Source organism: Mycobacterium sp. NPDC050441 (assembly GCF_040655355.1).
Taxonomy (GTDB): Bacteria; Actinomycetota; Actinomycetes; order Mycobacteriales; family Mycobacteriaceae; genus Mycobacterium.
Window position 1 is genome coordinate 566,457 of the sequence record NZ_JBFAJS010000003.1, and the last position, 114,821, is coordinate 681,277.

Annotated in this window: 106 protein-coding genes and 2 pseudogenes (2 of these 108 cut by a window edge); 46 read left to right on the plus strand and 62 right to left on the minus strand. The window is 66.4% G+C overall.

Going from position 1 to position 114,821, the window contains the following annotated elements:
* Positions 1–810: the 5' portion of a PLP-dependent aminotransferase family protein gene (locus tag AB0I14_RS11830; RefSeq protein WP_358020637.1), read on the minus strand. It extends 603 nt beyond the left edge of the window; 810 of the gene's 1,413 nt are visible here — the first part of the coding sequence; it begins with the start codon at positions 808–810; its stop codon lies off the left edge, out of view.
* Between the two features lie 57 nt (positions 811–867).
* Here AB0I14_RS11830 and AB0I14_RS11835 point away from each other — a divergent pair, with 57 nt between their 5' ends.
* A complete protein-coding gene (locus AB0I14_RS11835; RefSeq protein ID WP_358020638.1) occupies positions 868–1,824 on the plus strand; it encodes a DMT family transporter in 957 nt (318 codons plus the stop codon).
* On the opposite strand, the gene AB0I14_RS11840 is transcribed toward AB0I14_RS11835, so the two are convergent.
* The 3 genes from AB0I14_RS11840 to glmS are packed head-to-tail and all read right to left on the minus strand — an operon-like array spanning position 1,745 to position 5,717.
* Positions 1,745–2,683, minus strand: coding sequence for an alpha/beta hydrolase (locus AB0I14_RS11840; protein ID WP_358021276.1), 939 nt, complete (start codon positions 2,681–2,683; stop codon positions 1,745–1,747). The two genes, AB0I14_RS11835 and AB0I14_RS11840, sit on opposite strands and share 80 nt — an antisense overlap.
* 4 nt (positions 2,684–2,687) lie before the next feature.
* Complete coding sequence (locus tag AB0I14_RS11845) at positions 2,688–3,830, minus strand: hypothetical protein (RefSeq protein WP_358020641.1); 1,143 nt, start codon at positions 3,828–3,830, stop codon at positions 2,688–2,690.
* 9 nt (positions 3,831–3,839) lie between these two features.
* Positions 3,840–5,717 (minus strand): glutamine--fructose-6-phosphate transaminase (isomerizing), encoded by a 1,878-nt coding sequence (glmS, locus tag AB0I14_RS11850; protein ID WP_358020644.1) that lies wholly within the window; start codon positions 5,715–5,717, stop codon positions 3,840–3,842.
* Positions 5,718–5,833: 116 nt separating this feature from the next.
* Here glmS and AB0I14_RS11855 point away from each other — a divergent pair, with 116 nt between their 5' ends.
* Complete coding sequence (locus tag AB0I14_RS11855; RefSeq protein WP_358020647.1) at positions 5,834–6,685, plus strand: dienelactone hydrolase family protein; 852 nt, start codon at positions 5,834–5,836, stop codon at positions 6,683–6,685.
* Between the two features lie 49 nt (positions 6,686–6,734).
* On the opposite strand, the gene AB0I14_RS11860 is transcribed toward AB0I14_RS11855, so the two are convergent.
* The 5 genes from AB0I14_RS11860 to gabT all read right to left on the minus strand — a co-directional run bounded on the left by AB0I14_RS11860 (position 6,735) and on the right by gabT (position 13,587).
* Positions 6,735–8,279 (minus strand): PucR family transcriptional regulator ligand-binding domain-containing protein, encoded by a 1,545-nt coding sequence (locus AB0I14_RS11860; RefSeq protein ID WP_358020650.1) that lies wholly within the window; start codon positions 8,277–8,279, stop codon positions 6,735–6,737.
* A 106-nt stretch (positions 8,280–8,385) separates the two neighbouring features.
* Positions 8,386–9,501, minus strand: a complete 1,116-nt coding sequence (locus AB0I14_RS11865) for a CoA transferase (protein WP_358020653.1) — start codon at positions 9,499–9,501, stop codon at positions 8,386–8,388.
* Positions 9,498–10,964 (minus strand): aldehyde dehydrogenase family protein, encoded by a 1,467-nt coding sequence (locus tag AB0I14_RS11870; RefSeq protein WP_358020656.1) that lies wholly within the window; start codon positions 10,962–10,964, stop codon positions 9,498–9,500. Before AB0I14_RS11870 ends, AB0I14_RS11865 begins: the two co-directional genes overlap by 4 nt.
* A gap of 34 nt (positions 10,965–10,998) precedes the next feature.
* Entirely contained in the window at positions 10,999–12,192 is a 1,194-nt protein-coding gene (locus AB0I14_RS11875) for an acyl-CoA dehydrogenase family protein (RefSeq protein WP_358020659.1), read from the minus strand.
* A 36-nt stretch (positions 12,193–12,228) separates the two neighbouring features.
* The gene (gene gabT / locus AB0I14_RS11880) at positions 12,229–13,587 is read right to left on the minus strand and encodes a 4-aminobutyrate--2-oxoglutarate transaminase (RefSeq protein ID WP_358020662.1); all 1,359 of its coding nucleotides are present in this window, start codon (positions 13,585–13,587) and stop codon (positions 12,229–12,231) included.
* 177 nt (positions 13,588–13,764) lie between these two features.
* Here gabT and AB0I14_RS11885 point away from each other — a divergent pair, with 177 nt between their 5' ends.
* On the plus strand, positions 13,765–16,905 hold the full coding sequence (locus AB0I14_RS11885) for an NAD-glutamate dehydrogenase domain-containing protein (RefSeq protein ID WP_358020665.1): 3,141 nt from the start codon (positions 13,765–13,767) through the stop codon (positions 16,903–16,905).
* A 10-nt stretch (positions 16,906–16,915) separates the two neighbouring features.
* Here AB0I14_RS11885 and AB0I14_RS11890 read toward each other — a convergent pair whose 3' ends face one another.
* Entirely contained in the window at positions 16,916–17,671 is a 756-nt protein-coding gene (locus tag AB0I14_RS11890; RefSeq protein ID WP_358020668.1) for a hypothetical protein, read from the minus strand.
* A gap of 76 nt (positions 17,672–17,747) precedes the next feature.
* Positions 17,748–18,500: a GntR family transcriptional regulator gene (locus tag AB0I14_RS11895; protein ID WP_358020671.1), complete on the minus strand. Its 753-nt coding sequence runs from the start codon at positions 18,498–18,500 to the stop codon at positions 17,748–17,750.
* Positions 18,501–18,641: 141 nt separating this feature from the next.
* On the opposite strand from AB0I14_RS11895, the gene AB0I14_RS11900 reads away from it, so the two are divergent.
* The 8 genes from AB0I14_RS11900 to AB0I14_RS11935 are packed head-to-tail and all read left to right on the plus strand — an operon-like array spanning position 18,642 to position 27,395.
* A complete protein-coding gene (locus tag AB0I14_RS11900; RefSeq protein WP_358020674.1) occupies positions 18,642–20,150 on the plus strand; it encodes an amino acid permease in 1,509 nt (502 codons plus the stop codon).
* Between the two features lie 38 nt (positions 20,151–20,188).
* The gene (locus AB0I14_RS11905; RefSeq protein WP_358020677.1) at positions 20,189–21,397 is read left to right on the plus strand and encodes a cytochrome P450; all 1,209 of its coding nucleotides are present in this window, start codon (positions 20,189–20,191) and stop codon (positions 21,395–21,397) included.
* Positions 21,398–21,456: 59 nt separating this feature from the next.
* Positions 21,457–22,842, plus strand: coding sequence for a glutamine synthetase family protein (locus AB0I14_RS11910; RefSeq protein ID WP_358020681.1), 1,386 nt, complete (start codon positions 21,457–21,459; stop codon positions 22,840–22,842).
* Positions 22,839–23,540, plus strand: a complete 702-nt coding sequence (locus tag AB0I14_RS11915; protein WP_358020684.1) for an ABC transporter substrate-binding protein — start codon at positions 22,839–22,841, stop codon at positions 23,538–23,540. The genes AB0I14_RS11910 and AB0I14_RS11915 overlap by 4 nt, the downstream gene beginning before the upstream one ends.
* Before the next feature lies 1 nt (position 23,541).
* The gene (locus AB0I14_RS11920; protein WP_358020687.1) at positions 23,542–24,258 is read left to right on the plus strand and encodes a gamma-glutamyl-gamma-aminobutyrate hydrolase family protein; all 717 of its coding nucleotides are present in this window, start codon (positions 23,542–23,544) and stop codon (positions 24,256–24,258) included.
* The gene (locus tag AB0I14_RS11925) at positions 24,255–25,070 is read left to right on the plus strand and encodes a gamma-glutamyl-gamma-aminobutyrate hydrolase family protein (protein ID WP_358020690.1); all 816 of its coding nucleotides are present in this window, start codon (positions 24,255–24,257) and stop codon (positions 25,068–25,070) included. The genes AB0I14_RS11920 and AB0I14_RS11925 overlap by 4 nt, the downstream gene beginning before the upstream one ends.
* Complete coding sequence (locus AB0I14_RS11930; protein ID WP_358020693.1) at positions 25,070–26,026, plus strand: PDR/VanB family oxidoreductase; 957 nt, start codon at positions 25,070–25,072, stop codon at positions 26,024–26,026. The genes AB0I14_RS11925 and AB0I14_RS11930 overlap by 1 nt, the downstream gene beginning before the upstream one ends.
* Before the next feature lie 22 nt (positions 26,027–26,048).
* The gene (locus tag AB0I14_RS11935; protein WP_358020695.1) at positions 26,049–27,395 is read left to right on the plus strand and encodes an NAD-dependent succinate-semialdehyde dehydrogenase; all 1,347 of its coding nucleotides are present in this window, start codon (positions 26,049–26,051) and stop codon (positions 27,393–27,395) included.
* Positions 27,396–27,500: 105 nt separating this feature from the next.
* On the opposite strand, the gene AB0I14_RS11940 is transcribed toward AB0I14_RS11935, so the two are convergent.
* From AB0I14_RS11940 to AB0I14_RS11980, 9 genes are all read right to left on the minus strand, one after another.
* Positions 27,501–28,010, minus strand: coding sequence for a hypothetical protein (locus tag AB0I14_RS11940; protein WP_358020698.1), 510 nt, complete (start codon positions 28,008–28,010; stop codon positions 27,501–27,503).
* A 446-nt stretch (positions 28,011–28,456) separates the two neighbouring features.
* Positions 28,457–29,422, minus strand: coding sequence for a hypothetical protein (locus AB0I14_RS11945; protein WP_358020700.1), 966 nt, complete (start codon positions 29,420–29,422; stop codon positions 28,457–28,459).
* The gene (locus AB0I14_RS11950; protein WP_358020703.1) at positions 29,419–30,834 is read right to left on the minus strand and encodes a glutamine synthetase family protein; all 1,416 of its coding nucleotides are present in this window, start codon (positions 30,832–30,834) and stop codon (positions 29,419–29,421) included. The genes AB0I14_RS11945 and AB0I14_RS11950 overlap by 4 nt, the downstream gene beginning before the upstream one ends.
* Positions 30,835–31,037: 203 nt before the next feature.
* A complete protein-coding gene (locus AB0I14_RS11955; protein WP_358020706.1) occupies positions 31,038–32,486 on the minus strand; it encodes an NAD(P)/FAD-dependent oxidoreductase in 1,449 nt (482 codons plus the stop codon).
* Between the two features lie 151 nt (positions 32,487–32,637).
* Positions 32,638–33,378 carry an SDR family oxidoreductase gene (locus AB0I14_RS11960; protein ID WP_358020709.1) on the minus strand — a complete coding sequence of 247 codons (741 nt, stop codon included), beginning with the start codon at positions 33,376–33,378 and terminating at the stop codon, positions 32,638–32,640.
* The gene (locus tag AB0I14_RS11965) at positions 33,375–34,328 is read right to left on the minus strand and encodes an alpha/beta hydrolase (protein ID WP_358020711.1); all 954 of its coding nucleotides are present in this window, start codon (positions 34,326–34,328) and stop codon (positions 33,375–33,377) included. The genes AB0I14_RS11960 and AB0I14_RS11965 overlap by 4 nt, the downstream gene beginning before the upstream one ends.
* A gap of 47 nt (positions 34,329–34,375) precedes the next feature.
* Positions 34,376–35,134: an SDR family oxidoreductase gene (locus tag AB0I14_RS11970; RefSeq protein ID WP_358020714.1), complete on the minus strand. Its 759-nt coding sequence runs from the start codon at positions 35,132–35,134 to the stop codon at positions 34,376–34,378.
* A complete protein-coding gene (locus AB0I14_RS11975; RefSeq protein WP_358020717.1) occupies positions 35,131–36,411 on the minus strand; it encodes a DUF1116 domain-containing protein in 1,281 nt (426 codons plus the stop codon). The genes AB0I14_RS11970 and AB0I14_RS11975 overlap by 4 nt, the downstream gene beginning before the upstream one ends.
* Positions 36,408–37,130, minus strand: a complete 723-nt coding sequence (locus AB0I14_RS11980; protein ID WP_358020720.1) for an SDR family oxidoreductase — start codon at positions 37,128–37,130, stop codon at positions 36,408–36,410. Before AB0I14_RS11980 ends, AB0I14_RS11975 begins: the two co-directional genes overlap by 4 nt.
* Positions 37,131–37,329: 199 nt before the next feature.
* Here AB0I14_RS11980 and AB0I14_RS11985 point away from each other — a divergent pair, with 199 nt between their 5' ends.
* Positions 37,330–38,073 (plus strand): FCD domain-containing protein, encoded by a 744-nt coding sequence (locus tag AB0I14_RS11985; protein WP_358020723.1) that lies wholly within the window; start codon positions 37,330–37,332, stop codon positions 38,071–38,073.
* Positions 38,074–38,079: 6 nt separating this feature from the next.
* Here the strand turns inward: AB0I14_RS11985 and AB0I14_RS11990 are convergent, their stop codons facing one another.
* A complete protein-coding gene (locus AB0I14_RS11990) occupies positions 38,080–39,657 on the minus strand; it encodes an APC family permease (RefSeq protein WP_358020726.1) in 1,578 nt (525 codons plus the stop codon).
* A gap of 226 nt (positions 39,658–39,883) precedes the next feature.
* On the opposite strand from AB0I14_RS11990, the gene AB0I14_RS11995 reads away from it, so the two are divergent.
* The 5 genes from AB0I14_RS11995 (at position 39,884) to AB0I14_RS12015 (ending at position 44,187) form a co-directional block, all read left to right on the plus strand.
* Entirely contained in the window at positions 39,884–40,630 is a 747-nt protein-coding gene (locus AB0I14_RS11995; RefSeq protein WP_358020728.1) for a gamma-glutamyl-gamma-aminobutyrate hydrolase family protein, read from the plus strand.
* A 26-nt stretch (positions 40,631–40,656) separates the two neighbouring features.
* Positions 40,657–42,279: an AMP-binding protein gene (locus tag AB0I14_RS12000; protein WP_358020731.1), complete on the plus strand. Its 1,623-nt coding sequence runs from the start codon at positions 40,657–40,659 to the stop codon at positions 42,277–42,279.
* 56 nt (positions 42,280–42,335) lie between these two features.
* Entirely contained in the window at positions 42,336–43,397 is a 1,062-nt protein-coding gene (locus AB0I14_RS12005; protein ID WP_358020734.1) for an NADP-dependent oxidoreductase, read from the plus strand.
* Positions 43,398–43,600: 203 nt separating this feature from the next.
* On the plus strand, positions 43,601–43,939 hold the full coding sequence (locus tag AB0I14_RS12010) for a WhiB family transcriptional regulator (RefSeq protein ID WP_358020737.1): 339 nt from the start codon (positions 43,601–43,603) through the stop codon (positions 43,937–43,939).
* An 83-nt stretch (positions 43,940–44,022) separates the two neighbouring features.
* Entirely contained in the window at positions 44,023–44,187 is a 165-nt protein-coding gene (locus tag AB0I14_RS12015) for a hypothetical protein (RefSeq protein WP_358020740.1), read from the plus strand.
* Here the strand turns inward: AB0I14_RS12015 and AB0I14_RS12020 are convergent.
* Positions 44,152–45,384, minus strand: a complete 1,233-nt coding sequence (locus tag AB0I14_RS12020) for an MFS transporter (protein ID WP_358020743.1) — start codon at positions 45,382–45,384, stop codon at positions 44,152–44,154. The genes AB0I14_RS12015 and AB0I14_RS12020 overlap by 36 nt on opposite strands.
* Positions 45,385–45,458: 74 nt before the next feature.
* Here AB0I14_RS12020 and AB0I14_RS12025 point away from each other — a divergent pair, with 74 nt between their 5' ends.
* Together AB0I14_RS12025 and AB0I14_RS12030 are read left to right on the plus strand one after the other, a co-directional pair.
* Positions 45,459–47,708, plus strand: a complete 2,250-nt coding sequence (locus tag AB0I14_RS12025; protein WP_358020746.1) for a DPP IV N-terminal domain-containing protein — start codon at positions 45,459–45,461, stop codon at positions 47,706–47,708.
* Positions 47,709–47,884: 176 nt separating this feature from the next.
* Positions 47,885–48,313: a DUF3159 domain-containing protein gene (locus tag AB0I14_RS12030; protein ID WP_358020749.1), complete on the plus strand. Its 429-nt coding sequence runs from the start codon at positions 47,885–47,887 to the stop codon at positions 48,311–48,313.
* A gap of 258 nt (positions 48,314–48,571) precedes the next feature.
* Here AB0I14_RS12030 and AB0I14_RS12035 read toward each other — a convergent pair whose 3' ends face one another.
* Together AB0I14_RS12035 and AB0I14_RS12040 are read right to left on the minus strand one after the other, a co-directional pair.
* Positions 48,572–49,426, minus strand: a complete 855-nt coding sequence (locus AB0I14_RS12035; protein WP_358020752.1) for a class I SAM-dependent methyltransferase — start codon at positions 49,424–49,426, stop codon at positions 48,572–48,574.
* Positions 49,427–49,543: 117 nt separating this feature from the next.
* Positions 49,544–50,137 carry an XRE family transcriptional regulator gene (locus tag AB0I14_RS12040; protein ID WP_358020755.1) on the minus strand — a complete coding sequence of 198 codons (594 nt, stop codon included), beginning with the start codon at positions 50,135–50,137 and terminating at the stop codon, positions 49,544–49,546.
* A gap of 108 nt (positions 50,138–50,245) precedes the next feature.
* Between AB0I14_RS12040 and AB0I14_RS12045 the strand changes: the two genes are divergently transcribed.
* The 4 genes from AB0I14_RS12045 to AB0I14_RS12060 all read left to right on the plus strand — a co-directional run bounded on the left by AB0I14_RS12045 (position 50,246) and on the right by AB0I14_RS12060 (position 55,964).
* A complete protein-coding gene (locus AB0I14_RS12045; RefSeq protein ID WP_358020758.1) occupies positions 50,246–51,274 on the plus strand; it encodes an NAD(P)/FAD-dependent oxidoreductase in 1,029 nt (342 codons plus the stop codon).
* A gap of 106 nt (positions 51,275–51,380) precedes the next feature.
* Positions 51,381–51,815 (plus strand): MmpS family protein, encoded by a 435-nt coding sequence (locus AB0I14_RS12050; RefSeq protein WP_358020761.1) that lies wholly within the window; start codon positions 51,381–51,383, stop codon positions 51,813–51,815.
* Positions 51,812–54,697: an MMPL family transporter gene (locus AB0I14_RS12055; RefSeq protein WP_358020764.1), complete on the plus strand. Its 2,886-nt coding sequence runs from the start codon at positions 51,812–51,814 to the stop codon at positions 54,695–54,697. The genes AB0I14_RS12050 and AB0I14_RS12055 overlap by 4 nt, the downstream gene beginning before the upstream one ends.
* A 226-nt stretch (positions 54,698–54,923) precedes the next feature.
* Complete coding sequence (locus AB0I14_RS12060) at positions 54,924–55,964, plus strand: LLM class F420-dependent oxidoreductase (protein ID WP_358020767.1); 1,041 nt, start codon at positions 54,924–54,926, stop codon at positions 55,962–55,964.
* 273 nt (positions 55,965–56,237) lie between these two features.
* On the opposite strand, the gene AB0I14_RS12065 is transcribed toward AB0I14_RS12060, so the two are convergent.
* Complete coding sequence (locus AB0I14_RS12065; protein WP_358020770.1) at positions 56,238–56,891, minus strand: TetR/AcrR family transcriptional regulator; 654 nt, start codon at positions 56,889–56,891, stop codon at positions 56,238–56,240.
* A gap of 42 nt (positions 56,892–56,933) precedes the next feature.
* Complete coding sequence (locus AB0I14_RS12070; protein ID WP_358020773.1) at positions 56,934–57,377, minus strand: hypothetical protein; 444 nt, start codon at positions 57,375–57,377, stop codon at positions 56,934–56,936.
* Between the two features lie 29 nt (positions 57,378–57,406).
* On the opposite strand from AB0I14_RS12070, the gene AB0I14_RS12075 reads away from it, so the two are divergent.
* Positions 57,407–58,828 (plus strand): PLP-dependent aminotransferase family protein, encoded by a 1,422-nt coding sequence (locus AB0I14_RS12075; protein WP_358020775.1) that lies wholly within the window; start codon positions 57,407–57,409, stop codon positions 58,826–58,828.
* Here the strand turns inward: AB0I14_RS12075 and AB0I14_RS12080 are convergent.
* From AB0I14_RS12080 to rplM, 8 genes are all read right to left on the minus strand, one after another.
* Positions 58,800–59,105 carry a ferredoxin gene (locus AB0I14_RS12080; RefSeq protein ID WP_358020778.1) on the minus strand — a complete coding sequence of 102 codons (306 nt, stop codon included), beginning with the start codon at positions 59,103–59,105 and terminating at the stop codon, positions 58,800–58,802. The genes AB0I14_RS12075 and AB0I14_RS12080 overlap by 29 nt on opposite strands.
* Positions 59,102–60,238 (minus strand): Rieske 2Fe-2S domain-containing protein, encoded by a 1,137-nt coding sequence (locus AB0I14_RS12085; RefSeq protein WP_358020781.1) that lies wholly within the window; start codon positions 60,236–60,238, stop codon positions 59,102–59,104. Before AB0I14_RS12085 ends, AB0I14_RS12080 begins: the two co-directional genes overlap by 4 nt.
* Before the next feature lie 124 nt (positions 60,239–60,362).
* Positions 60,363–61,802 carry a hypothetical protein gene (locus AB0I14_RS12090; RefSeq protein ID WP_358020783.1) on the minus strand — a complete coding sequence of 480 codons (1,440 nt, stop codon included), beginning with the start codon at positions 61,800–61,802 and terminating at the stop codon, positions 60,363–60,365.
* 3 nt (positions 61,803–61,805) lie between these two features.
* Positions 61,806–62,078 carry a type VII secretion target gene (locus AB0I14_RS12095; protein WP_358020786.1) on the minus strand — a complete coding sequence of 91 codons (273 nt, stop codon included), beginning with the start codon at positions 62,076–62,078 and terminating at the stop codon, positions 61,806–61,808.
* Positions 62,079–62,148: 70 nt separating this feature from the next.
* On the minus strand, positions 62,149–63,489 hold the full coding sequence (gene glmM, locus AB0I14_RS12100) for a phosphoglucosamine mutase (RefSeq protein WP_358020789.1): 1,341 nt from the start codon (positions 63,487–63,489) through the stop codon (positions 62,149–62,151).
* 141 nt (positions 63,490–63,630) lie between these two features.
* Positions 63,631–64,059, minus strand: coding sequence for a hypothetical protein (locus tag AB0I14_RS12105; protein WP_358020792.1), 429 nt, complete (start codon positions 64,057–64,059; stop codon positions 63,631–63,633).
* 331 nt (positions 64,060–64,390) lie between these two features.
* The gene (rpsI, locus tag AB0I14_RS12110) at positions 64,391–64,828 is read right to left on the minus strand and encodes a 30S ribosomal protein S9 (protein ID WP_358021279.1); all 438 of its coding nucleotides are present in this window, start codon (positions 64,826–64,828) and stop codon (positions 64,391–64,393) included.
* Between the two features lie 53 nt (positions 64,829–64,881).
* Positions 64,882–65,325, minus strand: coding sequence for a 50S ribosomal protein L13 (rplM, locus tag AB0I14_RS12115; protein WP_166902801.1), 444 nt, complete (start codon positions 65,323–65,325; stop codon positions 64,882–64,884).
* A 218-nt stretch (positions 65,326–65,543) separates the two neighbouring features.
* Here rplM and AB0I14_RS12120 point away from each other — a divergent pair.
* Positions 65,544–66,400 (plus strand): annotated as a pseudogene (locus AB0I14_RS12120) (hypothetical protein).
* A 66-nt stretch (positions 66,401–66,466) separates the two neighbouring features.
* Here AB0I14_RS12120 and AB0I14_RS12125 read toward each other — a convergent pair.
* From AB0I14_RS12125 to AB0I14_RS12155, 7 genes are all read right to left on the minus strand, one after another.
* Positions 66,467–67,753 (minus strand): haloacid dehalogenase-like hydrolase, encoded by a 1,287-nt coding sequence (locus tag AB0I14_RS12125; protein WP_358020795.1) that lies wholly within the window; start codon positions 67,751–67,753, stop codon positions 66,467–66,469.
* A gap of 13 nt (positions 67,754–67,766) precedes the next feature.
* On the minus strand, positions 67,767–68,540 hold the full coding sequence (gene eutC, locus AB0I14_RS12130; RefSeq protein WP_358020798.1) for an ethanolamine ammonia-lyase subunit EutC: 774 nt from the start codon (positions 68,538–68,540) through the stop codon (positions 67,767–67,769).
* Entirely contained in the window at positions 68,537–69,952 is a 1,416-nt protein-coding gene (locus AB0I14_RS12135; protein WP_358020801.1) for an ethanolamine ammonia-lyase subunit EutB, read from the minus strand. Before AB0I14_RS12135 ends, eutC begins: the two co-directional genes overlap by 4 nt.
* Entirely contained in the window at positions 69,949–71,364 is a 1,416-nt protein-coding gene (gene eat, locus AB0I14_RS12140; protein ID WP_358020804.1) for an ethanolamine permease, read from the minus strand. Before eat ends, AB0I14_RS12135 begins: the two co-directional genes overlap by 4 nt.
* Position 71,365: 1 nt before the next feature.
* Positions 71,366–71,545, minus strand: a complete 180-nt coding sequence (locus AB0I14_RS12145) for a hypothetical protein (RefSeq protein ID WP_358020807.1) — start codon at positions 71,543–71,545, stop codon at positions 71,366–71,368.
* Positions 71,546–71,749: 204 nt separating this feature from the next.
* Positions 71,750–73,273 carry an aldehyde dehydrogenase gene (adh, locus tag AB0I14_RS12150; protein ID WP_358020810.1) on the minus strand — a complete coding sequence of 508 codons (1,524 nt, stop codon included), beginning with the start codon at positions 73,271–73,273 and terminating at the stop codon, positions 71,750–71,752.
* Positions 73,274–73,413: 140 nt separating this feature from the next.
* Entirely contained in the window at positions 73,414–74,718 is a 1,305-nt protein-coding gene (locus AB0I14_RS12155) for a GAF domain-containing protein (RefSeq protein ID WP_358020813.1), read from the minus strand.
* A gap of 281 nt (positions 74,719–74,999) precedes the next feature.
* Between AB0I14_RS12155 and AB0I14_RS12160 the strand changes: the two genes are divergently transcribed.
* Positions 75,000–76,394: a DEAD/DEAH box helicase gene (locus AB0I14_RS12160; RefSeq protein WP_358020816.1), complete on the plus strand. Its 1,395-nt coding sequence runs from the start codon at positions 75,000–75,002 to the stop codon at positions 76,392–76,394.
* A gap of 83 nt (positions 76,395–76,477) precedes the next feature.
* On the opposite strand, the gene AB0I14_RS12165 is transcribed toward AB0I14_RS12160, so the two are convergent.
* The 4 genes from AB0I14_RS12165 to eccCb all read right to left on the minus strand — a co-directional run bounded on the left by AB0I14_RS12165 (position 76,478) and on the right by eccCb (position 82,106).
* Positions 76,478–76,774 carry a WXG100 family type VII secretion target gene (locus AB0I14_RS12165; protein ID WP_358020819.1) on the minus strand — a complete coding sequence of 99 codons (297 nt, stop codon included), beginning with the start codon at positions 76,772–76,774 and terminating at the stop codon, positions 76,478–76,480.
* Positions 76,775–76,786: 12 nt separating this feature from the next.
* A complete protein-coding gene (locus AB0I14_RS12170; RefSeq protein WP_358020822.1) occupies positions 76,787–77,110 on the minus strand; it encodes a WXG100 family type VII secretion target in 324 nt (107 codons plus the stop codon).
* 77 nt (positions 77,111–77,187) lie between these two features.
* Positions 77,188–78,336: a type VII secretion-associated protein gene (locus AB0I14_RS12175; RefSeq protein ID WP_358020825.1), complete on the minus strand. Its 1,149-nt coding sequence runs from the start codon at positions 78,334–78,336 to the stop codon at positions 77,188–77,190.
* On the minus strand, positions 78,333–82,106 hold the full coding sequence (gene eccCb, locus AB0I14_RS12180) for a type VII secretion protein EccCb (protein ID WP_358020828.1): 3,774 nt from the start codon (positions 82,104–82,106) through the stop codon (positions 78,333–78,335). The genes AB0I14_RS12175 and eccCb overlap by 4 nt, the downstream gene beginning before the upstream one ends.
* A 117-nt stretch (positions 82,107–82,223) precedes the next feature.
* Here eccCb and eccD point away from each other — a divergent pair, with 117 nt between their 5' ends.
* Positions 82,224–83,567: a type VII secretion integral membrane protein EccD gene (eccD, locus tag AB0I14_RS12185; protein WP_358020831.1), complete on the plus strand. Its 1,344-nt coding sequence runs from the start codon at positions 82,224–82,226 to the stop codon at positions 83,565–83,567.
* A 14-nt stretch (positions 83,568–83,581) separates the two neighbouring features.
* Positions 83,582–84,871 carry a type VII secretion-associated serine protease mycosin gene (gene mycP, locus AB0I14_RS12190; protein ID WP_358021282.1) on the plus strand — a complete coding sequence of 430 codons (1,290 nt, stop codon included), beginning with the start codon at positions 83,582–83,584 and terminating at the stop codon, positions 84,869–84,871.
* Here the strand turns inward: mycP and eccB are convergent.
* Together eccB and AB0I14_RS12200 are read right to left on the minus strand one after the other, a co-directional pair.
* Complete coding sequence (gene eccB / locus AB0I14_RS12195) at positions 84,842–86,245, minus strand: type VII secretion protein EccB (protein ID WP_358020834.1); 1,404 nt, start codon at positions 86,243–86,245, stop codon at positions 84,842–84,844. The two genes, mycP and eccB, sit on opposite strands and share 30 nt — an antisense overlap.
* A gap of 64 nt (positions 86,246–86,309) precedes the next feature.
* Complete coding sequence (locus AB0I14_RS12200; protein ID WP_358021285.1) at positions 86,310–86,861, minus strand: CGNR zinc finger domain-containing protein; 552 nt, start codon at positions 86,859–86,861, stop codon at positions 86,310–86,312.
* 92 nt (positions 86,862–86,953) lie between these two features.
* Here AB0I14_RS12200 and AB0I14_RS12205 point away from each other — a divergent pair, with 92 nt between their 5' ends.
* From AB0I14_RS12205 to AB0I14_RS12225, 5 genes are all read left to right on the plus strand, one after another.
* Positions 86,954–87,991, plus strand: coding sequence for an EamA family transporter (locus AB0I14_RS12205; RefSeq protein ID WP_358020837.1), 1,038 nt, complete (start codon positions 86,954–86,956; stop codon positions 87,989–87,991).
* 25 nt (positions 87,992–88,016) lie between these two features.
* Positions 88,017–88,679 carry a cutinase family protein gene (locus tag AB0I14_RS12210; protein WP_358021288.1) on the plus strand — a complete coding sequence of 221 codons (663 nt, stop codon included), beginning with the start codon at positions 88,017–88,019 and terminating at the stop codon, positions 88,677–88,679.
* 23 nt (positions 88,680–88,702) lie between these two features.
* A complete protein-coding gene (locus AB0I14_RS12215; protein ID WP_358020840.1) occupies positions 88,703–89,383 on the plus strand; it encodes a cutinase family protein in 681 nt (226 codons plus the stop codon).
* Between the two features lie 39 nt (positions 89,384–89,422).
* On the plus strand, positions 89,423–90,115 hold the full coding sequence (locus AB0I14_RS12220; protein ID WP_358020844.1) for a cutinase family protein: 693 nt from the start codon (positions 89,423–89,425) through the stop codon (positions 90,113–90,115).
* 105 nt (positions 90,116–90,220) lie between these two features.
* Positions 90,221–90,868, plus strand: coding sequence for a cutinase family protein (locus AB0I14_RS12225; RefSeq protein WP_358021291.1), 648 nt, complete (start codon positions 90,221–90,223; stop codon positions 90,866–90,868).
* Positions 90,869–90,890: 22 nt separating this feature from the next.
* Here AB0I14_RS12225 and truA read toward each other — a convergent pair whose 3' ends face one another.
* The 8 genes from truA to infA all read right to left on the minus strand — a co-directional run bounded on the left by truA (position 90,891) and on the right by infA (position 95,543).
* Entirely contained in the window at positions 90,891–91,751 is an 861-nt protein-coding gene (gene truA / locus AB0I14_RS12230; protein WP_358020847.1) for a tRNA pseudouridine(38-40) synthase TruA, read from the minus strand.
* Between the two features lie 16 nt (positions 91,752–91,767).
* Positions 91,768–92,310: a 50S ribosomal protein L17 gene (rplQ, locus tag AB0I14_RS12235; protein ID WP_358020850.1), complete on the minus strand. Its 543-nt coding sequence runs from the start codon at positions 92,308–92,310 to the stop codon at positions 91,768–91,770.
* Positions 92,311–92,368: 58 nt separating this feature from the next.
* The gene (locus tag AB0I14_RS12240) at positions 92,369–93,421 is read right to left on the minus strand and encodes a DNA-directed RNA polymerase subunit alpha (protein ID WP_358020853.1); all 1,053 of its coding nucleotides are present in this window, start codon (positions 93,419–93,421) and stop codon (positions 92,369–92,371) included.
* 74 nt (positions 93,422–93,495) lie between these two features.
* Complete coding sequence (rpsD, locus tag AB0I14_RS12245) at positions 93,496–94,101, minus strand: 30S ribosomal protein S4 (protein WP_358020856.1); 606 nt, start codon at positions 94,099–94,101, stop codon at positions 93,496–93,498.
* A 14-nt stretch (positions 94,102–94,115) separates the two neighbouring features.
* Positions 94,116–94,529 carry a 30S ribosomal protein S11 gene (gene rpsK / locus AB0I14_RS12250; RefSeq protein WP_004571524.1) on the minus strand — a complete coding sequence of 138 codons (414 nt, stop codon included), beginning with the start codon at positions 94,527–94,529 and terminating at the stop codon, positions 94,116–94,118.
* Between the two features lie 5 nt (positions 94,530–94,534).
* Positions 94,535–94,909, minus strand: a complete 375-nt coding sequence (gene rpsM / locus AB0I14_RS12255) for a 30S ribosomal protein S13 (protein WP_217155768.1) — start codon at positions 94,907–94,909, stop codon at positions 94,535–94,537.
* 212 nt (positions 94,910–95,121) lie between these two features.
* Complete coding sequence (rpmJ, locus tag AB0I14_RS12260) at positions 95,122–95,235, minus strand: 50S ribosomal protein L36 (protein ID WP_003879483.1); 114 nt, start codon at positions 95,233–95,235, stop codon at positions 95,122–95,124.
* Positions 95,236–95,321: 86 nt separating this feature from the next.
* A complete protein-coding gene (gene infA, locus AB0I14_RS12265) occupies positions 95,322–95,543 on the minus strand; it encodes a translation initiation factor IF-1 (RefSeq protein WP_003418601.1) in 222 nt (73 codons plus the stop codon).
* A 331-nt stretch (positions 95,544–95,874) separates the two neighbouring features.
* Here infA and AB0I14_RS12270 point away from each other — a divergent pair, with 331 nt between their 5' ends.
* The 9 genes from AB0I14_RS12270 (at position 95,875) to AB0I14_RS12310 (ending at position 105,306) form a co-directional block, all read left to right on the plus strand.
* Positions 95,875–96,369, plus strand: a complete 495-nt coding sequence (locus AB0I14_RS12270) for a hypothetical protein (RefSeq protein WP_358021295.1) — start codon at positions 95,875–95,877, stop codon at positions 96,367–96,369.
* 75 nt (positions 96,370–96,444) lie between these two features.
* The gene (locus AB0I14_RS12275; protein ID WP_358020866.1) at positions 96,445–97,998 is read left to right on the plus strand and encodes an SPFH domain-containing protein; all 1,554 of its coding nucleotides are present in this window, start codon (positions 96,445–96,447) and stop codon (positions 97,996–97,998) included.
* Complete coding sequence (locus AB0I14_RS12280) at positions 97,995–98,636, plus strand: hypothetical protein (protein ID WP_358020869.1); 642 nt, start codon at positions 97,995–97,997, stop codon at positions 98,634–98,636. The genes AB0I14_RS12275 and AB0I14_RS12280 overlap by 4 nt, the downstream gene beginning before the upstream one ends.
* A 52-nt stretch (positions 98,637–98,688) precedes the next feature.
* Positions 98,689–100,380, plus strand: a complete 1,692-nt coding sequence (locus tag AB0I14_RS12285; RefSeq protein WP_358020872.1) for an FAD-dependent oxidoreductase — start codon at positions 98,689–98,691, stop codon at positions 100,378–100,380.
* A 37-nt stretch (positions 100,381–100,417) separates the two neighbouring features.
* A complete protein-coding gene (locus AB0I14_RS12290; protein ID WP_358020875.1) occupies positions 100,418–101,905 on the plus strand; it encodes an ATP-binding protein in 1,488 nt (495 codons plus the stop codon).
* 43 nt (positions 101,906–101,948) lie between these two features.
* Entirely contained in the window at positions 101,949–102,809 is an 861-nt protein-coding gene (locus AB0I14_RS12295; protein ID WP_358020877.1) for an LLM class F420-dependent oxidoreductase, read from the plus strand.
* A gap of 25 nt (positions 102,810–102,834) precedes the next feature.
* A complete protein-coding gene (locus tag AB0I14_RS12300) occupies positions 102,835–103,686 on the plus strand; it encodes an LLM class F420-dependent oxidoreductase (protein ID WP_358020879.1) in 852 nt (283 codons plus the stop codon).
* 25 nt (positions 103,687–103,711) lie between these two features.
* Positions 103,712–104,707, plus strand: a complete 996-nt coding sequence (rfbB, locus tag AB0I14_RS12305; protein WP_358020881.1) for a dTDP-glucose 4,6-dehydratase — start codon at positions 103,712–103,714, stop codon at positions 104,705–104,707.
* On the plus strand, positions 104,704–105,306 hold the full coding sequence (locus tag AB0I14_RS12310; protein ID WP_358020883.1) for a dTDP-4-dehydrorhamnose 3,5-epimerase family protein: 603 nt from the start codon (positions 104,704–104,706) through the stop codon (positions 105,304–105,306). Before rfbB ends, AB0I14_RS12310 begins: the two co-directional genes overlap by 4 nt.
* A 17-nt stretch (positions 105,307–105,323) precedes the next feature.
* On the opposite strand, the gene AB0I14_RS12315 is transcribed toward AB0I14_RS12310, so the two are convergent.
* A complete protein-coding gene (locus AB0I14_RS12315) occupies positions 105,324–106,442 on the minus strand; it encodes a P1 family peptidase (protein WP_358020885.1) in 1,119 nt (372 codons plus the stop codon).
* A gap of 98 nt (positions 106,443–106,540) precedes the next feature.
* Between AB0I14_RS12315 and AB0I14_RS12320 the strand changes: the two genes are divergently transcribed.
* Both AB0I14_RS12320 and AB0I14_RS12325 read left to right on the plus strand, forming a co-directional pair.
* Positions 106,541–107,161 (plus strand): TetR/AcrR family transcriptional regulator, encoded by a 621-nt coding sequence (locus AB0I14_RS12320; RefSeq protein ID WP_358020888.1) that lies wholly within the window; start codon positions 106,541–106,543, stop codon positions 107,159–107,161.
* Positions 107,158–108,027 (plus strand): EamA family transporter, encoded by an 870-nt coding sequence (locus AB0I14_RS12325; RefSeq protein ID WP_358020891.1) that lies wholly within the window; start codon positions 107,158–107,160, stop codon positions 108,025–108,027. The genes AB0I14_RS12320 and AB0I14_RS12325 overlap by 4 nt, the downstream gene beginning before the upstream one ends.
* 68 nt (positions 108,028–108,095) lie before the next feature.
* On the opposite strand, the gene AB0I14_RS12330 is transcribed toward AB0I14_RS12325, so the two are convergent.
* From AB0I14_RS12330 to AB0I14_RS12345, 4 genes are all read right to left on the minus strand, one after another.
* Positions 108,096–109,217 carry a hypothetical protein gene (locus AB0I14_RS12330; RefSeq protein ID WP_358020894.1) on the minus strand — a complete coding sequence of 374 codons (1,122 nt, stop codon included), beginning with the start codon at positions 109,215–109,217 and terminating at the stop codon, positions 108,096–108,098.
* A gap of 117 nt (positions 109,218–109,334) precedes the next feature.
* The gene (locus AB0I14_RS12335; protein WP_358020897.1) at positions 109,335–110,096 is read right to left on the minus strand and encodes an ABC transporter permease; all 762 of its coding nucleotides are present in this window, start codon (positions 110,094–110,096) and stop codon (positions 109,335–109,337) included.
* On the minus strand, positions 110,093–110,806 hold the full coding sequence (locus tag AB0I14_RS12340) for a fluoroquinolone transporter permease (protein ID WP_358020900.1): 714 nt from the start codon (positions 110,804–110,806) through the stop codon (positions 110,093–110,095). The genes AB0I14_RS12335 and AB0I14_RS12340 overlap by 4 nt, the downstream gene beginning before the upstream one ends.
* Positions 110,803–111,672, minus strand: a complete 870-nt coding sequence (locus tag AB0I14_RS12345) for an ABC transporter ATP-binding protein (protein ID WP_358020903.1) — start codon at positions 111,670–111,672, stop codon at positions 110,803–110,805. The genes AB0I14_RS12340 and AB0I14_RS12345 overlap by 4 nt, the downstream gene beginning before the upstream one ends.
* Before the next feature lie 181 nt (positions 111,673–111,853).
* Here AB0I14_RS12345 and AB0I14_RS12350 point away from each other — a divergent pair, with 181 nt between their 5' ends.
* Positions 111,854–112,264, plus strand: a complete 411-nt coding sequence (locus AB0I14_RS12350; RefSeq protein WP_358021298.1) for a MarR family transcriptional regulator — start codon at positions 111,854–111,856, stop codon at positions 112,262–112,264.
* Here AB0I14_RS12350 and AB0I14_RS12355 read toward each other — a convergent pair.
* Together AB0I14_RS12355 and AB0I14_RS12360 are read right to left on the minus strand one after the other, a co-directional pair.
* A complete protein-coding gene (locus AB0I14_RS12355; protein WP_358020905.1) occupies positions 112,243–112,845 on the minus strand; it encodes a TetR/AcrR family transcriptional regulator in 603 nt (200 codons plus the stop codon). The two genes, AB0I14_RS12350 and AB0I14_RS12355, sit on opposite strands and share 22 nt — an antisense overlap.
* Positions 112,842–114,343, minus strand: a pseudogene (locus AB0I14_RS12360) (FAD-dependent oxidoreductase). Before AB0I14_RS12360 ends, AB0I14_RS12355 begins: the two are co-directional and overlap by 4 nt.
* A gap of 161 nt (positions 114,344–114,504) precedes the next feature.
* Between AB0I14_RS12360 and AB0I14_RS12365 the strand changes: the two are divergent.
* On the plus strand, positions 114,505–114,821 hold the beginning of the coding sequence (locus AB0I14_RS12365; RefSeq protein ID WP_358020907.1) for a CoA-acylating methylmalonate-semialdehyde dehydrogenase. The gene runs 1,204 nt beyond the window's last position; the window shows 317 of its 1,521 coding nt (coding positions 1–317); its start codon is at positions 114,505–114,507; the stop codon falls past the right edge of the window.

The window sequence follows — 114,821 nt, forward strand, 5'->3', positions numbered from 1 at the left end:
GCGGCGCCGATGCGGGCCGAGCACCACGCCCGTCGGGAACTGATGCGCCGGGGTCAGGAAGACGGTCGGTGCCTCCGTGGGGGCCAGCTCTGTGACGAGGATCCCCTCGTCGTCGACGGGTACGGGCACCGGGCGCAGACCCCAGTACTCGAGTTCGTCGACGGCCCCGCGCGAGCCGGGATCTTCGACGGCGATCGTGTCGAGGCCTTCACCGCGCAACTGCTGGGCCAGTAGTGCAACGGCCTGGGCGACACCCGCGACCACCAGGATGTCGTCGGGATCGACACGGAGCCCGCGGGTCCGGCCCAGCCACGGGGCGAGTGCCGCCCGCAACCGCGGATGGCCGCGCGGATCTCCGTAGCCGAGATCTTCCGGTGAGGTCTCGGCCAACACCATGCGCTCGGCGCGCAACCAGGTGCTGCGCGGAAAGGCCGACAGATCGGGCACACCCGGCGAGAGGTCGATGCCTTCGCCTACCGGCAGGCGGGGACGCGGCAGACGTGACACGGCCGGCGCCGTGGAGCCTGCCCGTGGCGGCCGGACCGGCTGCGTGAGCACGTGGGTGCCGCCACCCGCGTGCCCGCTCACCAGCCCCTCGTCGGCGAGGCGCCGATAGGCCTCGACAACGACACCGCGTGATACCCCCAGTTCGCCGGCCAGGATCCGGGTCGCCGGAAATCGGGTGCCTGCGGTCAGCCTCCCGTCGGCGATCGCCGTGCGCAGCGCGTCCGCGAGCCAGTCGGTGAGTCCGCGCGCCGGGGCGGTCGCCGGGTCGAGCTGCAGGAAGTCCGCGCCCGCAATTTGGTCCATGACAGATATCCAAACTTGGTTCTACTTGTTGGACCATATTGGCGTCAGCATGGGAGCATGTCCAGCCCCACCCGTGCCGGCCTGTCCGGCGCACTCGGCATGACGTTCGTCGGTGGCAGCGTGGCCGTCTCGGGCGCGCTCGCCGACGCGCCTCTGCACACCGCGCAGGCATTGCGCTACGGCATCGCGTGCGTGCTGTTGCTCGCCTGGGTCCGATTCACCGGCCAACCCCTGCGCCGCCCCCAAGGCACCGAGTGGCTCTGGCTGCTGGGTGTCACCGTCACCGGTCTGGTGCTGTTCAACCTTGCCCTGGTGCGTGGATCTCAGCACGCCGAGCCGGCCGTATTGGCGGTGGCAGTGGCGTGCGTGCCGGTGGCCCTCGCCGCCGTCGGGCCCCTACTCGAGGGGTACCGCGCCCGAACCCGGGTGCTGACTGCCGCCGTGGTCGTGAGCGTCGGGGCAGTCATCGTCGAAGGACTGGGCCATGCCGACGCGGTGGGCCTGCTCTGGGCGCTGGTGGTGTTCGGATGCGAGGCCGGCTTCACGCTCCTGGCCGTGCCGGTGTTGTCCTCACACAGCCCGGCCGGGGTGTCGGTGCACACGACTTGGATGGCTGCGGCGATATTCGGCGTACTTGCACTGAGTACCGAAGGGTGGTGCGCCGCAAGTTATTTCGATACCGGTGAGATTCTGGCGATCGGCTATCTGGCCGTCTGCGTCACCGCCGTCGCATTCGTCCTGTGGTACAGCTGCGTGCGCCGGCTGGGCGCAGGGCGGGCCGGCCTGCTCACGGGCGTGGCGCCGGTGGCAGCCGCCGTGATCGGCATACCGGTCACAGGCACCTTGCCCGCGGCACCGGTGTGGGCGGGCATCGGATTGATCGCCGCAGGGCTCGCATTCGGGCTGGGTGACGACGACGTCGTCGAACGGGAGCTCACATCGGGGGCTGGGAATCGACCTCGTCCCAGAACCGGCCCGCCCGCCGTGCGATCTCGTCCGGGTATTCACCGTTGATGGCGTGAGAAGCGTCGGGCCAGAGTTCGATCTGGCCGTGCGCCAGCAAGTCTCGCGCCCGCGCGACGGCGCGCGTCGGGTTGAGCATGACACTGCGGCCCGCGATCAACGCCAGCACCGGCACGTCGAGCCCTCGCAGCTGCTCGTCGCTGAACAGTTTCGGCATCGGGGTGTGCAGCGTGAAGTCCTTGGAACTCGCCGAGATCAGCGCGGCCTCGGTCGCAGCGGCTTCCATATCGGCGCCGCCGGATATCCAGCTCATCACCCGAAGGCGCCAACGCTCCGGGACGCCCGGCGCGAGCATCGCCACCGAGGCGAGTATCGCCTTGGCGGTGACACCGGTGAAGGTGAAGACCGGATCGAGCAGGGTGAGCGACGCGATCCGGCCGGGGCGATGCACCGCACCGTTGGCGGCGGTCCACCCGCCCATGGACACGCCGAGCAGATGGGCCTTGGCCAGTCCGAGGCCGGCCAGCGCCTCATCAAGCCACCGAGCCTGGTCCGGGCCGCTACGAATCACCTTGTGTTGCACTGACATACCGGCCTCGCCCAGCAGGTCGATGCCGTACACGGCGCGCCGTTCCAGCAACGGCCCGAGGTTGGTCTGGTACATCGGCGTCGACGCGTTGCGGCCCGGCAGCAATACCACCGGCGCACCGGCGTCCGGACCGGCGAAACGGTAGGCCCGCACCGTTCCGAACGAGGTTGGCACGTCGAACAATTCGAACGGCGGCAAGGCCGCCATCCCGGCCCGGTAGGTGCCCAGGAAGTGCTCGAACGCTGCGTCGGAGACGAACGCTCCCAGCCCACCCCTGTCCCACCGCCCGGCGACGTTGACTTTGGGGATCCGCAGGTCCATCCGTTCAGCCCAGCCGCACGATCGCGTCATCAGCGGTCCAGCCCTCGACCGGGCGCAACACATAGTGCTCGGGTATCGCCCCGGTTCGGTAGTACCGGTCGAACAGTTCGGCGGCTTCCGTGGCTTCGAAAACCTCGGCCGCATTGACAGTCTGGGTGCTGGTGGGCAACTCGATGGCCTGATCGAGCGCCGCGCCGTCAGAACCCGGGCGTCCGATGACGTAGCGCACCGACTCGACGCCCCACTGCCGCCCACCGCGTTGCCGGATCTCCACGGTGATCCGGTCCGGGCCGGAGCCCGCCGCCTGCAGATAGCTGCCCTCGTCTGCGATCGGGCTGAGGATCAGCGCGAAGTCGTCGTGACCGTTGAAGGCGCGCAGCCGACGGTCGAACGATCCCCCGGTTCCGCGCCCGGCCGCCCGGTCGATGGTGACAGCGCCACGCGTACCGGAAACAAACGTCAATCTGTGGGTGGGCTCGGTCCTGGCCCAGTACTCGGCCTGCACCTCGGCCGGCTTGCAGGACACCGACAACAGTTCGAACACGCCGCCGCGCGGTCCGGACATCGGCCCCTGCTCGCCTGCCGCCACCTCGGCATCGGCCAATGCCGCAGCCGCGTCACGGTCCCCCACCGCGATCAGGGTGACGATCTCGCGCAGCCGGTTGCGCGGCCGGCCCGCCTGTTCGGTCGGGCATGCCCGCACCGCGGTCAGATACGCGTCGACGTCTGGATGCGCCGCGATGAATTCCGCACTGAGCCGGTCGAATTCGTCGAGCATCGCCGCGATGACGACACCCGGGTCGTCAGTGGGCTGCGCCTGCACCGACCCCGCACCGATTTCCAGACCCGAGACGGTGAACGCACCATTGACGCGCAGGTTGAGCCGCTTGCGGGGACCACCCAGATCCTGGTCGGGCATGAACGCCGCCCACAGGATCTCATCGAGCACCAGGGGCTTGATTTCCGCGCGCCAGGTCAGCCGGACGGACTCGGCTTTCCTGTCGACACCGGCGATGGGGAGAAGCACGGCCACGTACACGTCGTCCGCCCGATAGACGGACCCGCCCACCGACTTCAGCCCGCGTGCGGTCGCCTCGTCCTTGATCCGTTGGTCCCAGAGCTTGCGAAGTTCCTTGGCAGTGGGCATCCGGACGGACTATTCGACGGTGACGGACTTGGCCAGGTTGCGGGGCTTGTCGACGTCGTACCCGCGGGCCCGGGCCACCCCGGCCGCGAACACCTGCAGCGGGATGGTCGACAACAACGGCTGGAAAAGCGTTGACACCGCCGGGATTTCGATCAGGTGATCGGCGAAGGGCCGCACCGTGTCGTCGCCCTCCTCGGCGATCACGATGGTCACCGCGCCGCGGGCCTGGATCTCGCGGATGTTGGACAGCAGCTTTGCGTGCAGCATCTGCGCATTCTTGGGTGACGGCATCACCACGATCACCGGCAGGTCGTCGTCGATCAGAGCGATCGGGCCGTGCTTGAGCTCACCGGCGGCGAAGCCCTCGGCGTGCATGTAGGCCAGCTCCTTGAGCTTGAGCGCACCCTCGAGTGCCACCGGGTAGCCGACGTGGCGGCCCAGGAACAGCACCGTCGGCGACTTGGCGAAGCGCTGCGCCAACTGCCCCACCGGCTCGATGCCGGCCAGCACGCGGCTGATCATGTCCGGCATGGCCTCAAGATCGGCGTACTCGCGCTCCACCTCGTCGGGGTACTTGGTCCCGCGGGCCTGCGCCAGGGCCAGCCCCACCAGGTAGTTCGCGGCGATCTGCGCCAGGAACGTCTTGGTGGCGGCCACACCGATCTCCGGCCCGGCCCGGGTGTAGAGCACCGCGTCGGCCTCGCGCGGGATCTGGCTGCCGTTGGTGTTGCAGATCGCCAGCACCTTGGCCTTCTGCGTCTTGGCGTGCCGCACCGCCTCGAGCGTGTCGGCGGTCTCGCCGGACTGCGAGATCGCGATCACCAGCGTGCTGCGATCCAGCACCGGATCGCGGTACCGGAACTCGCTGGCGAGCTCGACCTCGACCGGCAGCCGGGTCCAGTGCTCGATGGCGTACTTGGCCAGCAGGCCGGAGTGGTACGCGGTGCCGCAGGCGACGATGAAGACCTTGTCGATCTCGCGCAGTTCCTGATCACTCAGGCGCTGCTCGTCGAGCACGATGCGGCCGTCGACGAAATGCCCCAGCAGGGTGTCGGCGACCGCTGCGGGCTGCTCGGCGATCTCCTTGAGCATGAAGTAGTCGTAGCCACCTTTTTCGGCGGCGTCGAGATCCCAGTCGATGTGGAATTCCCGGTAGTCCTGGCCGGCCTGCAGATCGTCGCGGCCGAAGAAGTCGGTGATCCAGTAGCCGTCGGCGGTCAGCACCACCGCCTGGTCCTGGCCGAGCTCCACGGCATTACGCGTGTGCTCGATGAACGCCGCCACATCGGAGCCGACGAACATCTCGCCCTCGCCGATGCCGACCACCAGCGGAGTCGACCGGCGTGCGGCCACGATCGTGCCCGGGTCGTCGGCATTGGCGAACACCAGGGTGAAGTGGCCCTCCAGGCGCTGCAGAACGGCCAGCACGGACGCCGGAAAGTCGCCGGCGGTGTCGCCGTGGGCGTACTGACGGGCCACCAGGTGCACGGCCACCTCGGAGTCGGTGTCGCTGGAGAACTCCACCCCGTCGGCTTCCAGCTCGGCACGCAGGACGGCGAAGTTCTCGATGATGCCGTTGTGGACGACGGCGATCTTGGCTGCCGCGTCGCGGTGCGGATGGGCATTGCGGTCGGTGGGACGGCCGTGGGTGGCCCAGCGGGTGTGGCCGAGGCCGGTCGTGCCGGTCAGCACACCCTCGTCGGTCTCGGCGAGGGTGGCCTCCAGGTTGGCCAGGCGGCCGGCGCGGCGACGTACCGTCAACCCGCCGTTGCCGTCGATCAAGGCGATTCCCGCGGAGTCGTAGCCCCGGTATTCCATCCGCCGCAGCGCGTCGACGACGATGCCGCGGGCCGGGCGCGCCCCGACGTAGCCGACGATTCCACACATAGGGTCCCAGGGTAGTGCAGCCGGAGCGCTGACCCGATTCTGCGCGACGGCGTTTGACGCATATCACCGTGTTCGCACCCGGGCGCGGATTCGGCGCCCTGCGCTACGGTCAACGCGTGGCCAGCACAAAGAAGCTCTTCACAGGGTTGACCCGCCGCGGACCGCATCGAGTCCTGCGGGGCGACCTGGCGTTCGCCGGCATGCCGGGAGTTGTGTACACGCCGGAGTCCGGCCTGAATCTGCCCGGTGTGGTCTTCGGCCATGAGTGGATGACCCGGGCGGACAACTACACGGGCACGCTCGAGCACCTGGCGTCCTGGGGCATCGTGGCGGCGGCACCCGACACCGAGACCGGCGTGGCTCCGTCGGTGCTCAATTTCGCCTTCGACCTGGGCGCGGCCCTCGAAATCATCACCGGGGTGCGGCTGGGTACGGGCAAGATCAGCGTGCACCCGGGCAAGCGGGGGGTGGTGGGTCACGGCTTCGGCGGGTCCGCGGCCGTGTTCGCCGCCGCGGGAATGGCAGGTTCGGCGCAGCGTCCGAAGGCAGTGGTGTCACTGTTCCCGACGGTGACGAAGCCGCCGGCCGAACAGCCGGCGTCGGCGTTGCGGGTGCCCGGCCTGGTGCTGACCGCCCCCGGCGACCCGATGACACTGCGCTCGAACGCCGTGGAGTTGGCCCGGGTCTGGGACGGCGCGACGCTACGGACGGTCAGTAAGGCGCAGGCCGGTGGCCTGGTCGAGGGACGCCGGTTGGCCCGTTTCATCGGACTGCCCAGCGCCGACAAAGACACCCAGAAGATCGTGCGCGGCCTGCTCACCGGGTACCTCCTGGCCACGCTGGCCGGCGACAAGACCTACCGCGATTTCGCCGATCCCGACGCCGCACTGCCCCACGCCGAAACGGCCGACCCGAACGCCGATCCGGTGGCGCTGGAGGACAAGGTCGTCGCGCTGCTCAAGCCGTGACCGGGCGGGGTGGCAATCGCCGGCCATTTCGTCGATGCCGGGCCGAATATCAGTTCGGATAGTTGATCTGCAGTAGCTCACGGGCTCGGATCGCAAGAAGTAACTGGGCCCGAACGTCAGGGCTTTGGAGGTCTTGCAGAGTGAGCTGGGTGATCTTGGCGACGCGGTTGCGCAGGGTGTGGCGATGGATGCCCAATTCGGCTGCCGCACCTTCGAGGTGACCGTTGTGCCGTAAGTAGCTTTCGAGTGTGAAGAGCAAGCCGTCACCGGTGTCGTTCGCGCCCTTGTCCTGTTCGACAAGCGCTGCAATGGGTTCCGTAATCAGACTCAGTTCTTCTGCGCTTCGCCCACCGAGGATGACGTCGAGGAGTCCGATGTCGGCATACGAGTGGAATGCCTTGTCGCCGTTGCCGAACAGAGCGGCGGTGTGGGCTTGGTTCAGGGCGGTTGCGATGTTGTCGATCGTGGCGGGCTTGCTCAGCCCGCTACGTAGGCGCTTCTGCAGTTGAGCACCGATTTCGGTGACAAGGGCTTCTGCGGTGCCGGATTCGGCGGCAGGCAGGATGATGATCAACTCGCCGGCGCGGGAACACATCAGGTAACGCGAATGCCGTGACTCGAGCACGCGATTCGCCTGAGTTTCGGCGGTGAGGCTGGGTCCAGTGTCGTTCAGCGCCAGAACGACGATGTCATCGTCAGGGTCGAACCGGAAATACCTGAGGACGGCGTCGTCAACCGGTGGAGAGTCGGCGAGTAGGCCGGCGGTGGTGGCGACGCGCAGACGGTGCTCGGCGTCCAGGATCTTGGCCGGTTTCCCCATTTCGATGGAGATCAACGACACCGCATGAGATACGAGCAGACGCTCAGTGGAGGACAGCGGCTCGTTGGTCTTGACGGCGAGGTATCCGCGTAGCGGCTGGGCCGCTTTGAGCGCCTGAAGCGTGCAGTACCCGGAGCCGTCGGCGACGACACGGCTGGCGTGCTTGGCCCGTCTGCTCGTGCCGTGATCGATGAGGTTCGCGCCCAGCGCGCAGATGTGCTCGGTCTCGGGCCCGTCGGCCGCCAAGGCATTGCCGTCGACGTCGATGACGACAACGGTTGCCGAAAGGAGCTTGCTCAACGTGGCGACGACAGCGGGTATGCCGTCGCGCAGAGTCTCACGGGCGAGCACTTCTTGTTGGTCGACGACGCGCTGGACCGAGCGGAGTTGGTCGGCGGTGACTTCGTCGATGATGGCGCGGGTGATCGCGATGAACGGAGTTTCAGGAGGAACGCTGAGCACAGGCATTCCCAGTGCATCGCCGGCAGCGATGATCCCCCTGGGTACGGCGGAATGTGTGGTGCCGGTGTCGAAGGCAAGCGCGGCGACCCCAGCCGTCGACAACCGGGCCAGGTACTCGAACTGCTGGTCGGCGGTGGCTCCGACGTTCATGCCGGTGGTCATGACGAGTTCGCCGCCCGAGAGGTACGGCGTCGGGTCCTCCAGCTCGATCGCGTGAGCCCAGGCGATCGAACGGTCGGCCCCGTCGCGGCCGGCTATCAATGTCAGGCCCAGTGCCGGGGTCTGCACGAGCCGGCGCACGGTCATCGCCATGGGGAATCACCTAACACCACAGCTAATGCTAGGACCCTTGCCGCAGTGGGCGGCGGTCCAGCAGCGGCATGCCGTCGTTTTTCGTCGAGGGCAGCCAGTGCGCCTGTCAGGCGGTGCACTCTCCCAGTCGGGGCGGTGCACTGCGGTACTGCGGCGGCGTGGCCGACAATGACACCGGGTTGGCGACCTGCGGGGTGCGGCTACCCGGAACCGGCACAGTCACCTCTAATCCCAGCTTCTCAGCGAAGGCGAATGCCTCGGCCATGTCGTTGATGGGCCCGGCGGGCACCCCCACGGAGGTGAGGACGTCGTACCAGTGGTCCGCGCCGTGATCGCTGAACCTGGCCTCCAAGAGTGCGCAGAGTTCATCTCGGTGGCGCACCCGTAGTGCGTTGGAGGTGAAGCGTTCGTCATCGGCGAGCGCGTCGAGCTCGATGGCCGTGACCAGCAGTCGAAACTGCTTGTCATTGCCAACGGCCAGCGCGATGGGTCGATCAGCGGTATTGAAGGTTTGGTACGGCGCGATGCTGGGATGGCGGTTTCCCATGGCTGCCGGGATGGTGCCGGCACCCAGGAAGCCCGAAGCCTGGTTCACCATGGAGGACAACAGCACGGACAGCAGGTCGGTGTCGACGCGTTGCCCCTCCCCGGTGCGGTCGCGGTGGGCCAGTGCCACCAGGATGCCGGTGATGGCGTGCACGCCGGTGAGCACGTCGACCATCGCGACACCGACCTTGGTGGGGTCGCCGGGTTGCGGGCCGGTGATGCTCATCAGACCACCGACCGCTTGGACCAACAGGTCGTAGCCGGGCAGGTCAGCCCCGCCGGAACGGCCGAAACCGGTGATGGCGCAGTAGATCAGGTCCGGTTTGACCTCGCGGAGGGTGTCGTAGCCCAGACCGAGTTTCTCCATGGTGCCGGGCCGGAAGTTCTCCACGACAATGTCGGCACCGCTGACCAACTCGCGAGCGTGGGCCACGTCGTCGGGACGGGTGAGATCAAGCACCAGCGAGCGCTTGTTGCGGTTGACGGCGTTGAAGTAGGTGGCCACGCCGTCCGTGTCATAAGGCGGGCCCCACTCACGGGTGTCGTCACCGATGCCGGGGCGTTCGATCTTGATGATCTCGGCCCCGAAGTCGCCGAGCATCATGGTGGCGTACGGGCCGGCGAGCACGCGACTGAAGTCGATGACGGTGATTCCCTCTAGCGCACCGGCGGTCATGAGCGCGGCGCTCCGCCGCGCAGATACACCGTGGTGGTGTGCGTGAAGAATTCCCTGGCCGCCGATCCCTGTTCCTTCGGGCCCAGACCGCTCTTCTTGGCGCCACCGAAGGGCACGTGCGGGTCGGCACCGGCCGATTCGGAGTTGACGTGCAGGACCCCGACGTCGATGTGTTCGACCGCCTGCAGTGCCCGGGTCAGGTCTTGGGTGAAAATCGCTGCCGAGAGCCCGAATTCGCTGTCGTTGGCAAGCGTGAACGCCTCCTCGGCGTCCGCGGCACGGCGCACTGCGAGCACCGGGCCGAACAGCTCGTCGGTCCACAAGTCGGCGGGGCGGTCGCCGAGTTCGATGACGGTCGGCGCGATGAAGTAACCACGCGCCCGGGCGTCGTCGGTATAGGGCTGCCCGCCGGCCACGACTGTGGCACCTTGGGCCCGCGCGGTTTCGATGCCGTCGGTGATCGTCTTGTGCGCCGAATCGCTGACGACCGGCCCCATCTGCGTGGCATCGTCAACCGGATCGCCCACGACGAGTGCCCCGGCACGGTCGGCCAGGGCGCCCAGGAAGCGGTCGGCGATTCGCTCGGTGAGGATCAATCGGGATGTGGCCGTGCACTTTTGACCGGTGGAGCGGAACGCACCCAGCATCACCTGCTCGACCGCCAGGTCCAGATCCGCATCGTCGAGCACCACCGCGGCGTTCTTCCCGCCCATCTCGGCTTGCGCCGGAACCCCGCGGGCAGCCGCCAGACTCGCGATCCGCCGCCCGATGCCGGTCGATCCGGTGAAGGTGACGGCATCGATGTCTGGGTGGTTGACGATGCCGTCGCCGATGGCTGAGCCGCCGATGAGCAGGTTGAGCACACCCGCCGGCAGGCCCGCACTGTCGAGCGCGTGCGCCAGATGCATCGCGAGCAGCGGCACGGTACTCGCGGGCTTCCACACCACCGAGTTGCCGTAGATCAGTGCCGGCGCGATCTTCCACGCCGGGATGGCGATCGGGAAGTTGAACGGGGTGATGACCCCGACCACGCCAACCGGCTTGCGGGTGACCAGGATTTGTTCGCCTGCGCGCGGGGAGGCATAGATCTCGCCGGCCTGGCGGTCACCTTCGTTGCCGTAGTAACGGAGGATCTGGGCGGCGCGACGCACTTCGCCGACACCTTCGGCCAGCGTCTTGCCTTCTTCGATCGACAGGTCGCGGCCCCATTCGGCGGCGTGGCCGTCGAGGACCTCGGCCGCGGCCAGCAGGACGGCCCCGCGGGCGGCAATCGGGGTGGCCGCCCACGCGCGACCGGACTCGGCGGCCGCAGCCACCGCCGTTTCGAGATTGGCCGCACTCGCGGCGCCGCCCGCGGCGACCACGGACTGTGGCCGCGAAGGGTCGACACTACGGATGCCGTCACCCTCGCCGGAAACCCATTGCCCGGCAACGAGGTGCTGCAGTTGTGCAGGTGTGTGCATGGTCATTCGATAACCCCAATCAGGTTGCGACGGCTCAGCGGAACGCGGCCTGGCCGGTGAGCGCCTTGCCGATCGCGAGCATGTGCATCTCGGAGGTGCCCTCGTAGGTGAGCACCGATTCGAGGTTGTTGGCGTGGCGAAGCGGCGAGTACTCCAGCGTGATGCCGCTGCCGCCGAGGAGCGTGCGGCATTCCCGCGCGATGGCCAGGGCTTCGCGCACGTTGTTGAGCTTGCCGAGCGAAACCTGTTCGGGACGCACACCTTCGGCGTCCTTGATCCGACCCAGGTGCAGCGCCAGCAACATCCCTTTGCCCAGTTCGAGGGTCATGTTGGCCAACTTCTCCTGAGTGAGCTGGTAGCTCGACAGCGGCCGGTCGAACACGTCGCGGCTCTGGGTGTAGGCGATGGCGGTCTCCAGGCTGTCTCGAGCGGCTCCGAGCGCGCCGAACACAATTCCGAAACGCGCTTCGTTCAAGCATGACAACGGGCCGGACAACCCGCGGGCTTCAGGCAGCTGCGCCGACGCGGGCAGGCGCACGTTGTCCAGAACCAGCTCCGAGGTCACCGATGCCCGCAATGACAACTTCTTGTGGATCTCATTGGCGGTGAAGCCCGGTGTGTCGGTGGGCACCAGGAAACCCCGGATGCCGTCATCGGTCTGGGCCCACACCGTGGCCACGTCGGCGAGGTTGCCGTTGGTGATCCACATCTTGGTGCCGTTGAGCACCCAGTCGCTGCCGTCGCGGCGCGCGCGGGTGCGCATGCCTGCGGGGTTGGAGCCGAAGTCGGGTTCGGTCAGGCCGAAGCAGCCGATCGCCTCGCCGGCGGCCAGCCGGGGCAGCCATTCGTTCTTCTGTTCCTCGGAGCCGAAGCGGTGGATCGAGTACATCGACAACGAGCCCTGGACGGAGACGAAGCTGCGAAACCCGCTGTCACCGGCCTCCAGTTCCGTGCAGGCCAGCCCGTAGCTGACGGCGCTGGTGCCGGCGCACCCGTAACCGTCCAGGTGCATGCCGAGAACCCCGAGTGCACCGAACTCCTTGGCCAGCTCCCGGGGCAGGGTGGCCGATTCGAACCAGCCTTCGACGTTCGGCTTGAGCCGGGTGTCGACGAATTGTCGGACCGTCGCGGCGATGTCGCGCTCGTCCTGATCGAGCAGACGGTTGATGTCGAACAGCTCGAGAGGCCCGTAGGTCTTGGGGGCCGACGGGGCAGCGGTCAGCGTCATGAGGTAACTCCTAGGCGATGATTCGGTTTGGTGAGGTCAGAGCGCGGCGAAGGCGTCGCGTACGACCCCCAGCGCCTCGAGTAGCAGGGCATCGGAGATCGATAGCGGTGGCAGGAAGCGCAGCACGTTACCGAAGGTTCCAGCGGTCAGCGTAAGCACACCGTTGTTCAGGCAGTGGCGGGTGACGGCGGCCACGGCGTCGCGGTTGGGGGTCCGGGTACCGGGAACGACGAGTTCAGCGGCGATCATGGCGCCACGGCCACGGATATCGCCGAGAACTTCTGTCGTGGCGGCGATGCCACGCAGTTCCCGCACCAGGATGTCGCCGATGGCCTGTGCACGGTCGAGCAACTGATGGTTTTCGATCTCGTCGAAGACGCCGAGCGCGGCCGCGCACGCCACCGGATTGCCGCTGTAGGTGCCTCCGATCCCGCCCGGATGCGCGATGTCCATGATGTCGGCGCGTCCGGTGACCGCTGCCAGCGGCATGCCGCCGGCCAGGCCCTTGGCGGTGACGATCATGTCGGGCACCAAGCCGTCATGCTCACTGGCGAACCAGGTTCCGGTGCGGGCGATGCCGGCCTGCACCTCGTCGGCGACCAACAGGATGCCGCGGTCGCGGCAGAAGTCGGCCACCGCGCGCAGGAAACCGTCGGCGGGAACGATGAATCCGCCTTCACCCTGGATGGGCTCAACCACGACGCAGGCCACCTCGTCGGCGCCGATCTGGGCGTCGATGAGCTGGGTGAACTGGCTGAACGCTTCGGCGGCGCAATTCTCCGGACCCGACGGCCAGCGGTATGGGTAGGCCATCGGCGCCCGGTACACCTCGGGGGCGAACGGCCCGAAGCTGTGCTTGTAGGGCTGGTTCTTGGCGGTCATGGTCATCGTCAGCAGCGAACGGCCGTGGAAGGCGTGGTCGAACACCACGACCGCGGGTCGCTTGGTGGCGGCGCGGGCGTACTTGACGGCGTTCTCGACTGCTTCGCTACCGGTGTTGAACAGCGCGGTGCGCTTCTCATGCGTTCCGGGAGTGAGCCGGTTGAGGATCTCGGCCACCTCGATGTAGGGCTCATATGGGGTGGCCAGGAAACACGTGTGGGTGTAGCGGGCCAGCTGGTCTGCGGCGCGCTCGACGACGGCCGGCGCGGCGTTGCCCACAGTGGTGACCGCGATGCCGCTGCCCATGTCGATGAACGAGTTGCCGTCGACGTCCACGATCACGCCGCCACCGGCGGCGGCGGCGTAGACCGGCGCGCTGCTGGACAGTCCCGCGGGCAGGGCGCTGGAGCGGCGGGCGGCCAGTTCGCGGGAGCGCGGGCCTGGCACCTCGGTAACCAGTCGGCGTTCCTGACGCAGGTCCGGACCGCCGATCACCGTGTCGAGCATCGTCATCTCGCTCGTTCCTTCCGTCGATGTGGGCGCCAGCCTACGAATGACACCACCACCACACCTATCGCCGAGTCGGACAAATTTTTGAACAGAACTGTCCATGTCGGCGATATCAATGGCGGGCGAAGTCCTTGACACTGTGGGCGCCGACTGGACAGGACACGAATGGAGGGACACGCCATGGGCTCTGGCTTCGCAACCGCCGCCCCGCGCGATACCGCATCGATTACCGAGGCGCTCAGCGGGATGCAGGCGCCGGGCACGCCGCCGCGTGAACACCTGACCTTCGTCGACCACGACGCGGCGGACACCACCCGCGCCGTGGTCGCCTGGGCCGACCCGGCGCCGTTGCTCACCGAGGCATGTGCCCTGTTCGAGCACTTCGGCCTACAGGTCGCGGCCCAGCGCACCGTCGATGCCACCGGGTATCCGTTGACCGTTTCCGTGTTCGATTTCGCGTCCCCCGACCGATGGCGTGCGGGCAGCAAAGACAAGGTGGCCGATGCGTTCGCCGCGCGCAGCGCCCATGGCTTCCTGATCGACGACCATGCACGGCTGATCCTCTCGGCGAACATCACCTGGCGCGAGGTCGTTCTGGTGCGCTCGGCCAGCCGATTCCTGCGCCAGGCCGGGTTGGCCATGTCGGACAGTTACATCATCGACACCCTGACGGAGCACGCCGACTTCGTTGCCACCCTGGTCGACCTGTTCGCGGCACGGTTCGACCCGCAGTTGGGCGACCGAGAATCGCAGATGGCGGGCGCGCAGCGCCGCTTGGCGAACCTCATCGACGCGACCACGTCGATCGACGAGGACCGGATTCTGCGGGCATTCACCTCGTTCGTGTCGGCGACGTTGCGCACCAACTGGTTTCAACGCGGTCCAGACGGCGGGCCCAAGCGCCACGCGTCGTACCTGATCGACTCCTCGATGCTCCATCCGCGGGGGCCGATCGTTCCGTTCCGGGAGATCTTCGTCGACAGCGAGGACGTCGAAGGGATCCACGCCCGCAGTGGGCCGGTCGCGCGGGGCGGCCTTCGATTCTCCGACCGACCCGAGGACTACCGGACCGAAGTCCTCGGGCTGATGAAGACCCAGACCGTCAAGAACTCACCGATCGTGCCGGTCGGCGCCAAGGGCGCGTTCGTGCGCAAGAACCCGACGGTCAGCCCCGAGCAGGCCTACCGCGCCTTCGTCGCCGGGCTGCTCGACCTCGCCGACAACCTCGTGGGCAATCGCGTCCGCCCGCCCGAAGGCACCGTCACTTACGGCGGTGACGACACCTACCTGGTGGTGGCTGCCGACAAGGGCACCGCCAGATTCTCCGATGTCGCCAACGAGCTGGCCACGAACCGCGGATTCTGGTTGGGAGACGCGTTCGCCTCTGGCGGTTCGGCGGGATACGACCACAAGCAGATGGGCATCACCGCCCGCGGGGCATGGGTGTCGGTCCGCGCGCATTTCGCCGACCTCGGTCGCGACGCCGACGCCGACGCAATCACCGTCGTAGGCATCGGTGACATGTCGGGTGACGTGTTCGGCAACGGAATGCTGTTGTCGCCCAACCTCAAACTCGTCGCGGCCTTCGACCACCGCCATGTCTTCATCGACCCCGACCCCGACCCGCGAGCCGGCTACGCCGAGCGAACCCGGTTGGCCGCCATGCCGGCCAGCAGCTGGGACGACTACGACCGCAGCGCACTGTCGCCCGGCGGCGGGGTCTGGTCGCGCAACGCCAAACGCATCGACCTGCCCGCAGAGGCCCGTGCGCTGCTCGGCATCACCGCCGAAGCCGTCACACCCCACGACATCATCCGCGCCATCCTGACCGCCGATGCGGATCTGCTGTGGAACGGCGGCATCGGTACCTACGTGAAGTCGGCACGCGAAAACAACGCCGAGGCAGCCGATCCGGTCAACGACGCCATCCGCGTCAACGCCGAGGAACTGCGTGTCACGGTTGTCGGTGAGGGCGGAAACCTCGGATTCACTCAACGTGCCCGCATCGAATACGCGTTGGCCGGCGGCCGTATCAACGCCGATTTCATCGACAACGCCGCGGGCGTGGCCACTTCCGACCGTGAAGTGAACCTCAAGATCGCCCTCCAGTCGGCACTGCGCGCCGAGCGCATCAGCGTCGACGGACGCGACGAGTTATTGGCCGGCTGCCAGGACGAGGTCGCCGCCGCGGTGCTGAGCGGCTGTGAGAACCAGGTTCGGGCCATCGGTTTGGCCGAAGCGCAAGCCGCTCAGCTGCTCAACCGCCACGAACGACTGATCGAGAATCTCGAGCAGGTCTCCGGTATCAGCCGGACCGCCGAAATACTGCCCAGCAGAGCCGAACTCGTCTCGCGTACTCGTGCCGGCCGCGGGTTGACGCGTCCGGAGATCGCGGTGCTGCTGGCGCATTCCAAAAATGTCGTGCGCGACGAGCTGCTGGGCTCCGCGGTACCCGACGATCCCATCTTCTCCACCGCCTTGCGCGACTACTTCCCCACGCCGTTCCACACCCACCTCGATGCCGACATCGCATGTCATCGGCTCGCCCGGGAGATCATCGCCACCCAGATCGCCGACGACCTGATCAACCACGTCGGTCCGGGCCTGATCTATCAACTCGACGAGCGTCTGGGTGTATCCACGCCGACGGTTGCGGCGGCCTACACCGTGGTGCGGCATCTCTTCGGGATCGATGAGATGTGGCGCGAGGCGCTGGAGCAGACCGCCGGCAGCCCGGCGCAGCGCAACGTTGCACTTCACTCGGTGCAGCACTTCATCGAACACACCGCGGGGCGCCTGTTGCGCCGCCACAGCGGGAACCTCGACATCGGCACCACCATCGCGGCCTACCGGCGACACGTGGACGCCCTGCACCACCAGCGCCATGACTTCGGCGACCGTTGGCCGCGACTTCGCCCGGACTCATTGGACCTCAGCCGCACAGCCACCAGAATGGGCGGAGAGATCACCGTGGTGGCCGGTGTGTTCCTGGCGATCGATGACCAACTCGACCTGGACTGGATCGAACGCGGACTGCGGGCGCACACCACATCGACCTGGTGGGACGCCATGGGTGCCGCAGCCCTGTACGACCAGTTCGCCGATACCCATCATCAGCTGACGGCCGCCGTGCTGAGTTTGGCCGCCGACCCCGAGGAAGCACTGCGCGTGTGGCGTCACGGGGCGGCGGCGGCGCTGGCCCGGTTCGGCCAGATGCGCGACGAGTTGGGCCGCGACAGCGTCATCGACGTTGCCCGGGGAGTCACCGTCCAAGCCGAACTCGCGCAGTTGCTCCGGCACACCGATGCCTTGGTCCGCTGACTCCCGTCCCCTAGGAGTTGCCGCTCAGCGACACCAACGACCACGTCGTCGCTGAAACCGGCAGCGCCATAGCCGAACTCGGGTCCTCCAGCTTGGATCCAGCGACGTGCTCGGCGTCGTTGGCGACGATGACCCGACCCTCGGAGTTGGTGAGCGCCAGGGGCGTGCGATGCGCCGCGAACGTCGGCAACAGTGCGGCGTCCAGTCGGGCTACCGGCACATCGGCCCCGGCCACGCCGAGGAACTCCCCTCGCTCGGAGGTCACCGGGACGGCGAACGTACACACGTAGAGGTCGACGCCGGTGTAGTCCAGATACGGTCCGTACACCCACCGGGTCCCACGATCGCGGGGCACGGAATACCACTCCATCGTGGAGTAGTCGTAGAAATACTCGCTGCCCGGATTGAGATCAAGCTCGAGCCGCTGCGCCTCACCACCGGGTTTGGAGTTCGGACGCCACCACTCGAGGTAACGCGGAACGTCTGCCAACGCACCGTCCGCGACGACGAATCCGACCCCGTTCACCAAATGTGCCTGCCGCTGCAGTTCACCGATCACGGGGTCGCGGAGTGCCGCCAGGTCGGTCGAGCATGGCTTGGCGCCGGAGTCTTCGATGCGATCCCACAGCGCACAGGTGGCGGTTGCGACGGTGCGCAGCGAGGCAAAGAGGTTCTCGACGAGTGAGGTCACCGCCGCAGAGACCAACTCGAGTGCCGCATCGCCGTCATCGGCGCGAAACGACTCGTCGGTTCCGTTCGCCATCATCTCGAATGCCCTTCGGTCTGTATCGGCGTCAGCGTAGGCACCGGCGCGCGGCGGGATGCCGGGTCAACGTGCGGACTCATGTTCTGGCGAGCTCCATCCGCAGGCCGATGAGCCGTCGGATGGTCAGCGCGCTGTACTCCTCTGCCAATGATCGCGCGCCCGCCTGATCCCCGGCCTCGATTGCGTCGACCAGTAGGTGATGCCTGGCCGCCTCATCTGCGGGGTCCAATCCCAGGCGTGGCAGCCAGACCATCGCCGCCAGTTCGGCCTGCATGTTCACCTCGGCGCGGGTGAGGCGAGCGGACTGCGAACATACGGCGACCTCGATCTGGAATCGGCTGTCGGCCCGACGGCTGGAGATCGCGTCCTGGCTGACCGCAAGTCGGTCGGCCAGCATGCGAAGCCGCGCGATGTCGGCTGCCACGGCTCGTCGGGTCGCCAGAACCGCCGTGGCACCGGCGACCGCGAAGTGCTCGTCCCCCAGGTCACGCAACCCCTCGACCGTCAGCTCCTGCAGCAGAGCCAGCGATCGCGCGTGCACGTCTTCAGCCGAGGCGCGTACAAAGCTCCCGCCGCCGCGACCTCGCTTCGTCACAACAAGCCCCTGCTCCCGCAAGATGGCCAGCGCTTCACGCAGGGTCATGGTCGATACACCGAGTTGGGTGGCCAGGTCGATTTCGCTCGGAAGTTGTTCCCCGTCGGAGATCACCCCGAGGCCGATGGCGGCAGAGATTCGCGCCACCACGGCATCCGTGCGCGGCCCGCTGCCTGCGAGCGGTGACAACACAGCCCCCACCGCGGTCAGGCCGCGCAATTGTTCGACCGCCACTGTTCCTCCTGCCAGGGCAATTTCGACGATGGTACGCGATAAGTCTTGAACTATGAACTATGATCCTTTATGTTTTAATTCTATGGCTTGCCTCACAGCCCGCCCCTGAACATGGCCCCTGACACAGAAAGCCGGCCGCCTATGTCGAAATCACCCGAGCCGCACGACGAGGACCACGCGCAACTCGCCGCTCTCGGTTTCCAGTCCGAGTTCAAGCGGGACATGAGCCTGTGGGCCAACTTCTCGCTCGGCTTCACCTATCTCTCGCCGGTCGTCGGCATCTACACGGTCTTCGCGTTCGCCCTGGCCGCGGCCGGCCCGCCGATGATCTGGAGCCTGTTGATCGCGGGCTTCGGCCAGATGCTGGTCGCGCTGGTGTTCAGCGAGATCGTCGCCCAGTTCCCGGTGGCCGGCGGCGTCTACCCGTGGGCCCGCCGACTCTGGGGTCGTAAATGGGCATGGATGACCGGCTGGGTGTACATCTTCGCGCTGCTGGCCACGATCGCCGGCGTGGCCTACGGCGCCGGCCCGTTCGTGGCCACGGTCTTCGGGTTCACCCCGACGGTCAACACCACCGTCGTATGCGCTCTGATCGTGCTGCTGCTGGCCACCGTCGTCAATCTCACCGGCACCAAGATGCTGAGCTACTTCGCGATCTTCGGCTTCACCGCCGAACTCATCGGCGCGCTGATCGTGGGCGGGTGGCTGTTACTCACCCAACGTCACCACGGTCTGGGCGTGCTGTTCGACAGCTTCGGGGCGCAGGGAGAGCACAGCTTCCTCTACGCCTTTCTGGCGGCCAGCCTGATCGGCGTCTACCAGTACTACGGATTCGAGGCCTGTGGTGACGTCGCCGAGGAGGTCCGCAACCCCGGTGTCCAGATCCCGAAGTCGATGCGGCGGACGATCTACATCGGCGGCGCCGCAGCGACTTTCGTCTGCCTCAGCCTCGTTCTCTCGGTCGTCGACATCGGCGCGGTGATCCGCGGCGAGGACGTCGATCCGATCTCGACCGTGCTGGCCACCGCCTTCGGGCCGGTCGGCTCCAAGATCGTGCTCTGCATCGTGCTGATCTCCTTCGTGTCCTGCGCCCTGAGCCTCCAGGCGGCGGCCAGCCGGCTGCTCTACTCGTACGGCCGTGACGACATGATCGTCGGCTCCAAGCTCTGGGCCCGGTTCGACAAGAAGCGCCACGTCCCTCCGTTTGCGTTGCTTGCCGCTGCGGTCATCCCCGCCGCTCTCATCATCGGATCGATCGTCTCCACCGACGCGCTGACCAAGCTCATCAGTTTCGGTTCGGTCGGCATCTACATCGCCTTCCAGATGGTCGTCTTCGCCGCCCTCCGCGCCCGCATCAAAGGATGGGTCCCCAGCGGCAAGTACCGCCTCGGCCGATGGGGAATGTTGGTCAATGTCGGTGCCCTGGTCTACGGCGTGGCAGCGATCATCAACATCTGTTGGCCCCGAACGCCCGAGGCGCCCTGGTACGACAACTACATCGTGTTGCTGATGTCAGCCTTCGTCATCGGACTGGGCCTGCTCTACATGGCCACGGCCCGCTCCCATTCCAACGGCACCACACCGCACGCCGATGCGATTCCCTCCCCGACCACATCACCGACGAAATCCACTGTGGCGCAGTCGGTTTAGCAGCCCAGCCACATCACGATCACCAGAGGAGCGTCGCCATGACGGATACCATCACTGCCAACACCTTCCCCGCGCCTCCGCGCCTGGAGGTGACCGATCCCTCGTTCTCGATCACCTCGGTCGCGGTCCACGAGGCCCGCGAGGCCAGCTGGTTCGCCCATACCGAGTACGGGATCGCAGTCCTGCGCTACGACGACGTCAGCGAGCTCATGCGCCACCCCAGTCTTCGCCAGGGCAGTTATCACTGGCCGGCCCACAACAACGTGACCGGCGGGCCGTTCCTGGACTGGTGGAACAGCTGGATCCTGAACAAGGAGGGCCAAGAGCATCAGCGGCTGCGGACCCTGCTCAACCCAGCGTTCTCCAAGCGGCTGATCAAAGGCCTCGTACCCCGGTTCCAGGCGCTGGCCGGCGAACTCATCGACGCCTTCGCCGACAAGGGTGAGTGCGAGTTCATCGCCGACTTCGCCGACCCGTATGCCGCTCGCGTCATCGCCATCATGCTGGGCCTGCCCGAATCGGAGTGGCAGATCATCGCCCGCGAGTCCGCGACCATCGGGCTGGCGATGGGTGTCACCTTCAACGAGGAGCTGCCGCGGATCGAGGCAGCTCTGGCCACGCTTTTCGATTACGCCGACGCCGCGATCGCCGACCGGGAGGCGAACCCCCGCGATGATTTCACGACGACCCTCGTGCAGGCGAAGAACGACGGTGGGCTATCCGCCGACGAACTGCGCGACGCAATCGTCCTGATGATCTTCGGCGGCTACGACACCACCCGCAACCAACTCGGCCTGGCGATGCAGAGCTTCATCGACAACCCCGGGCAGTGGGAGCTACTCGCGGAGAACCCGGCCCTGGGCGGCAAGGCGGTCGAGGAGGTGATGCGGACCAATCCGACGGTCCGCTGGGTCACCCGCGAGGCGACTGAGGACTTCGAACACAAGGGACTGGCCATCAGCGCCGGAACCACCATCCACCTGTTCAGTGAGTCCTCCGGTACCGACCCACGGGTTTTCGGGCAACCCAGCTTCGACATCGCCGCCGAACGCAAACCGCACTTCGGTTTCGGTGGCGGAGCGCACCACTGCCTGGGTCACTTCGTCGCGCGGGCTGACATGTCCGAGGCGTTGCCTCTGCTGGCCCGCCGGCTTCGGGATCCGAAGGTGCTCGACGGCGCCGACTGGATGCCCGACTCGGGCAACACCGGCGCGAACAAGCTCCCGATCAGCTTCACCCCGGCCTGAAGCCGGCCATCCCCCACCAACCACTCACCCACCACACTCATCCCGAAAGGTCCGCGTCCATGAGCACAACAGCGCTCGACCACCACCGTGAGGCCAATTCCGCCCCCGGAGCCCTCGATGCCGCGCTCGCGGCCATCGAGGAGTACGGCGTGGAGTTCGTCTACTTCCAGGCCGTGACGATCACCGCGAGAGTTGTCGGAAAGGTCGTTCCCGCAGACCAATTCGCGCGGCTGGCGACGCGCGGCGTCATGCAACACCGCACCGCCATCGCCAACCTGCAGACCACCCGCGAGGGCGTGCTGCTCGGCGGCGGCGTCGGCGCACCCGAGTACTGCGCGGTGCCCGACCTCGACACCTTCTCGGTACTGCCCTGGGACCACAAGACCGCGCGTGTCTTCTGCAGCCTCTACGAGCCCGACCACGTGATGGTCGATCCCGGCGCTCCCCTGCCGACCGATACCCGCGGCCTGATGAAGCGACTGCACTCCGCGTTCACCGATCGCACCGGGCTGGAGCTGCGCACCGGCACCGAGCCCGAGATGACCTGGGAAGGACCGGGTTTCACCACGTCGTCGCGCCCCGACTCAAGCCCCGCCTATCACATCGAGCATCTCGAGCGGTATCGCGCGATCTATCAGAAGGTGATCGCCTACGCGAAATTCATGGGCTTCCAGATGGTCGAAGGCGACTTCGAAGACGCCGGCCAGGTCGAGCTCAACTGGATGTACGACCACAGCGACGCAACGGCCGACCGCCTGATGACCTACCGGCAGATCTGTAAGCAGGTCGCCCGGGAACTCGGCATCGAGGCGAGCTTCATGCCCAAACCCGGTCAGGGCTACATGGGGAACGGCTGCCACCACAACTTCAGCCTGTGGCGCGGCGACGTCAACATCCTGGCCGACGAAGGTCGCCAGGATCTGCACCTGACCGAAGAGGGTCAGTACGCCCTCGGCGGGCTGCTCACCCATACCCCGGGAGCGATGCTGATCATGGGTTCGACGGTCAACTCCTACAAGCGATACTGGGACGCAGGCCAGTTCGCCCCGTCGAAGATCAACTGGGGCCTCGACAACAAGACCTGCACGGTGCGCCTGTCGGCCAACGGCCGACTCGAATACAAGCTCCCCGACGCCGCATGCAACCCGTATCTGACCCACGCGGCGATGCTGGCCTCCATCGACGATGGCCTGAAGAACCAGATCAGCCCCGGCGAACCCACAGTCGGCTCGAGCTACGAGTCCACGAGCCCCGAATTGTTCGGGGAACTGCCGCTCACCCTCGGTGATGCGCTGGCCGCGTTCAAGGCCGACGACTACCTGATCAATGAGTTGGGTGCCCCTCTGGGGAACCTGTTGCTGGAGTACAAGACCGACGAGTGGGCGCGGTTCAACAGCTCGATCACCGACTGGGAGCGCACGATGTACTGGGAGGACACCCCGTGACCGGGTCGCTGCGACTGGCCTGCATCGACGCCGATGCGCCGCCGTTGTTCGGGCTCGCGTCGGCACCCGGTGGCCGGGCCGGGTACGAGCCGGTGGTCGGCGAACTCCTTGCGGCCGAACTGGATCGGAAACTCGAGTGGGTCATCATGCCATGGGGCGACATGCTGCCGGCCGCGCGCGACCATCGGGTGGACGGGGTCCTGTGCGGACAGGGAATCATCCCGGCTCGTCTGGAGCAGGCCGATTTCACCCGGCCGTACGGGATCTTCCACGAAGGCATCCTGATGCGCCGCGGTGAGGCTGTTCCCGACCCCTCGGGTCTGGCCGGCAAACGGATCGCCGCCATCCGCGCGTCAGCCAACTACAACTTGGCCGCCTCGTTCGCCGGCGCCGAGGTGGTCGAATTCGAATCGGAACACGTCTATGAGGACATGCTCGCGGCACTGCGCTCGGGCGAGGTCGACGCCGTCTGTGACGACGACGTCGTCTTCGTCCCGCTCGGCGACTCCGACCCGGACTTCGAGCTCGCGTTCGTCGTCAAGACCAACAACCCATGGGGCATCGCCGTCGCCAAAGACCGTCCCGAAACCCTTGCAGCCCTTGATGGTGCACTGGCGCGGATCATCGCCGACGGACGGCTGCGGTCCGCGTGGACGCAATGCCTGCCGACGCTGGACTACCCCTTCGAGGTGAGCTGACATGCGACCACTGATCGCGGTGCCGGGCCGGCGCGCCACCCGTGTGCCGATCCTGCGCTTCAGCGCGACGCTGGCGGCAGAGGCCATCTGCGAGGCGGTGTGGGCCGGCGGCGGCGAGCCGCTCGTGCTGCACGGTCCGGACGGCAGCCCTGCCTGCGAGCTGGCCGACCGGCTGGCCCGAGTCGACGGCATCTGCATGCCCGGAGGAGCCGACATGGACCCCCGGCACTACGGCCAGGAGCCGGTCGCGGAGACCGAAGATCCAGTCGCACACCAGGATGCGTTCGACATGGCGGTCATGTCCTGCGCCGTGAAGCTCGGCATCCCGACCCTCGCGATCTGCCGCGGCATGCAGATCCTCAACGTGGTGCAGGGCGGCGATCTGATCCAGCACCTGGCACCGAGCGACGTCGCACACGGCAACGCCGTGCACGACGTGATGGTGGCCGAGGACAGCCGGCTGATCCAGGTCGTGGGATCCACCCGGGTCCCGGTGTCGTCGTATCACCATCAGGCGGTCGGTGCGATCGGTACCGACCTGCGGGTCGTCGCCACCGCCGACGACGGGTGCGTGGAAGCTCTCGAACACACCGGAGGGAATCTGCTTGCCGTGCAATGGCATCCCGAGGATCTCCACGCCTCCTCGCGCAGCGATGCGGCGCTTTTCGCCGACCTCTCAGAACGAGCCGCCAAGGCCAGAGTGGAGGCCCTCGTATGAACAACCCCGTCGTCCTGCGCGCAGACGTCGAACCGTCCGACGTGCGCACTCGCGAGCCGGGACGGCCGCACATCGCGGTGCTGTTGTCGCTCAACTTCCCCGATCTCACCGAGCCGGTCGCGGCACTGCACCGGCGATTCACCCGTACCGCGCTAACGGCGTTGACCGTGCTCGAGGCCAGCTTCGAGCTGGTCGACACCTCCGAACCCGGATCCGTCGACGTGGTGGTCGATGCCGACGGCCTGTTGGTGCTCGGCGGCGGCGACATAGCGGCGGCCTGCTACGGCGGACCGGATGGGCCCCTGCCGAACTCGTACGGAGTCGACGAACAGGCAGACCGAGTCAGCCTGAAGATGATTCGGGCCTATGTCGACGCCGACCGGCCGGTGCTGGGCATCTGCCGCGGCTCGCAGCTGATCAACGTCTGCTACGGCGGCACGATCATCGGCGACATCACCGACTACCAGCTCCATCGCGGTGGGCCGGGCGAGCACCTCTTCATCGACGAGAAGGTCGAGGTGCTACCCGGGACCCGGCTGGCCGCGATCCTCGGTGCCGGGCCCGTCGTCGTCCGGTCCGGCCATCACCAGGCCGTCGATGACGTGGCGGATGAGCTCGTCGTCGCCGCCCACGCCCGCGACGGCATCGTCGAAGGCGTGGAGCACCCCACTGACTGGGTCCTGGGCGTGCAATTTCACCCGGAAGACTACGACGGGCCCCTGGACGCTCTGTACAAGCTGTTTGCCGACTTCGTTGCGGCCGGCGTTCGACCTTCAGCACCAACCGACCAGCCTGGTCTGGGAGCCCAATGATGGAGAACAGCATCATCGTCCGCATCGCCGAGATCCAAGTGGAGACACCGGATATCCGAGCTCTCCGCCTGGAGCAGCTCGACGGGGCCCCCTTCAGCGAGTGGCAGTCTGGCGCACACATCGACGTGACCGGCCCGACCGGCGTACTTCGCCAGTACTCACTGGCCGGTTCGCCCAAAGACGATTCGTCGGTGTGGGTCGCGGTGAAAAAGGAAGGGCCCGGGGGCGGCTCGGCAGCCATGCACGAACTCAAGGTCGGCGACCACCTCAAAATCAGCAGGCCCCGCAACATGCTCAGCATCGCCCCCGAAGCCGACAAGCACATCCTGATCGCCGGCGGTATCGGCCTCACCCCACTGATGAGCATGGCGTTCGAGCTGTACAGCTGGGGCGCCGACTTCGAGCTGCACTACTTCGCGCGTTCACCCGAGGAGATGGCCTTCGACGGCTTCCTCACCGAGCGAGTCGAATACCGCGACTTCGTCACGCTGCACATCGGCGTTCCGCGCGCCGAGCAACCCGCGCTGTTCGAGCGGATGGCATCCACCATTTCGGCTGATACCCACGTATACACCTGTGGTCCTGAAGGATTCATGAACCAGGTGATTGTGGCGTTCACGCCCACCGTCGGCGCGGACCACATCCACCTCGAGGCGTTCACACCGAAGGAAGTAGACAAGTCGGGCGACAAAGCGTTCACCGTCGAACTGAACAGCGGTGAGGTGTTCGAGATCCCGGCCGACCGCTCGATACTCGACGTCTTGGAGGAAGCTGGTTGCGATGTCTTCAGGTCGTGCGGAGAGGGCATCTGCGGGTCCTGCGTCTCCGGTGTGGTCGAGGGGATTCCGGATCACCGCGACAACTGCCTGTCGGCATCGGTGAAGGCCGACAACGAGGAGATGGCGCTCTGCGTATCCCGCTCTCTCAGCGACAAACTCGTCATCGAACTGTACTGACCACAAAGACTGGAGAACACCAATGAGCTTGTACGTCGTTACCGACCCGGCCACCGGCGAAGTCGTCAAGAAGTACCCGACCGCCACCGACGCCGAGATCGACAACGCCCTGTCGGTTGCCGCGACAGCCGGCAAGACGTGGGCACGCGAGACGGCCGTTGCCGAACGCGCGGCCCTCATCCGTCGCGTCGGTGAGCTGCATGCCGAGCGCGCGGCCGAACTCGGCTCGATCATCGTGCGTGAGATGGGCAAGCCGCTCGACGCTGCGATCGGCGAAGTGAAGTTCAGCGCCTCGATCTATGCGTACTACGCCGACCATGCCGAGGCGCTCCTACGCGACCAGCCGATCGAATTGCTCGACGGCACAGGCGAAGCGCTGATCACAAGCAGCCCCTACGGCGTCCTCCTGGGAATCATGCCGTGGAACTTCCCGGCCTACCAGGTTGCCAGGTTCGCCGGCCCCAATCTGTGTGTCGGTAACACGATCCTGCTCAAACACGCCCCGCAGTGCCCGGAGTCGGCGGCGGCCATCCAGCAGATCTTCGACGACGCCGGTTTCCCGGCCGGGGCGTATGTCAACATCTACGCCACCAACGAGCAGGTGGCCGGACTCATCGAAGATCCACGGGTGGCCGCGGTCTCACTGACCGGCTCTGAGCGGGCCGGTGCAGCCGTCGCCGAGATCGCCGGACGCAACCTCAAGAAGATCGTCCTGGAACTGGGCGGCTCGGACCCGTTCATCCTGCTGTCCACCGACGATCTCGACGACACCGTCGCCAAAGCGGCGGCGGCCCGCCTGGACAACACCGGGCAGGCGTGCAATGCGGCAAAGCGGTTCATCGTCGCCGACGATCTCTACGATCCGTTCCTGGAGAAATTCACCGCGGCCGTACTCGCCGCCGCCGACGGGATCACCCCGCTGTCATCGGAATTGGCCGCCGATCGGTTGCAGGCGCAGGTCGACATTGCCGTCGAACAGGGCGCGACTTTGGCCAGCGCCGGGGAACGCAACGGCGCGTTCTTCCCGACCGGCGTGCTGACCAACGTCAAACCCGACAACGACGTCTACTACCAAGAACTGTTCGGGCCCATCGCGATGGTCTTCAAGGCCTCGTCGGAGGACGAAGCGCTGGAGCTGGCCAACGACACCCCGTTCGGGCTGGGTTCCTACGTATTCACCACCGACGCGGAGCAGGCAAGGCGCGTCGCCGCGAAGATTGACGCCGGCATGGTGTTCATCAACGGAGTCCAGGCCGATGGCGTGGAACTGCCCTTCGGAGGGATCAAGCGTTCCGGCTTCGGCCGCGAACTCGGCACACTCGGCATCAGCGAATTCGTCAACAAGAAGCTGATCCGCACCGTCACGTGACGACGTTGTCGAGATGCGGCGAAGATTGACGGGACGCGCCCCGCTACTTTGACGGATCTCGGGAGAGTCACCGAAGCCCGTCAACATAGCCGGATGAGCTGTGGGTCAGAGACGGGCAGGTCTGAGCGGCTCGATGACCTGGGCCTCGGAGCGCTCGCACAGCTTGAGAAGCGCCTCCTCAAAGCTCGAGCCGAGCAGGTGGAGGGTGTTCATGCCGCGCGATTCCCACACCGGAAACTCCTCGTCGGCATTGCGGCTTGCGACGTCCCAGAGGAGAAGGTCGCCGTTCTCGCTCCAGCCGAAGACTTCGAGTCGTTCGGCGAGGTCCCAGCTACCGTCAGGCTCGACCATCCAGGCGAATTCCTCCTCTTCGCCGTCGCGGAAGACCGTGTGGAAGTGCTCGGTGAGGTTCGCTGCACGGGCCCGCCCGTCTGCGAAACCGGGTTGCACGGGCGGGTAGATGAGCCACAGGCCGAACGTGCGGGCCCAGCCGCAGGAGCGAACAAACTCGCGGTAGCTCTGGGGGTACCCGCCGCCGTCCGGGAAACGGAACGAATCGAGTGCCTCGAAGTCGACATGCTCGAACGAGGGGGATTCAGGCGCGGGGGCACTCATGACTCGATTATCGTCGGGTTGCTGGAGCCACTCCCCTGGAGCCACGCTGTCGAGATGCACCGAAGATTGACAAGACACGCCGGACTACTTTGACAAAGCTTGGGCGTGTCGCGAAGGCTTGCCAATCTTCGCTGCACAAGTCCAGGTCAGTCGCTGATAATCGGTCGCAGCCTTATCTCCAAGCTGATCGGTTGTAGCACTTCTGCGGTCTGGAGATGCCGGCAGGCCCGACCGACCTCGTCCTCGCGCCGCGATGCCGACGGTCAACGAGTCAGCGGCCTTGGTGCCAGGCGGTAGCGTCGATGCCGATGACTAAGAACCGGCCCGAACGGCCGAGTTCACCCATCAACCGTTCGACCGTGCAGTGGGCCACGTCTATGCCCCACGACGGCTCTGCAGCCAAGCCTTGCGCACCCCGTTAGGCCAAATCAGGTGAACTGCCAGGTTCACCCCTTTGGCGGCGGGAACCCCACACTGGTGTAGGCCTCGTCCGGAATTGAGGCACGATTCTTGTAGATCGACCAAGTGCAGATGGACCTATCCTGCCCCTGAATCGGTGGGCTGATCACCCGCAGCGGAAAGCCCAGTCGTTCGATGGGCGCACGTTGCTGCAGCTGACAGCAGTGTGCGCAGTACAGACACACGCCGCTGGTGTTCCACGCCCAATCGTGCTGCCGGGTGGTCACAGCGAACCGCGCTGCACCGGAGCCGGTTTCGTAGGTGCGCCCTCCTGAGCCGCACGGGGCGAAGGTGATGACCCAGCGGTCGGGTTCCTCGTTGATCGAGAAGGATCCGTCGCGGTCTGGACCGGTGAGATGGCCGCGGGTCGCCTCGAAGATGTCGAGCATCAGACGCTCTGTTGACTGGCTCCACGCTATGGAATCCGGATGGTAGATCCGTGCGGATCGCTCGTACATCTCCGACAGCAGGGTGTTCCACAGGTCGCCGATAAACGCTTCGCCGAGTGTGTTGGACGCGAGATCGAACAGTCCGCAGATGGCGTCGCAGGCCGCATCGTGATGTTCCTGCCAGACACTGCGGGCGCGCGCCAGCAGGTACCGCGCCGCGTCGGGATCACGCCGCTGGCAGGCTTGGGCGAATTCGGCGATTAGGCTGACGTAGCTGCGCCAGCCGTCGCCGAGTTCCGCCGAGCCGAACGCCGGGTGAACTGCGGCGGGTGCCACACCTTGGGAAATCAAGCTGCGTGGGATCTCGGACAGCCATGAACCAAACAGGTCGTAGGCCTCCTGCGCCTCCTGCACCGTGATGCGCCCATAGTCTTCGGCCACGGCGAAATCGGCCGAGGAAAGCGCCTCGTGGGCTCGCACATAACTGGATTGTCCTTGCTCTAGCCATTCGTCAGCCCTGACCAAGTGGCCTAGCAGTTCACTGTGGACGACTGCGCGGTTCACGTGCGCTCGAAGTAACGATGGCGTTCCCAGTCAGTCACTGTCTGGGTGAGGAAGGCGTTCATTTCGCCGCGACCGACCGTCAGCAGGTGACCGTGCACCTCGGCCCCCAGTGAAGACTTGGCGGTGTGACTGCTCGCGAACAGATCTATCGCCTCAGGCAGCGATGTCGGTAGCTGTGGCAGGTCGGTGCGTGCGTAGCCGTCTCCGTCGATAAGCTCGGGGAAAGGCAGCCGACGCTCGATCCCGTCGACGCCGGCAGCGACGGCGGCAGCGATAGCCACGTATGGGTTGACATCTGCCCCGGGAACTCGGTTCTCAACCCGGCGATGCGAGCCCTGGCCAACCAGTCGGAACGACAGTGTGCGGTTGTCGTTGCCACAAGCGACCGTCGTTGGGGCGAATGAATTCGGCTGGAATCGTCTGTACGAGTTTAGGTTTGGCGCGTACAGCAGACACATTTCCCGCGCAGAACCAACCAACCCGGCAAGGAACCCATCGAATAGCTCGTCGTCGCCCAGAGGGGTTAAGCCGTCAGCCGACCACAGACTGGTGTGGATGTGGCACGAGCTACCGATGCCCGCGGCATCCCATTTGGCCATGAACGTGGCGGACTTACCCATCCGTGTCGCGATCGCCTTGACACCGAACTTGTAGATGAAGTGGCGGTCGGCCATCTCCAGAGCGTCGGTATGGGTCAGGTTGATCTCCTGCTGGCCCAGCCCGTACTCACAGGACAATGCCTCGATGGGTACGCCGGCCTGCTCCATCTGTTCAACCACGGCGTCGATGAACGCTTCGTTGGAGATCGCAACGAGAGGGTCGTAGGCTCCCTGGTAGCGCGACGCCGGAGACAGTTCCTGGTAGCGGGATCGCCATCCGTCCTCATAGCTTTGCTCGAAGAGGAAAAATTCGAGTTCGGAGGCGCACTGGACAGTGGCGCCGTGCTCAGCCAGCCTGTCCAGCTGACGCTTGAGGACCTGCCGGGGCGCGATCTCGAGCAGTGTTCCGTCGGCCAGCACGGGGTCGCAGATCAAGAACGCAGTGTCGGTCATCCAGGGCAAGACCCGCAACGTGCTCAGATCGGGTTTCAGATAGCAGTCCGGGCCGCCGTTGCTCAGTCCGCCGACGTGTTCCAGGTCGGGGTTGAGATGTTGCTCGATGTCGAGCTGCCAGACCATCAGTGGGATCCGGAATGCCGCGTGGTCGTCAATATGCTCGAGGAAACGTCGCGCGGGAAGGTGCTCACCCAGCGGCCGCCCGATATTGTCCGCGGCAGCCAGGAAGACCTTGGTGATTCGGCCCGCGTCAACAGCCTCCCGCAGCGCTTGCAGCGACCAGATGCCGGGAGGGTTCGAAACACCGTTGGTGGGCAGGCCCGCGTGGGTGAGCGGCTGGTTGGCGTGAACTGTCATGTTGTTCTCCAAACTAAAGCGCTATTGGTCCAATTTATATATCTTTTGTGAGCTCGGTCAAGATGTCGACGACGCTGTAATGGTGACCTCATCCGCTCACCGCAGTAACGACCGGGCCATCACAACCCGCCGAATCTCTTTGGTGCCCTGGTATATCTGGTGATCTTGGGACCACCCGAAATCGGTAGGAATACAAGCGTCCATCACGACCACGAAAGCGCGATCCGGCGTAGCAACTTGGTCGCCAGGATGTATGTGCTCGGGCTGGCCGGCCACTGTGAGATCACCTTGCCCGTGCGGTTGGCCCCGGCCCGGAAGTAGCTTTCGGTGACGGCCCACACCGTCTTCGCCAGGCGGCTCTGCGCCCAGTCGTTGTAGACGTAGAAGGCCGACCGACGGACCTCGATGCGCCGCTTACCTTCGCGGGCCGCCTCGGCGATCGCGGCCGCAGCGAAGTTGGCCTGCGCCTCGTAGAACGCCACGAGTGGAACGACGTTGGTATTGGGTCCGAACATGATGAAGAAGTTCGGGAACCCGGGCACCATCATGCCGAGGAAGGCCTCGGCGCCGTCGGTCCAGGTGTCATGCAGGTCGGTTCCGTTCTCACCGGAGACCCGGTAGGTGCTCAGGTACTTGTGGGCCTGGAACCCGGTCGCCAGGACGATCATGTCGAGTTGGTGCTCCTCGCCATTGGCGTCGACGGCACCGCGGGCCGACAGTCCCTTCACCGCGTGCGGCACCAGCCTGACCGTCGGGCTCTTCAGCGCCTCGTAGTAGGTGTCACTGATCACCGTTCGGCGGCCCTCCATGGGAAAGTCGGGTGTCAGCACGTCAAGCAGATCTGGGCGATCGGACATCTCCTGGTGCAGGTAGGCCAAGGCAGCCGCGCGACGTTTTCTGTTGAGCTGCTGGTCTTCTCGGGCGTGGCGGGCATGGTGCTGACGCAGGTCATAGCGCAGCCATAGCCTTAGCCGCCGATAGGCGTACACCGGCGCAAGTTTGTTGAGCCGCCGCTCGAGCGGACTGAAATCCCGGGCATCTTTGGGGAGCATCCAGTTCGGCTCGATCTGGAAAACCGTCACCGCCGAGGCCACCTTTTCGGCCTCGGTGACCACCTGAACCGCTGACGAGCCGGTGCCGAGGATCCCGACCGACTTGCCGGCCATGTCCAATCCGTCCCGCCACTCTGAGGTGTGGCAGATCGGGCCGCTGAAATCGTGTTCCTCCCGGACGAACGGGGGCTTCGCCGGGGTGTTGAGGAAACCGACCGCGCTGATGACGTAGTCGAATCGCCCATGGTCAACCTGTGACGCCGTCGACACGGTGTAGTCCTGCCGTTCGTCCGACCACTGCACGTGCTGGACCTCCTCGCTAAACCGCATGTGCGGGACGAGGTTCCACTTGTTGGCCACATAATGCAGGTAGCCGAGCAACTCGCTCCAGCCGGCGTGCGTACGGGTCCAGTCATAGCGTTCGAACGAGAACGAGTAGATGTGGGACTCGAGGTCGACCTCTGCCCCAGGATAGGTGTTGTGTCGCCACGTCCCGCCGAGGCCGGGCGACCGTTCGAAGATCACGAAGTCGTCAATACCGCGCTTCTTGAGTGCGACTGCCGCCGCGATCCCGCTGAAACCGGCACCGATGACTGCCACCCGGGGACGGAAAGTCCGGTCCACATTCATTCAGATCACCTGCCTTCGATAGTTGTTGTCGGCTACCGGATTCCGGATTGCCTTGATATTTGAGGTCTGACATTCGGCTCTTCAAACGGCGCGGCCGAGGCTGGGTTGGTCCCTATCCGGACTATCTGAGCTGGGCCGACCATCCGCCGTCGACGACGAGTTCGGTCGCGGTGACGAACGCCGCATCATCCGACAGTAGAAATGCCGTGGCATTCGCCACATCGGACGGCATTCCCAAGCGGCCCAGCGGTGTTCGTCGCTCCATATCTAAGCGACGTTCCGGTGACCGCTCGTAGATCGGGGAGATCATCGGCGTCAGAATCGCTCCCGGGCACACTGCATTGCACCGAATCCCCTCGGGCGCAAGCCGCACCGCCATCGCGCGCGACAACGACACCACAGCGGCCTTGCTCGCCTGATAGGCATCCAGCGGCGAGTCCATCGTGCGCAGGCCAGCGAGGCTGGCGATATTTACGATGCTCTTGCCCCGCCCCTTTCGTAGGTGTGGCAGCGCGGCGACGGTGAGGCGGCGCAGCGCGTGCAGGTTGACGCCCATGGTCAACTGCCAGGTTTCATCGTCGTTGACGTCGAACACCGACCCGTCTCGGTCGAAGAACGCCAGCCCCGCGGCATTCACCAGATAGTCCAGGCCGGTTTCGCTGATGGTGGTGAATAGCGAACCGTACGTCGAGCCGGTGGCGAGCAAATCCACAGAAACGTATGTGACTTCGGAGTCAAGCTCGGGAGCCGCGAGCGGGGCGAGATCGGTCGCCACGACCCGGACTCCGTCGGCGTGCAGCCTGGCCACGATCGCACCGCCGATACCGCCGTTGGCTCCGGTGACGAGCGCTGTCGGCCTCATGCCGGCGTACCGATGCGCGGTTGTAGAGCACGGGCCAGGCGTTCACCAGCGAGATGCATGGCGTCGGTCGCGACCGGAAAGATCTCGTCGAGCCCAAAGAATCCGTGGATCATGCCCGGGTACTCACGGGTAATCGTTGGCACGCTGGCGGTATTCAAGGCCCCGGCGAGCAACTCTCCTTGCGGCTTGATCGGATCACATTCAGCGAGTATGACGGTGGCCTCGGGCAGCCCCGACAGATCCGCATTGAGCAGCGTCATCCGTGGGTCTGAGTGGTCCTCGGGTGAGGTTAGGTAATTGCTTTGGTGCCATAGACATTCGTCGCGTTCGAGCATCACGCCCTGATATCGGTCGTCGAAGCCGATCGTGAGATCTGTTGTCGATGCTGGGTACACCAGCAGCTGGTGGCGAACGGCGGGTGTCAGATCAGCGTCCCTGGCGTGGATTGCGACTGCGCAGGCTAGGTTTCCGCCGGCGCTGTCGCCGGCAACCGCGAGCCGCCGAGTGTCGACGCCCAGGTCAACAAGAGCACGCGCGTCAGCGGCCCACAGCAGCGCGTCAATGGCGTCGTCGACGGCGACCGGGAATCGGTGTTCGGGCCCGCGCCGATAATCTACCGACAGCACTGCCGAGCCGGCAGCGTTGGCCAGCAGTCTCGTCGTGACATCGTGGGAGTCGATGCTGCCCATCAGCCAGCCGCCGCCGTGGTAGTAAACGGTCAGCGGGAGTTCGCCCGCGGCATCGGGTAAGTACACCCGGCCACGGATCCGGTCACCGTCGCGGGTCGGGATCGTCACATCGACGACACGCGCGATGGCGGGCTTGCTCAGCCCAGCGAACGCCGCTTCGAAGTTCTCGCGGGCGACGGCAACAGGCAACAGGTGTGCATTGGGGCGGCCCGAGGCTCGGGCGTCATCGAGCATTTTCTGTGCTGCCGGATCGATCGGCATGGATTGGTGTTCCTTTCTCGTCTGGTGTCGCACGGTTCAGGCACGCCTCACGTCAGTGCCAGTCCCCCGTCGACGCACAGCTCGGCTCCGGTGATGTAGGAGGCCTGGTCGCTGAGGAGAAAGCCCACGGCGGAGGCGATCTCATCGGGTTGAGCCCACCTACCGGCGACTGTTCGCGCCGACAACTGGGGTGGAAGCGTCGAGGTGTCCCCGTGCTCTGCAGCCATCGGAGTAGCCACGAACCCCGGGGCGATGCTGTTGACCCGGATCTGTGGGCCCAGCGCTCTGGCCGCGGTGCGCGTCAACATCGCAAGCGCGGCCTTCGACGCCGCGTAGTGCGGATTGGGGTCGGGATTGGTCAGCGCGATGACCCGGCTGGCCTCCATCGAGGTGATGTTGACGACGGCAGCCGGGTCACCCGCGGCCAGCAGCTCAGTACTCGCATCGATCACGTTGTACGCACCGACCAGGTTGACCTCGAGAACCGACCGCCACTGATCTGCGTCAACGCCACGAAACCCGGTGTGTGCCGGGATACCTGCGCAGTTGACCAGATAGTCAAACCGGCCGTCGGGAAAGGCTCGCCATAGCGCCGCTCGCACCGCTGCGGCGTCCCGTACGTCGACCGTCGCCGTCACCACAAGCTTGTCTGCGCGCGCCGGCCGCAGTTCCCGCAGATCCAGTGCCAGCGTGCGGATTCCGGCGTGCGCGAGCAGGTCGACCGTCGCGGCTCCGATGCCGGATGCCGCGCCGGTGACCACCGCGCTGGCGCCCCCGTAGGTCAACGTCGTCGATCGCACGTTCATGATGCACCGAACCTGCGTGTGTGCTCGGCCATGGCGTCTGCGAAGCATTCCCGTGGTGCGCGAATCACCCCGGCGCCGATCTGGCCGCCGTCGCGCCCGGCCAGCCCGACGTCCATTGCCGGCAGTACCCCGGTCTGGAGCACCTTGCGCGCGTCGATCCCGGTCGGGGCGCCTCGGAAGGCGAAGAGCGGTATCCGGTAGGTGCTGTTCTCGCCGTGGGCGATGGCATACATCTCTCGGTTGCGCTCGATCATCACTTCGGGTGCACCGCCCTGGTACTCCTGCAGGGACAGTGCACAGGCCTGAGCGAACCCGCCGAGTCCGACGGTCTCGGTGATCGGTGATTCCCCACCCATCCAGGTGATCTCGTCTTCGGTGTGGCCGTCGAACAGCTTGCCCTGGTGGATCGGCGGCGGGCCCTCGAACCACGTGTCGCCAAGCCCGGCCAGCCTGATCGCGAAACCGCGGCAGGAAAAGGCCATCGCCGAGACCAGGGTGGAGCCGGCAACGGTCATGGCGTCGGCGGAAGCCTTGGCTGCTGCCATCGACAACCGCAGGAAGAAGTAGTCGTTCTCGGCCAAATGCAGCATGGTCTCGCGCACCCCGGCGATGTCCTCGCGCACCATGTCCAGCACCGCGGGCAGGATTTCCCGGTTGAACAGCATCGAGGCTGCCGCATTGCGGCTGTGCACCTCATCGCCCATCCGCAATGCGCGGGCGATCAATGGCTTGAGAGCGACGCCGCCCTGGCGCCGGATCGCGTCACCGACTACGGGGGCCAGCACCTCGTTGACATGACGCAGCCGGTCGCGCACACCGTCGTCGTAGCAGCCGTAGTTGAGCCGCCGCGGCTCCTTGCCCTCGTAGAAGTTGCAGAATCCGAGATTGCCGTGGGTCCGGTTCATCACGACGAACACCGGCATGGATGCGGTGTAGATGCCGGCCAGCGAGCCCACCGCGGAGTAGTCGTGGCAGCCGCCCACCTCGATCACGCCGCTGTCGAACTTGGCGATGGCGTCTTCGCGATCGGTGGCCAGCCCCTCGAATAGGGCGCCACCGATGAGGGCTTCACGCTGACCGCCGCTGTATGCCGGCCAGGGCATGGGTGCACCCGAGGTAAGCACGAGGTTGTCACGGAAGCCGGGAAGCACCTCGCGGGCGGGCGCCACGTCGATCACCCAGGGATCGGCCGCATCCAGGCGGGCGAAGGCCTCGGCGTTGGCTGCCTCGATATCGATCGTGGCCGCATCGGCGTCGGTGCTGATCTCGGTACTCACCAGGCCACCACACCGCCGTCGACCAGCAGGGTCTGTGCAGTGATGAAGGAAGCTCGCGGGGACAGCATGAACTCCACCGCCTCTGCGACCTCCTCGGGCTCCCCGATGCGCTTGAGCATCGCGTAGCCCGCGCTGACCTCTTCACCGCCGGACACCCGGGCCATCGACGGGCTCATCGGGGCGCGGATGACCCCGGGCGCGATGTTGTTGACCCGGATTCCTCGCGGCGCCAACTCCTCGGCCAGGTAGCGGGTATAGGCCGCGATACCGGCCTTGGTGGCGCCGTAAACCGAGGCGCCGCGGAACCTGCCGAAATGGCCGGTCAAGCTGCCGATGTTGACGATCGCGCTGCCCTGGGCGAGGAGCGGGGCCACCACGTCGGTCACCCGGGCCATACCGGCGATGTTCACCTGGAACATCAACTCCAACTTTGCCTCGTCGAGCTCGCCCAGGAACGAATCACGCAGGATGCCTGCGCAATTCACCAGTCCGGCGAGCGTCTCCCCCTCGGCCAAAACTGATGCCACGGCTTCGACGATGTCGGCCCGGTCAGAGACGTCCATCGCCACCGTGCCAATCTGGTCAGCAACTAATTCGCTGCCCTGCAACGCATTAGGAATGTCCGCGGCGATCGGCTGGTAGCCACTCTCGACCAGTCGCCGACAGATTGCGCGGCCGATCACACCTGCTCCGCCGGTGACGATGACCTTGTCTCCCATTCCATCTCCTTTCTGAACGCGCTCGGCGTTGCGCATCAGTCTGCGCCTTAAACAACTAAAGGTCAACTCTTTAGTCCTTTTGGAACCGGTTAACGACGCCCGTCAGCCCATAACCAATGTGGTCCATTGAGCAGTTCAAATGCGGTTTTGCCGGTTGCCGTCGGATAAAGTCGAGGTAGAAGACAGAGGAGGCCTGAAGTTGACAAGCCCGGCAGGCATGGAACTGACCCGCGTGCGGCAGATTCCTGCCCACGAACTGGTGGTTGAGCAGATCCGTCGAGCCTTGGAACTCGGCAGGTTCAAGCCGGGCGACAAACTCCCGACCGAACGCGAACTGACAGAGATGCTCGACGTCTCCCGCACTGTGCTGCGTGCGGCAATGACAATTCTCGATCGGGAAGGCCTGGTCTCTGTGCGTCGCGGACGCAATGGCGGTGTTACCGCCCTGGCACCCCGCCGGGACGACGCTGCGGCCCGGCGGGCGCTGCGAGAGAATCGCGTCTCACTGGGCAATGCCTTCGACTACCGCGTCGTAGTCGAATCTGGTGCGGCCCGACTGGCGGCCCAACGGCGTCGAGCCACCGATGTCACCCAGTTGCGGAAGATGCTGGCCGCGATGGACACACATATCGCCCGGGCACAGGTGGGCGAAGACTCACCGCATCTGGTCACCGAGTGGCAATCGCTAGACTCGGCGTTTCACCTCAAGATCGCCGAATCTTGCCGCAACGAGTACTTCTTCGATGCAGTCGTCCAAGCCCGTCGGGCGATGTGGCTGCCGGTCGGTGCGATCTTCCACCACATCGAACCGAACGCCAACGACTACCACGATGTGATTGTCGACGCGATCGAGGATCGCGATGCGGACCGTGCGGCCGCCATGATGACCGAGCACATCAACTCGACGCGCCACACCCTCGAATCGTGGTTACGCCGGCGCTAGTCACCACTATCTGTCTCGCTCGGTCACCAGCACGATCGGCCGGTCCCCGACCCCGCCGTCCCGGTCGCCAGCGCAGTCATCGCGCTCATCATCGAACACTGTCCTACCGATGCGCTCGTACATCAGCGGCTTTGCATTGCGCAGGTACCAGGCCACCCCCATCGAGCCGAGCAGGAGCGCCACCACGATCCATGGAATCGCCTTGAACGGTGGCGATTCAGCGGCAACTCCCGCTGCGGTGGCCATATTGGTGGCCATCAGGTAGATCACGAACACCATGCCGAGCCCACCGACGACCGGGCAGACCAGAGTGCGCCACCACGCCGCCGTCTCCGGGTGACGACGCTTGACGTGGAAATACGTAATGACCGCGATCGAGCACATGACCTGCACAACCAGCAGACACAGTGTGGCCAGGATCGCCACCAGGGTGAACAAGATCAGGTAAGGATCCGACTTCGTCGCGATCGCGATGACCAGCAACAACACCGTGAACGCCGACTGTACGAGCGAGGCGATCCACGGTGACCCGTGACGCGGATGCGCAGCCCCGAGCCGGTGCCACAGCAGGCGATCACGCCCGAAGGCGAACAAGTATCGACTGGCCGCGTTGTGGATGGACAGCGCGCATGCGAAGGTACCGCCGAGCACCAGCAGCTCGAAAACCGTCACCGCCCAACTGCCGACATACTCGCGCGCTGGTGCGTACAACAGCTCGAAAGGGCTGTCGCCCGACGCGAGTTCGATGGATCGTGCCGGGCCGCTAGCGCTGATCACCGCCCACGCGATGAATGTGTAGAACACGCCGATGCCGATGACGGCAATCAGCGTGGCCCTCGGCACGACGCGCTTGGGATCAGTAGATTCCTCGCCGTAGATCGCGGCGGCCTCGAAACCCACCCACGACCAGAAAGCCATCAGCAGCCCCAACCCGACGGCACCATCAACCACCCCGTTGGCGTGCAGTGCCGCAGTGGGCATAAGCGACCCCCATTCGGGTCCGCTGCCCCGCACCAGCCCGCATACCGCAGTGATGGTGAGGATGGCAATTTCGGCGATCAGTGCGACGCCAAGAACCTTGGCCGCCAACGACACATCCTTGTGGGAGAGCAACGCGATGGCCGTGACTGCGAAGAAGCCGAACCACCACCACGGGATATCCACCGACAGAAACCCGGATGCCGCCTGCTGCGCGAATGCGGAGAACACGCCGATGACGCCCGCCTCCATGATCATGTAGACGAACATCGACATCACACCGGCAGCCAGGCCGGGGATGCGCGACCACCCTCGCGAGACGAACGTGTAGAAGGCGCCCGCGGCTGTGATGTGGCGCGCCAGCGCCACGAAGCCGATGCTGAAGATGGTCAGTACCACGGTGGCGATGATGAAGCCGGCTGGCGCCCCTGAGCCGTTGCCGAATGCCACAGCGACCGGAAGGTTGGCTGTCATTGCGGAGATGGGCGCCGAGAAGGCAACCACCATGAACACCACCCCCACCACGCCGACGGCGCCGCGCTTCAGCGTGTGGGGACTTCCGTCCTGCGAAACTGTTGCCTCCGAGCGGTTCTTACCTCTGTTCACATCGACCCTTTCGCCGCTTTCGATGGATTTTTTGGGTTAAAGAGATGATCATTAGACCATAAACGTGATGCGCAGCACACGGCGGCGGCGAACCAATGGGCGCCACAGCCCGGTACGCGTTTCTTAAAGAACTATTGACTAGACCTTTAGCTGTTATCTATCGTCACACCGTGGTCGCGCCTTGCGTCCGCGACGAACGCCCGGCCGTTGCCAGGAAGGAACCGGAGTGATCGATCCTCGTCAGCCCGCTGTAGCCGTAACGATGGATTTTCAGGTGCTCCAGCACTATCACCATTGGCGGGCAATGCTGGGCGGCATTGTGGCCGCCGGCGCCGCGCCGTTGACCATCGACTGCCGGCACCCGAGGACCGACCTTGAGCATCTCATCGGAATGGTCGACGGGTTGGTCTTACTCGGCGGTGCCGATGTCAATCCCGAACTGTACGGCGGCGCCAACACCGACCCACTGATCAAGCCCGGCCCGCGGGCTTTGGACGACAACGAGGTCACTGCACTCGAAATCGCACTGCGCCAGGGCATCCCGGTGCTGGCGGTGTGCCGCGGCGCGCAGCTGACCAACGTAGCACTCGGCGGTACTCTGTTCGCCGACCTGACCCGCGACCGGCCAGGTTCAGTGGTGCACCGCACCACCGAAGCTGACCTCGACGGCGCCGCGCACACCGTGGACATTCGCCCCGATACGTTGTTGGCCTCTTGGCTCGGCACAGCTGGTCACGTCCCGGTCAACAGCTACCACCATCAGGGTTTCGACACCCTCGCCCCGGGTGTTCGCGCGTCCGCCACAGCCGAGGACGGGCTTGTCGAGGCGTTCGAGATCGAGGCCGCCAGGCTGGTCGCGGTCCAGTGGCATCCCGAGATTCTCTGGCCCACCGACGAACGCTCGGCGAGACTGATGCGCGGTTTCGTCGGAAGCTGCGCAGACCGATCCCCCGCAGCGGGCGCACGGTGTTGAGCCCGGGCAGAAAGGAACAGAACAAGATGACCGGTCTCGACAGCGCGCTGAGCCCATTGCGGTTCCTCGATCGCTCCGCCGCAGTGTTCCCAAACAAAGTGGCCGTGATCGACGGCAATCGACGCCTCACCTATTCCGACCTCGCCGCGCACGTGACTCGACTCGCGCACGCGGTGCGGGCTTCCGGTATAGAGCCGGGCGAACGGATCGCGTACCTGGCTACCAACTCCGCCGAGATGCTTGCCGCCCACTTCGCAATTCCACTGGCCGGCAACGTTCTCGTAGCGGTCAACACTCGGCTGGCACCACCGGAGATCCAGTACATCTGCGACCATTCCGAAGCCGCGATGCTGATCGCCGACGGCGCCCATCTACAACGAATCCGGTTGTGCCAGGATGACTTCCGCACCGTGAACGAAATCGTGGAATTGCCCGAAGCCGATGGCGACAACCCCGACAGCTGGGCGGCCACTCCTTACTCGGCGCTGCTGGACCGAGGTAGTGACGAGCCACTTTCGTGGCAGGTGCCCGATGAGACCGCCACAATCACTATCAATTACACCTCCGGCACAACCGGACGACCCAAAGGCGTCATGTACACCCACCGGGGCGCCTACCTAAACACAATCAACCAAGTCGTGCACAACGGCTTCAGTGCCGAGACCCGGTACCTGTGGACACTGCCGATGTTCCACTGCAACGGTTGGTGTCACCCTTGGGCGGTCACCGCGTCCGGCGGAACGCACGTGAGCCTGCGGGCGGTGCGTGCCGACGCGATGTGGCAAGCGATCGACGCGCACGGCGTCACGCACCTCAGCGGTGCACCGATCGTCCTCAGCACCTTGACCAACGCATCCGAAGCCCACCAGCTGCGCCACGGCCTCACCATCACTACGGCCGGGGCGCCGCCCAGCCCGAACACCATCGAAGCGGTGCGCGCACTGGGTGCGACGGTCAAACACGTCTACGGACTCACCGAAACCTATGGCCCCTACTCGATCTGCGAAATGCAATCCGACTGGCACACTTTGGGTTCCGAGGAGCTGTCAGCCCGGCTGGCCCGCCAGGGCGTCGGCATGCTCTGTTCGGAGGACATGCGGGTGGTACGCACGACGTCGGCGCCCGGAGACCCACTCGTCGATGTGCTCCCTGACGGAAATGAGATGGGCGAGATCGTCATGCGCGGCAACGTCGTCATGAAGGGCTACCACCTGGAACCCGAACTCACCGAAAAAGCCTTCGCAGGCGGCTGGTTTCATTCCGGTGACCTCGGCGTCCGCCATCCCGACGGGTACGTCCAATTGTTCGATCGGGCCAAAGACGTCATCATCTCCGGCGGTGAGAACATCTCCTCGGTCGAGGTAGAGCAGGCGTTGATGTCGCATCCCGCAGTGCTCGACGTCGCCGTCGTGGGCGTACCGGACCCCACCTGGGGCGAACGGCCCAAAGCGTTCGTCGTCACCGTCCCGCATGCTCAGGTCAAAACTACCGAACTGATCGAACACATCAAGACCCGATTGGCCGGCTACAAAGCACCCCGCGACGTTCAGATCGTCGCCGAGATACCGAAAACCTCAACGGGCAAGACACTCAAGACCACACTGCGCAACACCGAATGGGGCGACGCCGCTGCCAAGATCCGCGGCTAGCCCAACACCACTCCAAACGAAAGGACTCCTCCGTGACTTTCCGGAAGAACCGCCGCATGTTGCTGACAACCCGCCCCGTCTGGACCCTGAAGCAATCCGATTTCACTGTCGACACCGCGTCAGTGCCCTCGCCCGGACCCGGCCAAGTCGTCGTCAAGGTGCTCTGGTTGGCATTCGACCCGGCCCAGCGCGGATGGATGAACGACGGGCCGTCCTACGCTCCACCGGTGGCGCTCGGCGACGTCATGCGCGGACACGCTGTCGGCGAAATCGTCGACAGCACCGACGACGCGTTCCCAGTAGGCACCCTGGTGCACGGTAACTTCGGCTGGCAGGACTACGCACTGTGCTTTCCCGCGGCCGACACCATCGGAACGCTTGAGCATGTGGGCGGCAACACGGGAACCCTACCCAAGGCGCACAAGGTCCCAGAGGGTGTCGCCCCAACGGGAGCACTCGGCGTACTGGGCACCACAGGCCTCACCGCCTACTTCGGCATGATCGAGATCGGCCAGGTCCGGCCCGGAGACGTCGTGCTCGTGTCCGGCGCCGCCGGCGCCACCGGATCAGTGGCCGGCCAGATCGCGCGACTGGCCGGCGCGCGCACGATCGGACTCGCCGGCGGGCCGGACAAGGCCCAATGGCTCACTGAAACCGCCAGGTTCGACACCGCGATCGACTACAAGAGCGAGGATGTTGCCGGCCGCATCGCCGAGCTGGCACCTCAGGGCGTAAACCTGTTCTACGACAACGTTGCCGGCAAGATCTTGGAGGCCGGTATCCGCAACATCGCCCAGCGGGGCCGGGTTGTGCTGTGTGGAGGCATCTCCAGCGGTTACTCCGACGAAGCTACCGCCTACGGCCCGACCAACCTGTCAACCATCACAGTGCGCAGCGCCAGCATGGCGGGGTTCATCGTCACCGACTTCCTGGACCGCTTCGACGAAGCCGCCGATCGACTCACGGCATGGATCCGCGCCGGGGACATCGTCTGGGCAGAGGACGTCCAGAAGGGCACTGTCGACGACGCAGTCGACACCCTCAATCGCCTATTCGACGGCAAGAACTTCGGCAAGCAGATCCTGCAGATCGCCGAGCCCACAGGAGGGAACTTCTAACAGTGGTGCTCGCCGGGCGATTCCAGGCCAGCATTACGGAATTCGTACCTCTACGAAAGATAACGGGCTGCTATACGGCTCCGAACACGTACTCGCCATCCTCGAATCGCCAGCGCGCGGGCGGGAATTCTTGTAGCCCATGCAGATTCCTGCGGCGCAGACCGCCGGAATGTCGGCGACGCGCACGCTCCTGAGGAGTTCCGGTGAACGGATACAGAACAATCGGCCTCACGAATACGCCCGCCCGCGAGCATCGCGGCACCACTGAGCATTGGCAAGGACTTGCGAACTGCCGAAGCGCCGACCCCGACATGTTCTTCCATCCGGACGGCGAACGAGGCGATGCCCGGCGGCATCGGAATCTGCTGGCCAAACAGATCTGCACGAGTTGCCCAGTGAAAGGCGATTGTCTCGATCTTGCACTCGCGTCTCGCGAAGGTTTCGGGATCTGGGGCGGCATGTCAGAGGACGAACGTGCGGCCGTTCTACTGGGTGCCAACATGCGCCCCCGCGGCAGAGGGGTGCACGTTGACCGCATCTGATGCCCCACCCCACGATCGAACTCAGTGATCGCGTCGACGCCGAAGCAGACCTCGCCAATCAGCCGGCTCAACATGCAGGGCCAGTGGCCACCATGACGTACCTGGGCTTCGGGCTACCCATGCTGCTGTTCGCGCTCAAACCGCTCGTCGGGATCGCAGTCCCATTGCTCGTGCGGGCGATGCTGGTCAAGGCGGGAGCACCACTTCGGGTGCTACCGCTTCGCGGAAGTTCCGGACGGCTCGTCTGAGCGCTCGTCCAGATCCGCCACCGAGCGCGACACCACGACTGTGGCGGCGATCGCCAGCCAGACCAGGAAGACCCCGATTCCGGCCGCCGGGGCCGACCTGTACTCGGCGATCAGCGCACACATCCCGATACCTACCGGGGCCGCGACCTGAATGCAGGCGTTCTGCAGACTGAGCACCCGACCCCGGACCGTGTCGGGGATCCGTTCGGCCTGCACCACCCCCAGCACTGCGCCCAGCGCCGAATTGGCGAGACCAAGGACGGCGCCACCGGTGAACACCGCCGCCGGAGAGCCGAGCGTCGCCATGAGCAGGAAGCCGCCCGTCGTCCCGATCAGCGCCGTCGCCATCCAGAACCGGCGCGACAGCCGCCTGCCGACTGCTGCGAATAGCGTTGTGCCGATGAACATTCCGATCGCCAGCGCCGTCAGGACGAACCCGAGCAGGTCCGGTCGCGCGAGGACACTGAAGTACAACGGCAGCACCATGCCCTGCAGCCCGCCGAGCGCCACGGCGAGTCCGACCGTCAGCGCGACCGTGCCGGCGAGCAGCCGGTTCTGCCGCACCACCGAAGCACCGCCGGCGACCTGCGCCCACAGCGAAACACGTTCGGCGTCAACGTCGTCCACCGCACCGAGACGGCGGGGTAGGACGGTGCTCAGCGCGGCGGCCGCGGCCGAGGTCGCCGCCGTCACGAACAGGACGGTGCTGCCGTCGAAGAGCGACAGCAGGGTGCCCGCAGCGGCCGGACCGATCACCAGGGCCGTCGACGTCATTGATTGCCGCAACCCCACCAGTCGTTCCAGCGGCACAGCCGAGTACCGGGCGACCGCTGGAACCATCACCTGGCGCGCCGTCATGCCCGGAACATCGCCGAACGAACCCACGATGGTGAATGCCATCAGCCATGCCAGGTTCAGCCCGCATATCACGTCGACCACCGGGATCGCCGCCACCGCGGCCGCGGAGATCAGGTCGGACAGGATCGAACAGGTGCGCCGGTTGACCCGATCGATGACGACGCCGGCGCACAGGCCGACAACCAGTGCAGGCACTGCGGTGGCCATCGACACCGCGCCCATGCTCAGTGGGCTGTTCGTGGTCTGTAGAACGATCAACGGCAAAGCCACGGCGAGGATCCCGTTCCCGAGGAAGCTCAGGAAGTGCGAGCTCAGATAGGCGAGGGCGAGTACAGGCATGGCCCCCAGAGAAAGCCGTGCCGTTGCGGCATGGTCAAACCGGACTTGACCATGCCGCTACGTCCGGGTGTGTCATGGGCAACGTGACGCATGAACCCACGACGCTGACGGATTCCGACTACGCCCGCGCCGAGCAGATGCTCGCCCCCTACCGTGCGCGCCGGGTGCCCGGCAGCTCGCTACAGCCGCAGTGGCTCGCCGACGGCACCCGGTTCTGGTACCGGATCGGCACCCGCTACGTCGTGGTGAACCCCGTGGAGAAGAGCCGGCGGGACGCTTTCGACCATGACCGGCTGGCATCGGCATTGTCGGCCACGTCCGGCCATGCCGCGGAGGCGGTCGACCTGCCGATCACCGCCGTCGACATCCGGGATGACGCGACGGTGCGGTTCACCGCGTTCGGTGAGCGCTGGGAGTGGTCCGACGACACGGGCCTGAGTATCGGCGCCGCGGCGGCGTATGCACCCGACGAACGACCGTCACCGGACGAGTCTTGGGTGGCATTCCGGCGCGAGGGCGATATCTGGGTCCGGCGCCCCGGGGAGCAGGAATTCGCGCTCACCGACGACGCCGAACCGCTGTTCGACTACGGCGGCCTACCCGACACCACCGGAGGTCGCGCGTTGATGCGGGCAGTCGGGCTGCCGCCGTTGACCATCCTGCACTGGTCACCCGACTCGACCCGAATCTTGGTGCAGCGCATCGACCAACGGGATCTCCCAGAGCTGGTACTCGTCGAGTCCGCCCCAGCCGACGGCGGTCGGCCCGTCGAACACCGCACCCGGTACACCATGCCCGGTGAGGACTCGGTGGCGACCATGACGTGGAACGTGCTGGATGTTGCCGAACGGAAGGTCATCCGTCAGCAGACCGAGCCCACGCCGATCATGCACAACACCGCTCTGGTGTACGCGTGGTGGACAGACAAGAACACGGTGCACTTCCTGCACCACTCACGCGACGCACGGACCTTGGAACTGCGCCGTCTCGACCCTGCCACCGGAGAAGTAGACATCTTGATCAGGGAGACCGGCGAAACCCGCGTCGACCCGTCACCACAGCTGGGTGAGCCGCACCTGGTGCGGGTGCTGACGTCCGGCGAGATCGTGTGGTGGTCCCAACGCGACGGTTGGGGCCATCTCTATCTCTATTCGGCCGACGGCCGGGAGGTCACCCGGATCACCCAGGGGCAGTGGCTGGTTCGCTCTCTGCTCTGGGTAGATGAAGATCGCAGACAACTATGGTTCGTCGCCTCCGGTCTTGTCGAGCATGATCCTTACCTGCGCCAGATCTGCCGGATCGATCTGGACGGCGCCGGGTTCACCCGGCTCACCGACGACGATCTGGATCACGATCCGGTGACCCCACCCGAAGGCGGCTACCTCGTCGATCGAGCATCGTCGCCGAGGCTGCCGCCGCGTTCGGTCGTCCTCGACGGTGACGGAAACGAACTCGTAGAACTCGAATCCCCGGACACCGCCGCGCTGGAGGCCCTCGGGTGGCAGCCACCGGAACGGTTCCGGGTCACCGGCGCCGACGGCAAGACCCCGATCTACGGTCTGCTCTGGCGCCCCCACTGCTTTGACCCGCAGCAGCGCTACCCGATCGTCGAACACATCTATCCAGGACCGCAGATCTACCGTGCCGGACCATCGTTCGACCCGCCGCACCAGGGCGAGCCCGAGGCCTTCGCGGCGCTCGGGTTCGCAGCAATCGCGATCGACGGGCGGGGTACGGCCGGGCGCAGCAAGGCTTTTCAGGACTACTCCTACGGCGACCTCGGCAACGCCGGAGCGCTTGACGACCACATCGCCGCGATCCGCGGACTGGGGCACCGTTACCCGTGGTTGGACACCGACCGGGTCGGTATCACCGGACAGTCTGCGGGCGCGTTCGCCGCCGCCCGCGCGATCCTGATGTATCCGGATTCCTATCACGTGGCCGTCGCGACGTCCGGCAACCACGACAACGCCGTCAACCTGGCCATGTGGGCCGAGCACTACCACGGTGATGTCAGCGAGGACGGCAAGCGCGCCATCTCGAACACCACCCTCGCCGCGAACCTGACGGGCAAGCTGCTGCTCATCCACGGCGAACTCGATGACAACGCACACCCCTACATGACGATGCGGTTGGTCGACGCTCTCATCAAGGCGGACAAGGATTTCGACCTGATCATGATCCCCGGCGCCGAGCACGCACTGCTCGGCCGGCAGCACTACTTCCTGCGCCGCACCTGGGATTACTTCGTCCGGCACCTGCACGGCACCGAGCCGCCGGGCTACCGGCTCATGACGTTGCCGATGCCGGGCCTAGGTGGTTAAACCGCGTACGATCTCCCCCGCCCGGCGCAGCACGTCGAGCTGCGCCGGGCTGTACAGGTCGCTCATCGCATCGCCGATCGTCTTGTCCGCGAAACATTTTCCGCGCGGGGCGTCATCTCGGGGTCATCGTCGCCGCGCTGATCGCCTATTACACCGGGTCCGCAGAAGACTACTTTTTGCCTGGGATCTGGCTCAGCCTGGCGATGGCGGCCGCGTTCTCCGTATCGCTCTTGTTGCGGCGCCCCTTGGTCGGAGTGATATGGAACCTGCTGCGTAGCGCCGGGCCCGATCCGTCATGGCGCGCCGACACCGTCGCACTACGCGCATTCGACGTTGCCACGCTCGCATTCGTGGCCTTGTTCTCCGCGCGATTCGTTGTACAGCAATGGCTTTACGAAGGCGGCTTCACCGGCTGGCTGGCCTTTGCCCGGATCGCCATGGGCTATCCACTAATCGGCGCGATGTCCGTGGTCGTGTACTGGGCGGTCCGCCGTACGAACCGACAGCTCGGCCCAAACTCGCGGCCGCACCGCCGGCGAGATGCTGCGAACATTGACAAGACACATGGCTACTGTGACCCAAAACGGCCGTGTCGCAGAGGCTAGTCCATCTTCGTTGCAGATCTTGCATCTTGGTTCTGCGGAGGATGGTCGCGCCAACGACAGAGCGTCGCTTCGGCAAATTCCTTTAGTCGGCGCCCAGTCAAGCGATTCGACAACCGACAGTCATGAAGGAAGACTCGTGGATTCAATCGCACAGCACAAATTTCGGCTCGCCACACGTAGAACACACACGTTGTATCCGGTGGACAACTTGTGGCGGCAGTTGGGGCTCTGCCGGGTGAGCAAGCGCTCTCTCGGCGCTCATGTACGGCGTGCGACCCACACGGCACGCTCAGTGCGTACGGCAAGGTCATCGCGCCCCAAAATACTGTGCGGGCCCTCGATATCGAGCAATTGATCCATCGCAATGAGGTCATCGACCGAGAGCACGTCGGCCGCGGCCCTGCGCATGCTGCGGAGACTGAGGAGTGCGTAGCGACCGACTGCCTCGAAGTGGGAATGCTCGATGTTGACGGTGATCGTGCGTTCACCTTCGACGATGAATCCGGCAGCGGTGAGCCTGGGTGCCCAGTCGGCGCCTCGGTGGGGTAATCGGCCGGCGTTCTCACGGTCAATCGCGGTGTGGCAGCGCGTCTCTAGTCCGGGTTGACCCACAGGGGCATCGTCGGGCAGAAACCGGGGGAAGCCGACAGGTTCAACAACGGCGAAGAGTCCGCCGGGGGCGAGAGTTTCATGAACCCGGCGCAACGTGTCGTCGGGATCGGCCATGTGGTGCAGGGCGGCCGATATCCACACCAAGTCAGGTTCGCCGAGGTTCGGCCATGTCGCGTTGAGATCCGCCTGGACAATACTCACGCGGTCAGCCACTCCAGCTTCGCAGGCTTTTTCTCGCACGCGGTACAGGTGACTGACCGACGAGTCAACGGCAGTCACGTGCGCCTCGGGGAACCGTGCGAGCAGGGCGAAGGTGCCCGTGCCGGTCCCGCAGCCTAAGTCCAGGATCTGACGGGGGCTTGCTTTGACGGGCAGCCAAGCGGTGAGAGATGCGGTGTGCCCGGAGAGTAGTTCCGCGTCGAGGTCGAGAATCTCCGCCTGGCACTGAATTCCACAACTATCTGGGCTATGTGCGCCGCCGTCGTGCGCGGATAACGTCATGCCTCGACGGTAAGTCGAGTATGCGCTTCACGCACCACACCTTGCGTAGACGGCAAGGCGGAGGTTGTTCGAGCGGACGAATGCGCAAGTATTCGCGAATACGTGCGGACGAGCCGGTCACCCTGGCCGGTGGTCCTCTGCGGCCATCTCCTTGTCGGATTGGTGCGCCCGGCGCGCGTCGCGGTCGAAGATGCCCAAGATCTCGCACGGTCCACCCTCGGCACCGATCGCATGCGGCAGCATGGTGGGAAATTCGGCGGCCTCGTTGGTCTCCACGCGCAACCGACGATGGCCCAGCATCAGCACCGCGGTGCCGGACAGGACGACGAGCCACTCTTGCCCCGGGTGAGCACGCATGCGTGCGGGATTCTCCGGGGGCGGGTTCGTCATGCGCGCGCGTACCACGGTCATGCCGGAATTCGCCTTGATCGGCCACCGCATTATCCCGTTGGCCGCATCGGTTGTCGGGTGGGAGATGACGTCGTCGGTCTCGGTCTCGACCAGCTGGTCCAGGGAAGTGTCCAGTGCTCGAGCGAGCGTGACGAGTTGGTCCAAGGCGAGGCGCCGTGAGCCGGTCTCGATGCGACTGAGCGACGACGGACTAAGTCGTGCTCGGGCGGCCAACTCATCCAAGGACCAACCCTGCGCAACCCGCAGGGCACGGATGCGTTTGCGCACCAGGCTGTCCAGATCCCCACTTTCTTGCTTCATAAGCATGAGCATATGCCGATACAGCAAGACGTGCCTACGCTCATCCCATACCGACCGGTGACCGGTCTGGACTCCAATTAACACGACGGAAAAGGGTGGGACGGCGCTGTGACAACTGCCGACAGAGCAATAGATCTACTGCCGGGTGACGTGGTTGACGCCGTGGTGATCGGCGGCGGGGCCGCAGGCCTCAGTGGCGCAATGATGCTGGCCCGCTTGCGCCGATCGGTCGTCGTGATTGACAGCGGCACTCCCCGCAATGCGCCCGCCGAGGGCGTGCACGCCCTGCTCGGCCTGGACGGCACACCGCCGGCGGAACTGCTGCGCCGCGGCCGCGAGGAGGTTCGGAGCTACGGCGGGCGAGTCATGGCCGGCGAGGTGACCTCCGCTGCCCGGGACGTGCCTTCTGTGGAGGGAGATCCGCGCTTCACCATCACGCTCTCCGACAGTCGATCCGTACGGACGCGCCGCGTGCTGGTCGCCACCGGACTGCAAGACACACTCCTAGACATCCCTGGACTGGCCCCGCACTGGGGTAACGACGTCGTGCACTGCCCGTTCTGCCACGGGTGGGAGGTACGCGATGAACCCATCGGCGTCTTGGCGGTGGGCCCGGGATCAATCCTTCACGCGCAGCTGTTCCGCCAGTTGACCGAGGACCTCGTTTACTTCACTCGCGGCACCGACCTAGACGAGGACACCCGCGCTCGATTCGCTGCCCGCGGTATCCGCGTTGTCGACGCCCCAGTGGAGAAGATCCGGTCCGACGAGACGGGCATTACGGGTGTGCAGCTCACCGACGGCCAAATCGTCTCGCGACGCATCGTGTCGGTACTCACTCGGATGCAGGCCCGCACTGATGGCCTCGAGGGCTTGCAGCTGCCAATGGCGGATCTGCCGGGCGGTATGGGCCGCAGCTTCGTTACCGGCATGGCAGGAACCACCGACGTGCCCGGTGTGTGGGTCGCCGGCAATGCCACTGATCTGGCCGCGCAGGTCGGCGCAGCTGCAGCGGCAGGCGCCCTCGCTGCCTCACACATGGCCGCCAACCTCGCCATCGCCGACACCAACGCGGCTCCTATTGCCGTGCAGGCTCGCACCGCTCCCCCGCTTTCGAGCGAGGAGAACAGCAGATGACACTCGCCTGGCCGCCGACGGACGGCATCGGCGAACCAGGAAGTCGCACTGGGGAATTCATCGCGATCGACAGGTCCGACCACGCAAGTGCCCGCCGAGGCGTTCGGTGACGAGCCTCGTCAAGCGGGCGTGGATTCCGCTACTCATTGTCGTGGTCGTCGCGATATCAGGATTCGTGGTCTATCGCATGCACGGCATGTTCGGGTCGGACAACGAGGTCACCCGCCCCGGCGCTGGGCTCGCCGAAGACCCAGAGCCGTTCAACCCCAAAGTTGTGACGTACGAGATCTTCGGGAAGGAAGGCGCCGTGGCGACCATCAATTATCTCGATCTAGACGCCAAGCCGCGGAGGGTGAGGGATGCTCCCCTGCCCTGGTCGGTCACCCTCAGCACCACCGCGCCCGCGGCGAGTGTCACGATCGTCGCCCAGGGCGACGGGGACAGTATCGGCTGCCGGATCACCGTCAACGAAGAAGTAAAGGATGAGAACACATCCGTCGGCGTGAGCGCTCAGACCTTCTGCTTGGTGAAGTCCGCATGAGCGACGACCGTGTTGCCAACCCCCCTGCCATTCCCAGGTTCCTTCGCCTGTTCTGCGTGCCGGTATTGCTGGTATGGCTAGTGCTAACCGCTGTTGTCAACGTCGTTGTACCCCAGTTGGAGGTCGTCGGCCAGGAGCACGCGGTGTCCTTGGCTCCAGACGATGCGCCGTCGCTACAGGCAACGATGCTGGCGGGCAAGGTCTTTGAGGAGTTCACCTCCAATAGCTCGGCGATGATCGTGCTGGAGAGCGAGAAACCACTCGGCGAGGAAGCGCATCGCTACTACGACGACCTGATCAAGAAGCTCGAAGCCGACACCACGCATGTCGAGCACGTCCAAGACTTTTGGGGTGATCCTCTGACCGCGGGGGGCGCGCAGAGCCCCGATGGTAAGGCGACCTACGTGCAGCTTTACCTCGCCGGTAACCAGGGTGAGACGTTGGCCAATGAGTCCGCTCAAGCGGTGAAGAACGTGGTGGGCGCTACTCAGCCGCCGCCGGGCTTGAAGGTCTTCGTCACCGGACCAGGTCCGATGGCCTCGGCCCAGCAGGACGCGGGAGACAAGAGCCTGCAACTGGTTACAGCAGTGACCATTGGGGTCATCGTGTTGATGTTGCTGCTTGTCTACCGTTCCATCATCACTGTGGTTCTAGTCCTGTTCATGGTGATGTTTGAGCTGATGGTCACCCGGGGCGTCGTGGCATTTCTGGGTTACCACGAAGTGATCGGGCTCTCCACGTTCGCGGTCAACCTGCTGACCTTGCTCGCGATCGCTGCGGGCACCGACTACGCGATCTTTCTCATCGGCCGGTATCACGAAGCACGTCGAGCGGGCGAAAACCGCGAAACCGCCTACTACACAACGTACCGAGGGACTGCCCACGTCATCCTAGGCTCGGGCCTGACGATCTCCGGAGCGACGTTCTGCCTCAGTTTCACCCGATTGCCGTACTTCCAGACCATGGGTGTGCCCTTGGCGATCGGCATGCTCGTCGTAACAGTGGCGGCGCTCACCATGGCGCCGGCCCTGCTGACTGTGGCAAGCCGATTCGGGCTACTGGACCCTAAACGCACCGCGAGCACCCGCGGCTGGCGCCGGGTGGGCACGGCTGTAGTCCGCTGGCCCGGCCCAATTCTGGTGGCGTCCATTGCGGTCTCCCTGATCGGCCTGCTTGCTCTACCGTCCTACACGACCAGCTACAACGATCGCGCTTACCTGCCGGCAGACATCGAGGCCAACGAGGGTTACGCGGCAGCGGACCGACACTTCTCCCAGGCCCGCCTCAATCCCGAAATGCTCCTGCTCCGAGCCGACCATGACCTTCGCAATTCTGCGGACATGCTCATCGTCGACCGGATCGCCAAGGCCGTCTTCCACCTTCCCGGCATCGCACGGGTGCAGACGATCACACGCCCACTGGGCACCCCGATTGAACACACCTCGATCCCGTACCAAATCGGCATGCAGGGCGTCACCCAACAGCTAAACCAGTCGTATTCGGAGGGCCGCACCGCGGACCTTCTGACCCAGGCCGATGACATCTCCAAGACGATCGACATCCTGAGACAACAAATGGAGCTGCAGAAGCAGAACGCGGCAGCCCAAAATGAGCAGACCACCGCCTTTCGCGACATCGTTCCGATCGTGAACGGCTTACGCGACAAGATCGCCAACTTCGACGACTTCTTCCGGCCGCTGCGCAACTACTTCTACTGGGAACCTCACTGCTTCGACATCCCCTCCTGCGCCGCAATGCGATCGGTGTTCGACGCCATCGACGGCATCAGCCAACTCTCCGACCAGTTCGGAACTATCACCGCAAGTTTGGACAAGCTTGCTGCCACCCAAGCGAAGCTGAATGCCCTGCTTCCGCCCCAAATCGCCAGCCAGGAAGCAAACCGACAGCGCATCCTGACCAACTACGCGACGCAAAAGGGTTTGCAAGACCAGCAAGATCAGCAAGATCAGACGAACGCGATGGGCCAGGCGTTCGACAAGTCCAAGATCGACGATTCGTTCTACCTACCACCTGAGGTCTTCGACAACCCCGACTTCAAGCGGGGCCTAACGCAGTTCGTGTCGCCAGACGGAAAGGCAGTGCGCTTCATAATCTCCCATCAGGGAGATCCGGCGACCCCCGAAGGCATCACTCACGTCGCCCAGATCAAGAACGCCGCGTTCGAGGCCATCAAGGGCACACCGATGGAAACTTCGAAGATCTACCTCGGCGGCACCGCGGCCACCTACAAGGACATGCAAGAGGGCACCACATACGACCTGATGATCGCTGCGGTATCCGCCCTCTGTCTGATCTTCGTCATCATGCTGATCATCACCCGTGCAGTCATCGCCGCTTTGGTGATCGTCGGCACGGTGTTGCTCTCGCTGGCTGCTTCGTTCGGGTTGTCCGTACTCATCTGGCAACACGTCATTGGACTGCAGTTGCACTGGATGGTCCTGGGCATGTCGGTGATCATCCTGCTAGCCGTCGGGTCGGACTACAACCTACTTCTAGTGGCTCGCTTCAAGGAGGAGCGCGCGGCGGGGTTGAAGACGGGCATCATCCGCTCGATGGCCGGCACCGGCAGCGTGGTGACATCGGCGGGTCTGGTGTTCGCCTTCACCATGATGACATTCGCGGTGAGCGATCTGCGGGTAATGGCGCAGGTGGGAACCACAATCGGCCTCGGCCTACTCTTCGACACCCTGGTGGTGCGGTCCTTCATGACGCCAACTATCGCCGCGCTGATGGGTCGCTGGTTCTGGTGGCCGCAAAACGTACGGACCCGACCCGCTCGGCCAACGAGGCAGTTAGTAGGCGTCGGATCAGCGGGGCGGCACAGCTTAGACCAAGCACTGCAAGGCGAGGGAGCGGAATGAGTTGGTCAGGCGACGGGTGCCGATTTATGTTGCGCACCCTGTGGGTTCTCACCAATCGCCCTCGCTCATATGGAATTAATGGATAGAACGACCCCTTGCGTGCAAGCACCGCCGCACGGATCGGACGGGTTGCAGAGAATTTCGCGCTCTCCCCTGGAGCCACGCGCACTCCCGGCAAGGAACGGTCACCAACCCAACCAACTGGTTGGGTTGCTACACTCCAGCGATGCGCACTGGCATCTTCCTGAGTTATGCGGGCGGCTTCAAAGAGGCAGCCGACCAAGTCGTCGAACTGGAGAAGGTGGGCGTCGACATCGCCCTGGTCGCGGAGGCGTACTCCTACGACGCGATCAGCCAGCTGGGTTACCTGGCCGCCAAGACCTCCACCATGGAGCTCGGCACCGGTGTGGTCCCGATCTACACGCGCACACCGGCCCTGATGGCCATGAGCGCGGCCGGGGTGGACTACGTGTCCGACGGCCGGTTCCGCCTCGGCATCGGCACCTCGGGCCCGCAAGTGATGGAGGGCTTCCACGGCGTGCCGTTCGACGCACCGCTCGGCCGCACCCGCGAGGTCGTCGAGATCTGCCGGAAGGTGTGGCGCCGCGAGAACCTCGACTACGACGGCAAGTACTACCAGCTGCCACTGCCAGCCGACCGCGGCACCGGGCTGGGCAAGTCGCTGCACCTGATCAATCACCCTGTCCGTGAGCGTATTCCGATCACGATCGCCGCACTGGGGCCCAAGAACGTCGAGCTGACCGCCGAGATCGCCGAGGGCTGGCAACCGGTGTTCTACCTCCCGGAGAAGGCCGACGACGTGTGGGGCGACGCACTGCGCGCCGGGGCCGCCAAGCGCGATCCGGCGCTGGGACCGCTGGATGTCATGGTCAGCGCCAGCCTGGCCATCGGCGACGATGTCGACGATCGGCTCGCCTGGGCGAAACCCCAACTGGCGCTGTACATCGGCGGCATGGGCGCACGCGGGCAGAACTTCTACCACAAGCTGGCCACCCGGTACGGCTACGGCGAGGTTGCCGACCACATCCAGGACCTGTTCCTGGCCGGCAAGAAGGCCGAGGCCATCGCAGCCGTGCCCGACGATCTGGTGCGCAACGTGTCGCTGGTCGGGCCGAAGGGATTCGTCAAGGAACGCCTCGCCGCCTACGCCGAAGCCGGGGTGACCACGATGCTGGTACACCCGCTGGCCACCGATACCGCCGAGTCCGTGAAGTTCTGCGAGGAGCTCGTCTCGCTCACCCGCTAGGACCGCGCCCGCCTGCGGGCCCTTGGCTCCCCCGCCGAAGCCAAACGCCTGATCGACGAGGCATCCAGCCGCTTCTCACCGCGGGCGCGCATCTATACGGACGCGTTCCTCGCGGTGCACGCACTTGCGACGGACGACCCGAAAACGGCGCTTACGATTCGGAACACCTTGCCCTCGACCAGGTTCCGGCGATCGCCGGCGCCCAGATCGCCTGGGTGATTGGCGCGCTCTGACCTTCGGACCATCTGACCACTGCGGTCCGCAACCCGGTGATCAGCCGGATTTCGTGGCCGAGCGCCTGCCGGTTGCCGCGTTCAGGAGCAGCGATTCGAACAACCGGTTGACGCCGTCCATTTCACTCGGTTCGGTCACCGCCGCCGCGTGGGCGAATCCGTCGACGATCGCGCCGATCACCCGCGCCACCTGAACCGGGTCGAGATCGGCCGAGATCAACCCGCCCCGCTGCCCCTCGACGACGGAGCGTGCGAGCGCGTCGGTCATCCGTGCGCCCTGCTTCACGAAGGCTGCGGTCAACTCCTGGTGCCGACGCGCATCGATCGGCGCCGTGGCGACGAAGCCGGCCAGTTCGGGATACTCGCGGTTGATCCGTATCGATTCGGTCAGCGCCGCGCGCAGCAGTTCGTGCATCGACCGCGGCCCAGACATTGCCGGTGCGGCGCTGGCCAGGATCTTGCCGTAGACGTCATCGCACACCGCCTCGAACAGATTGTTCTTCGTACCGAAGTGGTAGTAGACCGAACCCGCTGTCACACCGGCCATCTCGGCGATCTGGTTGTTAGTGGCGGGTCCGTAGCCGAACTGGGCAAAGCACCGGCAGGCGGCGTCGACAACCCGTTGACGGGTGTCGCCGCTGTCGATGCCCGCGGGCCGTCCGGGTCCCACCTTCGCGGTCTTGGGCGCGCTCATCGGACCATCTTCGCCCAGAGTCACGGGTGGCGGGTGACCACGTCAGTTGTCAATGCCGACGCTCTGACGTTGCATGATCCAGTCGCGCGCCCGCGCAACGGTCGCCGCGGGATCGAAGGACGCGGCGTCCCACGTGGTGGACCGTACGTCACCGCGGTCGCCGTAGCGCTGCATGATCCGGACGTGATGAGGTAGCCCGACGAACCGCTGCAGGGCTTCAGCATTCGTCCAAACCGAGATCGATCCCGACCTGCTCGCGGTCGGCAGGCTCCACAACCAGAGGCCGACGGCGCCCGGCATGGCGTACCAGCCTTCCCGCATCCGCAATCCGCGAACTGCGATTCCGGGTGCGTCCCTGCGGTGTTGCGCGGTGTACTCGGTCGCGCTCACGACGACGGGGGCGTCACCTGGATCAACCGGACCCGGCACCCACGAGGTGATGAGCGGAAAGCCGAGCGACGAGGCAAAATTACTGATCACGGTCATGAAATCCAGAGTGGACCTAGAATTGGTATGTGTCAGGATCCAATCTGCCCGATTCTGAACAGACCAATTCCGCGGATTCGGGTTTCCCACCGGATTTGCTGCTCACCCTGGACCGGTCCTCGCGCGACGGACTCGCCGCACAGCTCCAGCACCAGCTGCGTACCGCGATTCAGCACGGCCGGCTCGCGTCCGGGACCCTGCTGCCGCCGTCGCGCATCCTCGCCGAACAGCTCGGGGTGGCACGGAGCGTCGTCGTGTCCGCATACGAACTTCTCGCCTCGGACGGCTATCTGACCACGCGACAAGGATCCGGCACCCGGGTGCGGCCGGTCGCTGCACCCCAGCCATCCCACGCCAAAAACATTGCCTCGCGGTATATTCCGCTGCTCGGCGGTGTTCCAGATCCCGCGCTGTTCCCTCGCGCGGAATGGCTGCGCCACTATCGCGGCGCGCTCGCCGACACCCCGAACGATCAACTGTCTTACCCGGCCCCGCTGGGCGCACGCGCACTTCGCGGGGCCCTCACCGGCTACCTCGCACGCGTCCGGGGCGTCGCCACGACACCCGCGCATCTACTCATCACCTCCGGCCTGACCCAGGCGGTGGTCCTGGTGGCCCGCGCGCTACGCGCCCGGGGCCATGAGGCCATCGCGGTCGAGGATCCAGGATTCGCCTTCCATCGCGAGGCCATCGTGAACACGGGCCTGCGGGCCCTGCCGGTACCGGTCGACGATGACGGACTCGACGTGGATCGGCTCACCGAACTCGACGTCGGCGCGGTGCTGGTCGCTCCCGCGCATTCCTATCCGACCGGGGCGGCACTGAGCCCGGAGCGCCGGGCGGCGCTCATCGCGTGGGCCCACCGCCGCGAGGCGCTGATCATCGAAGACGACTACGACGCGGAGTTCCGGTACGACCGGACTCCGATCGGCGCCTTACAGGGTTTGGCGCCCGATCGCGTCGCCTATGCGGGCTGTATCAGCAAGACATTGACCCCGTCCCTCCGGCTGGGCTGGATTGCCTTGCCGCCCTGGCTGGTTCACGACGTAATCAACGAGAAACTCTACGACGACATGGGGAACTCGACCCTCGAACAGCTCGCCCTGTCCCGATTCGTGGAGACCGGGGGCCTCACCCGTCACCTTCGCCGGGTCCGGCCGATCTACCGCCGGCGGCGCGACACCACCCTGGCGGCAATCTCCGCATCACTGCCACAGGCCGAACCCCGCGGGATCGCCGCGGGGCTGCACGTCTACCTGCGACTGCCCGCAGGCACCGACGAGGACTCACTGATCCGCACCGCCCGGGAACGGGGCCTGATCCTCGCGGGCGCGCGTGCGCACTGGGCCGACCCCGACGCCGCGCCACCCGCACTCGTGATCGGATACGGCGGCATCGGTGAGGCGGCGATCCGCGACGGCATCACCCTGCTCGGGTCGATCCCCACCTGATCGAAGGTTCGTCTGCCAGGGGCAATACCCCGTCGACGGCGGCTGTTTCGACAGAAGCCCGCATCGAGCTGCAACCGAGGAACAATCCACGGTTGCCGTGGCCGCCCAGCGCCTCAGCGTCGCGGCGCTGAGGGCACCTGCCCGACGCTGCGGCATTCCATTGCACGCTGGTTTGTTGCCAACTGCTCTTGCGTGCCAATACGACTGCGCCGCAGCTTCGGCATGACACCGGCATCATCGGCACTTCGTTGAGCCGAGGGTCGAGGCGGATGGTCATCGCACCGGTTCAGTGGCGCGGGCAGCGATGTTGTCTTCGATCTCCTGCGTCCACGCATGCTGAGCGCTCGTCGTGTCGATCTCGTATTCGAACCGGTCGACCATGTCGGCCGCCACATCGTCGGCGCCGACGTAAAACTGTTCGTACCACCTGCGCAGCTGGTATACCGGCCCGTCTTCCTCGCACAACAACGGGTTGTCGATGCGAGCCTTGGTTTTCCAGATCGCCACGTCCTGTTCGAACCCGATCTTGACCCAGTCACCCAGTGCGATGGCGTTCTGCATGGCCAGCTCGCCGGACAGGCCCTCGGCTTTCTTGACGATGATGCCGTATTGCAGGACAAACGAATTCGCGTCGATCGGATAATGACAGTTGATCAGCACGCTGTGATGATCGGCCTCTGGATAGTGGTACGTCAGATCATCGATCATGAACGCGGGTCCGTAATACGACGCCACCGATGTGGTGCCGAGCATCGCCGAGCCGCCGACATCGTCGCGGTCGGCACGGGTGTCCGCGTTCATGTACTGGGTTGCGATGTGGCCTTCGAAGATGTTCTTGAAGTAGGTGGGCATCGATCCGTGCACATAGAAGAAGTGCGCCATATCCACCACGTTGTCCACCAACTCACGGCAATTGGCATTGACGACCGTTGTGTACCAATGCCAATCGGTCCACTCATCGCTGGTGGCACCGTCGATGCGCGGAATCGTCACATCGGCCGGCGGGGGTTTCCCCTCGGGATCGTTCCAGACGAACAGCATCCCGTCCTGCTCAAGGGTGGTCCAGGTGGCGGTGCGGGCCAGTCGAGGGGCACGCTTGCCGTACGGCACGTTCTTGCAGCGCCCGTCGCCGCCCCACCGCCAGTCGTGGAACGGGCAGGCGATCTCATTGCCCTTGACCTGACCTTGGGACAGATCACCGCCCATGTGTCGGCAGTATCCGTCGAGCACGTTGATCCTGCCGTCACCGCTGCGGAATACGACAAGCTTCTGCCCGAATACGTTGATCGCGTGTGGTTTCCCGTCGCCGAGGTCGCGAGTCAGTCCGAGGCAGTGCCAGCCACGAGCAAAACGCGTCGGCGGTGCTTCGGCTTCTATCTCGCGCACCTCGCACTCGGATTCCATCGTCATCAAGGACCCCCTCGGAAGTTTCGCGGTGACTGTGGTTCACGTCACAACCAGGTCTAACACTCAGGGGTCCACTTCGGCCCCCAAAGTCCCACTGGCAGGGATCGCAATCTGGGTCGACGCAGATCTAGCCGCCGACCTGCGGTAGCTCGTCGGCGGCGATCGCACACGGCGTGTCACCGGCCGGCGCGGCGAGCGGTGCGGCAGCGGGCCCGGGCACAGGCGGCGGGGTGAAGGGCTCGGGCACCTCCGTGGCCGCCGGCGGTAGATCCGGCTGTGGTTCAGTCACTTCCGCACCAGAATCCTCCGGCCCCGCAGGTTGCGCCTCGGCGGTGTCATCGGTCTCGTCCTCGTCGGCCGTGGTCTCGTCGGCAACGTCATCTGTGTCTCTGCCCTCGTCGGTGCCGTCTTCGACCTCGTCGTGTGCGTCATCTTCTGCCGGCGGATCGATGTCGTCGTCTTTCAGGTCACCGATATCGGCGGGCAGGTCCTCGGCCGACGACCCGATCAACCCGCCCAGCAGATCGGCCAGTTGCTGTCCGGAACCGGCCAAGCCGGAACCGATGTCAGGCATGCCACCCAGACCGGGCAGTCCACCGCCACCGAGGCCCTGGCCCAATCCTGCAGGCGAGGCCAAGCCGGGGGCCGCCGACTCGATGGGTGCTGCCGCCGGGACGATCGGCTCAGGCCCGGCCGCCGCAGCGCCGGGTGCAATCCCGGCGGGCACGGTCGCCGCGGGGGCCGAGAACGAAGGCACGCTCGCCGGAGCCGCGACAAATCCCCCACCCCCACCGCCTGCCGAAGGCCGGTCAGCTGCGTCAGCGGCCAAGGCCACGGCGGGGCCCGCAGGTGCGCTCGACGGAAGCCAGACCGGCCCCAGCTCCCCGGGAATGCCGAACACCGGTAGCGTCTCGGCTCGCAACGCGGCGACCGCCTGCGCGTACGAATCGGCAACCGCACGCGTCGTGCCGCGCATCGCCGTCAACCAGTCCCCGCCAATGTCGTTGAACACAAAGGGTTTCACCTGCGTGTCGATCAGCTCACTGGCCACCGAGCGGTCTCCCACACCGGTGCTCACCGTCCGAACCGCCGCCAGCCAGGTGCCGCGTTGCCCGGCCTGACGCTCCTCGATCCGGAGCGCGGCGGAGGCCTTGGCGTCCACAGCATCCCACAGCTTGTCGCGCAAGCGGGTCAATGTGGCTGCGGCGCCGCGGATCCCGGCAGCGACCTGCGTCGCCGAGGCCGCGTGCCGGGCCAGGAAATCCGTCGACGCCCGAGCCCCGGCACCCTGCCATGCCTGCGACAAATTCTGGAAGTGGTTGTCCTGCAGCCGTAATGCCTGCTCGGCCACGGCAGCAGAGGCGGCCAGTGATGCGCATTCGGCATCCAGCGCCCGCAGGTCCAGTCCGTCCTCGGCGCCATACCAGTCGTGCACCTGATAGCGGTAGCGGGTCAGATCGGGGTGGACGAAGCCCAGCAGGTGACAGGCCCAGACGTATTCGGCGATCGTGTCGACAGCAGCCTGCCCCTCATCCAACCGGGCCGCGACGTCGAGGCTTGCCGCCACGGCTCAACCCACCCGGGCCGCGGCGCGCGCGTCGGCAACCGCGTACCGATCGATCGAGCTGCGCAGCACGGCGGCGACCTCGGCACTGGCCCGTGACCACCGACGCAACCCGTCCGTCACCTCGTCCACGGCGGTCCGCACCGCGTCCCCGTCCGCGACGTGGGTGTGCCCGGCGGAGGCACCGTCGAACACCGGCCCGCGCAGGCGGTCACGCACCACGGAATCGAGATCGTCGGCAACGGCGTCGTATCCGGCGGCCACGGACGCCAGTGCCACGCCGTCGAGACTGGCGGCAGTTACATCTCCCATGCCCGGTTTAGACGCAGCCGGGCACCGTCCGGTTCCCTCAGGCCGACTGGCCGCTGACCGAATCGGCCACCCGAACCGCGACCATCCGGGCCGTGTTCTCATCGGCAGCCTCGACCATCACCCGAACCACCTGTTCAGTACCCGAGGGCCGCAACAGGATTCGGCCGGTGTCACCCAACTCGGCCTCGGCCTCGGCCACGGCGGACTGCACGGACGGCGCCTTGGCCACCGCCGCCTTGTCCTCGACTGCAACGTTGATCAGTACCTGCGGCAACGTGCGCATCGGCTCGGCAAGCGCAGCCAACGTAGCGCGGGTCTGGGCCATCCGAGACATCAGCCGCAGGCCGGTGACGATGCCGTCGCCGGTCGTCCCGAAGCCGGGCAACACGATGTGTCCGGACTGCTCACCACCGAGTGAGAACTCGCCGGACCGCAGTTCCTCCAGGACGTAGCGGTCCCCGACGCCGGTGGTCCGGACCTCGATACCGGCCGCCCGCATGGCCAGGTGCAAGCCCAGATTGCTCATCACCGTGGCCACCAGCGTGTCCGAGGCCAGCTCGCCCGCCTCTTGCATGGCCAGCGCCAGCACCACCATGATCGAGTCACCGTCGATAACCTGGCCCGCGGCGTCCACTGCCAGGCACCGATCGGCATCGCCGTCGTGGGCCAGCCCCAGATCGGCGCCGTACTCGAGGACGGCGGCCTGCAGCACCTCCATGTGGGTGGATCCGCAGCCCTCGTTGATGTTGAGGCCGTTGGGTTCGGCGTTGATCGCGATGACATTGGCTCCGGCGGCCCGATAGGCCCGGGGAGCGGCCGCCGACGCCGCGCCGTGCGCGCAGTCGACGACGACGGTGAGGCCTTCCAGTCGGGTGGTGACGGCCTTCCCTGCGTGCCGCAGGTAGCGGTCCAACGCGTCCTCGGCGTCCAGCACCCGGCCGATACCGGCCCCGGTGGGGCGCAGCCCGGGCCCGGCGTTGACCAGTTCCTCGATGCGGTCCTCAGCGGTGTCGTCGAGCTTGTGCCCGCCCGGACCGAAGATCTTGATGCCGTTATCGGGCATCGGATTGTGCGACGCAGAGATCATGACCCCGAAATCCGCGTCATAAGCACTGGTCAGATACGCCACCGCAGGCGTCGGCAGCACACCGGCCCGCAGGACGTCGACACCCTCGCTGGTGATACCGGCGATCACCGCGGCTTCCAGCATCTCGCCGCTGGCCCGCGGATCACGGCCCACCACGGCGACCCGCCGGCCTGGACCCCCAGAATTGCCGAGACGCCGCGCAGCCGCCGAACCGAGTGCCACTGCCAGTTCGGCAGTCAGATCGCGATTGGCGACCCCGCGCACCCCATCGGTGCCGAACAGTCGACCCATGCCCTTAAACTTCTCATAATTGTCCGCCGTAAACACAACCGACGAGGTCAGCGACCATCCCGGCGCCGGATTGATACTCGTTCGAGATCAACCGGATCACCGCCCGCGGATCCGGCACGGGCGGTGATCGGCGACAGATCGCTAGTTAGAGCCGGTGTCTGACGACGAGTGGCTGCCTCCCGGCGCCATGGTGGGTGCCGTCGTCGGCGCAAGGCTGTGCGGCGCGGTCCCCTGGGAGACCCCGCCCGGGCGCTCAGTGGTGCCGTTCTGGCTGAACGAGATGGTCCCGAGGTTGTTGGTGCAGACCACGTGGTCGGTGCTGTTCGCATCGACCCCCTGAACCGCGGTGGTCAACGATGCCGTGTCGGTGTTCTCGCACACCCCAGCCGCGATCTGCGCGGCCGCGGCGTCATCGACGTTCTCCAGGACCGAGACGTTGCCGAGGGTGAGGTTGACCTTGCCGTCTCCGGCAGTGTCGGGCGCCGCATTGGCGATACCCACGCCGACGGTGAACAGCAGCGATCCGCCGAGCACCGCGCCCGCAGTCGCTGTCTTCGCGAAGTTCCCCACAATTACTCCTTCCGATGGGACAGCGGCACCCGGTCCCCCGACGTCGGAACGACGCCTACCGGTGGCAGGAAGGTCCTGCGGGCACAACCCTGCTGACGCAAAGCGGCCCCCTGCTCTCCGCCCAGTGGTCTTCCACGCACGGTCCGCCTTCAAACCCCAATCTCGGAAAAAGTTGTGAGCGGCCGCGCGCCGTTTTCGACACCAGGGTCGTGGATTGGGGCGAAACGACGGCGCTGGCGTAGAGATCGACGCAGGTCAACGAGCAAAAAACAAACCCGCCGGGTGTGTACGTGACACACCCGGCGGGTTCGTTCGGCCAAAAGGCGACAGATCAGCGCTTGCTGTACTGAGGCGCCTTGCGGGCCTTCTTGAGGCCGTACTTCTTGCGCTCGATGGCACGCGGGTCACGCGTCAGGAACCCGGCCTTCTTGAGTGCGGGCCGGTCTTCCGGCTGCACCAGGATCAGCGCACGGGCGATGGCCAGGCGCAGGGCACCGGCCTGTCCCGACGGGCCGCCACCATCGAGGTGGGCGTAGATGTCGAAGTGCTCGACACGGTCGACGGTCACCAGCGGGGCCTTGATCAGCTGCTGGTGCACCTTGTTCGGGAAGTAGTTCTCGAGCGTGCGGCCGTCCAGGTTGAACTTGCCGGTGCCGGGCACCAGGCGCACCCGAACCACAGCCTCCTTGCGGCGGCCGACGGTCTGGATCGGACGGTCGATGATGACCGGCTCGCGGTGCTCCTGCTCCTGCTCCTGCTCGACCTCCACCTCGACGGTCTCGGTCACGGCTTCGACGACGTCGCCGTTCTCAATCGTTTCGGTCACTGGGCCACCTGCTTGATCTCGTACGGAACCGGCTGCTGCGCGGCGTGCGGATGATCCGGACCGGCGTAGACCTTGAGCTTCTTCTGGATCTGCCGACCAAGCTTGGTGTGGGGCAGCATGCCGAGGATCGCGTTCTCGACGACGCGGGTCGGGTGCTTCTGCAGCAGGTCACCGATGGCGCGCTTGCGCAGACCGCCCGGGTAACCCGAGTGGCTGTAAGCGAACTTCTTGGTGAGCTTGTTGCCGCTGACGGCAATCTTCTCGGCGTTGATGACGATGACGAAGTCGCCACCATCGACATTCGGCGTGAATGTCGGCTTGTGCTTGCCGCGCAGCAGCTTGGCTGCTTCGACGGCGAGCCGGCCGAGCACCACGTCTTGGGCGTCGATGACGTACCACGAACGTGTGGTGTCACCCGCCTTCGGCGTGTACGTAGGCACAGCGCTTACCTCTTCTTCTCGGGTTGAGTCCCAGATAATCCGGGTGCCGGTCGCGGCGCGTGTACTCGGTTTTCCCGGCGACCGACGTTGACCCGGGACCCGCTCGCCCAAAAGGACGGCACACACCAACGGAGCAGCTTACCGGCGGGCGTCCCTGCAGGTCAAAACGCGCCCTGCACACGCGGGAACCGGTGGGCATCACCCAACGTCCTATTCGCATGCCATTTCTGGGCACTGAGGCGCTGGCGTCCGGCCAGCTCAACCGGTACCAGCTGCGCACCCGCTATGACGCGGTGTTCCGCAACGTCTACGCCCCGCGAGGAACCAAGCTAACTCCACTGGACAAAGCCGTCGCGGCCTGGCTGTGGTCGGACCGAAAAGCGACCGCGGTGGGGTTGTCTGCCGCCGCTCTTCAAGGCTCATTGTGGATCGACGCCGGGCACCCGGCCGAACTCAACCAGCCGAGTCGCTCTCAGCCTCCGGGCATTCACATACACAGCGACAGGCTGGCTGACGACGAGACCTGCCTGGTCCGGGGCATCCGAACGACCACACCGGAACGCACCGCGTTCGATCTGGGCCGGCGCCGCGGACTCACCGTGGCCGTCATCCGCGTCGACGCGCTCATACAGGCCACTCGCCTGAAGATTTGCGACGTAACGCCGCTCGTCGATCGTCACCGTGGCATTCGGGGCGTTGTCCAGCTGCGGCAGGTACTCGGCCTCGCCGACGACGGCGCCGAATCACCGCAGGAAACGCGGCTCCGTCTGCTGTATACCGAGGCGGGCATGCGTCCGTCGCACACGCAGATCGAGGTGTTCGACCACGGACAGCAAGTGGGTCGCATCGACATGGGATGGCCGGAATGGAAGGTGGGCGTCCAGGCGTCCAATACGACGGAATCCAACACTGGACAGATCCGAAGCAGCGCACTCGCGACATAGATCAGAACGTCGAGTATCAGGAGCTCGGGTGGCGCATCGTCAGAGTGGGCGCCGACCTGCTGCGGTATCGCCAAGGCGCGATCATCGCCCGCACTCGGGCCGCCTTGCGATCCGCCGGTGCCCCCTGCTGACGAGTGTTGGCTTGGGTTCGAGATTCTCCAGAAATCTCGAACACAAGCCAACACTCGGCGCGACCGTCAGGACACGGAGTCCTGCTGGTCGGGCACCACAGTTCCGTCGGCGCGGTGCAGCGGCGCTTCCTTACCGCTGGGCTCGATGTAGCCCTCGGTCGTGCACTCGTACGGGTCGCCCTGCTTCTTCTTCGGATCGATGAACATCGGATTGACCACCCAGCGACCGTCGGAGTTGTCATAGGCCGTGCACATCAACTCGGTCTTGTTGCGGTTGAGCACCAGCCGCAGGGCCGTCGCATCGGTGAGGAACGTGACGTCGGTGTCGGAGTCGCCGGCGCCGAAGGCCGCGCGTTTCGCCTCGGGCTGCTGTTCGAACGCGGCGGGTCCCTTGACGCCGAAGACGTCCTCGTTGACGCGGCACCGCTTGCCTTCGATGTACGGGATGGCCGTCTCGCCGCCGCACGGCACCAGCTTCGACGTGAGCACGGCGCCGTCGCGCTCGGTCCGCACACCCATCACCTTGTCCGGGGTGAAACCGAGATCGGCCGCCCACACGCGCACCACCGGCTCAGCCGACGCGGAGATGATGCGGACGTCGAAACCGTTGGCGCGCAAGGTTTCCACCAGATCGCGCATCTGCGGGTAGTAGCGCACCCAGCCGGTCTCGTCACCGCTGCCGACCTTCTGCTCGGTGCCCTCGGGCGCGTCGAGGTTCTCCTTGCGAGCGGTCTCGACGAAACCGGTCAGCTCGGATTCGGGCCAGCCGGCCAGCATCTGCGCGGCCCAGGCGTATGACGGCTCGAACCGGCGGGCGTTGAACCCGGCGAACGCCGGCTCGTCGGCGCGCGTCTCACCGTCGGTGTAGACCGACAGCAGTTCGTCGGCGCAGCCGAGATCGGTGTTGGTCGGCATCGGCTGGCCGGGTTTGGCGGCGGCGCACGCCTTGCCGAGGGCCGCCGCGGCCTGCGGCGTGAGGTAGGGGCTGGTGCTCGACCAGTCACCGCCGGCGGGCGCCCGCAGCTTGCCGTTGCGCACCATCCAGAAGAACGTCGCGTCACCGATGTCGTTCTTGACCACGGTGTTGTCCCAGTCGAACAGCGCCAGCGGCGCACCGTCGGCCACCGACCCGTTCGCCCCGCAGGTTCCCAACTCGGCGAGCATCGCGTCGATCCGGTCCCGGTTGTCGCCGTACCAGCCGGGGTTCTCGGCCAGCGTGCGACAGCCGGCGGCGGGAGTGGCGGCCGAGGTGCCCGACGACTGCGACGACTCGGTGCCGGAGCCGCACCCGGCGACGGTCAGCACCGCGGTCACCGCGGCGACGAGAAGGGACAGCGGTGCGCGTGAGGTCATCAAGGGGTTCCTGTCAGGTGAGTTCGACGACACCCGGGGTGCCGAGCGCCGAGGTCCGTGAGGTGTCCTTCAGGTCGACGCCGGAGCGGCCCAGCGCCAGCGCACCGTCGACCAGTCCGGCCGCCACCCGCGCGGCCTCGTCATATCCCAGACCGTCGGGCGGGTGGATGTTGGAGATGCAGTTGCGGTCGGCGTCGGTGCGGCCGGGCATCGGCAGGTGGGTGAGGTAGATGCCGAGACTGTCGGCGACGCTCAGACCGGGCCGCTCCCCGATGATCACGAGCACCGTCCGCATGTGGGCCTGAGCCGCTATGTGATCCCCGAGCGCGACGCGGGCCTGCGTCGCGATGACCGGCGGGGCCAGGGTGTGGCGGTCCTGCAACTGGGCCACCAACGCCGCCAGCAGCGTTGCGCCGTGGCGATCCAGGGCCGTCGGCGACAGCCCGTCGGCCAGCACGAAGCCGATGTCGGCCGGGGTGTCGGGCACCTGCATTCCGTCGGCGGGCTCGCGGCCCAGATCCGGGCGGCGCAGATACTCGTCGCGTGAGGTGGCGCGGCTGGTCACCACCGTCGGCTCACCGATGCCCACCGCCCGGACGTCTGCGGTGAGTTTGTGGACGTCCAGCGGAACGTGCACGGCGTCGCGCGCGGCGGCATGTGCCGCCGCCAGTTCCAGCACCCGCCGGGTGGGCAGTGCGTTACCTGCCCGGCCCAGCCCGATCCTGGCCTGTGTCGTCTTGCGCAGTTCATCCCAGAACTCTTGAACCGCAAGCTCGTTCGTGTTCATGACAACTCCGCCGAAGTCAGCGACCGCAACACCGAACGCTCCAGGTCGAACGGGGTCAGCTTGCCGGAGTCATCGACCATGCCGACTCTGCGCAGCCAGGCCTCGAATTCGGGGGCCGGCCGCAGCCTGAGCGTGCGCCGGGTGGTCAGCACGTCGTGGAACGACAGGCTCTGGTAGCCCAGCATGACGTCGTCGGCGCCGGGCACGGTGATGACGAACGCCACCTGCGCCGCGGCCAACAACGTCAACAGGGTGTCCATGTCGTTCTGGTCGGCCTCGGCATGGTTGGTGTAGCAGACGTCCACCCCCATCGGCAGGCCGAGCAGCTTGCCGCAGAAGTGGTCTTCCAGTCCGGCCCGGATGATCTGCTTGCCGTCGTACAGATACTCCGGTCCGATGAACCCGACGACCGTATTGACCAGCAGCGGTTGCAGGTCACGGGCGACCGCGTAGGCGCGGGCCTCCAGCGTCTGCTGGTCCACGGGCTTCCCGCCGACCCCCAGGTGCGCGCCGGAGCTCAGGACCGAGCCCTGACCGGTCTCCAGGTACATGACGTTGTCGCCGACGGTGCCGCGGCCCAGGCTGCGCGCAGCCTCGTTGCCTTCCCGCAACAGCTGGAGGTCGACCCCGAATGCGGAGTTGGCCCCTTCCGTGCCCGCGACGGACTGGAACATCAGGTCCACCGGCGCCCCGGCCTCGATCAACCCGATCGTGGTGGTGACATGGGAAAGCACGCACGACTGGGCGGGAATGTCGTAGCGCGTGCGGATCGAGTCGAGCAGGTAGAGCAGGTCGGCGGTGGCCTGCGGCGAGTCGGTGGCCGGGTTGATCCCGATCACCGCGTCACCGCAGCCCAACAGCAGCCCGTCGAGCACCGCCGCCGCGATCCCCCGAGGGTCGTCGGTGGGATGGTTGGGCTGCAGCCGGGTGGCGAGGGTGCCGCGGGCGCCGACCGTGGTCCGGAACGCCGCGGTCACCTCCGCGGCGGCCGACACCGCGATCAGGTCCTGGTTGCGCATGATCTTGCTGACCGCCGCAACCATTTCCGGGGTCAGCCCCGGGGATACGGCGGCCAGCCGCTCTGCACTGTGATCATGCGCCGCGGTGTCCATCAGCCAGTCCCGCAGCCCGCCGACGGTCAGGTGCGAGACCTCCGAAAAGGCTTGGCGGTCATGGCTGTCCATGATCAGCCGGGTCACCTCGTCGGTGTCGTACGGCACCAGTTCCTCGTTGAGGAAGACCTCCAGCGGCAGGTCGGCGAGCACCCAGGCGGCCGCGGCGCGTTCGCCGTCGTGCTCGGCCGCGCAGCCGGCGAGTTGATCGCCGGAGCGCAGCGGGGTGGCCTTGGCCATCACTTCGACCAGACCGTCGAAGCTGTAGTTCACCCCCGAGACCTGCTGGTGGTACTTCATTTCAGGGCACTCTCCGCCTCCGCGAGCATCGCGAACTCCTCGTCGGGCGAGTTGGCCACCAGACGATGGCGGCTGTAGAGCGCGAAGTAGAGCATGAATGCGCAGAACACAGCCAGGCACAGGCCCGCGGCGACTGGGCTGACCACGAAGGTCGCGATGAGCGCCACGACCGCGATGACCAGGGCGAAGCCCGTGGTGACGATGCCGCCGGGCGTGCGGTACGGCCGCGGCATGTTGGGCTCGCGCACCCGCAGCACGATGTGGCTGATCATCATCAGCACGTAGCTCAACGCCGCGCCGAACACCGCCATGTTGAGGATCAGGTCACCGTGACCGGTCAGCGACAGCAGGAAGGCGACGACACCCGGGACGATCAACGCGAGCGTCGGGGCCTTGCGCTTGTTGGTCACCGACAGCCTGGTGGGCAGGTAGCCGGCCCGTGACAGCGCGAACGTCTGCCGGGAGTAGGCGTAGATGATCGAGAAGAAGCTCGCGATCAGCCCGAACAGGCCGATGTAGTTGACCGCCTTGGCGGCGAACCCGGTACCACCGAGGGCCTGCACCAGCGGATCATCCACAGTCGACATCGCTTCCGCGCCACCGGCTCCCGTGGTGAGGAACAGCACCGTGACGCAGGTGAGGATCAGGACCGACATCGCGGCGATGATGCCGCGCGGCACGTTGCGCTCCGGGTTGGCGGTCTCCTCGGCGGCCAGCGGGACGCCCTCGACGGCCAGGAAGAACCAGATGGCGAACGGGATGGCGGCCCAGATGCCCAGGTAACCGTGCGGCAGGAAGCTCGAAGCACCCGCTGCGGCGGCGTCGGGGGCGATGTCGGTCAGGTTGGCGACATCAAAGCTGCCGATGGCGCTCACGGCGAAGATGACCAGGCCCAGCAGCGCGACCGCGGTGATGACGAACATCAACCGCAATGCCTCACCGACGCCGGCGAGGTGAATCCCGATGAAGATGACGAACGCCGCCAGGTAGACCCACCAACCCTTGTGGATGCCGAACAGTCCGAGCGATTCGACATAGCCGCCGATGAAGGTGGCAATCGCCGCGGGTGCGATCGAGTATTCGATCAGGATCGCGGTGCCGGTGGCGAAACCGCCCCAGGGCCCCAGCGCGCGGCGGGCGAAGGTGTAGCCGCCGCCGGCCGCGGGCAGCGCCGAGGACAGCTCGGCCAGACCCAGCACCATGCAGAAGTACATGGCGGCGATCACCACCACGGCGATCAGCAGACCGCCGAAGCCGCCCTGCTCGAGGCCGAAGTTCCAGCCCGAGAAATCGCCGGAGATCACATAACTGACGCCCAGGCCGGCCAGCAGCAGCCAGCCCGCGCTTCCGGATTTGAGCTGACGTTTCTGCAGATAGTCAGCGCTCTCCAGGTGTTCTTCCACACCCGCCATTTCAAACTCCTTCATTGACAACGCTATTGGTATGTGACGCCGGTTCGTGGCGGTCAAGCCCTCCACCCATCGGCGCGAGGTTAAAGGTCGATTTACCAACCTTTGCTAGATGAGTATCACCCTCGGCGGCCAGTCTGTCCACCCCATCGGGAAACTCGATCAGGCGAGCGGTGGTGATCACCATATTTATTGCAGCACAAAGTGTTCCGACGTATCCGTTCGATTCGACGGGCGCCGGGTTCGGGTATTCGGAAGAAGGACCGCGAGTGTGAAGCTGTTGCGAGCGTGCGGGTCAGATGTCGCAACAGCTTCACACTCGACGGTGGATCGTGGGGCCTCAGCGGCTCAACGGATCAGGCCTGCCGGTTCCTCGCGCAAGCGCTCGTCAGAAGAACCCCTGGGCCTTGTTCCCGTAGCTCACCAACAGGTTCTTGGTCTGCTGGTAGTGGTCGAGCATCATCTTGTGGTTCTCCCGGCCGATACCGGACTGCTTGTAGCCGCCGAACGCCGCGTGTGCGGGGTACTGGTGATAGCAGTTGGTCCATACCCGGCCGGCCTTGATGTCCCGGCCGGCGCGGTAGGCAGTGTTGCCGTTGCGGCTCCACACGCCGGCGCCCAGGCCGTAGAGGGTGTCGTTGGCGATCGAGATGGCGTCGTCGTAGTCGGTGAACGAGGTGACCGCCACGACCGGACCGAAGATCTCCTCCTGGAAGAGTCGCATCTTGTTGTTGCCGGTGAAGATCGTCGGCGCCACGTAGAACCCGCCGTTCAGATCACCACCGAGGTCCGCCCGCTCGCCACCCGTGATCAGTTGGGCGCCTTCGGATTTCCCGATCTCGATGTAGGACAGGATCTTCTCCAGCTGATCGTTGGAGGCCTGGGCACCGATCATCGTCTCGGTGTCCAGCGGATCACCCTGACGCACCGCCTTGGTGCGGATGGCGGCCAATTCCAGGAACTCGTCGTAGATGTCGGCCTGGATCAGCGACCGCGACGGGCAGGTGCACACCTCGCCCTGGTTCAGGGCGAACATGGTGAACCCTTCCAGGGCCTTGTCCTGGAAATCGTCGGCGTCGGCCAGCACGTCGGAGAAGAAGATGTTCGGGCTCTTGCCGCCCAGCTCCAGGGTCACCGGGATCAGGTTCTGGCTGGCGTACTGCATGATCAGCCGCCCCGTGGTGGTCTCACCGGTGAAGGCGATCTTGGCGATCCGGTTGCTGGAAGCCAGGGGCTTGCCGCACTCGACACCGAACCCGTTGACCACGTTGATCACACCGGCGGGCAGCAGGTCACCGATCACCGACATCAAGAACAGCACCGAAACCGGGGTCTGCTCAGCGGGTTTGAGCACCACCGCGTTGCCCGCGGCCAGTGCCGGGGCCAGCTTCCAGACCGCCATGAGGATCGGGAAGTTCCACGGGATGATCTGGCCGACGACGCCGAGGGGCTCGTGGAAGTGGTAGGCGACGGTGTCCTCGTCGATCTGCGAGAGCGAACCTTCCTGGGCGCGCAGCACACCGGCGAAGTACCGGAAGTGGTCGACCGCCAGCGGGATGTCGGCGTTCAGCGTCTCGCGGATCGGCTTGCCGTTGTCCCACGACTCGGCCAGCGCCACAGCTTCGAGGTTCTCCTCGATGCGGTCGGCGATCTTGTTGAGGATGACGGCGCGCTCGGCCGGGGAGGTCTTGCCCCACGCAGGCGCGGCCGCGTGCGCAGCATCCAGAGCCTTCTCGACGTCGGCCTCGGTGGAGCGGGCCACCTCGCAGAAGACCTGACCCGTGACCGGCGTCGGGTTCTCGAAATAGCGACCCTCGGCGGGCGCGACCCACTGTCCGCCGATGAAGTTGTCGTAGCGGGCCTCGAACGACATCAGGGCGCCTTCGGCACCCGGACGGGCATAAACAGTCATGGCAATCTCCTGCATTCGGACACCGAAATGTGTCGGTAGTCACTAAAGGTAGTCAGCAGTAGGTTGCAGCACAGTTGCACCGATAAATGGAACGTTGCACACCCCCGAAGCAGGGATGTCCATCCCTGCGAGGCCGGGAATCAGCCCAGTTCGGCGTCGATCCCGGCCAGATGACCACGGGCCTGCGCCCTGGCCACCGGATCGGCCTGGGCATGGTCGTGCAACACCCGCCAGCCCTGTCGATCGTCACGACCGTCGGGCAGGGCCAGCCACCGCCGCAGCAGGCCCAGGTCACCCCCGGTCAGCACCGCTTCGCGCAGGCCGGCGCTGAGCTCGGTGCGCAGCCGCGCGATGGCAGGTGAGACCGACTGCGGCAACAATGCCCCCGAATACGCGTCCAGGGCGGCCGAGACATTCCCGGCCTGCAGCGCGTCGTACACGTCACCCATGTCGCTGGCGACCGGCGCCATCAGGCGGTAGGGCCGCGACTCGATGTAGGTGCTGCCGATGACCCGGCGCAGCCGCGACACCTCGGCCCGCACGGTGACCACGTCTAGGTCTTTGTCGTCGAGCAGCATTGCCAGGTGATCGGCGCTCAGCCCCTCGGGGTGCCGGATCAGCAGGACCAGGATGTCGGCGTGCCTGCCGGTCAGCGCACTGGACTGCGGCGGGCCTGCGGCATCGCTCACCTGCCAGCGCGGGCGGTCGGCGCCCAGCACGGTCAACCGGGCGCCCTCGGCCGCCGCCGGGGCTGCGGGTCCGGTGAGCCGCAGCAGGGCCAACTGGTTCTCGACGGCGACGGCGGTGGCTCTGACCAGTGCCAATGTCTGCGGCGTCGCGACCGCGGACCCGCCGGTCAGGTCGATGGCGCCCAGCAGCACCCCGGTCGCGGGGTCGTGCACGGGCACCGCGGTACAACTCCAGGAGTGGACAGTGCGGGAGAAGTGCTCGGACCCCAGGATCTGCAGTTCACGGTCCAGCGCCAGCGCGGTACCGGGCGCGTTCGTCCCGGCCACCCGTTCGCTCCAGTCGGACCCGGGCACGAAGTTCATCGCCTCGGCCTTGCGGCGCACGCCGGGGTCACCTTCGACCCAGAGCAGGGTGCCGTCGGCCGCGGTGATGCCCACCACCACTCCGGAGTCGATGGCATCGTTGACCAGGAGTCGACGGATCAGCGGCAGCGTGGGCGCCAGCGGGTGGGTGTTGCGCAACTCGGTCAGCGCGGCCGCGGCCGCCGCCGCCCGGGTACCCAGATCGGGGTCCACACCCGTGGCCAGGCTGCGCTGCCAGCTCTCCACGATGACGCGGCGCACCGGGGTGGAATCGAGGGAAGCGGCGTCCACCTGGCCCCCGATGAACAGGTCATGGATAGCGCGCACCTTCGCGGGTAGTGCCCGGGCTGACATCCGGCCTCCCGCGTTCCTCGATGCGGCCACGGTGATCATCTCTCCCGGCGTCGGGCCATTGACATGGCATTCACGCGTATCGCCCAGGATAGTTGACCTGCCCAATCTGTGATGGATCCCACCCACTGGTCAACCGCGGGGAATCGGGGAATCCAGCCCCTTACCCGTATAGTTGGGGCACGGCGGCTTGTCTGTTCTGCCTTTGCCGCCTTCTCGATCGTCAACCGAGCGCCGCGAGATGTCACTCGCGCCGGGCAGGACGACCGCCCTCTATTTTCGGAGCTTTCATTTTGTCTGTCCAAGAAACCCCTGGCACCGCTGTGCCTACTTTCGCCGAGCTCGGCCTGCCCGCCGAGATCGTCGCCACCCTCGCCGGAAACGGCGTCGAGTCCCCCTTCCCGATCCAGGCGGCGACCCTGCCTGATTCCCTCAAAGGCCGCGATGTGCTCGGCCGCGGCCGGACCGGGTCCGGCAAGACCTACGCGTTCCTGTTGCCCCTGGTGGCGCGGTTGGCGACCAGCGGCACCCGCCGGGCACCGAACCGGCCCCGCGCGCTGATCCTGGCGCCGACCCGCGAACTTGTCACCCAGATCGAGGCCTCGCTGGCCCCGCTGGCCAAGGCCACCGGCCTGCGGTCGGTCAACATCTTCGGTGGCGTGGGCGCCAACCCGCAGATCTCCGCGCTCAGGGGAGGCGTCGACATCGTCATCGCCTGCCCGGGCCGGCTCGAAGACCACATGCGGTCCGGCCACGCCGACCTGTCCGCGGTCGAGATCACCGTGCTCGACGAAGCCGACCACATGGCCGACCTCGGCTTCCTGCCCGGCGTGAAGCGACTGCTGGACCGCACCCCGAAAAACTGCCAGCGCCTGCTGTTCTCGGCCACCCTCGATGCCGGCGTCGATGTGCTGGTCAAGCGCTATCTGCACGACCCGGTGGTGCACAGTGTCGATTCGGCACAGTCACCGGTGACCGCGATGGTTCACCACGTGCTGCACGTGGACAACGCCGCACGGGTCAACGTGGTTGCCGATCTGGCCGCAGCGCCGGGCCGCACCATCGTCTTCGCCCGCACCAAGCACGGCGCGAAAAACCTGACTCGCCAACTCAATTCGCGCGGCGTCTCAGCAGTTGAGCTGCACGGCAACCTGTCCCAGAATGCCCGTACCCGCAACCTGACGGCGTTCTCCGACGGATCGGCGGCAGTGCTGGTCGCCACCGACATCGCCGCCCGCGGTATCCACGTCGACGATGTCAGCCTCGTCGTGCACGCCGACCCGCCGGTCGAGCACAAGGCCTACCTGCACCGGTCCGGGCGCACCGCCCGCGCCGGGAACGAGGGCACCGTGGTCACTCTCATGCACGACGCGCAGGTTTCCGACGTGCGCACCCTGACCAAGAAGGCCGGGGTCAAGCCCACGATCACCCGCGTGAACGGCATCGACCATCCGGTGCTTCGTGAGATCGCCCCCGGAGACCGGGTTTTCGGTGATCCGATCCGTACCGAGCCGGTCGCCCAGGCGGCTCCGGCGCCGCGGCGTCAGGGCAACAGGTCCGGGCAGCCGGGCAAGTCGGGCCAGCCGCAGCGCAACCGCCCCAACGGGTCCTCCCGCAACGGCGGTGGCGCGCCGACAGCCCGATCCGGTGCCGGCGCAGGCGGACAGCGCGGTGGTGGGCCCCGCCGTCCCCGCCGCGACTCCGGCTCAGGCCGCTAGCCGGAACCAGACAATAAAGTGTGCGGTCCCGCTCGGTCCTCTCCACCGAGCGGGACCGCACATGTCTTTCAGGCTGACCGACCTCAGACTCCCCATGCGTTGGCCGCGCTGCGGTCGGTCGCGGCCACATCGTCGGCACCGTCGCGCACCGCATTGCCCAGGGAGAACAGGATCTCGTTGAGGGCCGCCGCGGCCTCGTTCCAGCGGACCTGCTCGACGGCGTAGGCCTGCGCAGCCTCACGAGTCCAGACCTGCTGCAAAGGCGCGATCTGCGAACGTAATTCATCGAGGGCGGCGTTGAACCGGCTCGACGTGGTGTGGATCTCCTGGCGAACCGAGTACTCGATCTCGCCGAAGTCGTATGACAGCACGTGATCCATGGTCGATGCCGATCAGATACCGTCGCCGACGGCGCCCAGCCGCTGCGCGTGAGTGTCGGCAGCGGCACGCAATGTGCGCTCGTTGGTCCGGATGGTCTCGGCGATACGGCCCAGCGTGGTGTGCAACGTCAGCGATTCGCCGTTCCAGCGGTCCACCACGTCGCGGAACCGCGCGGCCGCCACACCGCCCCACACCGTGGGCGGCACACTGCTCATCTTTCCGATAAAGGTCTGCAGCATGGCCCGGACATCGTCGTTGAGCACGTCGATCCGGCCGGCCACGCTCGTCATTACCTCGAAATCGGTGCCCAACGGCCCCGTCAGTCCTGGTGGCATGTCCTCTGGCCTTCCGGTCTTGTCTTGCGGGATATAACAATTCGACGCACCGCGGCCCGGTTTGGTTCCACCCGATTTCAGAACATCGCATGCGCGGACCTGATGGCCGCCTCGCAGGCCGGGAGTACGGCCTCATCGCGTCCCGGCGCGCTCTGGCACCCGACCGCGATCCGCACGGCACCGTCGACGAACACCGCCCAACGGATCTCCCGCCCGGTTCGGACCTCCCGATAGCTGACCACCGGACGGGCAGTGACGACCGCGGACGGATCGAAGTCGACGAACACGCCCGCCGGTTGCTCCTGTAGGGCGCGGCCCACGGTGTCGGCCACCGTGCCGTCACCGACACCGGACTGGGTCAGATGAATCATCATCTGCGGGTCGTTCGGCGAAACCACCTGAACCCGGGCCGATCCCGGTCCGTCCGTGACGCGCCGAGCGGTCCAGTCGGCCGGGATCTGCATACCTACCCGGCCCTCGACGAGAACCGTCATCGACGGATTGTCCGCGGAGCCGTTCCAAGCGGCGAAGACGATCCCACCGAGCACCAGCGCCGAAGCCGCAGTGGCGCATAGCGCGATCTTGCCATTCCGTATCCGCCTGCCGATCTGCTCGTCGACCGGGGTGTCCGGCGCGACGAGCGTGTCGCACCAGGTCCGGGTGTCGGCCACGGTCACCACCACGCCACGACGGCGAAGCGCAGCCACCACCGCGTTGCCCAACGTCACAGCTCCGGCCACCTCTGCCGGAGCGTCGACGACCACCTCTGCCGACGTGCCGGCGATCCCCACCACCGCGCGTACCACCGCGCCGGGATTCACATCGCACTCCGCGTGGCGGGCCAGTGCGACACCTCCGGCAGGAACACCCGACACCATGACGAGCTCATCGGCAATCTCGACCACCACCGAGGACGTACCGGTCAGGGATGTGCTCAGGGCCTGAACCCGCTGCATCACCACAACTTCAGAATCGATGGCGGCACTCCGCACGCGGTCACAACGCTCGGCCGTCCACCAGGTCGGGCACACCAGGGTGAGCGCCCGTGCCCCCGCACCGGCCGCGTCGAGAACCTCGACCCACAGATCCGACACCGCAACCGGTTCGTCGTCGACCAGGGCGATCTCGTCGTCGATACCGGCGACCGCGACTTCGGCGAGGCCCGCCGACACCGGGCCGGGTCCGCGCACGGTCACCGGCCCCACCTCGACGACGGTCGACGTCACCGCGCCTCGTCCCCTCCGGGCAGGGCGACCTGCACCAGCTGATCGGGTGCCGCACGGGTGATCAGCGTGCCGCGCCCCGGTGGAAGGCGAATCGGCCGTACCGAACCCAGCAGCACACCGTCGTCGGGACCGGCGCTCATCATCAGGCCCATGCAGCCGAGGTCCTTGACCGCGGCCAGCACCGGATCGAACATCGCCCGCGCCGCACCGCCGGAACGGCGGGCCAGCAGCAGGTGCAGTCCGAGGTCACGGGCGTGCGGCAGGTAATTCAACAGCGGTGACAGCGGATTCGATCCGCCTCCGGCCACCAGGTCGTAGTCGTCGATCACGACATAGAGTTCGGGGCCGGTCCACCACGAGCGATCGCGAAGCGCCTGCTGGGTGACCTCGGGTCCCGGCATCCGGTTCTTCAGCGTCTCAAGCACTCTCGGAAGCGCCGCGTCCAACGCCACGACCGACGCGGCGTATCCCACCAGATGCTCCGATTCCACCGCGCCCAGCAGCGCGCGGCGGAAATCCACGATGAGCAGTTGCACGCTCGCCGGGTCGTTGCCCGCCGCCAGGTCGCAGCACAGGACGCGCAGCGTGGTGGACTTGCCGCATCCGGTGTCACCGAAGATCACCAGATCGGGCTGAGCGTTGAAATCGACCAACACCGGCGCGAGTTCGCGTTCACCGAGCCCCAGCAGCACCTCGGTGGCGGGTCGGATGCGAGACACCGGGCGCAGTTCGTGCCCACCCACGCACGCCGGCAACAGCCGGACATCCGGCGCGCGGGCCTCGCCGTGCTGGTCCTGCAGGGTGTCCCCGATCCGTGCCAGAGCCGCACCGATGCCGGTGTCGGATGGCGTGCCGTCCAACCGCGGCAGTGCGATCAACAACTCACGGCCGTCCGGGGTGAGCCCACGCCCCGGTGCGCCCTGGGCCAACTGACGGGCGCGTTTGCGGTCCATCTCGGACTCGGCCGGATCGCCGAGCCGCAACTCGATGCGGGTTCCCAGCTGGTCCTTGAGCGCGGGACGGAACTCCCCCCACCGCGAGGCGGTCGCCACCACATGGATGCCGAGCGAAAGCCCCTGCACAGCAAGCGCGGTGATCGTCGGCTCCAGAGCGTCGAACTCGGCGCGGAACGTCGACCAGCCGTCGATGATCAGGAACACATCGCCCCGGGGATCATCGATCTCCCCGGCGTCACGACGCTCCCGGTATTCAGCCATGGAACCGATGCCAAGGGCGGTGAATCGCGCCTCACGGGCGTTGACCAGGGCGTGCATCTCGGCGACCGTGCGCCGGACGAGGTCGCTATCGGCACGTCCGGCAACCGCGCCGACGTGCGGCAGGGCCTTGAGTGCACTCAACGTTCCGCCACCGAAGTCCAGGCAGTAGATCGCCACGTCTCGGGGATGGTGGGTGGCGGCCAGCGCCACCGCCAAAGTCTTCGCAGCCGTGGATTTTCCGGATTGGGGACCACCGACGATCGCCACGTTGCCCCGGGCGCCGCCCAACGACACCATCAGTCGGTCCCGGCGCTGCTCGAAGGGCCGGTCGATCAGCCCGATCGCGACGTCGAGTGGATCGGGATCCGACAACAGGACATCACTGAGCGGGATGGCACACGGCAGCGGCGGCAGCCACACCCGGTGTGCCGGTGTGCCGTACCCGGCCAGCCGGTCGACGACCTGCTGCAGTACGGTCGCCGTCGCGGAGGTGGAAGGGTTGCGGCCAGCCGACATCCAGGACGCCGCGAAACGCCGGGGCCCCGGTGTCTCCTGCGGCGCCGCCGGCAATTGTTCGGGCAATGAGCCTGTCGCCGACACGAATGCCGTCTGAAACCTGAGGACCTCGCCGGACGGTGTCTTCAGGTAGGCCGCGCCTGGCGTATTCGGTAGCTCGTACGCATCGGCGATTCCGAGCACCGATCGGGACTCGCTGGGCGAGAACGTCTTCAGACATACCCGGTACGACAGGTGGCTCTCCAGCCCACGCAGCCGGCCTTCGTCGAGGCGCTGGCTGGCCAACAGCAGATGCATGCCCAGCGATCGCCCGAGCCGGCCGATCGCCACGAACAACTCGGCGAAATCCGGGTGTTGCTGCAGCAGTTCGGAGAACTCGTCCACCACGATCAGCAGCGCGGGTAGGGCGGGAAGATCGGTGCGGCGCCGGTACTCCCCGATGTTGGCCAGGTTCCCGGCCGCCCGAAGCAGTTCCTGACGGCGCGTCATCTCGCCGGCCAGCGCATCGGCCATCCGGGCCACGAGGTGCGCCTCCTCGGCCAGGTTGGTGATCAACGCGCTGACATGATGTGCCCGGTGAAGGCCGAGAAATGTTGCCCCGCCTTTGAAATCGATGAGGACGAGGTTGAGCGCCTCGGGCGGATGTGTGGTGATCAGCCCCAGCACCAGCGTGCGCAGAAACTCCGACTTCCCCGATCCGGTGGCACCGACGCACAGCCCATGCGGGCCCATGCCGTTGTGCGCCGCCTCCTTGAGGTCGAGGTGCAGCGGGGTGCCGTCGGCACATCGACCGACGGGAACCCGGAGGAATCGCTGCGGATCCGATGTCGTCCAAACGCTCGGCGGATCGAAGCGGGCCGGGTCGTCGATACCGATCAGCTCCGGCCAGCCGGCGGCCCCGGGCACCGTCGCGCAATGCCATCGCGCCAACCACCGGGCACACGTGACGGCCTGCTGATGGCTCATCCGGTCGGGCCGCGCCGAGGTGCCACCGAATCGCACCATGTCCGCCTCGAGTTCCAGATGCAGGTCCGCGGTGGCGATCCCGGAATGAGCCGCGAGGGTGAGCACGGTGACGCCCGCACCGGGGAGCGACACTGCCGGGCCGGCCGTGGCGGAATCGACGATGACGACGGCGTGTACCGGCGGCTCCGTGGCCGGCAGGTCGGTGAGCCTGCGCAGCCGCAGCGCGGCCGGCCCACCGTGGCCATCGGGATGCCAGTGGTGATCAAGCCATTTCAACCATTCCCATTCGCCTGCCGTCGATACGTCGACGACCGCGGCGATGCGGACGTAACGCGGACTGTGTGCCGTGGCCAGCTGGCAGATCACCGCGCGCAGCAAGGCCCGCGCCGGGTCGATCGGCCCGCCTACCGTCACGTGCCCGAGGCCGCGCAAGTTCACCGTCACCGGGACACCTGCCACTGTCGAGTGACGCCGGATCAGTTGTGCCAGAGCCGATGCCGTCACCGGATCGACTTCACGCCCGGGGTCGGCGCCACCGGCGATCAGCCTGGTGGACGGCAGCCTCTCCCCCACGCCGATCCGCACCTCACCGAACCCCGGGGCATCGGGGTCGCGTCGCCACATCTGCTCGCCACCGGCCAGCGTCCACAAGCACCCCGGCTCGGGATGTGCGGCGTTCAGGCGCAGCCATTGGATGCGGGCGGATTCACCGGCCGCGGTGTCGATCCCGTCCAGGTAACGCAGGTATTCACCGCGGTCCCGGTGGAGCTGCTGAGCGCGACCGCCGTTCTTCATGCTGTAGGCGGCCGTGCCGATCGCCGACATGGCCATCATGATCGGGAACATCATGGTGGCCGGACCCCGTGTGGCGGCGGCGCCAGAGGTGACGTACACCGCGACCATGCCGCCCATCGCGGCCACGACCAGCAGCGGCAACAACCTGGTCAGCGGGCTGACCGGATTGTGACGTGGCAGCGCGGGCGGTGCGTCGATCACCACCTCTGTGGTCGGCGACTCCGGTGCGGGGCGCTCGCGAGAGGCGTGCGGTGCGCGGATGGGTTCCATCGACATTTGGACGCGCGCGGGGCCTGTCGGGTTCCCGGTGTGCACCGGAAAAATTGGTGCACAAGGGGGCTCGTCGGGTCGGTTAGCGTGACAGGTATCGGCGTCAACCGGGGGGGTGATGCGATGCCGGATTCGTTGCGCCACGTATCGATTCACTGTGGTGCGCCAGACGAGGCGGGGCACGCCACGGTCGACGTGTCCTTGCCCGCCGCGATGACCGTAGGCGAACTGCTGCCGTGGATCGTCGACGCGCTCGGCGCCGGCGACGGCACACCGCGGCGCTGGCGGCTGGCACACCTGGGTGGACGCAGCCTGGACGAGTCGGCAACCCTGGTGCAGAACGACATTCACGACGGCGATCTGCTGGTACTGGCCGGGGCCCGCGAAAATCCCACGCCTGATTGGTCGCTGACCGCCGCACTGACCGTCGACCCCACCGAGGACGCCCTGCCTGCAGAACTGCGGGTGGCCGCCTGTCTGTGGGCCTGCGCACTGGGCGTCGTGGCATTGACCTGGGCGGGGCTGGCCAGTCAGGGGCCGGACCGCATCGCCGTGGCCGCAGCGGTCGCGGCGGCTGTCACCGCCGTGGCCGTGGCCGCACCACGATTCGGTCTGAGTTCGGCCAAGGTGGCAACGCTCAACGTCGCAGCCCTCGCGCACGTGGCGGTCCTCGGTTTTCTCGTCGTGCCGGCCGGGCCTGCTCCCGCGAACTTCTTTCTGGCCGCGACGGCCGCCGCTTCGCTGGGCGCGGTGCTGATGCGGGTATCCGGCTGCGGTACGGACATTCTGCTCGCGGTCGTGACCGTAGCCGGGGTGGTCGCCGTAGCGACCGGTTTCGCCGCACTGTGGCCCTTGGCCACACCCGTATTGGGTTCGTTGGTCAGCTCACTCGGGGTGGGCCTGCTGCCGCTGACCCCGCGGCTGTCCATTGCCCTGGCCGGCCTGACGCCGCCGGTGCCCGAGTACCCCGGTGCCGAGAGCGACGTATCGAACAACTCCACCTTCGACGTCGAGGCACGTGCTCTTGTCGGGCATCTTCACCTGGTGAGCCTGGTAGCCGGTTGTTCGGCCGCGGCCGCGCTGGGAACCGCAATCCTCGCCTTCGCCGGTCCGGCGCGGGTCACAGCCGTCGAGGTCGCGTTCGCCGCGGCCGTCGGCGTGGCGCTGCTGCTGCGCTCCCGCACCTATGCGTCCGGCCGCTGCCGCACCGCCGCCAGTATCTCCGGATTTCTCTCGCTCACTGCGGCTTTCATACTTGTGGTGGCCTGGCTTCCGGCACATGGCAGTTGGACCGGAATTGTCGCCGTCGGCACCGGGATCGCCGTGCTCTGGCCGGTCACGATCCAGAGTCCCGTGGCGGCCCGCGTCGCCGACGCCCTCGAATACGGCGCGCTGGCCGCAGTGGTGCCGCTGGCGTGCTGGCTCGCCGGCGCTTTCGACTTCGTTCGCGACCTGGCACTGAGGTGAACAGGTCAGGCCCGTTGGCCGCGGCGCTGATCGTCGGGCTTCCGCTGCTGCCCATCGCGCCGGCAGCAGCTGTCGTACCTCCAGCAGTCGATGCGACCCTGCTCCCTCGGCCGGCGCCGCCGGTGCCTGTCGAGCGAACCGAACAGCGCCAACCCTGCTACCAATCGCCGGCCGACACCACGACCACGTCGGGCAACCCACTGGGCCTGCAATCGGTATGGCCGCTCACCCGCGGCGCGGGCCAGAAGATCGCGGTGATCGACACCGGTGTCGCGCGGCACCGACTGTTACCGCATCTGATCGGCGGCGGCGACTATGTGTCCCGCGGCGACGGCACCGCCGATTGCGACGGCCACGGCACGATCGTTGCCGGAATCGCCGGTGCCGCACCGAGTGCCGGCTTCAGCGGCGTCGCACCCGACGCCGTCATCCTGGCCATCCGGCAATCCAGCAACAAGTTCGCCGCAGACGGTGGCTCGACCGGTGTCGGCGACGTCAACACCCTTGCCATGGCGGTGCGCACCGCGGCCGACCTCGGTGCGACCGTCATCAACATCTCGTCTCCCGCCTGCGTATCGGCCGGCGCCGCACCCGACGACCGTGCCCTCGGCGCCGCGCTGAGCTACGCCGTCGACGTCCGCAACGTCGTGGTGGTGGCCGCGGCCGGCAACGTCGGCGCGGGCTGCACACAGCAGGACGGCCCCGTCGGGCCGGCCGGCGAGCCCGACTGGAACAGTGTCCGCTCGGTATCCAGCCCGGGGTGGTACGACGACCTGGTGTTGTGTGTGGGTTCGGTCGGAACCGACGGCACGGCATCGGTTTTCAGCCTGTCCGGCCCCTGGGTCGATGTGGCCGCGCCCGGCGAAAATCTCGTGTCGCTGCACCCCGACGGCGAGCGGCTGATCGACACGATCGGACGGGAAACCCCGATTTCGGGAACAAGCTATGCCGCGCCCGTGGTGGCCGGGGTGGCCGCACTGGTGCGAGCCCGGTTCCCGCAACTGAGCGCGCGCGAGGTGATGCGCCGTATCGAAGACACCGCACGCACCCCGGCCGACGGCTGGAATCCGTTGGTCGGGCACGGTGTCGTCGACACCCTGGCCGCGGTCAGCGGCGGCACCCCGCCGTCGGGGTCCGTGCCGACCGCTCCGGCCTCGGTGGAGCCGACCGCTCGGGTTGCGATCGATCCCCGACCCCAACGCATCGCCTTCGGGGGCGCCGCCGTGTGTGTCGGCGCGACAGTCCTGACCACACTCGCGCTGGCGGCCAAGCGGTTACGACGGCGCTGCCCGGACAGCGGGTAGCGCGTCCCGCACGACTGAGGCCGCATCGCGGTTCAGTTCGGGGCCCCGGGGCAGCATGGCCAGCATCGGCCACGGCGCAGGAACAACGTTGGCCCCCAGACCGAGCATTTCGGCGGTCGCCCCGTCGCGGACGCCGAACAGCACACCGAGATCGTTCAACAGATACAGCGGCCCACCATCGATGGCGTCGGGTGTCACACCTGCGGCCTGCAGCAGGACGCTGCGGCCGTCCGGGATCTGCACACGGTCGACATTCGGCCCGTCGCCATCGGACTGCGCCAGCTGCACACCGTGAATCGGCAGCGAATCAGCCATGGTCACACTGGTATTCGTATCCGTGCCAGGCTGTCGCGGATCCCAGCGGGCGCACACCACCGCCCGCGCCCGCGGCAATACCCGCTCCGGGAACCGGGCCACGGCGAGGCTGTCGGCGACCGGCACATCGGCCACCGCATCGGCCGGGACGATGGGCGGTTCGCCATGGGACTGCGCCACGCTGAAGCGGATGACGTCGGCCGCCACCCGGCCGACGCGTTGCAGGCCGTCGATCAGCACCACATAGAACTCGGCGGGGCCGGCACGCACGACGCGCACGACGGTGCCCACCGCGAGTCCGCCCAGCGCGGCCGGTCCCGGGTTTCCCAGGCCCGCAATCAAAGGCGCCTGCAACGCGGGAGCCTCCGGCACCGAGTCCAACAGGGTTTGCGAGACCGGCTGGGCTGACACTCCTTCCAGATGCAGTGCCCGCACCACGGCGATGTCGCGCAGATCCACCCGGGCCCGCCACCCGTCGGCCAGCAGGTATGTCGTCCCTCCCACCGCGCGTTCTGACACCAGCAGCGCCTGACCGCTACCCAACGCCGCCATCCCGTGGTCGGCCCGGCCGGCCAGCAGTACCGTCTCGGCCGGTTCGGTGCCGTCGCAGATCGCCCAGTCCGATTCGTCGACGCTCAGTGGTTGACCGAGACGGGCCGGGGCGCCCGGGATGCCGACCAGCGGCCCGCGCCGGAACTTCGCCATTGCCGCCTCGTTGACCACCACCGGATTCGCCGGGGTACCGACGATGAGCCGGGCCGAGGCGAGATTGGGCACCGGGTGCAGGGTGTCGTCGATACGGACGTACAGCGCTCCGGTGTCGCGCGCCATCAGGATCGGCGCATCACCCGGCAGCGAGCCGGGACGCAACAGCGCGAGCACCGCACACACCGCGATCGCGACAGCGGTCAGTGCACAGCCCGCACCGTAGGCGACCGCCTGTGCGCGCAGCGGGTCGTCGAGCATCCGCGCGTCAGCGCGAACCAACGCGTGCGCCAAGCGCCGCAACAGGAATCGATGCCCGCTGAGCTGTAGCCGAGTGGCCGATCGCCGTGCCATGTGTCCCCCGTGCGCAACCCTAACCCGGCCGGGGACAGCGTGATCACGCTGATTTGCAGAGCCACTAGTCGGCGCGTTGACGCTGCCGGTAGGCCGCGACGTGCTGCCGGTTACCGCAGTTGCCGGTGTCGCAGAAGATGCGAGAGCGGTTGCGCGACAGGTCGGTCAGCACCGCCTCACAGTCCGGTGCCGCGCAGATCTTGAGGCGGCGCAGTTCACCGCCGCGAATCAGGTCGGCCAGGGCCATGGCCATCTCGGCGCCCATGCGCTGCGCCAGCGGGTCGTCGACCGACGCCAGGTGCAGGTGCCATTCCGGCATCTCCTTGTGCCGGGTCAGCCACGGCGCCGCCTTGGTGTCGCTCAGCAGGGCGTTGACCTGACGGGCCGCCTCCTCTTCGTCATCGGCCACCGCCCAGATTTCCCCGACGCGCCCCCGCAACCTGCGCACCGCCGCCAGTTCGGCCTCGTCGCGGTCGCGCCGCCCGGTCCAACCGAACTCATCCAGGTAGGCGTTCAGTGCTGCCTGGTCGGCCAGTTGTTCGCCTTCTACCCGATCGGTGTTCACCAACACCATCGCGGCCCGGAGCGTGAGCTCCGTGTCATAGGTAAAAAGCATTTGACTCATGACCCCCTGTCGCCGTACCGTCAACCCTACTGTCATTACCATAATCTATTTTACTCATGACATGCCCCAGGGGAGGTGTACCGATGACTGCCGAAGCCCAACTCGACCGCACGACCGCCGATAACCACTTCCGGCTCGGCCTACTGTTCGCCGTCAGTTCCGCGCTCGCGTTCGGGTCATCGGGCCCGTTCGCCAAAGCCCTGATGGAATCCGGCTGGAGCCCCACCGCGGCCGTCACGGCCCGGCTCGCCGGTGGCGCGCTCATGATGGCCGCCTTCGCCAGCATCGTCCGCCCGGGATGGATCCGCGAGGTGCTCGGTCACGCCAAGACCGTCGTCGGCTACGGCCTGATCCCGATCGCCGGCGCGCAACTCTGCTACTACAACGCCGTCGCGCACCTGTCGGTCGGCGTGGCCCTGCTGCTTGAGTACACCGCGCCGATCCTGGTCGTCGGCTGGCTCTGGGCCACCACCCGGCACCGCCCCAGCGCCATGACCTTCGCCGGCGTGGCAGTCGCCGTCGCCGGAATCATCCTGGTGCTCGACGTGTTCAGCGGCGCCCAGATCAACCTCGTCGGCGTGAGCTGGGGTCTGGCCGCCGCCGTCTGCGCCGCCTGCTACTTCATGATGTCCAACAAGGCCAGCACCGACGGAGACGGGCTCAGCCCGATCAGCCTGGCCGCCGGCGGCCTCGTCGTCGGCACCGCGGCCGTGGCGCTCCTCGGCGTCACCGGCATCATGCCGCTGACCTTCGCCACCAACCCCGTGACCATCGCCGGGCACACCACCGCCTGGCTGGTCCCGGTGATCGCGCTGGGCCTGATCCCCACGGCCCTGGCCTACACCCTCGGCATCGTCGGGATCGCACGGCTCAAGCCGCGTTTCGCCTCGCTGGTCGGGCTGTCCGAGGTGCTCTTCGCGGTCCTGATCGCCTGGATCATGCTCGGCGAGGCCATGTCGGTGAGCCAGGCGATCGGCGGACTGGTGGTACTCGCGGGCCTGGCGGTGGCCCGTCAGGGCGACCGCAGCGAGCAGGCGGATCCCGAGGCGGCCACCCAGATCGAGCGGGCCACCTGGCCCGACCTGCCGCTGCGGGAGACGGCGGAGGCGGCAAACGATTAGCCGTGGCTAACCATTTTGTGTGACGATGTCCCCCGTGAGTCTCCTCCGGAAGTCGGCCCGGGTGGCCGCGATTGCATCAACGCTGGTCAGCGCTGCTTTGCCACTGACACTGGCTGCGCCCGCCACCGCCGCACCGTGCTCCGACATCGAGGTCATCTTCGCCCGTGGCACCAATGATGCGCCCGGACTGGGCCGGCCGGGCCAGGCATTCGCCGATTCGCTGCAGTCACAGGTCGGCGGCCGCTCCGTGAGCACCTATGCGGTGAACTACCCGGCCAGCTACGACTTCCTCGCCGCCGCCGACGGCGCCAACGACGCCGCCAACCGCATCGCCACACTGGCGTCCAGCTGCCCGTCCACGCGGGTCGTGCTCGGCGGCTACTCACAGGGCGCCGCGGTGGTGGACATGCTGGCCGGAATCCCCCCGCTCGGCAACAAGGTCGGGGAGATCGGATCGGCGCCGCCGCTCGCGGGCGATCTGGTGCCCCAGGTCGCTGCCGTCGCGGTGTTCGGCAATCCGTCGACGAAGTTCGGCATTCCGGTCACCTCGTCGGTGTTCGGGGGCAAGGCGATCGACATCTGCAAAGACGGGGATCCGATCTGCTCACGCGGCCGGAATCCCTTCGCTCACAGCGACTACGTCGGCATGGCGGATCAGGCCGCCAACTTCGTCGCCGGAATCGTCTAGTCGGCAACACGTTAGGATTTGGTGTGGCAATTGATCTTGTTCGTCGATGCACCGTATTCGTGGCGGCAGCGCTCACCGCAGCCGCCGCCGTCGTCGCACCCGTCCTGGTGCCCACCCCCACCGCGGGGCTAGGCGCAGGCCTACCCATGGCCAAGGCCGCAGACTGCCCTGACATCGAGGTGGTCTTCGCCCGCGGCACCAATGACACCGCAGGCCTCGGCCGGATCGGCAATGCGTTCGTCAGTTCGCTGCGCAACAAGGTCGGCGGCCGTTCCGTCGGCGCCTATGCGGTGAACTACCCCGCCAGCTTCGACTTCCTGGCCGCGGCGGGCGGCGCCAACGACGCCTCCGGCCACATCCAGTGGATGGTGGACAACTGCCCCAACACCCGCCTCGTGCTGGGCGGGTATTCCCAGGGCGCCGCGGTGATCGACGTCATCGCCGCCGTCCCGTTCCCGGCTGTCGGCTTCAACGCACCGCTGCCGCCGAACGTCCCCGAGCACGTCGCCGCGGTCGCCGTCTTCGGCAACCCGTCGACCAAGCTCGGTTTGCCGCTGACCTCGAGCCCGGTGTACGGATCGCGCGCCATCGACCTGTGCAATCCTGGCGATCCGATCTGCGGCGACGGCGACAGCGTGCCCGCGCACCGGGCTTACGAAGGTGCGGCCAACGATGCCGCGAACTTCGTGGCCGGTCTGTTGTAGCCCGCGTCCGCTACGATCGCTGAGGTGGTCGAACTTCCTATGGCAAGCCAAGTAGCCCGACGGCTTCGGCGCTGGATCAGCGTGGCTGCCATCATTGCGGCGGCCGTCGCTGTCCTGCCGATCGCTTCGGCCGTCCTGCCCGGTTCCCCGGCGGTGGCCAATGCCGCCTCGTGCCCGCCGGTCGAGGTGGTGTTCGCCCGCGGACGTACCGAACCCGCCGGCGTCGGTACGCTCGGCAACGCGTTCGTGAACTCGCTGCGCTCCAAGGCCAACAAGAACATCGGCGTCTACGCCGTCCGGTATCCGGCCGACTCCGAAGTCGACATCGGCGCCAACGACATGAGCGGCCACATCCAGTACATGATGGACAACTGCCCGGACACCCGGTTGGTGATCGGCGGGTACTCGCTGGGCGCGGCAGTCGCCGACGTCGTGCTTGCCGTCCCGTTCACCGGCTTCGGCTTCAAGACACCGCTCCCCGCGGGCGCCGACGGGCACATCGCCGCTGTCGCCCTGTTCGGCAACGGCGCCGCATGGGTCGGTCCCATCACACGCTTCAGCCCGGTCTACGCCGACCGGACCATCGAGCTGTGCCACGGCGCCGATCCGATCTGCAATCCGGCCGACCCCGACACCTGGAAGAACAACTGGCCCGATCACCTGGCCGGTGCCTACATCGACGGCGGAATGGTCAACCAGGCCGCGGATTTCGTAGCGGGTCGCCTGAATTGACGCCGGCCGCGCGCTGAGATCAAGGTTCGTCGCCGGATCGTTGCCTGACCGGCACCTATTCTCGACGTGGCCGTCAATACCATCGGATGCGTGATTGTCCGCCGGATGTTCACCGCGCTCGTCACCACCCTGTCTGCCGTCGTGTTGCCGATGACGGTAGCGCCCAGCATGATTGGCGTCGCCAATGGCGCCGTGTGTCCAGCGGCGGAGGTGGTGTTCGCCCGCGGCCGGATGGAACCCCCGGGCCCCGGCCAGGTCGGCGCCGCGTTCATCAAGACGCTGCGGGCCCTCCGAGGTCCGAATATCAGTTTCTATCCGGTGAATTACCCGGCGGATACCCAGGTCGACGTGGGCGCCAACGACATGAGCCGGCACGTGCAATGGATGACCCGAAACTGTCCGAGGACCAAGCTCGTGCTGGGCGGCTACTCGTTGGGCGCCGCCGCTACCGATCTCGTTCTGGCCATGCCGGTTTCGGCGTTCACCTTCAACAGTCCGCTGCCGCGTGGCACCGACCAACACATCGCGGCAGTGGCATTGTTCGGCAATGGCGCAAATTGGGCCGGCCCGATCACATTGTTGAACCCGACGTATCAGAGTCGCACCATCGACCTGTGCCACAGCGACGACCCGGTCTGCAATCCGAGCAGCCCGTACACCTGGCGGGCCGGGTGGCAGGACCATCTGGCACCCGGCTACATCCGCTCGGGCATGGTCGCGCAAGCAGCCAGGTTCGTCGCCGCCCGGCTCTGAGGGCCGCACCCACCCGATGGCCTCAGAGCGTACGCACGTCCCGAGTGACCGTATTCCGGCTGACCAGTTGATCATCGGGCGGGTAGTCGACCTGCACCAGAGTCAGCCCGCGCGCAGGCGCAGCAGCGAAATCACTGGACCGGCTCGTCTCACCCAGCAGCCCGGCGGTCCACTCGGGTGACCGCCTGCCCTCCCCCACGGCCAGCATCGCGCCGACCAGCGAACGAACCATGTTCCAGCAGAAGGCATCCGCGGTGACATACGCCGTCACATAGTGCCCATCACGCACCCATTCCAGCCGCTGCAGGTCGCGGATCGTGGTGGCCCCGGGGCGGTGACGACAGAACGCGGAAAAATCGTTGAGCCCCACCAACTCCCGCGATGCGGCAGCCATCGCATCGAGGTCCAAGGGCTTCGACCACGGTGTGACGAACCGCGTTTCGGCCGGCTCGACCCCGTACGGGGCCAGGCTCAGCCGGTAGGTGTAGTGCCGGCGTAGTGCCGAGAACCTGGCGTCGAAACCCGCAGGAGCCCGCACGATGTCGCGGATCCGGACGTCGGTCGGCAGCAGTCGAGCCAATCGCCGCACCAGCGGAGCGAATTCGGCGTCACCCGGGTTGGTGGTCCGCGGGTAGGCGTGCGCTACGGCATCGACCGGGATGTCGACATGGGCGACCTGGCCGGTGGCATGGACCCCGGTGTCGGTACGGCCCGCGGTGCGCGTCACCACCGGCGTACGGAACACCGTCGAGAGTGCCTCGTCGATCACCCCGGCCACGGTGCGCTGACCGACCTGCACCGCCCAGCCCGCGAAATCGGTGCCGTCGTAGGCGATGTCCAGGCGCAAACGAACATGCCCGCCACCGGAATCGATGGCGGGCATGTCGTTCAATGCCTGGTTAGGACTTGGCTTCATCCTCGGCCGGAGCCTCGTCAGCCGGAGCCTCGTCGGCAGCGGCCTCTTCGGTCGCCTCGACCTCGGCGTCCTCCACAGCTTCCTCGGCCTCTTCAGCCTTGGGAGCTTCTGCAGCCTTGGCCTGCGCGGCGGCGGCGCGACGAGCGCGGTCCGCCTCGGAGGTCACGGTCTTCTCCCGCACCAGCTCGATGACGGCCATCGGGGCGTTGTCGCCCTTGCGTGCCTCCACCTTGATGATCCGGGTGTAGCCACCCTCGCGGTCGGCGAAGAAGGGGCCGATCTCGGCGAACAGGGCGTGCACGACGTCCTTGTCGCGGATCTTCTTCATCACCTCGCGCCGGTTGTGCAGCTCACCCTTCCGGGCGTGGGTGATCAGCTTCTCGGCGTACGGACGCAGCGCCCGGGCCTTCGGCTCGGTCGTCTTGATGCGGCCGTGCTCGAACAGCGACGTGGCCAGGTTGGCCAGGATCGCCTGCTGGTGTGAGGACGACCCGCCGAGGCGAGCACCCTTTGTGGGCTTGGGCATTGCGACTATCTCCTAAATGGGGCCGGCCCCCGTATCAGGTAGGACCGGGACGGAATTCTTAAAGCTGTTCGGTCTCGGCGTAGTCCTGGGTGTCTTCCAGGTCGTAACCGGCGTCGCTGGTCCAGGTGCCGGTAGCGGCGTCGTAACCTGCGACCTCGGACGGATCGAACGTGGCCGGGCTGTCCTTGAGCGAGAGACCCAGCTGGTGCAGCTTGATCTTCACCTCGTCGATGGACTTCTGGCCGAAGTTGCGGATGTCCAGCAGATCGGACTCCGTGCGGGCGACGAGCTCGCCCACCGTGTGCACACCCTCGCGCTTGAGGCAGTTGTACGAGCGCACAGTCAGGTCGAGATCATCGATCGGCAGCGCGAACGAGGCGATGTGGTCTGCCTCGGCCGGCGACGGCCCGATCTCGATGCCCTCGGCCTCGACGTTGAGTTCCCGTGCCAGACCGAACAATTCGACCAGGGTCTTGCCGGCCGACGCCAGGGCGTCACGCGGGCTGATCGAGTTCTTGGTCTCGACGTCGAGAATCAGCTTGTCGAAGTCGGTGCGCTGCTCAACACGCGTGGCCTCCACCTTGTAGGTGACCTTGAGGACCGGCGAGTAGATCGAATCGACCGGGATACGGCCGATCTCAGCGCCCGAGGCCTTGTTCTGCACGGCCGGGACGTAGCCGCGACCGCGCTCGACGACGAGCTCGACCTCCAGCTTGCCCTTGTCGTTGAGGGTGGCGATGTGCATATCCGGGTTGTGCACCGTCACACCGGCCGGGGGCACGATGTCACCGGCGGTGACTGCACCCGGGCCCTGCTTGCGCAGGTACATGGTGACCGGCTCGTCCTCCTCGGAGGACACGACCAGGCCCTTGAGGTTCAGGATGATGTCGGTGACATCTTCCTTCACCCCGGGGACGGTGGTGAACTCGTGCAGCACACCGTCGATGCGGATGCTCGTGACCGCTGCGCCCGGAATGGACGACAGCAGCGTGCGCCGCAGCGAGTTACCCAGCGTGTAACCGAAACCGGGCTCCAGCGGCTCGATGACGAACTTGGAGCGGTTGTCGGCGAGGGTTTCCTCGGCCAGTGTGGGTCGCTGAGAGATCAGCATTGTGTTCTTCTCCTTCTCGGCACCCGCTATTTGATGCCGTCTGGGTACTTACCGGCCGAACGGCCGGTAAGTCATTACTTCGAGTAGAACTCGACGATGAGCTGTTCGGCGAGCGGCACCTGGATCTGCGCGCGCTCGGGCAGCTGGTGCACCAGGATGCGCTGACGCTCGCCGACGACCTGCAGCCACGACGGGATCGGACGCTCACCTGCGGTCTGCCGAGAAAGCTCGAACGGCAGGGTGTTGAGCGACTTGTCCTTGATGTCGATGATGTCGTACTGCGACACCCGGTAGCTCGGGATGTTCACCTTGACACCGTTGACGGTGAAGTGGCCGTGGCTGACCAGCTGACGCGCCATGCGGCGGGTCCGGGCCAGGCCGGCACGGTACACGACGTTGTCCAGCCGGCTCTCCAGGATCTGGAGCAGGTTCTCGCCGGTCTTACCCGACTGCCGGTTGGCCTCTTCGTAGTACTTGCGGAACTGCTTCTCCATGACGCCGTAGGTGAAGCGAGCCTTCTGCTTCTCCTGCAGCTGGGTGCGGTATTCGCTCTCCTTGATCCGCGCGCGACCGTGCTGGCCGGGCGGGTAGGGGCGCTTCTCGAACGACTGATCTCCACCGATGAGGTCGACGCCGAGACGACGCGACTTGCGGGTGGCGGGTCCGGTATAACGAGCCATTTCTCAGATCCTCCCTAGACCCGGCGCCGCTTGGGCGGACGGCAGCCGTTGTGCGGCTGCGGTGTGACGTCGGAAATCGCGCCCACCTCGAGGCCTGCGGCCTGCAGCGAGCGGATGGCGGTCTCGCGGCCCGAACCCGGGCCCTTCACGAACACGTCGACCTTCTTGACGCCGTGCTCCTGCGCCTTGCGGGCAGCGTTCTCGGCGGCCAGCTGTGCGGCGAACGGGGTCGACTTGCGCGAACCCTTGAAGCCGACGTGACCCGACGACGCCCAGGCGATGACGTTGCCCTGGGGATCGGTGATCGAGACGATCGTGTTGTTGAACGTGCTCTTGATGTGTGCGGCGCCGTGCGGGACGTTCTTCTTTTCCCTGCGACGGGTGGTCTTACCGCGCTTGGCGCCCGCGGCCTTCTTCGGTGGTGCCATCGGGGTTACCTAGCCTTCTTCTTGCCGGCGATGGTGCGCTTGGGGCCCTTGCGGGTACGCGCGTTGGTCTTGGTCCGCTGGCCGCGCACCGGCAGGCCACGGCGGTGCCGCAGGCCCTGGTAGCAGCCGATCTCGATCTTGCGGCGAATGTCGGCCTGCACCTCGCGGCGCAGGTCACCCTCAACCTTGAGGTTGCCTTCGATGTACTCGCGCAGAACCGACACCTGATCGTCGGTCAGGTCCTTCGTGCGCATGTTCTTGTCAATGCCCGTCGCGGCGAGAATCTCGTTCGAACGGGTACGGCCGATGCCGAAAATGTAGGTCAGCGCGATCTCCATGCGCTTGTCGCGCGGAAGATCAACGCCCACGAGGCGTGCCATGTGGCGGTATTCCTTCTTCTCTGCGGAGGTCTGGTCCCAGCCCGTTCCCATCAGCCCCTAAGGGCTCTCCGGGGTCCGGCCTCCGTGCCGGACGTGGATGAATGCTCATCGCGTATGAGCGGCGGATCCGCTCAGTGGTGCTGGGGGTTCATCATTCAGTTGTGGTGAGATGAGCTGACAGCGCGACTATTTGCTCTTCGCGCCAGCGCTCATCAGCCCTGCCGCTGCTTGTGGCGGGGATCGCTGCAGATCACCATGACCCGCCCATGCCGGCGGATCACCCTGCACTTATCGCAGATGGGCTTGACGCTCGGGTTCACCTTCACGGCTGTTTCGATCCTTCTGGCTCTGTTGGTGGCGTGCAGGCACGCACGTCACCGGTCTCGTCGTTACTGGTCGGGCTTCTATCGGGTCACTTGTACCGGTACACGATGCGGCCCCGGGACAGGTCGTAGGGAGAGAGCTCCACCACTACCCGGTCCTCGGGCAGGATGCGGATGTAGTGCTGCCGCATCTTGCCGCTGATGTGGGCCAAGACCTTGTGTCCGTTCTCCAGCTCAATGCGGAACATCGCATTGGGCAGAGGTTCGACCACGCGACCCTCGACCTCGATGGCACCGTCTTTCTTGGCCATACTTTTCGGCGATCCTTGCTTTCGTTTCGTAGCTTCATCAGTCGCAATGCAGCCCGTGGTGGTGCTGCCGCCGACCGACTTCTAAACGTGAGCCGGATCAAAGCGAAATTGCAGAAATCAGCAGTTCCAAGACGGGGCACGCAAAAAGTCGGCACGATAAAGCCGCACCGTTGGTCCACAATACCCGCTCGACGGCCTGCGCCAAAATCACGGCTGATCAGCTCTGGCCGCCCGATCGCGGCCGAAGATTGGTGCGCGGCGAGGCCGTGACACAGGCGACAATGGTACGGACTGATTCACGCGTCCGGAGAACGGAGACCACGAGCACGTGATGGTTGTGTACCTGGCCGCGTTCGTCGTCGGCGGCATCGCTGTACTGGCCGCCCTTCTGCTCGCCGATGTCGGGCACGGGGACGGGATGCCCTTCCTGAGCTTGACCGGCCTGTCGGTCGCCCTGCTCGGCGCCGGCACCGGAGGCTTGATCGGCACCTGGCTGGGCCTGGGCACCGTCTGGTCCGCAGTCCTGGCAGCGGCGTGCGCTGTCGTGCTGGTGTTCACCCTCAACGGTCTGCTGTTGCCCTACATGCGCCGCCAACAGTCCAACTCACATCGGGGCCGGTCCTCGTATGTCGGCCTGCTCGGCACGGTCACCCTCGAGCTCCCGCCGGGCGGCTGGGGTGAGGTCTCCTTCGTCGACGCCGACGGCAACCGCGTGTTCTCCCGCGCCAAGAGCGACGAAGCCGATGCGCTGCCCAAGGCCACCCGCGTCTACATCGCCGATATCGATCCGGACTTCGTCCACGTCGTCGCTGTTCCAGAAACCTGAGCTGTTCCCGAAGCCTGAGCCGTTCCAGAAACCTGAGCTGTACCCGAGCACTGCCCCACCGAGAAAGGCACAACAGTGTCCCTGCTGCTCATCGTCGTCCTCGTCGCCATCGCCGCGATCCTCATCCTGGTGGTGCTGCCGTTGGTCTACGTGAAGAACTACATCAAGGTGCCGCCCAACGAGGTGGCCGTGTTCACCGGCCGCGGCACACCCAAGGTGGTCCGCGGCGGGGCCCGGTTCCGGATGCCCGGCATCGAACGGGTGGACATCATGAGCCTGGAACCGTTCAACGTCAGCATCAACCTGCAGAACGCGCTGTCCAACAACGGTGTGCCGGTCAACGTCGAAGCCGTAGGGCTGGTCCGCATCGGCTCGGCCGATGAGGCCGTGCAGACCGCGGTACAGCGCTTCCTGACCTCCGACCTCAACGAGCTGCAGCGTCAGATCAACGAGATCCTGGCCGGCAGCCTGCGCGGCATCACCGCGACCATGACGGTCGAGGACCTCAACTCCAACCGCGACACGTTGGCGCGCAGCGTGGTCGAGGAGGCCGGCGGCGACCTGGCCCGGATCGGCATGGAGGTCGATGTCCTCAAGATCGCCGGTATCTCCGACGCGAACGACTACCTGAAGTCGCTGGGTCAGCGCCGCATCGCCGAGGTCAAGCGCGACGCCACAGTCGGCACCGCCGAGGCCGAGCGCGACGCGCAGATCCAGTCCGCCAAGGCGCGGCAGGAGGGTGCCGTCGCACAGGCCGAGGCCGACACTGCGATCGCCACGGCCACCCAGAAGCGCGACGTCGAGCTGGCCCGGCTGCGCGCGCAGACCGAGGCCGAGAACGCTCAGGCCGACCAGGCCGGACCGCTGGCCAATGCCCGCGCCCAGAAGGACGTCGGTATCGCCACCGAGCAGGCCGAGGCGGCCCGGGTGCAGGCCCGCATCGAGGTCGAGCAGCGTCGCGCCGAGCAGGCCCAGGCCGCGCTGGCGGCCGATGTGATCGCGCCCGCCGAGGCTCAGCGGCAGGCCGATATCGCCAAGGCCGAAGGGCAGCGCCAGTCCACGATCCTGGCCGCCGAGGCCGCGGCCGAGGCCGAGCGGCGCAAGGGTCAGGCCGAAGCCGACGCCCGCAAGTCGGCAGCTGACGCGCTGCGCGTTGAACGCCAGGCCGAAGCCGACAGCCTCCAGGCCAAGCTGGTCGCCGAAGCCGCCGGTAAGAAGGAACTTGCCGACGCACTGCGCGTCGAACAGCAGGCCGAGGCCGCCGGTATCGAAGCCAAACTGTTGGCCGAGGCCAACGGTAAGAAGGAGATCGCAGCGGCGCTCAACGGCTACACGGCCGAGGCCGCGCGCCTGCTGATGCTGCCCGACGTGCTCGCTTCGGTGGTCAAGGCGACCGAGGCGGCCGCCGCGCCGCTGGCCGAGATCGATCGGCTGTCGATCATCGGCGGGTCGCGCGACACCCAGGACGCCGTCGGCGGCCTGCTCGGTGTCAGCCCGCTGGCGGTCGCCAACATCCTGGAAGCCCTCAAGTCCTCGGGCATCGACGTGGCCGCCATGCTGCAGGGGACCAGCGATCCCGCGACCAACGGCAAGCCGGTGGCGGCCAGGCCGGCCACGACCGAGGAGTGAGCTACGACTTCACTGTGCTGGTTCCGGAGTTCGTGACCGACCGGGCACAGCTGGCAGCGCTCGACAGGGCGATGTGTGAGGAGATCCTCGGACCCGCCCCGGCGGTCATCGTCGATTTCACCGAGGAGCTCACGTCGAGGTACTTCAACGACGACGATGAGCGTTTTCTCATGGTTGATCCCAGTTGCGACGCCAGAGGCAGCACGATCGCCACGTCGTGGCAGACCGTGACCCAGAACGCCGGCACGCTGTTGCAGATGACCTACGAGCGCGGGTTGCTGCTCTATGACCCACAGCACGACCGGCTCTACGACCCGCGCGGCAGTATCGAGATCGACGTACGGCTCGGTGGCGGGGTGCAAGTGCCCTACCTCAGCGAAAGTCTGCTGCGCGAGGTCTTCGCACACCCCTCGCCACAAGAGCCGTGGCTGGTGATCTCACGCCGAGACCAGGTGTTCATCCAGTCGCTCTTCCCCAAGGGCCGCGCCGTCACGATCGAGCACCGGGCCGGCGGCCCGGACCAGCACTATGTCGCTGATGTCGACGACGCCGAACTGGCTCGCCGGGTGCTGTGGCAATGGGCTCTCGGACAACCCGGCTGGGACGAGGCCGTGAACTGGGAACCGATGGCGTTCTGAATGCGAACCGGGGTGAGAAAACCGCTGGCGGCTGGGCGCATAATTGGTGGCGATGACCGGCCCCGCGTCCCAGCCCCGTAAACCCGTAATCCTCACCGTTGACGACGACCCCGCGGTGTCGCGTGCGGTCGCCCGCGACTTGCGACGCCACTACGGCGAGCGGTACCGGATCGTCCGGGCCGAATCCGGCCCGGACGCCCTGGAAACCCTCAACGAGCTGAAGTTGCGCGGCGACACCGTCGCGGTGTTCGTCGCCGATTACCGGATGCCGCAGATGAGCGGCATCGATTTCCTCGAATCCGCGATGGACCTCTACCCGATGGCCCGGCGCGTGCTGTTGACGGCGTACGCCGACACCACCGCCGCGATCGACGCCATCAACGTCGTCGACCTCGACCACTACCTGCTCAAGCCGTGGGATCCACCGGAGGAGAAGTTGTACCCGGTGATCGACGGCCTGTTGGAGACGTGGCACACCGTCGGCGATCGGGCCATCCCCCACACCAAGGTGATCGGGCACCAGTGGAGCTCGCGGTCCTGGGAGGTGCGCCAGTTCCTGGCTCGCAACCAGCACACCTTCCGGGCGTTCACCACCGATGAGCCCATGGGCCGTCAACTCCTCGAGGCCGCGGGGCTGGACGGTCTGCAGCTACCGGTGGTCATCACCGAGGGTGGCGAGACGCTGGTCGAACCCAGTGACGGCGAGCTCGCCGACATGCTGGGGTTGTCGACGACCCCGTCGCTGACCATGTACGACCTCGTGGTCATCGGCGGCGGCCCGGCAGGCTTGGCCGCCGCGGTGTACGGCGCCTCCGAGGGGCTGGGGACGGTGCTGATCGAGGGCACCACGACCGGCGGGCAGGCCGGCCGCAGTTCGCGGATCGAGAACTACCTGGGCTTCCCGACCGGGGTGTCGGGGGCCGAACTGGCCACCTCGGCGCGCAGGCAGGCCGAGCGGTTCGGCGCCGAGGTGATCACCACCCGCGAAGCCGTCGCGCTCGACATCGCGGGCGCGGCCCGCACCGTCACGTTCGCCGACGGCGAGACCATCGGGGCCCGCGCGGTGATCCTGGCCACCGGCGTCGAGTACCGCCAGCTCCCGGTGCCGGGCTGCTGGGCGGACCCCGCCAATCCGAACAACTTCGTCGGCCGCGGCGTGTACTACGGCGCCTCGGTGTCGGACGCCTCCGAGTGTCGCGGCGAGGACGTGTACATCGTCGGCGGCGCCAACTCGGCCGGGCAGGCCGCGATGTTCATGTCCCGCGAGGCCAAGTCGGTCACGCTGCTGGTACGCGGACCGTCGCTGGAAGCGTCGATGTCGTACTACCTGATCCAGCAGATCGAGCAGACGCCGAACATCCACGTACGCACCTGCACCGAGGTGGTCAGTGCCATCGGTGAGGACGATCATCTGGTGCGACTGGAGTTGGTGAACAGGCAGTCCGGCGAGCACGAGGAGGTGCCGGCGACGCGCCTGTGCTGCTTCATCGGTGCCACCCCGCGCACCGAATGGCTCGACGGCGTGGTGGCCCGCGATGACCACGGGTTCATCCTGGCCGGACCCGACCTGCGCGACGTGTGCGGCTGGACGCTGGAACGTCCGCCGCATCATCTGGAAACAAGTGTGCCCGGTGTCTTTGTTGCAGGAGATGTGCGCGCCGAATCCGCCAAGCGGGTGGCGGCCGCCGTCGGCGAAGGGTCGATGGCGGTGATGCTGGTGCACCGCTACCTGGCAGAAGCGTGATGGCCGGCACCGTCGGCGAGGCTGAGAGGAATTAACGATGGGCGAGACCTGCCTGCCGTCCGAACTGCGGACGCTGTTCCTGTTCGAGGCGTTGACCGACGAACAGTTGCAGACGCTGTGCGACAACGGGCACATCGCGGTGTTCGAGCCCGGCCCCATCATCACCGAGGGCGACCCCGCAACCTGCTTCTACGTGCTGATCGACGGCGAGTTGGTGATGTCCAAGCGCTCGGCCGGCACGGACATCGAGACCAGTCGCACGTCGCAGCGCGGTGTGTACTGCGGTGCGTGGTCCGCCTACATCCCCGGTGAGGAACAGATTTATCAGGCGTCGGTACGGGTGACCCGGCCGTCGCGGTTCTTCGTCCTCGACGCGAGTGCGTTCGCGAAGTTCATGCGCGACGAGTTCCCGATGGCGGTGCACCTGCTCGAAGGTCACATGGTCGGCGGGCGGCGCCAGCGGCAGATCATCGGCCAGCGGGAGAAGCTGCTGGCATTGGGCACCATCACCGCGGGGCTGACCCATCAGCTCAACAATCCGGCGGCGGCCACCGCCCGCGCGGTCGCGGACCTGCGCGAGGGCGTCGGCAAGATGCGCCACAAGCTGGCCATGCTGGCCGACGGCAAGTTCACCCCCGAGGCGCTGGGGGTACTGGTGACCATCCAGGACGAGGTCGCCGAGCAGGTCGCCAAGAACAAGGGGCTGGAGCTCACCGCACTGGAGACCTCGGACCGCGAGGACGCGATCGGAGACTGGCTCGAAGACCACGGCATCGCGAGCGCGTGGGACTACGCCCCGACATTCGTCGAAGCGGGTCTCGACATCGACTGGTTGGAACGTGTCGAGGGGACGATCAGCAGCGTCGACTGCTCCGCGACGTTGCCGGGGGCACTCGGGTGGCTGAAGTACACCATCGACACCGAGCTGCGAATGAACGAGGTGGCCGAGGCGAGCAAGCGGATCTCGGCGCTGCTGGCCGGCGCCAAGCAGTACTCACAGATGGATCGCGGCTCGTATCAGAGTGCCGACGTCCACGAAGGGCTGCGCAGCACGATGATGATGTTCGGCGACAAGGTCGGCAAGGACAAACCGGTCAGCCTGTGCAAGGAACTGGACAAGTCGCTACCCGAATTGCATTGCTACCCAGGCGATCTCAATCAGGTGTGGACCAACATCATCGACAACGCAATCCAGGCGATGGGCGGTCGCGGCACGCTGACGCTGCGCACCAGCCGGGAGACCGACGACATGATCCGGGTGGAGATCTGCGACGACGGGCCCGGAATTCCCGAGGAAGACATCGAGCGCATCTTCACGCCGTTCTTCACCACCAAGCCGTTCGGCGAGGGCACCGGGCTTGGCCTCGACCTGGCCTGGCGGATCGTGGTGGAAAAGCACGGCGGCGACCTGCGAGTGCAGTCGCGGCCGGGTGATACCCGGTTCATCGTGCTGCTGCCGCTGGTCGCGCCCGCGCCGGAGTCCATGCTGGCGTTTGAATCGTCCGAATCGTCTGAATCGTCGTGAGTTTTTCGGAATAGCCATCACGTGAGGGCGGGTTGAGGCAACCATGACGGACATCAGCGGCACCAAGCCCGATCTCGGCACCTTCGGCGCGTTCGGCCACTACTCGCAGTTCCAACAACTGTCGCCGCAGCAATTGCGGGACATCGAGGCGCTGGGCTACGGCGCGATCTGGGCCGGCGGATCCCCGCCCGCCGAGCTGGAGTGGATCGATCCGATCCTGGCCGCCACCGACACGTTGCAGCTGGCCACCGGCATCGTGAACATCTGGAGTGCAGCGGCGGGCCCGGTCGCCGAGTCCTTCCACCGCATCGAGGCGGCCTACCCGGGCCGGTTCCTGCTCGGCATCGGCGTCGGGCACCGTGAGGCGATCGGCGAATACCGCAAACCGCTCGACGCGCTCACCGATTATCTCGACAAGCTCGATGAGTACGGCGTGCCGCAGCACCGCCGCGTGGTCGCCGCACTCGGACCCAAGGTGCTGCAACTGTCTGCGGCCCGGTCAGCGGGTGCGCACCCGTACCTGACCACGCCGGAACACACCGCGACGGCCCGCGAGTTGATCGGGCCCGCAGCGTTTCTGGCCCCCGAGCACAAGGTGGTCCTGACCACCGACCAGGACAAGGCACGCGCCATCGGCCGCAAGGCACTCGACGTCTACCTCGGTCTGTCCAACTACCTCAACAACTTCAAGCGGCTCGGCTTCACCGACGAGGATCTGGCCAAGCCGGGCAGTGACCGGTTCATCGACGCCGTCGTCGCGCATGGCACGGTGGATGACGTGGTCGCCCGGCTGCGGCAGCACCGCGACGCCGGCGCCGACCATGTGCCTGTGCAAGTGTTGACCTCACCGGACAAACTGGTACCCGCACTGGCCGAACTCGCCGGGCCGCTCGGCCTGGCTTAGAGCACCAACAGACAAGGACGCTCAGATGACCGAATCGCTGTCTCTCAAGCCGGATCTGGGCCGCTACGGGGTGTGGACGTTCGGGGCGGTGCAGCCCGAGCAGGCCGTCGAGATCGAGAAGCTGGGTTACGGCGCGTTGTGGGTGGGCGGTTCCCCCGCCGCCGACCTGTCGTTCGCCGAACCCATCCTGGAGCGCACGCAGACGCTTCAACTGGCCACCGGCATCGTCAACATCTGGACGGCCGACGCCGACACGGTCGCCGAATCGTTTCACCGCATCGAGGCCGCGCATCCGGGCCGGTTCCTGCTCGGCATCGGGGTGGGGCATCCCGAGCACACCGACGAATACCGCAAGCCCTATGACGCACTGGTGGAGTACGTCGATGCGCTGGACGCGGCCAAGGTGCCGACCAGTCGTCTGGTGATCGCCGCGCTGGGTGACAAGGTGCTGAAGCTCTCGGCGCGGCGCAGCGCCGGCGCACACCCGTACCTCACGACGCCCGAACACACCGCGCACGCCCGTGAGGTGCTGGGCGAATCGGTGTACCTGGCCCCTGAGCACAAGGTGGTGCTGAGCACTGACAGTGCGGCGGCCCGCGCGATCGGACGCGACACCGTCGACTTCTATCTGAACCTGAGCAACTACCTCAACAACTGGCGCCGGCTGGGTTTCACCGAAGACGACATCGCCAAGCCGGGTAGCGACAAGTTGATCGACGCGGTCGTCGCGCACGGAACCGCCGACGCCATCGCCGCGCGCCTGCAACAACACGTGGCCAACGGCGCGGACCACGTTGCGATCCAGGTTCTCGGCGGTCCGGACAAACTGATCCCGGCGCTGTCCGAATTGGCTGGGCCGCTGGGCCTGAAAGGCTGACGCTGCGGCCGGTTAGGGTTGGCGCATGCGGCTACTGGTCACCGGCGGCGCCGGATTCATCGGGGCGAACTTCGTGCACCTCGCTGTCCGCGAGGCACTGACCACATCGGTGACCGTGCTCGACGCGATGACCTACGCGGGCAGCGAGGAGTCCCTCGCGCCGGTGGCTGACCAGGTTCGGTTGGTGCAGGGCGATATCGCCGACGCCGGTCTGGTGAACCAGTTGGTCGCCGAGGCCGACGCCGTCGTGCATTTCGCCGCGGAAACGCATGTCGACAATGCCCTGGCGAACCCGCAACCGTTCCTGCACAGCAACGTCGTCGGCACGTTCACCGTGTTGGAGGCCGTCCGTGCGCACGGAGTCCGGCTGCACCACATCTCCACCGACGAGGTGTACGGCGATCTCGAGCTCGACGATCCGGCGCGGTTCACCGAGGCCACGCCGTACAACCCGTCGAGCCCGTACTCGTCCACCAAGGCCGCCGCCGATCTGCTGGTGCGTGCCTGGGTGCGGTCGTATCGCGTGGGCGCGACGATCTCGAACTGCTCCAACAATTACGGCCCCTACCAACACGTGGAGAAGTTCATCCCGCGCCAGATCACCAATGTGCTCACCGGCAGGCGCCCCAAGCTCTACGGCACCGGCGCCAATGTGCGCGACTGGATCCACGTCAGCGATCACAACCGCGCGGTCTGGCAGATCCTCATGAATGGCCAGGCCGGCCGCACCTATCTGATCGGCGCGGAATGCGAGCGCAACAACCTCACGGTCATGCGCACCCTGCTGCGCTTGATGGGCCGCGACCCCGACGATTTCGACCACGTCACCGATCGGGAGGGCCACGACCTGCGCTACGCCATCGACCCGTCGACCCTGCACGACGAACTGGGCTGGGCACCCAAACACACTGATTTCGACGAGGGCCTTGCGGCCACCATCGACTGGTATCGCAACAACGAATCCTGGTGGGGTCCTTTGAAAAAGGCAGTGGAAGAGGCGTACTCGGAGCGCGGCCAGTGACCGCGCGCGAACTCACGATCCCCGGCGCCTGGGAGATCACACCCAAACTGCACGGCGACGCGCGCGGGCTGTTCTTCGAGTGGTTCACCGATGCCGGGTTCGCCGAGATGACCGGGCACCACTTCGACCTACGGCAGGCCAACTGCTCGGTGTCGGCGGCCGGGGTGCTGCGCGGTGTGCATTTCGCCCAGCTGCCGCCCAGCCAGGCCAAGTATGTGACGTGTGTGCGCGGCGCCGTGCTCGACGTGGTGGTCGATGTCAGGGTGGGTTCCCCGACATTCGGGCAGTGGGATTCGGTGCTGCTCGATGAACACAGTCGGCGTTCGGTCTACCTGTCGGAGGGCCTCGGCCACGCTTTCCTGTCGATGGAGGACGACTCGACGGTGATGTACCTGTGTTCGGCGCCGTACAGCCCGGAGCGGGAGCACACCGTCCTGGCCACCGATCTGGGGATCGACTGGCCGGTGAGCGAACCGGTGCTGTCCGAGCGTGACGCGGCCGCCCCGACGCTGGAGCAGGTGCGCGCCGCCGGGCTCTTGCCGGCGTGGGACGAAACCCGCGCCTTCGTCGACGAGCTGCGTGCCCGCGTCCTTGGCTGAATTTCCCGGCTGAAGGTTCAGTGACCTTCCAGCACCAGCGCCGAGTGCAGCAGGTTGTGGTCGAGGGCATGGGCGGTCAATCCGCCCCGGCCGGTCATGGTCTCGGCGGCCACCAACGCGTTGACGATGGCCTCCTCGGTGGCTTCGATCGCCAGGTCGAACAGTCGGGTCATCAGCTGCGGCGCCACCATGCGCACCCCGATTTCGGGCCGGTTGGCGTCGGGATTCTCGTCCCATCCGTACGGCGGAATTCCCCGGTTCCCGGTGGAGAAGGCCAGCATCATGTCGCCGCTGTACTGCTCACCTGTTCCGCCCACCCGGCCGATGGCCAGGGCTGAGCGTTGAGCGAGCCTGGTGCATTGATGCGGCAACATCGGCGCATCGGTGGCGACGACGACGATGATCGAGCCGGACCCGGCCGGATAGGGTATCGGCAGGTCCGGCGTCGGCACCAGTTCGGGGCCCACCATCTCCCCGACCGGCACGCCGTTGACCCGAAGCCGTTCCCGCCGACCGTGATTCGCCTGCACCAGCACGCCGACGGTGTACTGCCCGCCCACGGTGTCGGTGACCCGCGACGCGGTGCCGATGCCGCCTTTGAAGCCGTGGCAGATCATTCCGGTCCCGCCACCGACATTGCCTTCACCGACCGGCCCGTCCGTGGCATCGGCGAGTGCGGCGAACACGTGCTCGGCCTGGACGTGGTGGCCGTTGCAGTCGTTGAGCAGCCCGTCGTAGGTCTCCCCGACCACCGGCAGGGACCAGTACAACCCATCGCCGCGGGCCTGCACCTGCGCCCTGACCAGTGCGTCGCGAACGACACCGACGCTGTGGGTGTTGGTCAGCGCGATGGGCGTGGTGAGCTCGCCGGATTCGCGGATCCATTCCAGTCCGGTGAGCTCACCGTTGCCGTTGAGCCGGTGGGCACCGGCGAATACCGGCTCGGTGAAGATCCCCGGGTGCGGGACCACGACGGTGACGCCGGTGTTCACCGGGTTGTGCCCGGAGCGCTGGATGGTGTGGTGCCCGACGGACACTCCGGCCACGTCGGTGATGGCGTTGTTCGGACCGGTCGGGTGTTCCCCGATGACGACGCCGATGTCGCGGGCGCGTGGACGCGAGGAGCAATCAGGCATGCATCCCCCGGAAGTTGGTGGCGAAATTCTTTTCAAGATTGGAAAATAATGGCTGCGGGTAACCACCGGCGTCAACCGAAGTAGCGGATTCGTGAAGGATGGGGCCCGTGGGACGGCCGAATCGACAAGCTCAGCGCCGCGAGGAGATTCTCGACGCCGCGATCGCGCTGATCGAGCGCAATGATCTGACCAGCTTCCGCATCGCCGATGTGGCTGCTGAGCTCAAGCTGACCCCGAACGCCGTGCGCTATTACTTCCGGGAAGTGGACCAACTGCTCTCGGCACTCGCGCAGCGCTCCGACAGCAAGTTCTACGACGATCGGCTCGCGGTGGTGGAACGCACCGAAGACGCGCGGGACCAGATCGCGTTCATGATCGCGGCCGGGTTGCCGTCCGGACCGGAGGACGTCGAGTGGCGGGCGATCTGGCGGGCCGTGCTGGCTGCCGGATTCGTGCTCGATCAGCGCCACGACATCCAGCACATCTATCACCGACAGGTGAGTCTTTACGCTCAGATCCTCGAAACTGGTTCCGATGCAGGCGCTTTCACGCTGAAATCACCCGCGCGCGACATAGCCATGACACTCATGGCGATGGAGGACTACCTCGGGTACCGCATCGTGGCACGAGATCCGGACCTCGACCGCAGCACCGCCCTACGACTGATGCGCGGCTATGCCGAACTGGCGACGGGGGCTCGGCTACCGGTGATGGCGTGACCACCCGCGCCCCGCTCGGCGCAGCGCTGCTGGTGGTGATCGCCGCGGTCAGCCAGGAGGTGGGCGCGGCGTTCGCGGTCGGCCTCTTCGCGGCGGTCGGCACAGTGGGAGCGTTGTTCGCCCGGTTCGCGGTGGCCGGGGCCATCCTGTGCGCGGCGGTGCGCCCGACCGTTCGGGGCCTGACGCGGCAGGCCTGGGGCGCGGCGATCGCCCTGGCGGCGACGCTGGCCACGATGAACTTCTGCTTCTACCTGGCGATCGCGCGGATCCCACTCGGTGTCGCGGTGACCATCGAAGCCCTGGGCCCACTGATTCTCTCGGTGGTGACCGGTAGGAGCCGGGCCGCCTGGCTATGGGCGGTGCTGGCGTTCGCCGGCGTCGCATCACTGGGCCTGCCGCACGGAGGTGGCGGGCATTTCGAAGCCACGGGATTCGCCTTCGCGGCCGCCGCGGGGGTGGCCTGGGCCGGCTACATCCTGGCGTCGGCACGTACCGCCGCGGAGTTCCGTCGCGTCGACGGCCTGGCACTGGCCACCGCCATGGGCGCACTCGTCCTCGCCCCGTTCGCGGTCGCCTCGGTGCACCTGGACGCACTGGACTGGCGCGTACTCGGGGTAGGCGCCGCGGTGGGCGTGTTGTCGTCGGTAATCCCGTACTCGCTCGAGTTGATCTCCCTGCGCCGGCTGCCGCCCGCCACGTTTGCCGTGCTGACCTGCCTGTCACCGGTCACCGCGGCACTCGCCGGGCTCGTGGTGCTCGGTCAGCAGATCGGAGTTCTCGGCTACCTCGGTGTCGCCCTGGTGACGGTCGCCAGTATCGGCGCGGTGCGTTCGACGCATGCGGGCCCGGCCGAGCCCCTCGGCTGACGGCACGAACAGACGCGCAGGTACCCGCGCAGTGAACACTTGAGGTACCCGCACGTCTGATCGCCGGTTTAGTCGGCGTCCCCCGCCGCGCCGGACGAACCGGTGCCGCTGCCGTGAGATCCCGACGTCGCCTTCTTCTCAGGCTTGGCGAACGCCTTCTTGATCCCCTCATCGACCTTCTTGACGGTCGACGAGATCTTGTCTCTCACATCGGAAGCCACCTTGGCAGACCGATCAGACCCGGCCCGGTCGATCCCGCTCTTGCCCGGAACCGCGACAAGACTATGCCGGACAAGGGGTTTCACGGTTTCCTTGGCCGTCTCGCCCGCCGGTTCCGTCGTGGCCACCCTGGACTCTGGCGCGTCAACCGCCGATACCGGGGTTGCGTCGGTGTCCGTCGCGGCCGGCGTTTCGATGGCCGGCGCCGCGGGCGCGGGCGGTGGCGGGTTGAGGATGTTACGGACCCTGACTCGGCTGCGGTCGATGTGCACCCTTATCCCGCCGGCAATGGAGAGCGCTGCGTCGGCGACATTGGCGACGCCGTGCTGGACAGCGTTGACCGCCCGACCGGGATCGCCTGCAGGAATCGCGACTGCGAGCTCATCGAGGGCTCCCGCTACGGCGTTCACCACGGTGAACAGTCTCAATGCCTGCCCCATGGTGACTGACCAAGTCACCCCCATGACCTCGCTCGCCAATTGGCCCGCGAGGACGAACTGTTCCCGCACATAGGCCGGGACAAGCGGCCACTGCGCGAGCACCTGGAAGAACGGCCCCGTGAAGACGGGGGTGAACTCGCCGACCGCGCCGGTGAAGTCACCCCCGGCAGCCCTTTGGGCCGCTTTGCCCATGGCGACCGGAAAATTGGCTGCCACACTGACAACCTGCTCACCGACCACGGCCGCGATCGCGCCCAGGTGTTGACCGTCCGCCAACCCCTTCGCGATCAGCCCGTTGACAATCGGGAACGGGTTGTCGATCTGCGCCTGAATGGCCTGCTGAACAAGGGTGTCCACCCGCTCGAAGACCGGGCTGAACACCTCGATGGGATTGTCGATGGCGGTGGCGCTGAGTTGCACCGCATGGGTCTGGATTTCGGGCGGCGGCGCAGCCACCGGGGTGATCGCGATGACACCGGCGCCAACCAGGGCGACGCCGGCGGTCAAATAGGGCCGTAGAGCGAGTCTCACTCGTTCTCCTTCTCTTCTACGAGGCGCCAGCAACCGCTGGCCGGGCGACCGTAGCTGAGAATTCGCTGTGAAACATTCGAGTTCTGTGCGAGGTTCGAATTCTTGACCGACCGCCGCCTACAGCGCAGACCTGGCGACGAAGCGACGGAACAACGGCCAGGCGATCGCGAGGTTGTATGCCACTCCGCCAACCAGATACGGCCACCAGGTGCCGTGCGCGCTGGCGACCCAGAACGCCTTGGCCGCCCAATACGGCGGCAGCACACCGAAGGCCAGGTTCCACGGCGAGTCGATGAACCAGGGCAGGCACGGCAGCCCCGCAATCAGCATGCCCAATGCGCGCAGCATCGCGATGCCCTGAATCTTGTTGCTCGCCAGGGTGACAATGAGTAGCAGCGTCACCACAGCCGACAGTCCGGCGACCAGCCCGATCGGGATGAGTGCCCCCGTCAACCCCGGTTCCAGGATGCCACTGAACGACAGTGTCGCGATCACATAGACCGTGGTGACCACCATGACCGTGCCCGCGCGATAGCCGAAGAAGGTCGACATCGGGACCGGCGTCACGCGCAGTGCCGCCATGGTGCCGGCATCGACCTCGTCGAGCATCAGGAACGCGCCCAGTCCCCCTGCGATGATGATGCTGGTCAACAGAAGAAACGCGGTGAGCACCAGTGGGTAATACGGCACGAGGTCGAAGTCGTAACGCCGCGCAAGCATCTCGGTGACCTTGGGCGTCATAAGAGCCACGCCGCTGGTCCAGATCACCGGTGCGAACACCACCATCACCAGCAGCGGGTCACGGTAGGTGCCACGAATATCGTTGCGGCCGAATGCCGCCAGGGCCCGGCCCGTGCCGGAACTCAGTATTGCAGTCACAGCACACCCGACCTTTCGACGACGTAACGTCCGAACAGCATTTCGGCGGCCCGCCACAGAACGACCAGCGACAGCACGGGATAGAGCACCGAATAGAGCAGCTGCCAGTTCGTCAGTGCCACCTGGTCGAACGCCACACCCAAGAGCAGCAGCGGACCCTGGGTGGGCACGACGTACAACACCGGGTTCGGCCAGAGCCCCGAGTAGTAGATCAACGGCGGCACCAGCATGACCGCGAGCGGGATGGTGGCGGCCAGAAACCAGTCGGTCACCGAGGCGAACGGTAGCGACGTGATGAACCCGACCAGCAGCATCAGCAGTGTGCCGAGCAGAACCCCGAGAATCAGCGGCACCGGATGATAGGTGAAACCGTCGGCGATGGTTGATATCACGATCGCCACGAACAACGAAATAGCCAACAACACACAGAGTTTGGCTGTCAGGTACTCCCAGAACCGCAACGGGGTGGAGATGATGGCGCCGAGCGTGCGCTCCTGCTTCTCGAAGAACACCGAGCCGCCGATGAAGAAGAACCCGATGATCGCGATGTCACCGACGAGCACGTACGGTTCGGCGACCGGGCGCAGGTCACGCGGCATCGGCAGCAGCACCGCCAACCAGATGAGACCGGAGAACACACCCGCGTGAAGGAACTTCTGCCGGGTGGCGATGGCCAGTTCCAACCGGACCGCGATGAGCAACCGGGTCATGACAGCCGCCGCCCGGTGACCTCGACGAAGACGTCGTTGAGACTGGCTTCGCGACTGTGGATCGTCTCGACGTGGTGATTGCGCAGAATCGCATGGAATTCCGGATCGTCGGCCAGACCGTCCATCCCGCACTCGGCGGTGGCGAGCCCGCCGAGGGTGCGGTACTGCAACCGGACGCGGCGTTGACTGCGGGCGATTTTCAGTTCAGCCGGGGTATCCAGCGCGACGATAGCGCCGTCGACAACGAAGGCCACCCGGTCGCACAGTTCGTCGGCGGTGGACATGTCGTGAGTCGTGAGGAAGATCGTGCGGCCCCGCGCCTTCAGATCGAGGATGATGTCCTTGACCTTGCGGGCGGTGACGGGATCGAGCCCCGAGGTGGGCTCGTCGAGGAACAACAGCTCAGGGTTGTTGATCAGCGACCGTGCGAACGTCAGCCGCATCTGCATTCCCTTGGAGTAATTGGCAACTCGGGTGTTGGCGGCGTCACCCAGACCAACCGCCTCCAGTAGCTCCATCGGGTCGGCCGTCGGGCCGTCGTACAGGGCGCCGAAAAATCGGAGGTTCTCCAGGCCGGTGAGCTTGTGATAGTGGTTGGGAAGTTCGAAGGACACGCCGACGCGCTGGTAGTAGTCCGGCCCCCAGTCCACGGGGTCGCGGCCCCACACCGTGGCCTGGCCGCCGTGCCCGCGCAGCAGTCCGATGAGCAGTTTCTGCGTGGTGGATTTCCCAGCACCGCTGGGCCCGAGGAAACCGAAGATCTCCCCGGGCGCGACGCTGAAATCCATCCCGCGCACGGCCGGTTCAGTGGCCTTGGGATAGGTGAACGTCAGTCCTCGGACGTCGATGACATCGGTAGTACGCATCAGTGCCCTTCATGCAGGAGAGTAAGCATTTGCGCTCCAGGCTTTCCAGAGTGTTCACGACTGTACTAAACTTTCAGAAATTATTGAAGGCTGTTCTTGGCAAGGAGGATTCGCGGTGCCGAAGTCAACCGACCTACAGCATGGGGCCGAGCAGCTGGCCTTGGTACTCAGCAGTCACGGCATGCAGCGGATGCCCGCACGCGTGCTCGCCACCCTGCTGTTCACCGAACAACCCAGCGTCACGATGGCCGAGTTGGCCGACACTCTGCAGGCCAGCGCCGGGTCGATTTCGGGTTCGCTCAAGATGCTGACGTCGGTGGGACTGGCCGAGCGGGTTCCCGCCCCGGCCAGCCGGCGCGATCACTTCCGGTTACGTGACGACGCGTGGGCGGTTCTGTTCACCAGCCAGAACGAGACGATCGCGGCCATGCAAGCCGCCGCCGACGCCGGGATAACGGCCACCGACCGCAACAGCCCGGCTCACCACCGACTGACTCAGATGCGCGACTTCTACGCGTTTCTGATGGCCGAGATCCCCACCCTGCTGGATCGCTGGCAGCAGCAGAAGGGTCAGGGAAGCAAACCGACCTGACGGTAGACCGCCCGCAGATACCGCCGCATCTCGTCTGTGTCGGGAGGGTCGGGTTGCAGCACGCGGTAGATGATCGCACCGACCATCATGTCGATGGCCACGTCGAAATCGGCGTCGGCAGCGACAGTTCCGCACTCCTGCGCGCGCTCGAGTAGTCGGGCGGCGAGCTTCCGGCGGGGCAGGATGTAGCGATCCCAGTACAGTCCCATCAACGCTGGATGGCTGACCGCTGATCCATAGATTCGTGCCACCAGCGCGCGATAGTGCGGTGTGGTAGTGGTGACGGCCGCACTCTCGATCGCCGCTTCCACGAGCTCGTACGGCGACGCGAGGTCGATCGCCTCCGGTGAAGCCCAGCCGACCTCCTCGGCGATCAACGTCTCCATGGCCGCGGCGATCAGATCCTCCTTCGCCGACCACCGCCGATAAATGGTCGGCTTGCCGACGCCGGCGCGCTTGGCGATCTGCTCGATGCTGGAACCTTCGACCCCGCGCTCGATGAACAGATCCAACGCGGCCTGCAAGATTGCGCGATCAGCTCCCAGGTCGCGTGGCCGGCCCCGGCCCGCCGGGGTAGTCATCGAACGACTCCCGAGCCCAGAGCTGCGGCCAGCCAACGGTCGAGGCCCTCGATGTCGCCGGGTCTCCCCCGCCACGCGAGGTGGGCGTCGGGCCGGATCAACATGACTTCCGGTCCGTCATGACCAAGGGCCACGACGAAATCGCCGAGCCGCCTTACAGATTCGATGCCGACGGGTGCACCGTCGGGAAGCAGCAACACCCACCGCCCGCCGAGCTCACTGTGCAGCCGCGTGGCGGTGCCGTCCGGATGTGTGCAGTGCCGGTCGGCAATCCGATCTCCTGGCCGCGGCTTACCGCCACGCCCACCGAGTGGACCTTTGCGATAGCTCACCCACAGCTGTGAGGCGGTGTACGTCGTCCATCGCTGAACGAACGGCAGACCGAAGAGCCGTGTCGCCACGTGGTCGCGCAGAAAGCGGCCGACGGGATTACTGGCCACGTTGACCCGCGTCACCGTGCTGGTGCCGCGGAGCACGTCGGTCGCCAGAGGCCTGCGCTCGGCTTCATACGTGTCGATCAGCTTGTCGGACGCCAGCTTTCGCATCACCAGGGCGATTTTGAAGGCCAGGTTCTCGGCGTCGCCGATACCGGTCAACATGCCCTGCCCGCCGAACGGGGCGTGGGCGTGCGAGGCGTCACCGGCGATGAGTATGCGTCCGTTGCGGTATTTGTCCGCCAACCGACGGTGCACGGTGAACATCGACAGCCACTCGGCGTCACCGACGGTGACGCTGCGCCCGGTCCGCAGCGGCACGACGTACCTGATGCGTTCGCGGATCTCGCTGTCGCTTGGCTTCCGGCCCGGGGTGGGGTCGTAGACGAACAAGCGCCACAGATCGTCACGTCCACTGGAATCCGGCATCGGCATCGCGCCGAGGATTCCGTCGGGGTGGATCCAGCCACTCGTGCCGCCGCGGTCCACATCCCAGTCCAGGTGCACATCGGCCAGCAGGAAGCGCTCGGAAAGCTTGACGCCGGGGAACGCGATGCCCGCCTGTTGCCTGGTCACGCTGGAGGTGCCGTCACATCCAACGATCCATTGCGCGCGGATCTCCTCACCATCTCCGAGTTCGGCCACCACAGTGTCGCCCTCCTGGCGCACGCCGACGACCGCCCGGCCCATTCCGGCTCCACCCCGAGTTGCGCCAGCCGATCCCGCAGCGCGGCTTCGACCTTGGCTTGCGACACCACCATGGGCGGCGCGGCCGTCCGCATGCCGGGATCACCGAATTCCAGCGTCATCACCGGCCGGTCACCCAGGTAGTTCGTGATGCGCATGGCCCGCAACGACTCATCCGGCAGGCGCCCCAGTGCACCGATCCGGCCCAGCACTTCCGAGCCTCGGGCGTGCAGGAAGTTGGCGCGTGACGTCGTCGCCGGCCCTGGCGCGCGGTCGAGTACGCGCACCGAAAGGCCGTGCAGGCGTAGTGAACAGGCCAAGGTCAGGCCGGTCGGCCCGGCTCCCACCACGACGACTTCCGGATCGGTAGCGGTCATGCCGAATACATTAACGATACGGTGCCGTAAAGAAAAGGCTCATCGAAAAAAACGCCACCACCGAACCCCTTGCCAAAGGCTCCGACCAATTACTAGGATATGCAAGTATCTCGGGTAAGCCCCGAGTTGCCACCACTGCGCACAATCCTGGACGGAACGCCATGACTACACAGATTCCCCACTTCATCAACGGCCAGCGCACCACCGCCGGGTCGACCCGTACCGCCGATGTGCTCAATCCCAGCACCGGCGAGGTGCAGGCGCAGGTGGTCCTGGCGTCAGCCGCCGATGTCGACGCCGCCGTCGCCGGTGCCGCCGAGGCCCAGAAGGAATGGGCCGCCTACAACCCGCAGCGCCGCGCCCGGGTGCTGATGAAGTTCATCGAACTGGTGAACCAGAACGCAGACGAACTGGCCGAACTCCTCTCCATCGAGCACGGCAAGACCGTCCCCGACTCCTTGGGTGACATCCAGCGCGG

Bases quoted from the DNA above. Each gene is read 5' to 3' on its own strand.
- AB0I14_RS11835 (WP_358020638.1), top strand. From the start codon at position 868: ATGTCCAGCCCCACCCGTGCCGGCCTGTCCGGCGCACTCGGCATGACG.
- AB0I14_RS11840 (WP_358021276.1), bottom strand. From the start codon at position 2,683: ATGGACCTGCGGATCCCCAAAGTCAACGTCGCCGGGCGGTGGGACAGG.
- AB0I14_RS11845 (WP_358020641.1), bottom strand. From the start codon at position 3,830: ATGCCCACTGCCAAGGAACTTCGCAAGCTCTGGGACCAACGGATCAAG.
- glmS (WP_358020644.1), bottom strand. From the start codon at position 5,717: ATGTGTGGAATCGTCGGCTACGTCGGGGCGCGCCCGGCCCGCGGCATC.
- AB0I14_RS11860 (WP_358020650.1), bottom strand. From the start codon at position 8,279: ATGGCGATGACCGTGCGCCGGCTCGTGCAGACCCCGGCACTGGGCCTG.
- AB0I14_RS11865 (WP_358020653.1), bottom strand. From the start codon at position 9,501: ATGACCGCCGGTGCGCTAGAGGGAATCACCGTCATCGACTTCAGTCGC.
- AB0I14_RS11870 (WP_358020656.1), bottom strand. From the start codon at position 10,964: ATGCACACACCTGCACAACTGCAGCACCTCGTTGCCGGGCAATGGGTT.
- AB0I14_RS11875 (WP_358020659.1), bottom strand. From the start codon at position 12,192: ATGACGCTGACCGCTGCCCCGTCGGCCCCCAAGACCTACGGGCCTCTC.
- gabT (WP_358020662.1), bottom strand. From the start codon at position 13,587: ATGACGATGCTCGACACGGTGATCGGCGGTCCGGACCTGCGTCAGGAA.
- AB0I14_RS11885 (WP_358020665.1), top strand. From the start codon at position 13,765: ATGGGCTCTGGCTTCGCAACCGCCGCCCCGCGCGATACCGCATCGATT.
- AB0I14_RS11890 (WP_358020668.1), bottom strand. From the start codon at position 17,671: ATGATGGCGAACGGAACCGACGAGTCGTTTCGCGCCGATGACGGCGAT.
- AB0I14_RS11900 (WP_358020674.1), top strand. From the start codon at position 18,642: ATGTCGAAATCACCCGAGCCGCACGACGAGGACCACGCGCAACTCGCC.
- AB0I14_RS11905 (WP_358020677.1), top strand. From the start codon at position 20,189: ATGACGGATACCATCACTGCCAACACCTTCCCCGCGCCTCCGCGCCTG.
- AB0I14_RS11910 (WP_358020681.1), top strand. From the start codon at position 21,457: ATGAGCACAACAGCGCTCGACCACCACCGTGAGGCCAATTCCGCCCCC.
- AB0I14_RS11920 (WP_358020687.1), top strand. From the start codon at position 23,542: ATGCGACCACTGATCGCGGTGCCGGGCCGGCGCGCCACCCGTGTGCCG.
- AB0I14_RS11925 (WP_358020690.1), top strand. From the start codon at position 24,255: ATGAACAACCCCGTCGTCCTGCGCGCAGACGTCGAACCGTCCGACGTG.
- AB0I14_RS11930 (WP_358020693.1), top strand. From the start codon at position 25,070: ATGGAGAACAGCATCATCGTCCGCATCGCCGAGATCCAAGTGGAGACA.
- AB0I14_RS11935 (WP_358020695.1), top strand. From the start codon at position 26,049: ATGAGCTTGTACGTCGTTACCGACCCGGCCACCGGCGAAGTCGTCAAG.
- AB0I14_RS11940 (WP_358020698.1), bottom strand. From the start codon at position 28,010: ATGAGTGCCCCCGCGCCTGAATCCCCCTCGTTCGAGCATGTCGACTTC.
- AB0I14_RS11950 (WP_358020703.1), bottom strand. From the start codon at position 30,834: ATGACAGTTCACGCCAACCAGCCGCTCACCCACGCGGGCCTGCCCACC.
- AB0I14_RS11960 (WP_358020709.1), bottom strand. From the start codon at position 33,378: ATGAGGCCGACAGCGCTCGTCACCGGAGCCAACGGCGGTATCGGCGGT.
- AB0I14_RS11965 (WP_358020711.1), bottom strand. From the start codon at position 34,328: ATGCCGATCGATCCGGCAGCACAGAAAATGCTCGATGACGCCCGAGCC.
- AB0I14_RS11970 (WP_358020714.1), bottom strand. From the start codon at position 35,134: ATGAACGTGCGATCGACGACGTTGACCTACGGGGGCGCCAGCGCGGTG.
- AB0I14_RS11980 (WP_358020720.1), bottom strand. From the start codon at position 37,130: ATGGGAGACAAGGTCATCGTCACCGGCGGAGCAGGTGTGATCGGCCGC.
- AB0I14_RS12000 (WP_358020731.1), top strand. From the start codon at position 40,657: ATGACCGGTCTCGACAGCGCGCTGAGCCCATTGCGGTTCCTCGATCGC.
- AB0I14_RS12005 (WP_358020734.1), top strand. From the start codon at position 42,336: ATGTTGCTGACAACCCGCCCCGTCTGGACCCTGAAGCAATCCGATTTC.
- AB0I14_RS12020 (WP_358020743.1), bottom strand. From the start codon at position 45,384: ATGCCTGTACTCGCCCTCGCCTATCTGAGCTCGCACTTCCTGAGCTTC.
- AB0I14_RS12025 (WP_358020746.1), top strand. From the start codon at position 45,459: ATGGGCAACGTGACGCATGAACCCACGACGCTGACGGATTCCGACTAC.
- AB0I14_RS12035 (WP_358020752.1), bottom strand. From the start codon at position 49,426: ATGACGTTATCCGCGCACGACGGCGGCGCACATAGCCCAGATAGTTGT.
- AB0I14_RS12040 (WP_358020755.1), bottom strand. From the start codon at position 50,137: ATGAAGCAAGAAAGTGGGGATCTGGACAGCCTGGTGCGCAAACGCATC.
- AB0I14_RS12055 (WP_358020764.1), top strand. From the start codon at position 51,812: ATGAGCGACGACCGTGTTGCCAACCCCCCTGCCATTCCCAGGTTCCTT.
- AB0I14_RS12060 (WP_358020767.1), top strand. From the start codon at position 54,924: ATGCGCACTGGCATCTTCCTGAGTTATGCGGGCGGCTTCAAAGAGGCA.
- AB0I14_RS12065 (WP_358020770.1), bottom strand. From the start codon at position 56,891: ATGAGCGCGCCCAAGACCGCGAAGGTGGGACCCGGACGGCCCGCGGGC.
- AB0I14_RS12070 (WP_358020773.1), bottom strand. From the start codon at position 57,377: ATGACCGTGATCAGTAATTTTGCCTCGTCGCTCGGCTTTCCGCTCATC.
- AB0I14_RS12080 (WP_358020778.1), bottom strand. From the start codon at position 59,105: ATGACCATCCGCCTCGACCCTCGGCTCAACGAAGTGCCGATGATGCCG.
- AB0I14_RS12085 (WP_358020781.1), bottom strand. From the start codon at position 60,238: ATGACGATGGAATCCGAGTGCGAGGTGCGCGAGATAGAAGCCGAAGCA.
- glmM (WP_358020789.1), bottom strand. From the start codon at position 63,489: ATGGGTCGACTGTTCGGCACCGATGGGGTGCGCGGGGTCGCCAATCGC.
- AB0I14_RS12125 (WP_358020795.1), bottom strand. From the start codon at position 67,753: ATGACCTCACGCGCACCGCTGTCCCTTCTCGTCGCCGCGGTGACCGCG.
- eutC (WP_358020798.1), bottom strand. From the start codon at position 68,540: ATGAACACGAACGAGCTTGCGGTTCAAGAGTTCTGGGATGAACTGCGC.
- AB0I14_RS12135 (WP_358020801.1), bottom strand. From the start codon at position 69,952: ATGAAGTACCACCAGCAGGTCTCGGGGGTGAACTACAGCTTCGACGGT.
- eat (WP_358020804.1), bottom strand. From the start codon at position 71,364: ATGGCGGGTGTGGAAGAACACCTGGAGAGCGCTGACTATCTGCAGAAA.
- adh (WP_358020810.1), bottom strand. From the start codon at position 73,273: ATGACTGTTTATGCCCGTCCGGGTGCCGAAGGCGCCCTGATGTCGTTC.
- AB0I14_RS12155 (WP_358020813.1), bottom strand. From the start codon at position 74,718: ATGATCACCGTGGCCGCATCGAGGAACGCGGGAGGCCGGATGTCAGCC.
- AB0I14_RS12165 (WP_358020819.1), bottom strand. From the start codon at position 76,774: ATGGATCACGTGCTGTCATACGACTTCGGCGAGATCGAGTACTCGGTT.
- AB0I14_RS12170 (WP_358020822.1), bottom strand. From the start codon at position 77,110: ATGCCACCAGGACTGACGGGGCCGTTGGGCACCGATTTCGAGGTAATG.
- eccCb (WP_358020828.1), bottom strand. From the start codon at position 82,106: ATGTCGATGGAACCCATCCGCGCACCGCACGCCTCTCGCGAGCGCCCC.
- eccD (WP_358020831.1), top strand. From the start codon at position 82,224: ATGCCGGATTCGTTGCGCCACGTATCGATTCACTGTGGTGCGCCAGAC.
- eccB (WP_358020834.1), bottom strand. From the start codon at position 86,245: ATGGCACGGCGATCGGCCACTCGGCTACAGCTCAGCGGGCATCGATTC.
- AB0I14_RS12200 (WP_358021285.1), bottom strand. From the start codon at position 86,861: ATGCTTTTTACCTATGACACGGAGCTCACGCTCCGGGCCGCGATGGTG.
- AB0I14_RS12205 (WP_358020837.1), top strand. From the start codon at position 86,954: ATGACTGCCGAAGCCCAACTCGACCGCACGACCGCCGATAACCACTTC.
- AB0I14_RS12210 (WP_358021288.1), top strand. From the start codon at position 88,017: ATGTCCCCCGTGAGTCTCCTCCGGAAGTCGGCCCGGGTGGCCGCGATT.
- AB0I14_RS12220 (WP_358020844.1), top strand. From the start codon at position 89,423: ATGGCAAGCCAAGTAGCCCGACGGCTTCGGCGCTGGATCAGCGTGGCT.
- AB0I14_RS12225 (WP_358021291.1), top strand. From the start codon at position 90,221: ATGTTCACCGCGCTCGTCACCACCCTGTCTGCCGTCGTGTTGCCGATG.
- truA (WP_358020847.1), bottom strand. From the start codon at position 91,751: ATGCCCGCCATCGATTCCGGTGGCGGGCATGTTCGTTTGCGCCTGGAC.
- rplQ (WP_358020850.1), bottom strand. From the start codon at position 92,310: ATGCCCAAGCCCACAAAGGGTGCTCGCCTCGGCGGGTCGTCCTCACAC.
- AB0I14_RS12240 (WP_358020853.1), bottom strand. From the start codon at position 93,421: ATGCTGATCTCTCAGCGACCCACACTGGCCGAGGAAACCCTCGCCGAC.
- rpsD (WP_358020856.1), bottom strand. From the start codon at position 94,101: ATGGCTCGTTATACCGGACCCGCCACCCGCAAGTCGCGTCGTCTCGGC.
- rpsK (WP_004571524.1), bottom strand. From the start codon at position 94,529: ATGGCACCACCGAAGAAGGCCGCGGGCGCCAAGCGCGGTAAGACCACC.
- rpsM (WP_217155768.1), bottom strand. From the start codon at position 94,909: ATGGCACGCCTCGTGGGCGTTGATCTTCCGCGCGACAAGCGCATGGAG.
- infA (WP_003418601.1), bottom strand. From the start codon at position 95,543: ATGGCCAAGAAAGACGGTGCCATCGAGGTCGAGGGTCGCGTGGTCGAA.
- AB0I14_RS12270 (WP_358021295.1), top strand. From the start codon at position 95,875: ATGGTTGTGTACCTGGCCGCGTTCGTCGTCGGCGGCATCGCTGTACTG.
- AB0I14_RS12285 (WP_358020872.1), top strand. From the start codon at position 98,689: ATGACCGGCCCCGCGTCCCAGCCCCGTAAACCCGTAATCCTCACCGTT.
- AB0I14_RS12290 (WP_358020875.1), top strand. From the start codon at position 100,418: ATGGGCGAGACCTGCCTGCCGTCCGAACTGCGGACGCTGTTCCTGTTC.
- AB0I14_RS12295 (WP_358020877.1), top strand. From the start codon at position 101,949: ATGACGGACATCAGCGGCACCAAGCCCGATCTCGGCACCTTCGGCGCG.
- AB0I14_RS12300 (WP_358020879.1), top strand. From the start codon at position 102,835: ATGACCGAATCGCTGTCTCTCAAGCCGGATCTGGGCCGCTACGGGGTG.
- rfbB (WP_358020881.1), top strand. From the start codon at position 103,712: ATGCGGCTACTGGTCACCGGCGGCGCCGGATTCATCGGGGCGAACTTC.
- AB0I14_RS12315 (WP_358020885.1), bottom strand. From the start codon at position 106,442: ATGCCTGATTGCTCCTCGCGTCCACGCGCCCGCGACATCGGCGTCGTC.
- AB0I14_RS12320 (WP_358020888.1), top strand. From the start codon at position 106,541: ATGGGGCCCGTGGGACGGCCGAATCGACAAGCTCAGCGCCGCGAGGAG.
- AB0I14_RS12340 (WP_358020900.1), bottom strand. From the start codon at position 110,806: ATGACCCGGTTGCTCATCGCGGTCCGGTTGGAACTGGCCATCGCCACC.
- AB0I14_RS12345 (WP_358020903.1), bottom strand. From the start codon at position 111,672: ATGCGTACTACCGATGTCATCGACGTCCGAGGACTGACGTTCACCTAT.
- AB0I14_RS12350 (WP_358021298.1), top strand. From the start codon at position 111,854: ATGCAGCGGATGCCCGCACGCGTGCTCGCCACCCTGCTGTTCACCGAA.
- AB0I14_RS12355 (WP_358020905.1), bottom strand. From the start codon at position 112,845: ATGACTACCCCGGCGGGCCGGGGCCGGCCACGCGACCTGGGAGCTGAT.